Origin of the sequence: Trichocoleus sp. ST-U2, assembly GCF_039961875.1 — a bacterium.
GTDB lineage: Bacteria > Cyanobacteriota > Cyanobacteriia > Cyanobacteriales > FACHB-T130 > FACHB-T130.
The window spans coordinates 115,343-230,685 of sequence record NZ_JAMPJY010000001.1; the positions used below are offsets into that span (position 1 = coordinate 115,343).

The 115,343-nt window shown below is 48.3% G+C and carries 93 protein-coding genes and 1 pseudogene (1 of these 94 cut by a window edge); 42 read left to right on the forward strand and 52 right to left on the reverse strand.

The window, feature by feature from the left end:
- Window positions 1-147: 147 nt before the first annotated feature.
- The gene (locus NC996_RS00465; protein WP_339380202.1) at window positions 148-1,032 is read right to left on the reverse strand and encodes a tetratricopeptide repeat protein; all 885 of its coding nucleotides are present in this window, start codon (window positions 1,030-1,032) and stop codon (window positions 148-150) included.
- A gap of 314 nt (window positions 1,033-1,346) precedes the next feature.
- Here NC996_RS00465 and NC996_RS00470 point away from each other — a divergent pair, with 314 nt between their 5' ends.
- The 3 genes from NC996_RS00470 (at window position 1,347) to NC996_RS00480 (ending at window position 5,078) form a co-directional block, all read left to right on the forward strand.
- Window positions 1,347-2,933 carry an efflux RND transporter periplasmic adaptor subunit gene (locus NC996_RS00470; RefSeq protein WP_190683213.1) on the forward strand — a complete coding sequence of 529 codons (1,587 nt, stop codon included), beginning with the start codon at window positions 1,347-1,349 and terminating at the stop codon, window positions 2,931-2,933.
- 87 nt (window positions 2,934-3,020) lie between these two features.
- Window positions 3,021-4,238, forward strand: a complete 1,218-nt coding sequence (locus NC996_RS00475; RefSeq protein ID WP_190683216.1) for an ABC transporter permease — start codon at window positions 3,021-3,023, stop codon at window positions 4,236-4,238.
- Window positions 4,239-4,313: 75 nt separating this feature from the next.
- On the forward strand, window positions 4,314-5,078 hold the full coding sequence (locus NC996_RS00480; protein ID WP_190434062.1) for an ABC transporter ATP-binding protein: 765 nt from the start codon (window positions 4,314-4,316) through the stop codon (window positions 5,076-5,078).
- Window positions 5,079-5,184: 106 nt separating this feature from the next.
- Here the strand turns inward: NC996_RS00480 and NC996_RS00485 are convergent, their stop codons facing one another.
- Complete coding sequence (locus NC996_RS00485) at window positions 5,185-5,706, reverse strand: orange carotenoid protein N-terminal domain-containing protein (protein WP_190683219.1); 522 nt, start codon at window positions 5,704-5,706, stop codon at window positions 5,185-5,187.
- Window positions 5,707-5,913: 207 nt separating this feature from the next.
- Here NC996_RS00485 and NC996_RS00490 point away from each other — a divergent pair, with 207 nt between their 5' ends.
- Window positions 5,914-6,219 (forward strand): hypothetical protein, encoded by a 306-nt coding sequence (locus NC996_RS00490; protein ID WP_190528200.1) that lies wholly within the window; start codon window positions 5,914-5,916, stop codon window positions 6,217-6,219.
- Window positions 6,220-6,593: 374 nt separating this feature from the next.
- Window positions 6,594-8,399 (forward strand): aspartate--tRNA ligase, encoded by a 1,806-nt coding sequence (gene aspS, locus NC996_RS00495; protein ID WP_190683460.1) that lies wholly within the window; start codon window positions 6,594-6,596, stop codon window positions 8,397-8,399.
- Window positions 8,400-8,531: 132 nt separating this feature from the next.
- On the opposite strand, the gene NC996_RS00500 is transcribed toward aspS, so the two are convergent.
- Window positions 8,532-8,834, reverse strand: a complete 303-nt coding sequence (locus NC996_RS00500; protein WP_190528198.1) for a Dabb family protein — start codon at window positions 8,832-8,834, stop codon at window positions 8,532-8,534.
- 381 nt (window positions 8,835-9,215) lie between these two features.
- Here NC996_RS00500 and NC996_RS00505 point away from each other — a divergent pair, with 381 nt between their 5' ends.
- Entirely contained in the window at window positions 9,216-10,865 is a 1,650-nt protein-coding gene (locus tag NC996_RS00505) for an alpha/beta hydrolase (protein ID WP_190683222.1), read from the forward strand.
- A 75-nt stretch (window positions 10,866-10,940) separates the two neighbouring features.
- Here NC996_RS00505 and NC996_RS00510 read toward each other — a convergent pair whose 3' ends face one another.
- The gene (locus tag NC996_RS00510; RefSeq protein WP_190683225.1) at window positions 10,941-12,503 is read right to left on the reverse strand and encodes a hypothetical protein; all 1,563 of its coding nucleotides are present in this window, start codon (window positions 12,501-12,503) and stop codon (window positions 10,941-10,943) included.
- 520 nt (window positions 12,504-13,023) lie between these two features.
- Here NC996_RS00510 and NC996_RS00515 point away from each other — a divergent pair.
- From NC996_RS00515 to NC996_RS00530, 4 genes are all read left to right on the forward strand, one after another.
- On the forward strand, window positions 13,024-13,707 hold the full coding sequence (locus NC996_RS00515) for a general stress protein (protein ID WP_242028870.1): 684 nt from the start codon (window positions 13,024-13,026) through the stop codon (window positions 13,705-13,707).
- Between the two features lie 78 nt (window positions 13,708-13,785).
- Window positions 13,786-14,304 (forward strand): BON domain-containing protein, encoded by a 519-nt coding sequence (locus NC996_RS00520; RefSeq protein ID WP_190434074.1) that lies wholly within the window; start codon window positions 13,786-13,788, stop codon window positions 14,302-14,304.
- A gap of 248 nt (window positions 14,305-14,552) precedes the next feature.
- The gene (locus NC996_RS00525; protein ID WP_190683228.1) at window positions 14,553-15,113 is read left to right on the forward strand and encodes a DUF1269 domain-containing protein; all 561 of its coding nucleotides are present in this window, start codon (window positions 14,553-14,555) and stop codon (window positions 15,111-15,113) included.
- Between the two features lie 198 nt (window positions 15,114-15,311).
- Complete coding sequence (locus tag NC996_RS00530) at window positions 15,312-16,709, forward strand: TldD/PmbA family protein (RefSeq protein ID WP_190434077.1); 1,398 nt, start codon at window positions 15,312-15,314, stop codon at window positions 16,707-16,709.
- A 142-nt stretch (window positions 16,710-16,851) separates the two neighbouring features.
- Here the strand turns inward: NC996_RS00530 and coaE are convergent, their stop codons facing one another.
- From coaE to NC996_RS00565, 7 genes and pseudogenes are all read right to left on the reverse strand, one after another.
- The gene (gene coaE, locus NC996_RS00535) at window positions 16,852-17,442 is read right to left on the reverse strand and encodes a dephospho-CoA kinase (protein ID WP_190683231.1); all 591 of its coding nucleotides are present in this window, start codon (window positions 17,440-17,442) and stop codon (window positions 16,852-16,854) included.
- Window positions 17,439-19,640 (reverse strand): EAL domain-containing protein, encoded by a 2,202-nt coding sequence (locus NC996_RS00540; RefSeq protein ID WP_190683234.1) that lies wholly within the window; start codon window positions 19,638-19,640, stop codon window positions 17,439-17,441. The genes coaE and NC996_RS00540 overlap by 4 nt, the downstream gene beginning before the upstream one ends.
- Before the next feature lie 140 nt (window positions 19,641-19,780).
- Window positions 19,781-20,224: a response regulator gene (locus NC996_RS00545; protein ID WP_190683236.1), complete on the reverse strand. Its 444-nt coding sequence runs from the start codon at window positions 20,222-20,224 to the stop codon at window positions 19,781-19,783.
- Window positions 20,217-24,209, reverse strand: a complete 3,993-nt coding sequence (locus NC996_RS00550; protein ID WP_199302912.1) for a PAS domain S-box protein — start codon at window positions 24,207-24,209, stop codon at window positions 20,217-20,219. Before NC996_RS00550 ends, NC996_RS00545 begins: the two co-directional genes overlap by 8 nt.
- Window positions 24,210-25,150: 941 nt before the next feature.
- Window positions 25,151-26,044: pseudogene (locus tag NC996_RS00555) on the reverse strand (glycosyltransferase family A protein); the annotation flags it as partial.
- A gap of 175 nt (window positions 26,045-26,219) precedes the next feature.
- Entirely contained in the window at window positions 26,220-27,740 is a 1,521-nt protein-coding gene (locus NC996_RS00560; protein WP_190683243.1) for a carotenoid oxygenase family protein, read from the reverse strand.
- Between the two features lie 290 nt (window positions 27,741-28,030).
- Entirely contained in the window at window positions 28,031-29,479 is a 1,449-nt protein-coding gene (locus NC996_RS00565) for a folate/biopterin family MFS transporter (RefSeq protein WP_190414685.1), read from the reverse strand.
- Window positions 29,480-29,993: 514 nt separating this feature from the next.
- Between NC996_RS00565 and NC996_RS00570 the strand changes: the two genes are divergently transcribed.
- Together NC996_RS00570 and NC996_RS00575 are read left to right on the forward strand one after the other, a co-directional pair.
- Window positions 29,994-31,964 carry an adenylate/guanylate cyclase domain-containing protein gene (locus NC996_RS00570; protein ID WP_242037464.1) on the forward strand — a complete coding sequence of 657 codons (1,971 nt, stop codon included), beginning with the start codon at window positions 29,994-29,996 and terminating at the stop codon, window positions 31,962-31,964.
- Between the two features lie 292 nt (window positions 31,965-32,256).
- Window positions 32,257-33,102, forward strand: a complete 846-nt coding sequence (locus NC996_RS00575; RefSeq protein WP_190414684.1) for a universal stress protein — start codon at window positions 32,257-32,259, stop codon at window positions 33,100-33,102.
- A 111-nt stretch (window positions 33,103-33,213) separates the two neighbouring features.
- On the opposite strand, the gene psbM is transcribed toward NC996_RS00575, so the two are convergent.
- Complete coding sequence (gene psbM, locus NC996_RS00580) at window positions 33,214-33,330, reverse strand: photosystem II reaction center protein PsbM (RefSeq protein ID WP_190414683.1); 117 nt, start codon at window positions 33,328-33,330, stop codon at window positions 33,214-33,216.
- A gap of 70 nt (window positions 33,331-33,400) precedes the next feature.
- Between psbM and NC996_RS00585 the strand changes: the two genes are divergently transcribed.
- Window positions 33,401-33,541 (forward strand): hypothetical protein, encoded by a 141-nt coding sequence (locus NC996_RS00585; RefSeq protein WP_190683246.1) that lies wholly within the window; start codon window positions 33,401-33,403, stop codon window positions 33,539-33,541.
- 46 nt (window positions 33,542-33,587) lie between these two features.
- Here NC996_RS00585 and NC996_RS00590 read toward each other — a convergent pair whose 3' ends face one another.
- The 4 genes from NC996_RS00590 to NC996_RS00605 all read right to left on the reverse strand — a co-directional run bounded on the left by NC996_RS00590 (window position 33,588) and on the right by NC996_RS00605 (window position 36,999).
- Complete coding sequence (locus NC996_RS00590) at window positions 33,588-33,728, reverse strand: hypothetical protein (RefSeq protein WP_190528176.1); 141 nt, start codon at window positions 33,726-33,728, stop codon at window positions 33,588-33,590.
- Between the two features lie 326 nt (window positions 33,729-34,054).
- Window positions 34,055-34,354, reverse strand: coding sequence for a 2Fe-2S iron-sulfur cluster-binding protein (locus NC996_RS00595; RefSeq protein ID WP_190414681.1), 300 nt, complete (start codon window positions 34,352-34,354; stop codon window positions 34,055-34,057).
- A 127-nt stretch (window positions 34,355-34,481) separates the two neighbouring features.
- Window positions 34,482-36,173, reverse strand: coding sequence for a TolC family protein (locus NC996_RS00600; RefSeq protein WP_242037141.1), 1,692 nt, complete (start codon window positions 36,171-36,173; stop codon window positions 34,482-34,484).
- A gap of 259 nt (window positions 36,174-36,432) precedes the next feature.
- Entirely contained in the window at window positions 36,433-36,999 is a 567-nt protein-coding gene (locus NC996_RS00605; protein ID WP_190683249.1) for a PadR family transcriptional regulator, read from the reverse strand.
- 228 nt (window positions 37,000-37,227) lie between these two features.
- Here NC996_RS00605 and NC996_RS00610 point away from each other — a divergent pair, with 228 nt between their 5' ends.
- Window positions 37,228-38,613, forward strand: a complete 1,386-nt coding sequence (locus NC996_RS00610) for an efflux RND transporter periplasmic adaptor subunit (protein ID WP_190429053.1) — start codon at window positions 37,228-37,230, stop codon at window positions 38,611-38,613.
- A 109-nt stretch (window positions 38,614-38,722) separates the two neighbouring features.
- The gene (locus NC996_RS00615; protein WP_190683251.1) at window positions 38,723-41,914 is read left to right on the forward strand and encodes an efflux RND transporter permease subunit; all 3,192 of its coding nucleotides are present in this window, start codon (window positions 38,723-38,725) and stop codon (window positions 41,912-41,914) included.
- A 154-nt stretch (window positions 41,915-42,068) separates the two neighbouring features.
- Here the strand turns inward: NC996_RS00615 and NC996_RS00620 are convergent, their stop codons facing one another.
- The 3 genes from NC996_RS00620 to NC996_RS00630 form a co-directional block, all read right to left on the reverse strand.
- Window positions 42,069-43,898 carry a ribonuclease J gene (locus tag NC996_RS00620; protein ID WP_190429051.1) on the reverse strand — a complete coding sequence of 610 codons (1,830 nt, stop codon included), beginning with the start codon at window positions 43,896-43,898 and terminating at the stop codon, window positions 42,069-42,071.
- A 204-nt stretch (window positions 43,899-44,102) separates the two neighbouring features.
- Window positions 44,103-44,987, reverse strand: a complete 885-nt coding sequence (dapA, locus tag NC996_RS00625) for a 4-hydroxy-tetrahydrodipicolinate synthase (RefSeq protein ID WP_190683254.1) — start codon at window positions 44,985-44,987, stop codon at window positions 44,103-44,105.
- Between the two features lie 106 nt (window positions 44,988-45,093).
- The gene (locus tag NC996_RS00630; RefSeq protein ID WP_190414675.1) at window positions 45,094-46,137 is read right to left on the reverse strand and encodes an aspartate-semialdehyde dehydrogenase; all 1,044 of its coding nucleotides are present in this window, start codon (window positions 46,135-46,137) and stop codon (window positions 45,094-45,096) included.
- 448 nt (window positions 46,138-46,585) lie between these two features.
- Here NC996_RS00630 and tig point away from each other — a divergent pair, with 448 nt between their 5' ends.
- The 5 genes from tig (at window position 46,586) to NC996_RS00655 (ending at window position 52,479) form a co-directional block, all read left to right on the forward strand.
- Complete coding sequence (tig, locus tag NC996_RS00635) at window positions 46,586-48,040, forward strand: trigger factor (protein ID WP_190683257.1); 1,455 nt, start codon at window positions 46,586-46,588, stop codon at window positions 48,038-48,040.
- Window positions 48,041-48,197: 157 nt separating this feature from the next.
- Window positions 48,198-48,890 (forward strand): ATP-dependent Clp endopeptidase proteolytic subunit ClpP, encoded by a 693-nt coding sequence (gene clpP / locus NC996_RS00640; protein ID WP_190414673.1) that lies wholly within the window; start codon window positions 48,198-48,200, stop codon window positions 48,888-48,890.
- Window positions 48,891-48,899: 9 nt separating this feature from the next.
- Window positions 48,900-50,240 (forward strand): ATP-dependent protease ATP-binding subunit ClpX, encoded by a 1,341-nt coding sequence (gene clpX, locus NC996_RS00645; protein ID WP_190414672.1) that lies wholly within the window; start codon window positions 48,900-48,902, stop codon window positions 50,238-50,240.
- 114 nt (window positions 50,241-50,354) lie between these two features.
- A complete protein-coding gene (locus NC996_RS00650) occupies window positions 50,355-51,260 on the forward strand; it encodes an alpha/beta hydrolase (RefSeq protein WP_190683259.1) in 906 nt (301 codons plus the stop codon).
- A 136-nt stretch (window positions 51,261-51,396) separates the two neighbouring features.
- Window positions 51,397-52,479: a hypothetical protein gene (locus tag NC996_RS00655; RefSeq protein ID WP_190683262.1), complete on the forward strand. Its 1,083-nt coding sequence runs from the start codon at window positions 51,397-51,399 to the stop codon at window positions 52,477-52,479.
- Window positions 52,480-52,635: 156 nt separating this feature from the next.
- On the opposite strand, the gene NC996_RS00660 is transcribed toward NC996_RS00655, so the two are convergent.
- Both NC996_RS00660 and NC996_RS00665 read right to left on the reverse strand, forming a co-directional pair.
- The gene (locus NC996_RS00660) at window positions 52,636-53,250 is read right to left on the reverse strand and encodes a hypothetical protein (protein ID WP_190683265.1); all 615 of its coding nucleotides are present in this window, start codon (window positions 53,248-53,250) and stop codon (window positions 52,636-52,638) included.
- A 43-nt stretch (window positions 53,251-53,293) separates the two neighbouring features.
- Window positions 53,294-54,649, reverse strand: coding sequence for a glycoside hydrolase family 10 protein (locus NC996_RS00665; protein WP_339380204.1), 1,356 nt, complete (start codon window positions 54,647-54,649; stop codon window positions 53,294-53,296).
- Window positions 54,650-54,926: 277 nt separating this feature from the next.
- Between NC996_RS00665 and NC996_RS00670 the strand changes: the two genes are divergently transcribed.
- Entirely contained in the window at window positions 54,927-55,424 is a 498-nt protein-coding gene (locus NC996_RS00670) for a pentapeptide repeat-containing protein (RefSeq protein ID WP_190683468.1), read from the forward strand.
- 122 nt (window positions 55,425-55,546) lie between these two features.
- On the opposite strand, the gene ftsY is transcribed toward NC996_RS00670, so the two are convergent.
- The 6 genes from ftsY to NC996_RS00700 form a co-directional block, all read right to left on the reverse strand.
- Entirely contained in the window at window positions 55,547-57,412 is a 1,866-nt protein-coding gene (gene ftsY, locus NC996_RS00675) for a signal recognition particle-docking protein FtsY (RefSeq protein ID WP_190683267.1), read from the reverse strand.
- A 63-nt stretch (window positions 57,413-57,475) separates the two neighbouring features.
- Window positions 57,476-58,114: a transcription antitermination factor NusB gene (nusB, locus tag NC996_RS00680; RefSeq protein ID WP_190414667.1), complete on the reverse strand. Its 639-nt coding sequence runs from the start codon at window positions 58,112-58,114 to the stop codon at window positions 57,476-57,478.
- 176 nt (window positions 58,115-58,290) lie between these two features.
- Window positions 58,291-59,013 (reverse strand): DUF502 domain-containing protein, encoded by a 723-nt coding sequence (locus NC996_RS00685; RefSeq protein ID WP_190414695.1) that lies wholly within the window; start codon window positions 59,011-59,013, stop codon window positions 58,291-58,293.
- 305 nt (window positions 59,014-59,318) lie between these two features.
- Window positions 59,319-60,218 (reverse strand): glycosyltransferase family 2 protein, encoded by a 900-nt coding sequence (locus NC996_RS00690; protein WP_190414666.1) that lies wholly within the window; start codon window positions 60,216-60,218, stop codon window positions 59,319-59,321.
- A 272-nt stretch (window positions 60,219-60,490) separates the two neighbouring features.
- Window positions 60,491-61,297, reverse strand: coding sequence for an HpsJ family protein (locus tag NC996_RS00695; protein ID WP_206753522.1), 807 nt, complete (start codon window positions 61,295-61,297; stop codon window positions 60,491-60,493).
- Between the two features lie 586 nt (window positions 61,298-61,883).
- A complete protein-coding gene (locus NC996_RS00700) occupies window positions 61,884-62,990 on the reverse strand; it encodes an adenylate/guanylate cyclase domain-containing protein (RefSeq protein ID WP_190683270.1) in 1,107 nt (368 codons plus the stop codon).
- 227 nt (window positions 62,991-63,217) lie between these two features.
- Here NC996_RS00700 and dnaG point away from each other — a divergent pair, with 227 nt between their 5' ends.
- Complete coding sequence (dnaG, locus tag NC996_RS00705; RefSeq protein ID WP_190683273.1) at window positions 63,218-65,227, forward strand: DNA primase; 2,010 nt, start codon at window positions 63,218-63,220, stop codon at window positions 65,225-65,227.
- A gap of 68 nt (window positions 65,228-65,295) precedes the next feature.
- Here dnaG and NC996_RS00710 read toward each other — a convergent pair whose 3' ends face one another.
- Window positions 65,296-66,537, reverse strand: coding sequence for an FtsX-like permease family protein (locus NC996_RS00710; RefSeq protein ID WP_190683276.1), 1,242 nt, complete (start codon window positions 66,535-66,537; stop codon window positions 65,296-65,298).
- Window positions 66,538-66,684: 147 nt separating this feature from the next.
- Here NC996_RS00710 and NC996_RS00715 point away from each other — a divergent pair, with 147 nt between their 5' ends.
- Window positions 66,685-67,359, forward strand: coding sequence for an ABC transporter ATP-binding protein (locus tag NC996_RS00715; RefSeq protein WP_190683471.1), 675 nt, complete (start codon window positions 66,685-66,687; stop codon window positions 67,357-67,359).
- Between the two features lie 17 nt (window positions 67,360-67,376).
- Here the strand turns inward: NC996_RS00715 and NC996_RS00720 are convergent, their stop codons facing one another.
- From NC996_RS00720 to NC996_RS00740, 5 genes are all read right to left on the reverse strand, one after another.
- Window positions 67,377-68,348, reverse strand: coding sequence for an NAD-dependent epimerase/dehydratase family protein (locus tag NC996_RS00720; RefSeq protein ID WP_190683279.1), 972 nt, complete (start codon window positions 68,346-68,348; stop codon window positions 67,377-67,379).
- Window positions 68,345-69,496, reverse strand: coding sequence for a hypothetical protein (locus NC996_RS00725; protein ID WP_190683283.1), 1,152 nt, complete (start codon window positions 69,494-69,496; stop codon window positions 68,345-68,347). Before NC996_RS00725 ends, NC996_RS00720 begins: the two co-directional genes overlap by 4 nt.
- Before the next feature lie 82 nt (window positions 69,497-69,578).
- The gene (locus tag NC996_RS00730) at window positions 69,579-71,156 is read right to left on the reverse strand and encodes a B12-binding domain-containing radical SAM protein (protein WP_190683287.1); all 1,578 of its coding nucleotides are present in this window, start codon (window positions 71,154-71,156) and stop codon (window positions 69,579-69,581) included.
- A gap of 69 nt (window positions 71,157-71,225) precedes the next feature.
- Window positions 71,226-72,506, reverse strand: coding sequence for an aminotransferase class I/II-fold pyridoxal phosphate-dependent enzyme (locus NC996_RS00735; protein ID WP_190414659.1), 1,281 nt, complete (start codon window positions 72,504-72,506; stop codon window positions 71,226-71,228).
- A gap of 255 nt (window positions 72,507-72,761) precedes the next feature.
- Window positions 72,762-73,862, reverse strand: a complete 1,101-nt coding sequence (locus NC996_RS00740) for an aromatic ring-hydroxylating dioxygenase subunit alpha (protein ID WP_190683473.1) — start codon at window positions 73,860-73,862, stop codon at window positions 72,762-72,764.
- 188 nt (window positions 73,863-74,050) lie between these two features.
- Here NC996_RS00740 and NC996_RS00745 point away from each other — a divergent pair, with 188 nt between their 5' ends.
- On the forward strand, window positions 74,051-75,232 hold the full coding sequence (locus NC996_RS00745) for an MFS transporter (protein WP_190683291.1): 1,182 nt from the start codon (window positions 74,051-74,053) through the stop codon (window positions 75,230-75,232).
- Here the strand turns inward: NC996_RS00745 and NC996_RS00750 are convergent.
- A complete protein-coding gene (locus NC996_RS00750; RefSeq protein ID WP_190683295.1) occupies window positions 75,207-76,892 on the reverse strand; it encodes a GH3 auxin-responsive promoter family protein in 1,686 nt (561 codons plus the stop codon). The genes NC996_RS00745 and NC996_RS00750 overlap by 26 nt on opposite strands.
- Before the next feature lie 347 nt (window positions 76,893-77,239).
- Here NC996_RS00750 and NC996_RS00755 point away from each other — a divergent pair, with 347 nt between their 5' ends.
- From NC996_RS00755 to NC996_RS00770, 4 genes are all read left to right on the forward strand, one after another.
- Window positions 77,240-78,220 (forward strand): cupin-like domain-containing protein, encoded by a 981-nt coding sequence (locus NC996_RS00755; protein ID WP_199302913.1) that lies wholly within the window; start codon window positions 77,240-77,242, stop codon window positions 78,218-78,220.
- Window positions 78,221-78,298: 78 nt separating this feature from the next.
- Window positions 78,299-78,802, forward strand: a complete 504-nt coding sequence (locus NC996_RS00760) for a sterol desaturase family protein (protein WP_190683301.1) — start codon at window positions 78,299-78,301, stop codon at window positions 78,800-78,802.
- A gap of 316 nt (window positions 78,803-79,118) precedes the next feature.
- Complete coding sequence (locus tag NC996_RS00765; RefSeq protein ID WP_190536549.1) at window positions 79,119-79,442, forward strand: Mpo1-like protein; 324 nt, start codon at window positions 79,119-79,121, stop codon at window positions 79,440-79,442.
- Between the two features lie 128 nt (window positions 79,443-79,570).
- Entirely contained in the window at window positions 79,571-80,977 is a 1,407-nt protein-coding gene (locus NC996_RS00770) for an amidohydrolase family protein (protein ID WP_190683304.1), read from the forward strand.
- A gap of 101 nt (window positions 80,978-81,078) precedes the next feature.
- On the opposite strand, the gene NC996_RS00775 is transcribed toward NC996_RS00770, so the two are convergent.
- Window positions 81,079-81,585, reverse strand: a complete 507-nt coding sequence (locus NC996_RS00775) for a pentapeptide repeat-containing protein (protein ID WP_190425122.1) — start codon at window positions 81,583-81,585, stop codon at window positions 81,079-81,081.
- 14 nt (window positions 81,586-81,599) lie between these two features.
- Here NC996_RS00775 and NC996_RS00780 point away from each other — a divergent pair, with 14 nt between their 5' ends.
- Window positions 81,600-82,190, forward strand: coding sequence for a YraN family protein (locus NC996_RS00780; RefSeq protein WP_190683307.1), 591 nt, complete (start codon window positions 81,600-81,602; stop codon window positions 82,188-82,190).
- On the opposite strand, the gene NC996_RS00785 is transcribed toward NC996_RS00780, so the two are convergent.
- Window positions 82,191-82,580, reverse strand: coding sequence for a hypothetical protein (locus NC996_RS00785; protein ID WP_190414650.1), 390 nt, complete (start codon window positions 82,578-82,580; stop codon window positions 82,191-82,193).
- 157 nt (window positions 82,581-82,737) lie between these two features.
- Between NC996_RS00785 and queA the strand changes: the two genes are divergently transcribed.
- Window positions 82,738-83,973, forward strand: coding sequence for a tRNA preQ1(34) S-adenosylmethionine ribosyltransferase-isomerase QueA (gene queA / locus NC996_RS00790; RefSeq protein ID WP_190683310.1), 1,236 nt, complete (start codon window positions 82,738-82,740; stop codon window positions 83,971-83,973).
- A gap of 125 nt (window positions 83,974-84,098) precedes the next feature.
- A complete protein-coding gene (locus NC996_RS00795; protein WP_190683313.1) occupies window positions 84,099-85,358 on the forward strand; it encodes a tetratricopeptide repeat protein in 1,260 nt (419 codons plus the stop codon).
- A gap of 60 nt (window positions 85,359-85,418) precedes the next feature.
- Here NC996_RS00795 and NC996_RS00800 read toward each other — a convergent pair whose 3' ends face one another.
- Window positions 85,419-86,117: an NAD-binding protein gene (locus NC996_RS00800; RefSeq protein WP_190429556.1), complete on the reverse strand. Its 699-nt coding sequence runs from the start codon at window positions 86,115-86,117 to the stop codon at window positions 85,419-85,421.
- 179 nt (window positions 86,118-86,296) lie between these two features.
- Entirely contained in the window at window positions 86,297-87,631 is a 1,335-nt protein-coding gene (locus NC996_RS00805; protein WP_190429557.1) for a TrkH family potassium uptake protein, read from the reverse strand.
- Window positions 87,632-87,723: 92 nt separating this feature from the next.
- Between NC996_RS00805 and NC996_RS00810 the strand changes: the two genes are divergently transcribed.
- The 5 genes from NC996_RS00810 (at window position 87,724) to NC996_RS00830 (ending at window position 93,102) form a co-directional block, all read left to right on the forward strand.
- Window positions 87,724-88,593 (forward strand): methyltransferase domain-containing protein, encoded by an 870-nt coding sequence (locus NC996_RS00810; RefSeq protein WP_190683316.1) that lies wholly within the window; start codon window positions 87,724-87,726, stop codon window positions 88,591-88,593.
- Window positions 88,594-88,647: 54 nt separating this feature from the next.
- The gene (locus NC996_RS00815; protein ID WP_190683319.1) at window positions 88,648-89,619 is read left to right on the forward strand and encodes a homogentisate phytyltransferase; all 972 of its coding nucleotides are present in this window, start codon (window positions 88,648-88,650) and stop codon (window positions 89,617-89,619) included.
- A gap of 70 nt (window positions 89,620-89,689) precedes the next feature.
- Window positions 89,690-90,154 (forward strand): tetratricopeptide repeat protein, encoded by a 465-nt coding sequence (locus tag NC996_RS00820; protein WP_190683322.1) that lies wholly within the window; start codon window positions 89,690-89,692, stop codon window positions 90,152-90,154.
- A gap of 30 nt (window positions 90,155-90,184) precedes the next feature.
- Complete coding sequence (gene cobA / locus NC996_RS00825) at window positions 90,185-91,879, forward strand: uroporphyrinogen-III C-methyltransferase (RefSeq protein WP_190683325.1); 1,695 nt, start codon at window positions 90,185-90,187, stop codon at window positions 91,877-91,879.
- A 683-nt stretch (window positions 91,880-92,562) separates the two neighbouring features.
- The gene (locus NC996_RS00830) at window positions 92,563-93,102 is read left to right on the forward strand and encodes a phycobiliprotein lyase (RefSeq protein ID WP_190427680.1); all 540 of its coding nucleotides are present in this window, start codon (window positions 92,563-92,565) and stop codon (window positions 93,100-93,102) included.
- 2 nt (window positions 93,103-93,104) lie between these two features.
- On the opposite strand, the gene NC996_RS00835 is transcribed toward NC996_RS00830, so the two are convergent.
- The 5 genes from NC996_RS00835 to NC996_RS00855 all read right to left on the reverse strand — a co-directional run bounded on the left by NC996_RS00835 (window position 93,105) and on the right by NC996_RS00855 (window position 101,856).
- Window positions 93,105-95,282 carry a response regulator gene (locus NC996_RS00835; RefSeq protein WP_190683327.1) on the reverse strand — a complete coding sequence of 726 codons (2,178 nt, stop codon included), beginning with the start codon at window positions 95,280-95,282 and terminating at the stop codon, window positions 93,105-93,107.
- A gap of 180 nt (window positions 95,283-95,462) precedes the next feature.
- Window positions 95,463-95,918 (reverse strand): response regulator, encoded by a 456-nt coding sequence (locus NC996_RS00840; protein ID WP_190683329.1) that lies wholly within the window; start codon window positions 95,916-95,918, stop codon window positions 95,463-95,465.
- Window positions 95,912-97,948, reverse strand: coding sequence for a CHASE3 domain-containing protein (locus NC996_RS00845; protein WP_190683331.1), 2,037 nt, complete (start codon window positions 97,946-97,948; stop codon window positions 95,912-95,914). The genes NC996_RS00840 and NC996_RS00845 overlap by 7 nt, the downstream gene beginning before the upstream one ends.
- Before the next feature lie 312 nt (window positions 97,949-98,260).
- A complete protein-coding gene (locus tag NC996_RS00850) occupies window positions 98,261-100,030 on the reverse strand; it encodes a diflavin flavoprotein (protein ID WP_190536611.1) in 1,770 nt (589 codons plus the stop codon).
- A gap of 107 nt (window positions 100,031-100,137) precedes the next feature.
- Window positions 100,138-101,856: a diflavin flavoprotein gene (locus tag NC996_RS00855; RefSeq protein WP_190414637.1), complete on the reverse strand. Its 1,719-nt coding sequence runs from the start codon at window positions 101,854-101,856 to the stop codon at window positions 100,138-100,140.
- A gap of 141 nt (window positions 101,857-101,997) precedes the next feature.
- On the opposite strand from NC996_RS00855, the gene NC996_RS00860 reads away from it, so the two are divergent.
- The gene (locus NC996_RS00860; RefSeq protein ID WP_190528111.1) at window positions 101,998-102,792 is read left to right on the forward strand and encodes a pantothenate kinase; all 795 of its coding nucleotides are present in this window, start codon (window positions 101,998-102,000) and stop codon (window positions 102,790-102,792) included.
- A gap of 162 nt (window positions 102,793-102,954) precedes the next feature.
- Here the strand turns inward: NC996_RS00860 and NC996_RS00865 are convergent, their stop codons facing one another.
- Both NC996_RS00865 and NC996_RS00870 read right to left on the reverse strand, forming a co-directional pair.
- The gene (locus NC996_RS00865; RefSeq protein ID WP_190683333.1) at window positions 102,955-103,794 is read right to left on the reverse strand and encodes an alpha/beta hydrolase; all 840 of its coding nucleotides are present in this window, start codon (window positions 103,792-103,794) and stop codon (window positions 102,955-102,957) included.
- 73 nt (window positions 103,795-103,867) lie between these two features.
- Window positions 103,868-104,323: an NUDIX hydrolase gene (locus NC996_RS00870; protein ID WP_190683335.1), complete on the reverse strand. Its 456-nt coding sequence runs from the start codon at window positions 104,321-104,323 to the stop codon at window positions 103,868-103,870.
- 146 nt (window positions 104,324-104,469) lie between these two features.
- Here NC996_RS00870 and NC996_RS00875 point away from each other — a divergent pair, with 146 nt between their 5' ends.
- From NC996_RS00875 to NC996_RS00885, 3 genes are all read left to right on the forward strand, one after another.
- Entirely contained in the window at window positions 104,470-104,763 is a 294-nt protein-coding gene (locus NC996_RS00875; RefSeq protein ID WP_190683337.1) for a hypothetical protein, read from the forward strand.
- Window positions 104,764-105,045: 282 nt separating this feature from the next.
- On the forward strand, window positions 105,046-105,441 hold the full coding sequence (locus tag NC996_RS00880) for a hypothetical protein (protein ID WP_190683339.1): 396 nt from the start codon (window positions 105,046-105,048) through the stop codon (window positions 105,439-105,441).
- 2 nt (window positions 105,442-105,443) lie between these two features.
- The gene (locus tag NC996_RS00885) at window positions 105,444-105,638 is read left to right on the forward strand and encodes a hypothetical protein (RefSeq protein WP_190414631.1); all 195 of its coding nucleotides are present in this window, start codon (window positions 105,444-105,446) and stop codon (window positions 105,636-105,638) included.
- 166 nt (window positions 105,639-105,804) lie between these two features.
- Here the strand turns inward: NC996_RS00885 and argH are convergent, their stop codons facing one another.
- From argH to NC996_RS00915, 6 genes are all read right to left on the reverse strand, one after another.
- The gene (gene argH / locus NC996_RS00890; RefSeq protein WP_190683341.1) at window positions 105,805-107,190 is read right to left on the reverse strand and encodes an argininosuccinate lyase; all 1,386 of its coding nucleotides are present in this window, start codon (window positions 107,188-107,190) and stop codon (window positions 105,805-105,807) included.
- 206 nt (window positions 107,191-107,396) lie between these two features.
- Window positions 107,397-107,627, reverse strand: a complete 231-nt coding sequence (locus NC996_RS00895; protein ID WP_347276913.1) for a hypothetical protein — start codon at window positions 107,625-107,627, stop codon at window positions 107,397-107,399.
- Window positions 107,628-107,799: 172 nt separating this feature from the next.
- Entirely contained in the window at window positions 107,800-109,218 is a 1,419-nt protein-coding gene (locus NC996_RS00900; protein ID WP_190683343.1) for a PP2C family protein-serine/threonine phosphatase, read from the reverse strand.
- A gap of 463 nt (window positions 109,219-109,681) precedes the next feature.
- Window positions 109,682-109,813, reverse strand: coding sequence for a hypothetical protein (locus NC996_RS00905; protein WP_277877644.1), 132 nt, complete (start codon window positions 109,811-109,813; stop codon window positions 109,682-109,684).
- A 258-nt stretch (window positions 109,814-110,071) separates the two neighbouring features.
- Window positions 110,072-111,055 carry a GntR family transcriptional regulator gene (locus NC996_RS00910; RefSeq protein ID WP_190414628.1) on the reverse strand — a complete coding sequence of 328 codons (984 nt, stop codon included), beginning with the start codon at window positions 111,053-111,055 and terminating at the stop codon, window positions 110,072-110,074.
- Between the two features lie 232 nt (window positions 111,056-111,287).
- Window positions 111,288-112,442 (reverse strand): polysaccharide deacetylase family protein, encoded by a 1,155-nt coding sequence (locus tag NC996_RS00915; RefSeq protein ID WP_242037467.1) that lies wholly within the window; start codon window positions 112,440-112,442, stop codon window positions 111,288-111,290.
- A 367-nt stretch (window positions 112,443-112,809) separates the two neighbouring features.
- Between NC996_RS00915 and NC996_RS00920 the strand changes: the two genes are divergently transcribed.
- Together NC996_RS00920 and NC996_RS00925 are read left to right on the forward strand one after the other, a co-directional pair.
- A complete protein-coding gene (locus NC996_RS00920; protein WP_190683345.1) occupies window positions 112,810-113,556 on the forward strand; it encodes a dienelactone hydrolase family protein in 747 nt (248 codons plus the stop codon).
- A 63-nt stretch (window positions 113,557-113,619) separates the two neighbouring features.
- Window positions 113,620-114,522: a S1 RNA-binding domain-containing protein gene (locus tag NC996_RS00925; RefSeq protein ID WP_190676916.1), complete on the forward strand. Its 903-nt coding sequence runs from the start codon at window positions 113,620-113,622 to the stop codon at window positions 114,520-114,522.
- Between the two features lie 87 nt (window positions 114,523-114,609).
- Here NC996_RS00925 and NC996_RS00930 read toward each other — a convergent pair whose 3' ends face one another.
- Window positions 114,610-115,343 carry the 3' end of a HEAT repeat domain-containing protein gene (locus tag NC996_RS00930; protein WP_242037468.1) on the reverse strand. It continues 2,764 nt past the right edge of the window, so only the last 734 of its 3,498 coding nucleotides appear in the window; the start codon falls outside the window, past its right edge — the gene reads right to left on this strand; its stop codon occupies window positions 114,610-114,612.

Here is a 115,343-nt window from a genome sequence, read left to right on the forward strand (position 1 = left end):
CTCTCGATGCATTTGGCGTAGACCCTACACCCTATCTAGTGTCTGTGGGTTTGTCTTGAGCTTCTATGCCTTTACGTTTAAAACTACCCGCAAAAAAATAAAGGACGAAGGATAAAATCTTATCCTTCGTCCTTTATTCTTCATGCTTCACTCAGGGGCGTTTTGCGGTTGTCGAGGTTCGTTGTCATTTTGGGCAATTGTTTCCTGAATTCTGGGAGTTAACAGGAACTTTTTCGTTTCTGTGAGCAAGCGATCGCCCCAAAGATTTTCTTGGAGAAATTTTACATCGGCGTAGCGACTGTCTAACCGAATCGCAGCCTCTCCCAAAGACAAACCCTGTTCGCGATCGCCCTTCGCATACAGCGCCACCGCCATCGCCAACCGGGGTTCTGCCGCCTCCTTATCGAGAGAGCTAGCGGAACGCCACTCACTAAGCGCCCCATCTATATCGCCCATTTCGTACTTAACTAGCCCAATATTATTAATTGCAGGCCAGAATTTCTTTTCCTTAGCAACCGCCTTTTGGTACTGAGCGATCGCATCTGGAAACCGTTTCAGTTTGTAATAGGCATTGCCTAAATCAAACAAAGCTTCCGGGACATCGGGTTTGATCTTTAACCCAGCTTGCAAAACACTAACAGCTTCCTGATACTTTTCCTGCTGAAAGTGCCCGCTTCCCAGAGCAAATAGAATCCCCGGTTCGTTGGGTTGAAGGGTTCTCGCCCGTTGCAAGGCATCAATGGCATTATTTACCTCCTGCGCTTGCAAAAACAAACTTCCTAGTAAAAACCAGGTTTGATAACTGTCGGGAGCCAGCTGAGTCGCCAATCGCGCTCTGGGCAATGCTAGATCGTATTGTTGGAATCGCGCTAGCTGAGCCGCATCTTGTGCCAGGTTCAAACCCTGCTGCTCTAGCTCTTTTGACTCCATTTGTAGCGTATAGGGCACGAGTGCTTGCCCAGAGGCGGGGAGAGCAACGCTCCCTAAACCAAGGAAAACAAGAAGCGGGAATATTGAAAAACGTTTAGGCACGGTGCAGCCTCAAAGAAATAAGCGAAGAAATGTTCAGCAACCTTACCAATAATTTAACTGACCCTAGCAGAAATCGAGAGCAAAGCCACACGTTAATTTGGGGATCGCTGTAACGGATTGACGGGAAACACTAAACAAGGTTCAATCCGTCAGGAAGTTCAAACTCGCTAAAATAGGGAAACAATAAGCAACTTGCTGTAGATCGATACAGGTGAGTGTGACTCCTTGGTGCTAAAGCTGAATCCCATCGTCATTAAAATTACCCTCATTAAGCAGTCTGTTCATTCGTACTACCGGACTTAAAAACTACGCGAATGCAACTTCCACTAATAAGCAAAGTCAAGAACCCTTCTCGGTGGGTCATTGGGCTGATAGCGTCTAGCATCTTGGTAGTTGGCTCTACCACTTATTTCATCCTGGGTCGGGCAACACCCAAACTAGATATCGAGAGCCTGACCGTACCCGTTAAATCGCAAACCTTGAAAGTACGGATTACCGCTAGCGGTACCGTCGTGCCCGTTCAAAGCGTTAATCTCAGCCCCCCCACATCTGGGCGTTTGGCAAAGTTATACGTCGAGCAGGGAGATAGAGTCGAGCAAGGGCAAAAAATCGCCCAAATGGAGAATTCCCAGCTTCAGGCTCAATTTTTTCAAGCTAAAGCCAATCTGGCGCAAGCTCAAGCCAAACTGCAACAAGCTCAAGCGGGGAGTCGTCCCGAAGAAATCAATCAGGCAAAAGCCCGTCTAGAGCAAGCGAAAGCCCGTTTAGCTGCGGCGCGGGTGGGTCGCCCTGAAGAAATTGCCCAATTCAAAGCCCGTCTAGATCAAGCCGAAGCGAATCTAGCATCGGTGCAAATTGGTCGTCCCGAAGAAATTGCCCAGACCGAAGCTCAAATCTCTGCCGCCGAAGCGCGGGTAGAGTTGGCACAAAAACGAGCCAATCGCAATCAACAGCTAGCTTCTCAAGGAGCAATTTCTAAGGATCAGTTGGATGAGGTGCTGACAGAGTACCGCAATGCCAGCGCTAACCTTCGAGAAGCCCAACGACGGCTAGAGCAACTCAAAAACCGCACTAGCCAAGAAATCCAGCAGCGTCAAGCGGCAGTAGCAGAAGCGCGATCTGCCTTACAGCAAAGCCAAAAGGGTGGTCGCAGCGAGGAAATTTCTCAGCGAGAAGCGGATGTCGCAGAAGCGCAGGCGGCTCTACGACAGTTAGAAAATGGGACGCGCCGAGAGGAGATTGCTGGGTTAAAAGCAGCCGCTGACGCTGCCAGAGCTTCGATGCAGGCGGTGCAAGTCCAGCTCTCCGACACGGTAATCATCGCTCCCTTTTCGGGGATTGTGACGCAGAAATACGCCACAGAAGGCGCTTTCGTTACTCCCACAACTTCTGCTTCCACTACGGCTTCCGCTACCTCGACTTCAATTGTTGCTATTGCCAGAGATTTAGAAATTCTAGCGAAAGTCCCAGAGGTAGATGTTGGGCAGATTACCCAGGGACAGCCGGTTGAGATTGTGGCAGATGCCTATCCCGACCAAGTGTTTAAAGGCAAGGTCAAGCTGATTGCGCCGGAAGCGGTGGTCGAGCAAAATGTCACGTCTTTTCAGGTGCGGGTCGCTCTGGAAACGGGTAAGGAACAACTGCGGTCGGGAATGAATGTTGACCTGACTTTTTTGGGGAAACCTGCGAATAATGCCTTGGTCGTTCCCACCGTGGCAATTGTCACCGAGAAAGGAAAGACGGGTGTATTAGTCCCTGATGAGGAGAAAAAACCGCAGTTTAAAGCGGTGACGATTGGCCCATCGATTGAAAACCAAACGCAGATTTTAGATGGTATCAACGAAGGCGATCGCGTATTCATCGATTTGCCCAAAGATAGCAAACCCAAGCCAGAGGAATAAGGAGAGTTGGTAATGGGTAATAGCTAATTAGTCATTAGTCAGGTTTCTGATTACCCCTTCTCGATTACCAATTACCGATTACCGAATATGGATATTGTAGAAAGCGTCAAAATGGCTGCCACGACGCTGGTAGCAAACAAACTGCGTAGCAGTCTCACCATGCTCGGCATTATGATTGGCAATGCCTCGGTGATTGCGATGGTGGGAATTGGACAAGGAGCGCAAAGGCTAGCGTCGGAGCAGTTTGAGTCGTTGGGGCCAAACGTGCTGTTTGTGGTTCCTGGTTCCCAGAAAACTCGGAATACGACCTTTGAGGTGCCGAAAACGCTAGTTCTTGAAGATGCCAGAGCGATCGCGTCTCAGGTGCCTTCCATCCAAGATGTCGCTCCCCAGATCAATTCCAGACAATTAGTTACCTACCGCAGCAAAAATACGACTACATTGATTCTCGGTACAACGCCAGAGTATCTCTCAGCGAGAAGTTTTGATGTGGATCGAGGACGATTTATTACCGATCTTGATATTAAGCGGAGTAATCAAATTGTCATCCTGGGGTCAGAATTAGCAGATAAATTATTTGACAATCAAGATCCGATCGGGCAACAACTGCGGATTAAAAATATCAGCTTTCAAATTGTTGGCGTGATGAAACCCAAAGGTTCGGCGCTGGGAGATAATCCGGATGAAGCAGCTTATTTACCCATCACTACCCTAGCGAATCGGATTGTGGGAAATACGTCTCCCTATGGTCTTGAAGTGACAGCTATCTCTATTTCTGCCAAAGATGAAAATAGCATTGGAGCCGCTCAATTTCAGGTAGCCAATCTGCTGCGGTTGCGGCACAAAATCAACGGTGAAGATGACTTTACCGTTCGCAGTCAAAAAGACCTTTTGGGCATTGTAAACACGATTACCAGTGGTTTGACATTCATGTTAGCTGCGATCGCGGCAATTTCCCTGTTTGTCGGTGGCATTGGCGTCATGAATATTATGCTCGTCTCCGTCACCGAACGCACCCAAGAAATCGGGCTTCGCAAGGCGATTGGCGCACGGGAGCAAGATATCCTGATTCAATTCATCATCGAAGCAGTAATTCTCTCAGCGGCGGGTGGCTTATTAGGGACTCTGATTGGCGTTGGCGGGATCTCGCTCGTCAGCGCTTTCACCCCTCTGAAAGCTGGCATTTCACCCGTGGCAATTGTTATTGCTGTCAGTGTTTCTGGCGGGATTGGGCTATTCTTTGGCGTCGTCCCGGCGCGACGAGCCGCTAAACTCGATCCAATTGTGGCTTTGCGGAGTGCTTAAAATGCACGAACAATGTTTAGGATTCCTCGTTCCTCGCTAAAGCTTTTGAACAATTAGCCATTATTCCATCCTTCAATGAGCAATCAACAACTCACTCCTGAGTCCTCAGCCCTCAATCCTTCAAAAAAACCTGTCGTCATTCGTATAGAGGATGTCACCAAGGTTTACGGCGTCGGCGATACAGAAGTTCGCGCCCTGGCTGGTGTGAGCTTAATTGTAGAGGAGGGCGAATATTGCGCGATTATGGGGGCGTCTGGATCGGGCAAATCCACTGCGATGAATATTATTGGTTGTCTTGACCGACCCACTGACGGACGATATTACTTAGATAACGTAGATGTGTCCTCTCTAGAAGATGCTGACTTAGCGGGAATTCGCAATCGGAAGATTGGTTTTGTGTTTCAACAATTCCATCTCTTGCCACAACTAACAGCGTTAGAAAATGTCATGCTACCGATGGTTTATGCGGGTATTCCGAGTGCTGAAAGACGCCAGAGAGCAACCGTTGCTCTGACTCGCGTTGGTTTAGAGCATCGACTGAATAATCGACCGAATCAACTATCTGGGGGACAACAGCAGCGGGTCGCGATCGCGCGTGCGATTGTCAACAAACCCGTCTTGCTGCTTGCTGATGAACCCACTGGCGCACTGGATTCCAAAACGACCGAAGAAGTGATGGACATCTTCACAGAACTGAATACCAGCGGCATCACTGTGGTCATGGTTACGCACGAACCCGAAGTTGCTCGTCTCACCAAACGCATCGTCTGGTTCCGCGATGGACAAGTGCTGCATTCCCATTTGACCCCAGGCGATATTGGTAAAGTCGCCGTTTCTTAATTGCAAAAAGAGCGTTCAATTCCAAGAACGCTCTTCTTTTATGGCATTTCGGATCAAATCATGGGACGCACGGCTATACGCCCCTGCGATGGCATAAGGAAATAATTTACAGGCTGGCAGTCTTACCAGTTTCAGCTTGAGAGGGAATTGGCTTCACGTCCGTATAGCCCATGTTGCTAACGATTGTCCGGAACATGGAAATTTGTCCCTCAAAGTCAAGACCTTCAATTTGACCCATTAGGTCGTTAACGGGGTTATTTGCTTGGTAGTCCGAGGGCACATCTACGACCGTATCACCCATACCCTGCGCCCAAGCATACCAAACCATTAACTGATTATTCTCTTTCAAAGCCCCATAAGCATGGGAATATTCTGTGTTTTCGCGATTGACAATTTCTCGCATAATTGCCAACTGGCGATCGTCATCCAAATCAAAAAATTCTCCTAACAGCTTCGGAGCCAGTTCTGGATCGGTTGCAGTTGGGGCAGCGGGAGTAATCGAATCTCCCATCTTTTCATAAACGTAATAAAACCATGCTAGTTTGTCATCCGTGTTCAACGCTTCAAAAGCCTCAACCACTTTTTGAGTTTCACTGGAAAGAGCTTGAGATTTTTGGTTTGTATTCATAAATTTTATCCGACAGTGAGGTTAATATTTCCAAGAGTTGCAAACTTGGTGGGTTAAAATCGCCCTCCAAGAGAGAGAGTTTGACTCACTCGGTTTTGCAGATTGAGAGTTGGCTAAGGATCTATCTCAAGAGGGTCAGAGGAACGGGGATCGCTCCTTTAAAATCTAAATTGCAGATAAAAAAGTCTAAATAAATAGGAGTTACTTATGACTGAAGAAGTGAAACCCGATCCGAATCAAGCGACAACTCAAGATGCCCAGCTAGCTGCCGAACGCATGGTTGCAGGTGAAGAAGCAACGCAAAGTGTCGATTTCGACGCTGACTACGCAGCATCAAAAGAATTTAGCGTTAGTGAAGTTGACCAGAGTGGTGCTGGTGCCCAAGCTGCTGAAGCTGCAACAGGTGCTGCCCGGAAAATGCCCCAGCCAACAGAGATGAAATCCTCACCAGAGGCTCATAGCAATCCAGACGACTTCCGGGAAATGGCGAAGGATGTCAATCCTAGAGCTTAAGAAAAAAACAGCCAATAAAAGCGATAAATCGTGGAAAAAGCGATAGGACTGGGTAAACCAGGGAAGTAAAGCCGTATTCACTTAAAAAAAATCAGGATAGCGATCGCGTAGACGATGCCGCAATGATTTGGCTCTAGGCTAGTTTAGGGTCACTGCGACGTATCCCAATCGCTCAAAATGCAAAAATATGGCTCAACCAAGCGTTGGTTGAGCTTTAGTTATTTTGGTACCAATGTCAGGAATTGTTAGGGGTTCGGTAGGTTCAGCCCCTAGCAGTTTGAACAGAATTACAAAGAATGCAGGATAATGGGCAAAGCTTTCACATTTTGTTACCTTTAAATCCCAATCTTTCAGCAAGCATTCGATCGGCAACCATGCGAACCCATTACTGCGGCGAACCTAGAAGCGAACATATTGGACAAACTGTCACCTTGTGTGGATGGGTAGACCGTCGCCGCGACCACGGGGGGGTGATATTTTTAGATTTGCGCGATCGCACCGGCATCGTTCAAATTATCAGCGACCCAGTGCGGACGCCTGACTCTTACGCAGAGGCGGCAAATCAGCGCAACGAATACGTCCTCAGAATTACAGGTCGAGTCAGCAAACGTCCCGAAGACTCGCTCAATCCTCGCCTCCCGACTGGCGAAATTGAAATTTACGCAGACAAAATTGAACTGCTCAATCAGGTCTACAAGCAGCTGCCCTTCCAAGTAGGGGCGGGAGACACAGAATCCCTGCGCGAAGACTTGCGATTGAAGTATCGCTATCTAGACTTAAGACGCGATCGCATGACTCGCAACCTCCAGTTGCGTCACCAAGTCGTCAAAGCCATCCGTCGCTACCTGGAAGACATCGAAAACTTCATCGAAATCGAAACGCCGATTCTCACCAAATCGACTCCCGAAGGCGCACGGGATTACCTCGTACCCAGCCGCGTCAATCCCAGCGAGTGGTATGCGCTTCCTCAGTCGCCGCAGCTATTTAAGCAAATGCTGATGGTATCCGGCTATGACCGTTATTACCAGATTGCTCGTTGCTTCCGAGATGAAGATTTACGCGCAGACAGACAGCCAGAATTTACTCAGTTAGACATGGAGATGAGCTTCATGTCTCAAGAAGAGATTCTCCAGCTCAACGAAAGTTTAGTTTGCCATATCTTCAAAACGGTCAAAGGCATCGACTTACCCCGTCCCTTCCCGCGCCTGACTTATGCAGACGCGATGGATCGCTACGGGTGCGATAAACCAGACACCCGCTTTGGCTTAGAACTTGTCAACGTTTCCGATTTGCTGAAAGATTCTGGGTTTAAGGTATTTTCCGGCGCTGTCGCCTCTGGCGGTATCGTCAAAGTATTGCCCGTTCCTGGCGGAAACGACGCCTTCTCCAACGTGCGGATTAAACCAGGCGGCGACCTATTTAAAGAAGCTAGCGAAGCCGGTGCTAAGGGTCTTGCCTATATTCGCGTGCGGGATGACGGCGAACTCGACACCATTGGCGCAATTAAAGACAACCTCACCGAAGCGCAAAAGCAAGAATTGCTAAGTCGCACAGGTGCAAAACCCGGTCATCTTTTGCTATTTGGTGCGGGCGATACGAATACGGTTAATAAAACCCTCGATAGATTGCGCCAGGTGATTGGTCGCGAATTGGGACTCATCGCTCCTGACAAAAACAACCTGCTTTGGGTGACAGACTTCCCGATGTTTGAGTGGAATGCGGATGAGAAGCGCCTAGAAGCGCTGCATCATCCCTTTACTGCTCCCCATCCCGATGATTTGCACGACCTGAAGACGGCACGGGCGCAAGCTTATGACCTGATTCTCAACGGCGTGGAAGTTGGCGGTGGAAGTCGGCGGATTTACCAGCGCGAGGTTCAAGAGCAGGTGTTTGAAGCCATTGGCTTGGCGAAAGAGGAAGCGTATGCCAAGTTTGGATTTCTCCTAGAGGCATTTGAATACGGCACGCCGCCGCACGGGGGAATTGCCTACGGTTTAGACCGCTTGGTGATGCTCTTAGCCGGGGAAGAATCGATTCGGGATGTGATTGCTTTCCCGAAAACACAGCAGGCTCGTTGTTTATTAACCGATGCGCCCTCTGGTGTCGATGGGAAGCAGTTGAAGGAATTGCACGTTGCTTCGACATACAAGCCGAAATCCAGCGAAAAAGACAAGCAGTAACTCGCGCGATCGCAATCAAGATTTAGAGGCGCACAATGAATTGTGCGCCTCTAAAATTTTGGGAAAGGGAAACAGAGGCGTGTGGAAAAGATAGCGATCGCTTCCCTATCGTTCCAATCTCTTCAAAGACTATTAAGCTTCAAAATCAAAGATGATAAAATCATCTAAGCATTTTAATATCGCAGACTTCACTCGTTCGTGTTCGGGATGCGGCAGATAGAAATCGCGGGCATCCGCGCTCTCAAATGTCATCAAAAATCCGTGGTTATAGCCCTGGTTCAGCCCCTCGTGACTAGAATAGGCTCCCCCAGCATAGTAGGTAATGCCTGGAATTAATTGCTGAAGTTCACCCAGTTGGTTTAACAAATCTGCAATCTTTTCCTGCGTTATTTCTGGTTTAAATTTGAGCAGAACCATGTGTTGAATCTGAGGCATTTGCTTAGGTTACTGATAGCAGAGTCTCTAAAAGCTTAGCTGGGAACAGAAAGAACATACAGCCAGACGCGATCGCTCTAATAAAATTCTGTCACAAGCGCTCGCCCCTTAATCCTGCTTCTTTGGGTGCTTGCTGTCTTCAACAAATTCACTCGCAAGACCAAATGGTTCTCAATTATTCTGCTGCTTGTGAGCTGCTTGCTGCACTTGCTCTATGGTTGAAAGTCGCGGCTGTACAGACAAAGGCTACAACCTAACGTCATCCGCTTCGTGCCTGTGAAGAATAAATTGCACGGTATACATCTATAGGGGCGTACAGCCGTGCGCCCCTACAATAATTGCAAGTAGATAGCCAAAAAGCACAAACAAGGAGAAATATTCATGCGATCGCGCTTGAGATGGCTGTTGTCAGTTATCAGCGTCCTCAGTGGTTGCGCCTACATCAGCGGCGCGACCCCTTCTGTACAAGCCGCTCAAACCATCGTGGTTCGGAAAGGCTCCTCTACTGAATCCATTAATATCGCGGATCTCCGCCAGCTTGCGGAAACGGGAACGACCCCATCGTCTCTGAGAAGTTTTGCAAGAAACCTGTCTTCGCAACAAAGAAGCCAAATTCTGTCAGCGCTGAGGGCAAAATTTGATATTGATGTTGTGCAAGTGAGTCGGTTACTCGATACTCAGATTGGCAGCGCGATCGCATCTTCTTTGGCTAGCACAACATCGCGTCAGGATAATGTCGGAGTGCTAGACGTGCGATCGGGACTCGTATTAGGGGCTAGGGCACCAGAAGGACTGTCTTTACTCAGCTTTATCGAAGCTTATCCCCGTCAAACGCTTGATATAGACTTAAGTCGGGCGTTTAAAGTTGTCGAAAATTTTAACAGCGCTTTTTGGCAAACTCAGTGGTTTATGGCAGAGATTGCCCCCCAACTGACTGTCAAGCGCCCCCAACTTAATTTACCTTTCGATCCCACGCTACCGGGAACGGCATCCGTGCAGGTGCTGAACTTGAAACTCAATGATACCCAGCGCCGCCGGGAAATTCCCCTTGATGTTTACTGGTCGGAAGCGGCTTCTCCGGCTAAACCGATAATTGTTCTATCGCATGGCTTAGGTTCGGTTCGCACCGATATGCGCTACCTGGCAGAGCATTTGACATCCTATGGCTATGTAGTGGCAGCCTTAGAACATCCTGGGAGTAACGAAAGTCATGTGAAGCAGGTAGTTAGAGGCAAAGCTCCCTTATTGGATGCTCAGGAGTTTTTGAATCGTCCCAAGGATATCAGTTTTGTTATCGACGAACTAGAAAAGCTGAATCAAGCCGGGGAACTTCAGGGGAAACTGGCACCCGATCGCGTCATGGTAATCGGGTATTCTCTGGGGGGTAGTACAGCTTTATCGGTTGCGGGTGCCGAGTTGCAATTAGCGTCTTTAAAAGAGCGCTGTAAAGGGAATGTAATTTCCTTCAATCTTGGGGAAGCTTCCCAGTGTTTTGCGAGCGGACTTCCAGAAGACCGCTATCAACTGCGAGATCCCAGAGTCAAAGCAGCGATCGCGTTTAATCCCACGACGTCTTTACTCTTTGGCGAAACGGGTTTGAGCGCCGTGCAAGTCCCCACTTTAATTGAAGCTGCTTCCGCCGATAAGACGACTCCGGCTTTAACCGAACAAATTATCGGTTTTTCTAAAATACCCGCTCCAAAATGGCTGGTGGGTGTAGTGGGAAGCACCCATCTGAGTGTGAAAGATCCCAGCACTACCCAAGATCAAGCGAGACAACCGAATACACTGTACACGGGCGGGGAAATCGTTGGCGAACAGGCGGTTGCCATCCGCAGCTACATGAAAGCGATCGCGCTGGCAATGGCAGCACAACTCACCGATGATGCTGCCAAGTACGCGATTTTCCTCACCCCAGAATATGCTCAGTTGGCATCAACCGATGCTTTCCCGATTCGCCTCGTCACGGAGATTCCGCCCCAAGCGCAAGCTGTGGTTGACGATTTTCTTCAGAATCAATCCAAGAGATAATTTCGCGCCAAGACGCCAAGATGCTAAGAATAACTTCTTTGCGCCTTGGCTCGAAATAAAATCACCGATTACCCACTACTGCAACTTGATGTACTTCTCCACATCTTCAATCTGGGGATCTGGAAACTGAGTTAGCACTTGCCATAAAACCGTGTAACTGCCATCAGCACGGCGGCTGACGGGACGGAAGGCGACCAGGACATCGCTACTGGGCAATTCTAAAATTTGGTCAAGATAGCGGCGTTGTTCCCTGGAAACGATACCTCCCGTCTGAACCACTTCCGGCACCTGGAATTGGACTAATCGCATTAAGTAGGTGTGGTTCAGCATCGCTGGTGCATTTGGGGAGAGGCGGTCGATCGAGGATGCGATCGCTCTCGTCTGTTGCACGGGTTCGCTGAAAGCCACCTGACCCAGCTTTCCCGTGATAAACCGCTGTCGATCTACCTGAATCGATGCCAATTGATTCGGCGGACGATAATTCAGGAAAAACTGGCGTGTTTGCGGCGATAAGGCGCGGACTTTCTTCAAGGTGGGATCGAGGTTTTCTAAGGGGACTTCTCCCAAATCCACCATAAAGCCATAATCTAGCCCTTGCTGGGCAATCTCAAAGTTACTACCTTCCATCCGAACCGCAAAGCGCGGAGTAAATTCATCCCCAGGACCAATTCGCACCGATGAGGGAGTAGATTCCTCATCGCTACCGCCGCCAACTCCCCGCAGCAAGGCTGGAAATGGGAAACGCTCTGCTACGCTGGGCGAAAGCCGATTTCCTAGTGGATTCAGTTGTTGACGGTAAGCCTCAGATGGTAAAACGCGGGCAATGCCGGTGTTGGGCTGAGAAAGAAATTCGGTATACAGACTTGGCTCTTGCCGATACAGGGCGTAGGTGTTGCGTTCGTTTAATTGGTACGTTTCCGCGATATCAGTAAAACGGGCGGAGGGGGGAAATGCTGCCACAGCTTGTCCCAAAAACTTTTTGGCAGTTTGGAGGGTTGTCACGGTTTGTTGGGAGGGCGCGATCGCTGGCTGAATTGGCGGCTGATAGCCAGAAATCGGTGTCTTTGCCGCTACACCAACGACTGGCGGTTCCGGAGCGGGAAATCTGGGCACTGGAACCGCCAAACGCTGAGGAGGTACGGTCAAAATCGACGGTTGACCAATTGCCAAAGGATTTCCTCTGGTGGGAGCGAGAATGGACTGTCGCCGTTCTAGCACCGGACGCAGGGGCAATAATTGCTGCGTCGAAGCATAGAGCGCGCAGTACACCTGCGCCTGCTCCAAGGTTAAATTAGAGCCTGCCGGGGTAACGCCGTTCGTGCGGGTACACAGCAAAGCAGGATTGGGATATTGGCTCTTGAGAAAGCGGTCTACTTCTCCCTGGTGGAGGAGGATTTGCCCCTCCGCCGCAAAAGCCGGGTAGGGTTCGGGAGACGCACTCGCTCTTTCGATTCGATTAATTAAATTGATTTGAGTTTGTACCAATCGCTGAGCTTGGGGCCAGAAACTTTGATCCGAAGCTGAACTCGAAGGGATTTGGCGGCTTACACCCAGCCTTTGGGACTCTGCCTGCGCGATCGCCTGTCCGGACACCAAGCTTAGTAGGGAAGACACAAAAATTAATAATAAGTACCGCATCTGAAACTCCTCAATCTGACAACTTGATAAAACAACCCAGTAGACCTTATTTATACTTCCCTGTTTTGACCCAAAAATTAAAGTCCTCTGTTTTTAATAAAATCATTGAATAGGAGAAAATATTTTTTTGTCTATCACTTCTTGCGCTTCCTATTTAACAGTCTACAGAACTCTAACTATTTGTTTTCTTTTTACTAGCGTTTCCTAATATATGTTTTTTTGTTAAGAAAATAAGCTTTTGTTTCTCAAACTCTTACTGTGCTTGCTAGTTGAAGACCCCTAAAAAGATTGTTAATAAAGAGCAGACGGTCAAAGTGCAACTCCCTCAATTAGTAACGATCTAATTCCTAAGGAAGATGGGGAATTGCAAAAAAACAGAAAATTGGAGATTGAAGTTATATCTGAAGATTGATGGCTTTGGTCAAATAAAAAGCAAGAATTGAACTGTTACTGACAGACTAATGCTGCTGTGTTAGTAACACAATTTGGTTAGGTTCAGTGGCAATCGGAGAAAACACTGATGTTAGGACAACATAAGCGTGCTGTTGGCGTATTTTCAAACTATCGAGACGCCGAAGTAGCACTGACTGAACTAAAAAATTCTGGTTTTTCTATGGACAACGTGTCCGTAGTAGCTCGTGACGCGGACAAAGGAAACGACATTGCTGGTGCCGATGTAAGCGATCGCGTTGGCAATAAAGCCGACGAAGGTGCGAAAGCAGGTGCCGTCACCGGCGGTACTTTGGGCGGTCTAACAGGCTTGCTCGTTGGTCTGGGAGCCTTGGCAATTCCGGGACTTGGCCCTGTCATGCTAGCGGGAGCAGCAGGCACCGCTATTGCTACAACCCTTTCTGGCGGTGCCATTGGTGCAGCCGCAGGAAGTCTTTTAGGTGCATTAATCGGTTTGGGAATTCCTGAAGAAAGAGCCAGACACTATAGCGATCGAGTATCCCGTGGGGATTATTTAGTAATGGTAGACGGCAGCGACGACGATATCCGTCGTGCCGAAGCGATTCTCAGTCATCGGGGAATTCAAGATTGGGGTATCTACGATGCTCCTGCCACCAATACAACCACTACAACGACAACTCGCACATCTGATATTGCCGATCCCAGTGGTACCTATCAAACTCCAGTAGTTGATACAACTCCACGCACGGATACCCCGGTTCAAATTATCGACCGTCGGGAACAGACTCTTTAGGCTGATTTGAGAACGATTGAACGGGGTGGGAGGTAAAAAGCTTCCACCTCTTATCTGCTCGAAGTGAGGAATTGAAAAATGAACAAGTTTTTAACATTACTGTTTAGTGGCGTCTTGTTAGTGAGTGTTGCTGCTTGCGATAACAACGAGAAAACGTCTGATGGAGCGAATTCTGATTCAAGTCAGACTTCTTCGCCTGCTGCAACCGGAGCCGCCAGTCCAAATGCCAGTGCCCCAGCATCACCCTCGGCTGATGCTTCAGCACAACCCGATCAAGGCGCGAAGAATGATGCATCGAGTGATGTCCGCAAAAGACAGCTAGAATCTGATATTCGGGCACGCGAGCAACGTAATAATGCTGCTGGCGACCCCCTAAAAAGAGCTGATAGCGACTTGGAAAGCGAGGTTCGTAGCAAGTTAGAAGCGAACTTGCCCAGCAGCAAATTAGAAATTGATGCTAAAGACGGAGCTGTAACAGTTGTAGGAACTGTAGAAAAGCCAGATCAAGTGGCAAAAATAGAACCGTTGGCGAAGGAAATCAAGGGGGTTAAGACAGTAGCTGTTCAAGCGAAAGTTGCCCCAGCGCAGAAAAATTAACTTTACTAGGACTTAGGGCCTGGAAACCAGGAAATCAATTTCCTGGCTGAAAGCCCAAGTCAGTTTTCACTGAATAAAACAACTCCAATCAATCCGTTTCATGGGTTTGAGCGATGAAGCTGGAACTTTAGTGGGCTTTAGTTCACGGCAACTGGATAAGTCCTGTGTAATAACGGTGAAACTGTAATTTGATTTCGCTTGTGGCAAAACCACGAATAGATCCCTAAAGAGTTAGAGAGGAAAGGGTAATGGTGCTTACTCAGCCAAAACGAGCTTTTGGCGTGTTCTCAAGCTTGCAAGATGCAGAAGGCGCAATTCAGGAATTAAAAGCTGCTGGCTTTCCAATGAATCAGGTTTCTGCAATCAACAAAGAGTCTGAGCCAGTATCCCCGCCACCGGCTTCTAAAGCGCAAGAAGGCACGACCATTGGCGCGATCGCGGGTGGTGCAGCCGGAGGTGTCTTGGGTTTGGCGCTGGGACTAGGCACCATTGCCGCCATTCCCGTATTAGGGCCAATTAGCATTATTGGGGTGGCAGCCACGGCTTTAGCGACTACTTTAACCAGTGGTGTGATTGGTGCAACCGCAGGCGGCTTATTAGGTGCCTTGACTGGCTACGGGATTCCTGATGAGCAAGCCGCAATTTACAACGATCGCATTCATCATGGGGACTATTTCTTGATCGTTGAGGGCACAGAAGCAGAGGTGCGTCAAGCTGAAGCAATTCTCAACCGTTGGAACGTCCAAGAATTAAGAATTTACGATGCTGCGGCATCACCACCGCCATCCATCAATGAAATGCCTCTTTAATATTAGAGATTCTTGTCCAGGTAGTAACAGGTGCATCTGGCTTTAAAAACCTCTTTTCCTAGCGAAAAGGGGTTTTCGTATTTTGTATTTCTATCGATTACCATAACCTCCCCGGCTCCTCGTTTCCTGCTTCCAGTGGCAAGGTGCGACCAAATAATTGCACAATGGAAGCAGTTTATTAATGTTGCTGCAAGACAAATGCCGACCTTACTGGCTGATGCCAAAAACTTGCTCGCCGACTTAATCGCTCGTTACTCACCTCAAGTCGATTATTTGGCAGTTCGGATAGAAGAAGCCGAAGGAACTGATATCTTTTTGCGCGGCGATAAGGTCGAAACCCTCACTGAAGGCATCTCCATTGGTGGACAAGTCCGGGCTTGTTACCAGGGCGGCTGGGGCTTTGCCAGCTTTAATCAGCTTTCTACCTTAGCAGACCGAATTGAAGAAGCGATCGCTGCCGCTCGGATTATTGGCGATGAAGAAACCCTGTTGGCTCCGATTGAGCCAGTACAGGCGACTTGCCAACTTCCCCTAGAAGGCAGCGATCCGCGAGAGATATCGCTGGAAACCAAGAAGCAATTGTGCGATCGCTACACTGAAATCCTCAAAAGCGCTAGCCCTTCAATCACCACCACCTCTGTGCGCTACAGCGACAGTTCCCAGCGAATTATCCTCGCCACCTCAGACGGAACGCTGATTGAGCAGTCTTGGGTAGATATGGAAATGCGCTTTGCCGCCACTGCGCGGAATGGCGAAACCGTGCAAACTGGACGCGAAACGACTGGCTCCCGCAAAGCCTACGAAGACTTAACAAATTTGGACGATCAGGTTCGGAGTGCTGCTCTCCGTGCCGTGAACGCCCTCTCTCTGCCTCCTGTGAAAGGCAATACCTACACGGTCGTCATCGACCCCATTCTCAGCGGTTTATTTGTCCATGAAGCTTTTGGGCACCTTTCAGAAGCAGACATGGCTTATGAAAACCCGGATATCTTAGAAGTGATGACCCTGGGACGCCGATTTGGACCCAAAGAACTGCAAATCTTTGACGGTGCTGCTCCTCCCGGTCATCGTGGCAGCTACTTATACGATGATGAAGGGACGCCTGCTACCACGACTCAGCTAATTAAGGATGGCATCTTAGTTGGACGCCTCCACTCCCGCGAAACTGCTGGAAAGCTGAGCGAAGCCCCCACTGGCAACGCCCGTTGTCTGAATTACCACTATCCCCCCCTTGTTCGGATGACGAATACTTGGATTGAGCGGGGTACAACGCCCGTGGAGGATTTATTTGCAGGGATCAAAGAAGGCGTCTACGCTCGTAACTGGCTGGGTGGTATGACGAATGGAGAAATGTTTACTTTCTCCGCCGCTGAAGCTTGGATGATCCGCGACGGCAAGATTGCCGAACCCGTTCGGGATGTGACGCTTTCGGGGAATGTTTTCAGCACCTTGGCGGATATTGAAGCGATCGGGGATGATTTCTACTGGGATGAATCCGGCGGCTGCGGGAAGGGAGGTCAGAACGGCTTGCCAGTTGGTTGTGGTGGGCCAAGTCTCCGCATTCGCAATGTCATTGTGGGAGGCGATGCAGAATAGTTAAAAATTAGAAATTTCGTCAGTGTCATGAAGTTTTCACGATTGGAATGACCTAAACCTCGGCATTCTTCCTTTCAAGAGACAGAGAAGACGTCAAGATATAGGCGATAAAAAACTCATGACACTAACAACTCCCACATTTTTAATTTTTAATTTTTAAGTGCGTATCTACCTGTTTGAGCAAATCTTCAAGCGTAGAAGAATTATCTAAAACTACATCAGCGCGATCGCATTTCTCCTCAATGGACATTTGGCTAGCAATCCTTGCTTGCGCTTGTTCTAAAGTTAAGCGATCGCGCTTGATTAATCTCTGAAGTTGATGTTGTTCGGAGCAGTATACGACCCAAGTTTCCGTACACAGAGCCGTCATCCCTACTTCAAATAGCAAAGGCACCACCAACACCACAACCGGATGCGAGTTGAGTGCTTGCATTTCTTCAATCATGCGATCGCGCACGTAAGGATGAATCTGTTGCTCTAGCCAACGCCGCTCTTCGGGCGAATTAAAGACAATATTGCCCAGCTTTCGGCGGTCAAGCGTCCCATCCGGTAGCAGAATATCGGCTCCGTAACGCTTAACAATTTCGCCGAGAATCGGCGAACCCACTTTTACAGCTTCTCTAGCATAAATATCCGCATCCAAAACCGGCAAATTGTAGTGACTGGCAAGATAATTTGAGACAGTTGTTTTGCCAGTACCAATGCCTCCCGTCAGACCAATAACGCGCATCATGAATTCACTTGCAACTGTGCCAAAATCAACTGTCCCGCAGCCCCATTATCTAAAGGTTTCGAGAAAAAATATCCCTGTCCTCGTTCGCATTGCAATGCCTTGAGTTGTGCCAACTGTTGAGCCGTTTCTATCCCCTCCGCCGTCACACTCATTCCTAAATTATGAGCCAACGCCACGATTGCCTTGACAATCTCTGCATCCTTGCCACCCGCTCCCATTCGGTTCACAAAAGAACGGTCAATTTTCAATGTATTAACGGGAAAGCGGTGCAGATAATTCAAGGATGAATAACCCGTACCAAAATCATCAATCGATAATTGAATATTTCGATCTCGCAATTGCCAAAGCAGGATGGCGGCAGCTTCAGCATTTTCCAGCAAGCAGCTTTCAGTAATTTCCAACTTTAAATAGTGTCCATCTAAGCCAGTCTCCCTCAAAATACGGTCAATCTGCTCAATCAAATTTGGTTGCGAAAACTGCTTACCAGAGAGATTCACGCTAATTGCCAAACCCTGAGTCGTAGAATACTGCTGCTGCCAAACTTTTAGCTGACGGCAAGCTTCGTTGAATACCCAAGTACCCAAGGGAATAATCAGACCCGTATCTTCTGCCACAGGGATAAACTCGCTTGGGGGAACCATGCCACGAGTCGGGTGATTCCAACGCACCAGAGCCTCAAAAGCCTTAATTTTACCCGTCGCCAGCTCGACGATTGGCTGGTAGTAAAGTTGAAATTCCGTAGCGATAATCGCTCGTCGCAGATCCGTTTCTAACTGCAAATGTGCCACGGCAAGGGTATGCATGGCCCGATGGAAGACAACATAGCGACCTTTACCCTCTAACCGGGCATGATACATAGCCGTGTCGGCTGCCCGCAGCAGGTCTTGCGGACGAGGCAAGAGGTTATTGTGAGAGGATGCAGAGGGACAAAGCGGCATAGGGGCAGATTCTTTCCGAACCGGCTCCCATCCCTCTTGTCCCTTTCCGGCAAAGGCAATCCCGATGCTAGTCGTGGTGAATACTTCGCGCCCATCCAAGTTAAAAGGCGAATTGAGTTCCCGCTGGATCTGCTCGACAACGCGAATCGCATCGCTAACATCGTGAATATCCTCCAGCAGAATTGCAAATTCGTCTGTGCCAATCCGAGCTAGGGTGTCCGTGGGACGGAGACAGGTCATTAGTTTGCGAGCTGTAGCGATGAGCAGTTGGTCGCTTACCAAGTGTCCTAGACTATATTTGACCATCTCGAAGCGATCCAAATCCAGAAACAGAACAGCAAATAAACTATCTTTGTATCGTTGGGAATGCTTAATCTGGCTGGCAAGACGTTCGAGAAATAAGGTCCGATTTGGCAAACCGCAAAGCGAATCGTAGAACGCATGGTGTCGCAGTTGCTCCTCGGCTTGCTTGCGCTCAGTAATGTCGTGGCAGTTGACGACAATCCCCTGCACCGCCGGATCGTTCAGGAGGTTAGTGGTGACTGCCTCGAAGATCCCCCAAGAGCCATTGCGATGCTGCACGCGATACTCACCGAGTCGCTGAGTCACATTGGGATTTTGAATCGAATTTTTCAGCCTTTGCTTAACCAGTAGCACATCCTCTGGGTGAATAAATGTCAAAGCATTTTTGCCTATGAGTCCATCGGGTGCGTATCCTAGAATCCGATTGACAGAAGGACTCACATAAGTCACTTGACCGCTGGCGTTAACAATGATGATGATATCGGTCGCATTTTCGATCAGCGCTCGAAATCGTTGCTCGCTCTCTTGTGAAGCGGCGATTAATCTGGTTTTTTCCGCCTCAGACTGCCGCTTTTGGTCGCGCATTTGTTTGGCTTGTAGGGCTTGCGCTACTGCCGATCCTAGTCGCATCAGACGGTCTTTCAGTAGATAATCTGCTGCCCCCTGCTTCATGCACTCCACCACCACTTCTTCGCTCACCGTGCCCGTGATAACGATGAACGGAATATCTAAGCCGCGCTCTTGCAAAAGTTGCAGCGCTCTGAGGGCGTTAAACTGAGGCAAGCTATAGTCAGCTAAAATCAGCTCGATACCGGGATGCAGCTGGGCAAGGTAATCGGCTTCTGTCTCTACACGCTGCCAGTCGGGTTTAAAGCCAGCCAAACGTAGTTCGTGCAAAGTTAATTCAGCATCAGCCAGGGAATCCTCAAGCAGTAAAATCTGGAGCGGAGCGGACATGATGATCTTCTTGTAAGCAAGGGAATTGAGCCGTGGGCGGGGTTACACCACTGTTCGCTTTTAGAGAGCGTGCAGTCTGAATTATGAGGTGTTGAGCGTAAATTTAATTGCGGTTTTTAGAATTTTTAGCCTGAAGAATGCTAGCGGCTTGGCAGCTGGTTTAACAGCAGCCAGTACAAGCCTAATTGCTGCACTGCTTCGGTAAACTGTTCAAAGTTCACCGGCTTCACGATATAACTGTTGACGCCCAACTGGTAACTTTCTACGATGTCGCGTTCTTCGTTCGACGAGGTGAGGATGACGACTGGAATCATGCGGGTTTGGGGGTCAGATTTGAGGCGTTGCAAGACTTCCAAGCCGTCTACTCTGGGGAGTTTGAGGTCGAGGAGAATGACTTTGGGGTAGTTTTCCGGATAGCGATCGCGATAGGCACCTGTCCGGAAAATGTAGTCTAAGGCTTCCGCACCGTCGCGGGCAACTTGAATGCGATCGCCAAGGTTGTGCTTTCGCAAAGCATAAAGTGCTAATTCTAGGTCGTTGGGATTGTCTTCGACCAGCAAACAGTCTGCTGTGCGCTCACTCATGAATATTTCCCTCTGCCAGGGTAAAGTAAAATGTTGTGCCTTGGTTAACGCCTGACTCAGCCCAAATACGTCCGCCGTGGCGATGGATGATGCGCTGCACGATCGCGAGTCCGACTCCGGTTCCTTCGTAATCTTCCGCACGATGCAGCCGTTGGAAGACGCCAAAGAGTTTATGAGCGTATCGCATATCAAAGCCTGCGCCGTTGTCTTTGACGAAATAAACGACAGTGGTTGAAAAGTCATTTGTCTCTAGTTCTGGGTCATTCGTAAATGACTGATGACGATAGCCAATTTCAATCTGGGCGACTTCCCGACCGCGCGTGAATTTTAGAGCGTTTGTCAGCAAGTTGACAACTACTTGCTTAAGTAAAGCAGGATCGCCTTCGCAGGCGGGTAAATTGCCGATATTTATTTCAAATTGGCGATTTTGCTGTTCGTGCCATAAGTCTGCCAGTACTTGACGTACCAAATCAGCGATCGCTACAGTTTGTTTTCTCAGTGGCTGGCGCGAAAGGCGCGAAAATGTCAGCAAGTCATCAATCAGCTGTCCCATTTGCTGAGCATTATCCCGCACCAGTTTCTGGTAGCGTTGGGCTTCCGGATCGAGTTGTTCTAGATATTCTTCCAGCAAAATCCGCGAAAATCCGTTGATAGCACGCAAGGGCGATCGCAAGTCGTGAGAGATGGAATAACAGAAAGCTTCTAACTCTTGATTTGCAGCTTCCAGTTGCGCGGTTCGTTTGATGACTCGTTGTTCAAGTTCCGCGTTCAACTGTCGAATTGCTTCCTCTGCCTGGACTTTTTCGGTAATGTCGGTGCAGGTGCCGATCCACTCTCGCACATCGCCGTCTTTTGATAATACTGGAACCCCACGGACATTGAAGTAGCGGTAAATACCATCAGCACGCCGCAGCCGAAACTCAGTGTCATAGAGGCTTTTCGTTTGGATAGCGTTAGACCACTGCTCGGCAATGCGATCGCGATCGTCTGGATGGATGGCATCTAGCCAGTGCCAGCTTAGTATTTCTGCCTCGCTTTGACCCGTATAGGCTCTCCAATCCGGTTGATCCGTCACAACCTCACCTTGGGGGTTGGAAGTCCAAACCATCTGTGAGGTCGCCCGTGCCAAAGAACGATATCGTTCCTCACTCTGCCGCAACGCTTCCTCAGCCACTTTTCGTTCGGTGATGTTGCTGACTAAGGCAATAAATCCTTTGACTTCACCGTGTTCCCCAAAATGTGGCAGGTAAGTAGCATTGACCCAACGCATCCCTCCATATTCATAGGATATAGGGCTTTCGTAGGTTACTTCCTGCCCGGACAATGCTGCCTCGACATACGGCTGAATTGCCTGATAAGCCGAGTCCCCTAAAATTTTTCTAATGGGCTGTCCGATGACTTCCGCCTGAGATTTGCCGAACCATTGTTCGTAAGCCCGATTGTTAAAGTGATAGCACTGTTCCGAATCGACATAGGCAATCAGCACTGGCAAAGCATCTGTAATCAAGCGCAGTTGATCTTCACTCTGTTGCAATGCTGCCTCTGCTTGCTGGCGTTCCAGAGCAATTCCCGCAATTTGGGTAGCAATCTCGGTCAGATATAACTCATCCTGATTCGGTCGCCTCGCGTCGGGATGATACATTACAAAAACGCCTAATACCTTACCGTTACTGGAAAAAATAGGCGTAGACCAACAGCTTTGTAGTTGATGGCTTAATGCCAAATCTCGGAAATCCGCCCAAAGGCGATCGCTCTCAATATCTGAGACAATCACGGGTTTACCGAAATACGCTGCCTTACTACAGCAACCAAAACCAGGACCAATCGCGATACCATCAATCGCCTGAGTGTAGCTTTCGGGAAGGCTAGGAGCGACTCCATGTCGTAACTTGTTCTCTTTTTCGTCAACTAGCAGAATCGAACAAAAGCCCTCACCGGATTGGGTCTCGATAAACCGAGCCAAAACATCCAGAACATCACCCAGTGCTGCGCCGGTGGCAATCATTTCGAGTACCTGTTTTTGCCCTGCGATCAGCGCCTCAGCTTGCTTGCGTAGCGTAGCGTGCCGCAGGCTTTCGCTGATGTCTATCATCGCGCCGATCATCCGCACTGGATTCCCCTTATCGTCATGGACGATAAATCCCCGATCGCTCGCTAAGGCATAAGAGTTATCGGCGCGACGGTAGCGGTATTCATCCGACCAGATTTGTCTTCCACTGTCAATTGCAGCATGAATCCCACTGACAACCCGCTCTCTGTCTTCTGGATGTATATTTTCGTACCACCAACTGGCATCAAAACCTACTTCAGTTTCCGCATAGCCGAAGAGTTTTTGCAAGGATTCGTTCCACTCTACGCGGTTTGTCAGTAAATCCCAGTCCCAGATTGCATCGTTGCTGGCTTTAGCGACGAGGCGGTAACGGGTTTCGCTTTCCCGCAGCGCTTCCAGAGCGCGATTGCGTAGCGTAGCGTACCGTAGGCTTTCGCTAATATTGGCGAAGATGCCAATGCTGCCGCTCATCTTGCCATTGACATCTTGCAGCAGGGCTGTCCAAAGGCTAACGTCAATCAAGGTGCCGTCTTTCTTTTGGCTGCGGAATTCCCTGCCACCGCTACCACGATCTCCTCCGCCATGTAAGTCAGCCTGAAGCAAGGCATGAAACGCTTCCTGTTGATCCGGGGGGAAAATCGGCAACGGATAGCCGACAACTTCTGCCGATTTCCAGTCAAAAAGACGCTCAGCCTCTGGATTCCACAGGGTGACGTTCCGATTAACATCGAGCGTCACGATCGCTAACGGTGAAGTTTCGATCAGGGTTTGCAGCGTTTGATTTGTGGTTAATAGGGCTTCTTGTGCCTGTTTTTGATCGGTAATGTCCCTCAGGGTGCCGGACGTACCGATAATCGTTCCGTCGGAAGCCAATGTTAATTTGCCGTGTCCTTCCAGCCAACGATAGTCGCCATTTGCACTCAGATATCTCGCCTGATACCGATAAGATTCTTGCTGGCGTTCAATGAGGGAGCGAAATTCTTCCAGGTGTTGTGGGCGATCGCTTGGATGAACAAAATCGATTAAATTCTTACCGATACTTTCTTCGAGGGCGAAGCCGGTAATTTCTTTCCAGGCGGGATTGAGAAATGTCCAATATCCAGCTTCATCAGTCTGGAATAGCACCTGTGGCAGGCTGTTCACCAAGGAGCGATATTTTTCCTCTTGCTCTTGCAAGGAGGTTTCTGCCGACTGGCGATCGCGCTCAGAACGTTCTAGCGACGCCGCCATCGTGTCAAAAGCACCCGCCAATTCCCTGACTCCGAAACCGTGAGTCACCCCGCTACGAACGCTCAAATCGCCTTCTGAGAGCTGCTGCATTGCCTTCAGGAGCGCCTTCACCCGACGCAACATCAACACCTCGCTACCCACCCAAGTGGCAGCGATCGCTAACACGGCGACTAATCCCATGCCTGCTAAGTTGCGGTGCAACTGCCGATCGGCAGCAGTAAAGGCGACGGTTTTGGGGATGCCCACTGACACGTAGAGGTTGCAGCGATCGCCCTGATCTCTACAAGTGCCCTCCAAGGGCGCGATCGCATACAAGCTCGTTACACCATCCACTCCGGAAGCCTCCACCATGCCTGCCCTTTTTTGCGTCAGCATCGTTTTAACCAAAGGTGCTTCCGGTGAGGCTTGCGCGACCCAGGTTTCGGGGTTAGGATAGCGAGCTAAAATTATCCCTTGGCTGTCAATTAAGCGCTCTTGGTTAGCGGTAGCCAACCTAGTCATCTGTAGCGCCTCTGCCTGAATTTGAGTTGTTTGGTGTCGGCGTTCCTCAAAGTTTGTGTATATCAACGCCAATACCAGAACGACAACCAGCAATACCAAGCCGATGAGGCGCGATCGCAGTGAAAATGCGTATGTTTTTGCTTTTCGCAAACCCGGTTCAACAGAGTTCGGTAATTTTGATTGCGATCGCTTAGGCCAGCCCATTCTTCAACAATTTCCTTTTGTGCAGGAGCAAGGCTATACCCCGGTGAATGGCTGCCGCTTCGCTAAGGGCTTTTTAAAGCTTGGGGTGAGATGAAACATAATATAGCAATCCTATTTTAGTTTTGAGATGCTAGTGTTTCAGCTACCCAATTTTTTTACAAAAGTCGGGTATCTCGCTTCACAAATTATTTAAGACGACAACATATCAACATCAAAGAGCGATTCAAGCAATATTATTTAGAAGTAAAAAAAGGCGATTGAGGCAGAGGGGCAGAGGAAAATATTTTTCCAAATCTTGAAATGTACTACTTCCCCATTCAATCCTTAGTTTTGCCTTCTGGTAATCTGTATAGCACTAACCTGCGAATCAAGGGTTCTTTATGATGACGCTGCCGCAATAAGATAACTTTTACTAATAATTTCCAGGCAGCAAAGGAAAATATAGCCGGGAATGCCATTTGAGACGCGATCGCCAATTTTCCTTGCCGAATCGCTAAAAACCCTGCACGCAGTTTGAAATAAGCTTGCCAGTCTTGAAGGTTGGAAATAGTAGATTGGTGTTTTTCGCTAACTAAAGCATAGATTTTTTCCATCACTAGAATATTTTTATCTAGTAGCCGATTTTGAATCGGGGGTTTCTTACTAAGAGATTGAGGAAAATCCGTTATCCCGAAAATCTTCCATGCACCTAGCGAAACGACACCATTTACAGCCATTTTAGTAGCGCTGAAAAATTCTCCTTGCTTGAAAGCAATCCGGCTACAGCGGAATTTTAGAGAAATGCGTAATTCTTGAAGCTGTGCTGTTTTAAACCGATTCTTTGGAACAATAGAGCCATGAATAGATTCCGAATAAGGAATCGATTTAGACAGCGAACTATTGGTATCAACTTGCTTTTGAGCCAAGAAGACTTGCCGAGGATTCGATAGATTATTAATTACTAAAAGCTTCCATGCACTCAGTGAAAAAACTGAGGGGAATGCCATTTTTATGGCACTTAATATTTTTCCTTGCTTAAGTGCCACCAGACTCCAATGTAGTTTAAGATAAGCTTGAATATTTTTAATTGGTGGAGTTTCAGCACGGTGAGTTTCACTCACCAAAGCATAGATTTTTTTCTTCATCAAAATATTAGTATCCATCCTCGTTTTAAGAGGAAACTTTTGATTGTAAGCTCCAGGCCAAATCGTACGATAAGCAAGGCACTGATTTACAAAAACAGCATCTCCAAACTGGGCAATTTTGATCCAAGAATCAATGTCATCAAAGTTCGCATCTAAGCTAGAATCCCAGCCGCCGGATTTCAGAAAAGCCCAACGAGCGAAGACAACTTGAATGGGAGTGCCAAAAGGGATAAGTTCTAGTAGCATCCCAAAATGAAGGTCTTCTTGGGGAATAGAGAAAGCTTTGCCGGGACCAATTTGTCGGGTTCTGTAAAGTTCGACCTCGTTGACATCAACCTGCGCCGCCTGACAAGAGGCAATGACAGCGTTTGGACACAGCGCGATCGCCCGATTCATTTCCTCTATAAAATTCGGTGCTAAATAGTCATCATCATCAACCGGCTTAATCCACTCGCCTTTAGCAAGCTGCACTCCAGCATTCATCGTCGCCGAGTGACCCAGGTTAATCTGATTGCGGTGATAAACGAGGCGTTCGTCACCTTTGGCACGAAGCGCTGCCACTAAATCGCTTACATAGGCTTGGGTGCCATCCGAGGAGCAGTCATCCGCAACAATGACTTCACAGGGGAATGTTTGGGCAAGAGAGGTGTCAATTGCCCGTTTTAGCAAGGAAAGGCGATTATAAGTCGTAATAACGATGCTGAATTTCATCCCAGCTCCGCTTGGGATACTTCAGCCAAAAGTAGCCTATCTTTGTGCAAAAGAGAAGGTGGAGATTACTAGGTTTGCAAAGCTTTATACTACAACGGTCAGCCAATTTTAGCTTTTAGAGGAGCGATCGCTCCTCCATAACCGCTTTAAAATCCAAAATTGGCTGACTAGATATTTAGTGGCTGGGCGCAAAGCAGTGGGACGTAAAGTTGCCATGCAACCCATAAGGAATATGATGCTTCAAGTGCAATCGCGCCACCGGGCCTCGATCGACGTGTGCGGCATCTAAAATAACGACATCAGAGCGGTGGTGAGTAGAGTCGTAAACTAACGTCAAAACCCAACCCTCATCTTCACAGGTAGCACCCGGACGAGGGACAAAGATCGGTTCGCTAACATAGCCTTGGGGTGCTGCACTCCAGAGTTGGCGACAATCTGATTCTAAATCCACCTTGAGGATAGCTTGGAGAGGCGCATTGCCCTCGGCAGCATGAGCTGCACCCAGATATAGATACTGATAAGGGCGTCCGACTCGTTCGGGATGAACGAAGGGAAACTCGCAGCAACGGCTTTCTAAAAGCCTCCGCCGTACCGTTTTATCTTTATCCTTTAAATTAAACTGGAACCGCCACATTTGTCCGGGGGATAGCGCCTGAAAGTCTACCTCCCGATAGTCTGATTCCGGCTCAACTTCTGGAAAAGACTCATAGCAAATTGAGTCAATACAAATTTCGTCCCCTTGCTCAAAGGCATTGGCATGGTGGAAGACAAAACCCGACTGAGTTTCAAAAATTTGCATTTTTTCCCCTGGTTGGGGGTTGCGGGGAATCACCACAATCCGAGTGAGTTGCTCCGGCTGGAACTTGACACACTCACCCGCACCGCGAAATCCCAGCAGGAAAGGCACCGGGTTGAAGGAAACGGGATTTTGGAAGAAGATGCAGTAATTGGGCGTAATCGCAAAATCGTGGATGAAGGCAAAGCCAGGAACGCTGTGAGAGTTCTGCTGCACAACTTTGCCAGCCGCGTCTAATTCATAGATGATGATGGTGCTGGAAAGACCCGGTTTAATGGCAAAGTTCACCAGGCAAGGGGCACCACCCTGGCGATCGCATTTAGGGTCAATGCGAGGGTGGGCGGCAAAGGCGTCACCATTTTGCAAAACCCCGTCCAAATATTCTTTCCCTAGGGTTTCTAAGGTGTTGGGGTCTAAAAGATGAGGTTCGGCAGCTTCCCAAAGCGCCAGGAGTTTGCCCCCCCAGTAAATGACGTTGGTGTTGGCAATATTTTTGAGTTTCACATCAAAAGCATTGGCTAGCCAACCACCGGGCTTCTGAGTGCCAAAGACGCCGCGATAGAGAATTTTACCGGCTTTCTGTTCTTCCACATAGCCCTGTGTGCGGACAAAGCGATTGCGAAAGTGGGCGCGACCTTCTGAAAAGGCGATCTTGGCAATCATGCCATCTCCATCAAATGGGTGATGGATGCGTTGACCCTTGACATCTAGCAACCCGGGGCCATTCCGAAACAGCGTTCCTTCTAGTTCTGCGGGAATCTCCCCTTCAATGTCATCAATCCAATAATCGAATTCTTGCGGCAAAGATTCATAGCCCTTTTGCCACTTTTTAATGTGGTAGGGAAGTTGATCGGGCACCTCTGTGGGCACCGGAAAGCGTTCTGGTGTGGGTATTTGCATATTAAACAGTTCGGCTTAGAAAAACTCGTGACGCGATCGTGAACTAAAACAGACGTGTTAGCGCCGCTGCACGTTAAGTCGCACGGATGAATGATTTGTCGGATGGGATAGCGATCGCTACCCTATGCAGGTGTTGGGTTTCCTGGCGTCCCAACCGACGAAAATCTTCAATTTCATTGCATCCGCCTAGTGAGTGCAGCAGCTTTCTGATTTTCGTTTCCAGTCTGAAACCGTTTCCAGTCTGAAACGGGAAGCGGAATCAGCACTGCCTACTCTCGATCCTTCCTCTTTTAGTCGGCGGGTTCTTCTACTGTGGGGATGAGTTCTGGAAGAAAGTCAGGAACAAAAGACCGTTCCCGATGCTGAATGGGGGCTGACTGAATATGTATGGCTGATGACGGTTGCAAGCTTGGCATCTCGCCAGATGGCTCAGTTTCCGGTTTGCCTGCGGGTAGCCAACCAATCAGTGGCAGCGGCAAAAGGGTTGATAGATTCGTAATCACGACCAACTGCCAGAGATGGTCAAAATTCCTTTCGGTGATGCCCAGCCAATAGGTGAGGACGGCTCCCAGTTCGTGGGACAATAACCCTGCCATATTTGTCACCGACATCAGCAGCGCAAACAAGGTTGCTTCTACTCCAGGCGGACATAGCCGCGCCGCGAGTACCAACAAGGGCATATAAGCAATCTGCCCCATAACGGTCAGAATCAGACTGTCTCCCAGGCTGAACCAGCGATCGTCGATGCCTAAAGAGCGGTTGGTATGAGTTACCAGCAGCAGCGTGGTCATTCCGAGTGCCGCTGCGATGATCGTTGTCCAGGTGAAAATGGTGCGAAAGGGGACGGCTTTGAGAAATCGTTGAAAAATTGCAATTCCGAGCAGGGAGGCGAGACTGGTGACGAGACGTACCCGTCCCAAAAATTCTGGCTCAAACCCTAGTTCGTTGGTAGTGAAGTAGAAAAAGGCACTATCTGCGGTCGGTGTGGCTTGCAAAAGGAACAGAAAGGCGGTTGGTAGCCAGATTGATTTTTGGCTAACCGCTTTTCCCAGTTGTTTGATCTGGTTGGCAACGGTGGAGACATCCGGGCGATCGCTAATTGGCTCTTCTGCAATTAACCAAGCAACCGCTGACACGATTAAGGGGAAACCAGCGGTAATGGCAAAAATAGTATGGCTCCCGAAGTGTTGCAAAAGGAAACCGCTAAAATACGCAGTTACTAAGCCTCCCAGCGATGAGGCACCCCAGGAGAGGGATTGCAGGGAACCGGCATCACTCTGAGACTCTGCCCTGGCTCGTTCTACCACCAGCGAGTCTACAATTACATCGCTAACCGCTACCGAGAGGGACGAAAGCGCGATCGCCACTGTCGCCGCCCAAGCTGTATGCACAATCGTTGCCAGACTAAACCAGGAAATCGCTCCCAATAGTCCAGATAAAATCAGATAGGGTCGCCGCCGGTAGCCAAACACCGGTAGACCATCTGACAGAAAACCAAATAACGGCTTTACCACCCAAGGAATGGCAGCAATGCCCATCAAAGCCGAAACTTGAGCCGGACTTAGCGACAGTTCATCTTTGAGAAAAAAGCTGACTGCTAGACGCGCTAAACCCAAGATTCCCTGCACCAAATAGACCGTTAGAATGGCGCATAACTCAGGAGTCGGCTCATGACCAAAGAACACCTTTTTGATCGCGGAGTTCTTGATTTCGGACATACCAGAGGGGGAAAACTGCATTGATAACTTTTTTTAAGAAATATCAACATTCACCCTATGATAACCTCCCACTTTGGATGTGTTGTCAGTCCAAAGCCGGGATGATTCAGTGGTTGGTAGCCCTTAATTCCTTCCTCTCAAGAGAGTACAGATTAGGCAGGATAGGAACTTCAGAGGCTTCTAGGGAGAAGGTGGAAATAACTGCATTCGGTAATCTTGTTGTGGGAAAGAAGTCGTCTATAAAGATTGACTTGTATAGGGTTGGCGATATTTGTAAGTCGCTTTCCCATTTCGATCGAACCCATTTCTAGAAATTAGCAATTTTTTCTTTTTCCATGATTCCTGACTGTTTACCCAGAATGAGGGGTGTAGCCCGTCACTGTCCAAGTGCCATAATGTGGTAATGCCAAATCAGCAGTCGGTAAATTTACCAGTTTTCAATTCCCGAAATTAGCCCAAAAGCTACAGTAGAAAATGCTATGGCTCTGTCTTTGCCTCTGTTTCTCCCCATGTTAGCTCCGCTAAGGCTAGGGCGATGATGAAAGGCTTTTTTAAGTCCCAGACATCCACGCTATTGGATCTAAGCGATCACCTCAAGATTGCGTTGTCGGAATTCACGGGTGTGCGAGTGGTAGCGATCGCTAGTCTTGTTGTGAGCGGGTTCGTTTTAGGAGTGCGTCATTTGGGCGGTCTACAACCTCTAGAACTCGTCGCTTTAGACCAACTGGTGCGGTTACATTCCGATCCAGGTCCCGACCCTCGGCTCTTAGTTGTGGGCATTACAGAAGGCGACATTCGCACTCAGAAACAATGGCCTTTATCCGACCGGACAATGGCGCAGCTATTGGCAAAGTTGCAATCATTGCAGCCTCAAGTAATTGGCTTAGATGTGTATCGGGAAATCCCGCAACAACCAGGAAATGCCGAACTTAAGGTGCAACTCCGGGAAAAAAATATCTTTGCCATTAAGAAATTTGGCGATACGGAGCTGGAACTGGTGTCGCCGCCGCCGGGCTTTCCAGAGGATCGAGTTGGTTTTAACGATTTGCTGCTCGATCCGGATGGCGTTGTCCGTCGCAATCTATTGTTTGTCTCGGATGATACAAGCACTTATTTCTCGTTTTCCCTACGGCTAGCGATCGCTTACTTAGAAAGTGTAGGCATCACACCAGAGTCCAGCCAACAAAATCCCGATTATATTCAACTGGCAAAAGCGGTATTTGTCCCGCTCCAACAAAACTCTGGCGGGTATCACAACATCGACCCGCGGGGATACCAAGTTCTGCTAAATTACCGATCTTCAAACGTGGCGCGGCAAGTTACGCTCACCCAAGTATTAAAGGGACAGATTGACCCGAACTGGGTGAAAAACAAGATTGTGCTGATTGGCACAACGGCACCCAGCGCCAAAGATACTTTCTCAACCCCCTACAGCCCAGCCGAAAAGACAATCGCCAAGATGCCCGGCGTCTTGGTTCATGCCCAGATGGTCAGCCAATTCCTTGACGCTGCCACGGGGGAGCGACCCCTATTTTGGTTCTGGGATGAACGGGTAGAGGTGTTATGGATTGTCGGATGGACACTGCTCGGCGCGATCGCGGCTTGGTGGTTGCGGCATCCCGTTGTCTTAATTTTGGGCTGCGGCGTTGGTTTGGGGGTTCTGTTGGGCACCTGCTTCTATCTATTTACTGTGCAAGGATGGGTGCCTCTGTCGGCTCCCGTACTGGGATTTATCCTCACCAGCGGGGTAGTTATCACCTACCGCTCTTATGATGCACAGCAGCAGCAACAAATTATCATGAAGCTTTTGGGACAGAATACTTCACCGGAAGTTGCCAAAGCTCTTTGGAAAGGACGCGATCGCTTGATCAAATCTGGGAAATTACCAGGAATTAAGCTAATCGCAACCATGATGTTTGCAGATATCAAAGATTTCAGTACCATTGCCGAACAAATGCCTCCGGAAGCTTTGCTGGAATGGTTAAATGAAATGCTGGATGTCGTCACCCACGAAATCATCGACCATGAAGGCATTATCAACAAATTTACCGGGGATGGCTTCATGGCTGTGTTTGGTGTGCCGATGGATCGCATCCACAAGGAGGAAGTCGCTCTTGATGCCCAGCGCTCGATAGAATGCGCTCTAGCAATCGGCGAAATTCTGGAGGAATTGAACCAAAACTGGAAAACTCGTGGCTTGCCAGTCATCCAGATGCGAATCGGAATTTTTACGGGTCCCGTCGTCGTTGGCAGCTTAGGAGGCAAAGACCGCCTAGAATATGGCGTCATTGGCGACAGCGTTAATACTGCCGCTCGCCTGGAAAGTTGCGAGAAACACCGCCAACCAAGCAACTGCCGCGTCCTGATCGGCAAGGAAACCCTGGTTCATCTTGATAACCAGTTTCTGGTTGAATCTTGGGGACCATTGCCACTGAAGGGCAAACAGCAAATGGTTGATGTCTATCTTGTTGTAGGGCGTCAAAGAGAAAAAGCGTCAGAAGTTTGATGACTAGCAAATTTTCTAAGAAACAGCGAGTGTAGATGCTCCTTTGACGTGTTCCGATTAATTAGGTTACAAAAATTAATGAATATTTTTTGCGCTTATTAAAGCAGTGTCATAAATCGTTAAAAATTAACGGCACTATCAGAAGTATGCTGAATGATGAAAAACTCACTTCCCAGATAAATCGGTTACTGTTGTTAGCAGTTATCACACTTTCATCAACATCTACTTCCCGATTCATTGGGTCAGAAAGCAATAAAAACAGAGCGATTTTTTCTGATAAAGAGGCATTTCGATGATTGAAAAAATTTTGTTAGCAGACTCTGGAACTGGACATTCTGAAGAGATGCTCAAGGCTTTGATAGAACTGCCTTCGATCCAACGGGCAGCAGTCACTATCTTGCACGTCGTTCCTTCTCAAATTACCACTGAGTCCATGACTTCAAAGTGGGAAGAGGGAGGCAGGATTCTCGCTACAGCCATCCAGACTCTGAACCTAGACCCAAATCACGTTAACACCATGCTGAGGCAGGGCGATCCGAAGGATACGGTTTGCCAGGTAGCAGAAGAAATAAATGCTGATTTGATTATTATGGGTTCGCGGGGTCTGAAGCGTCTGGAATCCATTTTAGAAAATTCGGTCAGCCAATATGTTTTCCAATTGTCTTCCCGCCCAATGTTGTTGGTGAAAGACGATATTTACGTCAAGAAAATCAACCGCATCATGGTTGCAATGGACGGCTCAGAATCGGCACAACAATGCTTAAATCTGGCTTTGTTTCTGTTGCGAGATAAAAAGGGTGGGCAGTTGGTTCTGGTTCACGTCAACAAAGCTCGGACAGGTTTTGAAGAAGCCGCTAACGCTGAAAAAGATCCTGTACTTGCTCCTGCGATCGCTGCCGCTAAAAAACAAGGCATTTCTTATAAGTGTGTCACCGGAAATGGTAAAGCAGGCCCGGAAATCTGTCGTTTGGCAGAGGAATCAAATGTTGATTTGTTAATGCTGGGTTCTCCCGATCGCCGTCCTTCGATTGCCAAAGGTTTACCAGATTTGGATCGCTTGCTGGGAACCTCGCTATCCGACTACGTGCGAGTCTATGCAAATTGTCCCGTTCTCTTAGGACGCACAGCGACTACCTAAGAAACGCTAAACCTAAGCCAAGCCTAACCATAAAAAAATTCCCCTCGCCAGAAGGACATGGCAAGAGCCTTGTCCGTACTACAGCGGGGGGATTTTGTTCGATACAGATAATTAAGGATTCTTGTTGCTTTCGCGGCTAGCAGTTTGGATGTACAGAATCAACAAGAAAACTGTGGGAACCAGCACAAACAGGATGCTGGCGACAAAACCAAGATCGTTAACTTGCATTGAACCCAGCCTCTAATTAACTTTAAAGCACCACCCTTAAGCATATCATCCGGTGTCTTTCTTGAGGAGAGTGCGAGTCCAAGAAGCCAAAATAGCGATCGCATTTTCCCATGCAAGCGCGATCGCTCTCCTGGAGCAGACATTGAGGCGATCGCGCTCTCACCAATATAAAAAGCGAACCGACAGGTCGGCCCTTCGCGATCGCACTTGATTCTTAAAGCAAAGAGAAAAGCGATCGCATATTTTACGCAACAACCTTACTCAGACTCGTCACCCAAATAAGCTTGGCGACTGTGCCGAACATGAAGAACGGCTACGACATCTTGTTCGACCACAAATAGAATGGGATATTTCCTTGGTTTTCCGACCCATAATTGCCGAATTTCACGACCAATCATCGGCGCTTCTGGTGCTTCTGTGCATCGGTTGGGAAAGTTCTGAAGCGATGCGATGCAATCTCAAGATGTTCCCTTATTTTTAGGTACGACTTTTTAGGTACGACCGGGTATGCTCACATCCAACCGGGAAGATTCCAATTTATCAAAAGATCAAGCAAGAATTTCTCAAGCTAGTGCCGCTAGGAGGATGGTTCTAGGCAGTAGAGCGAGAAAACTTAAACGCAGAGGATGCAAAGGAATCGCAGAGTCCGGCAGAGAATTTATCATTGCCTTTGCGTAACTTTGCGAAATCCTTGCGATCTTTGCGTTAATAAACCTTCAATTTTTTATCGCGGCTTTGTTTTCACACTTGTTGGGCCATTTACAAGAGTTTGACAAGCTAAGCGATAGGTTTCTGGCTTTTTCTTCAGTTTGCGATTTTCCACCTCAGTGCGAGGCGAAAGATTTTCCATACCTTCCACAATTTCCACAATGCAGGTACCGCATTGACCGTAGCCCCCGCAGTTCATCATCTTTCCCCTAAAGGTATAGATATCAATGCCGTTCTGGAGGGCTTTTTCTCTTAAGTTAGCCCCATCCGCTGCGATCGCTTCTTGATTTTCATTGACAAATGTAATATTAGCCATCCGCCTTTTAACTCACCTCGCTTCTATTAACAAATCTTAAAAAATTATACAAATTTAGCAAAGCCGATCTCTACTGAAATGCCAGTGGTGTTTTGAGACACCGTAGGCTCGATTTGCTTCGCTCACCCTATTGGGGCTGATCGAAAAGTTGACTATCTGGGAGATTGCTGATCGCCCGTTCGAGAGCTGCCAGAGAGCGATTGTAATCCAGAACCGCTGTAAGACGGTTTACTCTAGCACGAGTTAGCTCGGTTTGAGCGCTAATGACATCTGTCTGGGTACCAACGCCAGATCTAAATCGTAACTCTGCCAGACGCAAGCTTTCTTCTGCCTGGGTAACGGCAAAAAAGGCAGTTTGAATATTCTCGGCATTCGACCTTAAGTTGAAATAAGCTTGTTCCACCTCCAAGCGGATTTGGTTGCGCTGGTCGGCAAATTGAGTTTCAGCGATCGCTATGTTCGTTTCTTCCTGACTGGCTCTCGCTCTGGCGGCTCCCCCATCGTAAAAATCCCATCGGAATTGCGCCCCCAGGGTTAAACCATCGGCTGGACCGATATCGTCATTTAATACCCCTAAAACGCTGTAGTTGGCAACGAGGTTGACTTGCGGTCTGGTTGCCGCCAGGGCAATGCGCCTTTGCTCTTGGCTGATGTTCCGTCGAGCCAAGAGCTGTTCTAGCTCGGCGCGATTTTTCACGGCGAGGATAATACTCTGTTCTAGTGTTAGATTCCATTCACCAGCGACCTCAATTTCATCTGCTGCCGCCACCTCAACGGTTTCCCCTAGACTCAACAGCCTCGTTAATTGCCTGCGGGCAATGCTCTGCTGACTCCGGCTGCGAGTGAGATCCTGCACGGCATTTGCCAGCTGCACCTGCGCCCGCAGTACGTCAAATCGCGTTCCAAGTCCAGCTTGTTCTAGCAATTGAGCATCCCGGAGACTCCTGGCGGCATCTGTCACTGCTGCTTGGGAAATCTCAGTTTGGGAGTCGGCTTCTTGCAGATCGTAGTAAGCATTGCTGACATCCAGGCGTAGTTGCTCGGACTGGCGTTCTACTTCTAACTGATCGAATCGCAGCTGTTCTTCTGCCGCCCGGATACGTGCCCCGCGCCGCCCGGAGGTGTAGAGTTCGTAACTCACTTGCAGGCCGGTGTCAAAGGATGTCGAAACAGTATTATCGTCGTCATTCCCCAAGAATGGGTTTAATGGGGATGACTGTTGTCGCCGATTTTGTAGCTCAGCATTCGGGGAATCTGACCTAGTAAAATTTGATTCTACGCCGATTGTTGGAAACTCAGCCGCCCGAAATTCTCGCACGGATGCCCGCGATCGCTCTAGGGTAAGAATTGCCACTTGTAAATCCCGATTGTTGCGCCGTGCCAGCTCCAGAGCTTGTTGTAGGGTAATTCGTTGGAAGTTTTGAATTTGCACTTCCTCAGATCTGGTCGGAAATTGTAGGGGATTAGCGCTGGGGTTGAGATATTCAGGGGGTAGGCTTTCCAGCGTGGCGGGTGCTTGTGGCGATTGTGCTGGAGCCGACTGGGAAACGTCTGTCTTGCCTCCCGTTGCATTTGGAGGGCTAGCTCCATCTCGGCTAACGGCTTCCTTTAGCGTCTGGGAAGAGATTGCGGGAAGCGCTGGGGTAGGGGCAACCGACGGGGTTCCCTTACTTTCAGCGGAAGTAGGATTTGGCTGAGTAAGCGGAGGCTTTTCTTGTGCAACACTGACTTTTGCACAGCTCATGGCGATCGCTGCACTCGCACCCACAGCCATGAAACCAGTTCCTACCCAGTGAAACGGATGACTAGAATTTGGCATAAGTTTTTGAATTTGGTCTGCGCTGTTAGAAAAACTTCTTTTCTTTAGCTCAAGCACCTTAAGAAGGATACTGGGTTGCGAATGTGCTTGGCAAACGAATTTTTGTGAATTGGGGCAAGAACCTGAAAATGCAGAACCCTAAGCCTGATATTGGTGCATTCTGCCAGAAATAATTGATTTCCTTAGCCCTAAAGCAGATAGCCCCTGTATTTCCCTTGACATGGCTTTGCCATTATTTGATTGCAGTATTCGATGTCTCTCAAGTGGCGATGATTCCCGCCTCTACGTGGCTTTGCCCCGAACTTCCCAGAGAGGGTTCGCTTCGTTCAGACGCCAGTCGTTCGTTCAACCATTCGATTTCGCTTTGAATCACTGCTTTACATCTGTGCCAAACTTCTGCCTGGTAAGGTTCTGCTGGCAGCGATTCTCTTTCTTGGCTTTCCAGGCGCAGCCGACAAACCATCAAGCGATGCTCCAGCAACTTAATCCGTTTGGCAGGTTCTAAGTGACCAAAAAAGAAAAACTTGATCGTGAAGCGAGAGCGAGCATTCACCCAGCTTTCATGGGGATATTCCATCATTTTGTGCATCCATCGCTCGCGCCCTCGATCCGTAATGCTGTAAATCTTGCGGATCGAACCCGCTTCTCCTTCCTCCTCTACCAGCACTGATATTGCACCCCGTTCTTCCAGGCGCTTCAAGAGCGGATAAATAGCTCCATAGTTGACGCTGATACAACCACTCATGAACAGCTCTAGTTGCTGTTTTAGGCGGTAGCCATGTAGCGGTTCGCGTTGTAGTAGACCTAAAGTAGCTAATTCCAGCATTTATATCAATCTGATACAATTAATAGTTGCATTTGATTTTAATATATGTAGATGTTATCTGCTGTCTCTCTTTCGCAATCATCCGGCTGAGGTGGGGTGGCGATGAGCGCAAGCCGATTAAGAAAACTATATAAGCCAATCGCGACGTTGTTAAAAGTCGTTTAAGTACCGCTTTGTAAGCGTAGAGCGCTTTGCTATCAAACTTAAGTAAAAGGAGAGGAAACGACAATGCCCGATCCTGATTCCCCGTCTCCAGTTCCAATTGACGCAGAACCGTCTGCGATCGCAGACGATCGTCAGGCTCTAGAAAACGATGAGTCTGCGTATCAACCAAGGAAAAGACAGCGTTGGTCTGTGGCGCTGGGAATTATCCTTTTAATTGTCGGTGCAGGTTTTGGTTGGCGGTGGTGGCATAGCCGTGCTAATGATGCACCGAATGCGACTGCGGCGGCGGCGGGTCAACCTCAAGGAGTTCCTGTCAAGCTATCAACGATAGAGACAGCGACAATTCAGGAAAGTTCCGAGTTTGTCGGTGCTTTAGAAGCGCAACGTTCAGTGGTATTAAAGCCTGAAATTGACGGACGAGTCAGTCAGATTTTTGTTGCTGAAGGCGATCGGGTTCCGGCTGGGAAGCCCTTAGTCCAACTCAGCCGCGAAAAGAGACAAGCAGAATTAGCTGGCGTCCTCCAGGCTGTTAACGCCGCCCGCGCCACCCGTGCCAATGCCGCCTCGCAAATTAAAGCCTTAGAAGCAGAACGGGCTTCTCGTGTCGCTGAAGTGGAACTACAACAGGAAAACCTCCGCCGCACTTCCACCCTCGTACAGCAAGGCGCGTTGCCCAGAGCGCAACTAGACCAAGTTACCCGCGATATCCGCGCCGCCCAAGCCGCCTTAAATGCTAGCAACCAAGGCATTCAGGCAGCTCAAGCCAGCCTTTCCGAAGCGCAAGCAGGGGTACGGCAAGCTGAAGCCAACGCCAATCTTTCCAATGAAGAACTGAAAGATGCCACAATTATCGCCCCCATCGCTGGCGTTGTCGGACTTATCCCAGTCAAGTTAGGGGACTACGTTAAGAGTGGCGATACGATTGCCACGGTTACTCAAAACCAAGCGCTAGACCTGCGGTTATCTATCCCGCTAGAACGAGGGCCAGATTTACGCTTGGGGCAGAGAGTTGAAGGGAAGGATTCTCAAGGAAAGGTGCTAGGTACAGGTCAAATTAGCTTCATTTCGCCTAGAGTAACGAGCAATTCTCAAAGCATCCAAGCAAAAGCTAGCTTTGACAATTCACAAGGACAACTGCGGGATGGACAATTTATCAAAGCCAATCTGATTTGGCAAGAACGGCCGGGAGTTTTAATCCCAACTAGCGCTATTTCTCGCTTGGGTGGAGCAACTTTTGTTTTTGTGGCGCAAACACAACAACCTCAACCAGGACAACCAGAACAATCAGGACAACCCAAACTTGTGGCTAAGCAAAAGCCCGTGAAATTGGGTCAGATCCAGAAAAATAACTATCAAGTGCTAGAAGGATTAGAACCAGGAGAAAAAGTTATCATCTCAGGCCTTCAGAATTTGTCGGATGGCGCTCCCATTCTTCCTGAGTCTAAGTAATCAGTAATGGGTAATAGGTAATGGGTAGGATAATGGAGAATCTTCTCCACAAATCTCTAATATCTAATACTTAATACCCACTAATTACCAATTACCAATTACCAACAATATGTTTGCCGATTTCTTCATTAAGCGACCAGTCTTTGCTACAGTCTGCGCCATAGTTATTTTGCTAGTGGGAGGAATTAGTATTCCCACTCTACCTATCGCCCAGTTTCCAGAAATTAGCCCGACTCAAATCAACGTTACGGCTAACTACAGCGGAGCTAGTGCTGAAGTCGTAGAAAACGCTGTGACCAACATTTTAGAAAGGCAAATTAATGGAGTCGAGGGATTAAAATATCTGAGTTCGAGCAGCAGTAACGATGGCACCAGTACAATTACAGCTACCTTTGACTCATCCCGGAACAAAGATATCGCCGCAGTCGATATTCAAAATAGAGTTTCCGTCGCCCAACCGCAGCTACCACAAGCCGTACAACAAACTGGGGTCACGGTAACAAAACAGTCCAGCAACATCCTCTTAGCAATTGGTTTGTACGCCGAAAATAAAGAGTACGACAACATATTTTTAAGCAATTACGCAGACCTCTATTTAACAGATTCTCTGAAAAGATTAAAGGGCGTTGGTGACGTGCAAATTTTCGGTGAACGCCGATATTCTATGCGTTTATGGCTAGACCCGAATCGGCTTGCTAGTCGTAGTTTAACGGCTCAAGATGTAGTCAACGCACTCCAAGAACAGAACTTACAAGTCGGTGCTGGGCGAATCGGTCAGGAACCTGCTCCAGAAGGGCAAATGTATCAAATTGACCTGCGTGCAGTCAGCCGGCTGACAGAAGCTTCTGAATTTGAGGAAATTGTCTTAAAAACGGATACTGACGGCACGCTTGTCAAACTTAAGGATGTGGGGAGAGCAGAATTAGGAGCGGAAAATTACAGCTCTTTTCTGCGATTTCGAGGCAATGATGCTGTAGGTTTGGGTATTTTTCAGCTTCCCGGTAGTAATGCTTTGGATGTTGCCAGAGCAGTGAAAGCAGAAATGGCAAAACTGGCTACTCGCTTTCCGCCTGGCTTGCAATATCGGGTGGCGTTTGACACAACTTTGTATGTTGAACAATCGCTCAAAGAAGTAGTTAAAACACTATTTGAAGCGATTGTTTTGGTCGTCTTAGTTATCTTTGTTTTTTTGCAAGATTGGCGAACAACTTTGATTCCAGCAGTGACAATTCCCATTTCCTTGATAGGAACTTTTGCTTTTATCAAGGTATTCGGGTTTTCGATTAATAGCTTGTCTCTGTTTGGTATTACATTAGCTACTGGGTTGGTGGTTGATGATGCGATCGTTGTAGTTGAGGATATCGATCGCTTGATCCAGCAAAAGGGGATGACTCCTCGTGCAGCTGCAAGTGAAGCGATGCGGGAACTTTTTAGCGCCTTAATTGCAACTTCACTGGTGCTAATGGCGGTGTTTGTTCCAGTTGCATTTTTTCCCGGAACAACGGGAGCGCTGTACAAGCAATTTGCATTAACAATTGCTTTTTCAGTTGCTATTTCTACCTTTATTGCTATTACATTGACTCCATCTCTTTCAGCTTTGTTATTGCGTCAGGGACAAAAGCCTGGAGGATGGCTTGGCTGGATTTTTGACCGAATTAATGGAGCGATCGACTGGACGCGTCGAGGATACAAGCGATCGCTTAACTTCCTGACACGCTTTCGAGGCTTCGTAGTCGGGTTGTTTATCGTTTCTTTGGGAATAACTGCTTGGCTTTATCTGAGCGTACCTACAGCGTTTCTTCCCGAAGAAGATCAGGGTTATTTCATCACGCTTGTCCAAGGGCCAGAAGGCGTTTCCCTGCAATATACAGGCGAAGTTATGGACAAGGTAGAAAAAGAAATTCTTAAAAACCCTGAAGTAGTCGGAACTTTCGTAGTAGGTGGCTTTAGTTTTAGCGGTAATACTTCTAACAATGGGATTATATTTACTACTCTCAAACCTTGGGAGGAACGCCATAAAAAAGAGCAGTCAGTGCAGGCGATTATTGGCAGTTTATTTGGTACGCTATCAGGTATCACCGAAGCAAGAGTCTTACCCGTTAATCCTCCATCAATTCAAGGTTTGGGCAGTTTTGGCGGCTTCCAATATCAGTTGCAAGACCAACGCGGTAATAGTCCCCTAGAGTCTTTGGTTCAGTCAATGGGTCAACTATTAGGTCGTGCTAACCAGACACCTGGATTGCAACAAGTGTTTAGCACTTTTGCTGCAAATACGCCACAGCTACTAATCGAAGTTGACCGCAACAAAGCTAAGGCGTTGCAAGTTTCGGTAGACGACATTTTTAATACACTGCAAACATTCTTGGGTTCGCAATATGTAAATGATTTCAATTTACAGCAAAGAAATTATCGGGTATACGTGCAAGCAGACAAACAGTTTCGCTCTAACCCGGAAAATATTGGTAATCTGTACGTCCGCTCCCAACAAAATCAGATGATTCCTTTGAGCAATTTGGTAAAAGTTACTCCAACGACTGGAGCGCAAACTATTAATCACTACAATCTATATCGCTCCATTGAAATCACTGGTTCTGCTGCTCCTGGCTATAGCTCAGGACAAGCAATTAAGACAATGGAGGAGGTATCCAAAGAGGTTTTACCAGTTGGTTTAGGTTATGAATGGTCGGGGACTTCACTAGAAGAAATTGAGTCTGGCGGTCAAGCACCAATAATTTTTGGTTTGGGACTTATTTTTGTGTTCTTGGTGCTGGCTGCTCAGTATGAAAATTATGTTGACCCCTTCATTATTCTGCTTTCAGTTCCGCTGGCAATTTTAGGGGCATTGTTAGCTCAATCGATGCGCGGGTTGTCTAATGATGTTTATTGCCAAATTGGTCTAGTAATGTTGATTGGTTTGGCTAGTAAAAATGCAATTTTAATTGTAGAATTTGCCAACCAACTCCGAGAAAGCGGGATGTCAGCAACCAAGGCGGTGGTTGAAGCTTCCCAAGAGCGTTTGCGACCAATTCTGATGACTACTTTCGCCTTTGTCTTGGGTATTGCTCCTCTGGTAAATCCCGAAGGAGCAGGAGCCGCCAGCCGACGTTCTCTAGGAACTGCGATCGCAGGCGGTACCATTGTCTCCACTGTCTTAAGTTTATTCATTGTGCCAGTTCTGTATATCGTAATTGTGACGGCACGCGATCGCTTAAAAGGTGGTGGAAAAAAACCCGGTGGAAAGTCTAAACTAACTAAAAAACCAGAACCGAGTCGAGAAGCTGATATTTTGCACCATCACTAAGCGCACAAATTCAAACTGGCGATCCAGAAAGGATCGCCAGTTCTGAGGGAATTTTATTCCCAACTACAATTTTGCACTGTTATCTTTTCTAGCGTTAGGGAAGCTCTGCGCGATCGCCCTACATTAACGATCCTCAAGCTCCCTATCTGCCTGATTAGGATGCGACCTTCGCAGTCGAACGGCGGCGGCGTCTTCCGGCAGCCTTCGCAGGTGGCTCTTCTTCCGGAGTTTGCAGTAAGAAGACGAGCAACGGGCGAGAAGACTGGAATTCGCGGCGGATCAATCGCTGGAGGGCAGACTCCATTTGAGTTTGCAGCCCTATCCAGTCAACTTCTAAAAGTTCATCATCCAAGGTGCGGGCGAATTCTGACCAGCGATCGCTCAAAAGAGATTCTAGGGTTTCGCGGACAATTCCCTGTAGGCGATCGCGTTCCATTGATGTCACGACACCGCGCAGGTGAACTTCCGGCTTAGCACTCAGTTTGCCTTCCCAGTTCACTGCTGCTGCAATCGTGACAATTCCATCCTCAGCCAACTGCTGCCGTTCCTTCAGCACATTGGCTTTCACTACGCCAGAATTATCTACCAGCTCAATGCCAGAAGGAACTTTACCTTTGACGCGGATGCCATCTTCCGACACCTCCACGACATCCCCATTGTCAATAATCACCATATTTTCCGCAGGGATGCTCATGCTCTGGGCAGTCTTGGAGTGCTGAATCAACATCCGATGCTCGCCGTGAACTGGCAAGAAGAATTTCGGACGAGTCAAAGCAATCATCAGCTTTTGGTCTTCCTGACAGCCGTGACCGGAAACGTGAATCCCCTTATCACGACCATAGATGACATTCGCACCTTGCATCATCAGCTTATCAATGGTGTTAACCACTGCAACGGTATTTCCCGGAATCGGGTTTGCCGAGAAGATCACCGTATCACCCTTACGGACTTTAATTTGTCGGTGTTCGCCGTTGGCAATCCGCGTCATTGCTGACATTGGCTCCCCCTGCGAACCTGTAGTTAGAACGAGCACTTTGTCTTCAGGCAGCTGATGAATCGACTGCAAAGGTTGGAAGAGATTGTCCGAACACTTGATATAACCCAAATTGCGTGCTTGGGCAATCACATTCAGCATCGAACGACCCACAACGGATACCACCCGTCCGTGTTTTTGGGCGATTTCCAAAACCATATTGATCCGGTGGACGGACGAAGCGAAAGTCGTCAATAGCACTCGTCCCTTTGCTTGACTGATAAAGCGCTCAAGATTGGGATAAACTGAGCGCTCAGAAGGGGTGAACCCTGGTACTTCCGAGTTTGTAGAGTCGCTAATCAGGCATAAAACGCCTTTTTCGCCGTATTCAGCCAGCCTCTGTAAATCAAAAAACTCGCCATCTACGGGTGTGTGGTCAATCTTAAAGTCACCCGTATGGATGACGACGCCAGCTGGAGTATGGATAGCAACGGTGAAGCTATCCGCGATGGAGTGAGTGTTGCGAATAAATTCGACGAAGAAGGAAGCGCCAATTCGCACCATGTCGCGGGGTCCTACCCGTTTGAGCGTGGTGCGGTTTAAAACGCCTGCTTCTTCTAACTTGCCTTCTAGCAACGCCATTGCAAGGCGGGGACCATAGATGACTGGAATATCAAATTGTTTGAGGTGATATGCAATTCCCCCAATGTGGTCTTCATGACCGTGGGTGACGATCATGCCCTTAATCTTGTGGCGATTTTCTCGCAGATAAGTCATATCGGGCAGGACGATATTGACGCCGTGCATGGAATCGCTAGGGAAAGCCAATCCAGCATCTAATAGAACAATTTCGTCGTTGTATTCAAAAACACAAGTATTCTTTCCAATTTCATGCAGCCCGCCCAGGGGAATCACTTTCAGGGCGGGGGCAGATGATTCGTTCTTATTTAGGATGGGTGCGGATGATTCGTTCTTATTCAGGATGGGTGCAGATACTTCGTTCTTAGTCATTTGTTTCCTTCTATTAAGTCAATCAATGTCAATCAATACAAAATCGTTGAAAATTTGCATAAGATAGGGCAGCTTTGGCACGTAAAAAGCCCCAAGTAAAAAGAGAAGGTTGTGTCTTTGATCTTTTTACTTTGTCTTTTTTTGCCGTTTGCCTTTCTACTCTTGCCTTTGTGGATGTATTCAGTTTTTCAAAAAACCGTCGCCTTACATCAAAGCCATCTGAGTCATTACAGCCTCTACCATTTGCCTATCTGACTCTGAGAGATGGCACAGTGGTGGACGAGTGGCCCCTACATCCCAACCTTGCAGTTGTAGAGCCGCTTTGACCGGAATAGGATTGGTTGAACAAAACAAAACTTTAAATAAGGGAAAAAGTTTCAGGTGAATCTCGGTTGCTACCTGAGGTTGACCGTTTTCAAAGGCTTGGATCATCTGTTGGAGCTGAGTCCCTACCAGATGGCTGGCAACGCTAATAACTCCAGCAGCCCCAATGGCTAATAAAGGCAGCGTCAGGGAATCATCCCCAGCGTATATCTGAAACTCTGCGGGGGTAGTGCGTCGAATTTGACTCGCTTGGTCTAAGTTGCCACTGGCCTCCTTGATTGCCACAATATTCGGAATCTCTGCTAAACGAGTCACGGTTTCTGGCTGGAGATTCTGTCCGGTGCGACCGGGTATGTTGTAGAGGATCAGGGGCAGGTCTGGGCAGGATTGGGCGACGCGGAGGAAGTGCTGATACAACCCTTCTTGCGGGGGCTTGTTGTAGTAGGGAACAACTTGTAAAGATCCATCTAATCCTAGTTTAGCGGCTTTTTCGGTGGCTGCGATCGCTTCTTTGGTTGAATTTGACCCCGTACCTGCGATTACCTTCGCTTTGCCAGCTACCGCCCGCTGCACTACCTGAAATAACTCGTATTCCTCATCCCAAGTTAGCGTCGGAGATTCCCCCGTCGTGCCGCATACTACTAAGGCATCGCTGCCATTTTGAGCCAAATGAGCCGCCAGTTGCTCTGCAACAGCGTAATTCACACTGCCATCTTCTTTAAACGGCGTCACCATTGCGGTGAGAACGCGCCCAAAATTTACCACACTCTTTGAACTCCTCCCTGTTTTCGTGATTAGTTTTGTGATGGGTTGTTTGTTGGTAGAGGTACACAACGACTGTGCCCCCTACTGTTGTAAATCGCTTAAAAAACTATTTAGAAAAAGCTGGGGTTGTTGGTTTCAGTAGATGCCGTTCTACCAATAATTCGGCAATCTGGATGGCATTAAGAGCCGCTCCCTTGCGAATTTGGTCTCCACTCAGCCACAGTTCTAACCCACAAGGATGAGAAATATCTTGCCGAATCCGACCCACTAACACTTCATCCCGACCGCTGGCTTCAATAGGCATCGGGAAATAATTGGTCTGCCAGTTTTCGACCAACTTAACGCCAGGAGCATTCGCTAACACTTCCTTTGCCTTTGCTACTGGGAAGGGTTGCTCAAATTCTAGGTTAATCGCTTCTGAATGGGCGCGGAGTACGGGAACCCGCACGCAGGTTGCTGTCACTCGCAGATCGGGCGCACCGAAAATTTTGCGCGTCTCGTTAAGCATTTTCAGCTCTTCCTCACAATAACCCAGATCGGTCATCGGGGAATTATGGGGAAACAAATTAAACGCTAAGGTGTAGGGAAAAATGCCTGGTTTCGGGTCTTCTCCCCGTAAAATTGCTGAAGTGTGGGTTTTTACTTCTTCCATTGCCCTCGCACCCGCACCGCTTGCCGATTGGTACGTAGCGGCAACAATGCGTTTGACTGGCTGCACTTGATGCAGGGGCCAAACCGCCACTGCCAACAAAATCGTCGTGCAGTTGGGATTGGCAATGATTCCTTGATGAGTTGCTGCTGCTTCTGGATTTACCTCTGGAACCACGAGAGGCACCCCTGGATCGAGTCGAAAGGCGCTGGAGTTATCAATCACTACTGCCCCAGCGTCTACTGCTTTCGATGCCCAGGCTTTAGAAGTAGAGCCACCGGCAGAAGCTAGCACGACATCCACATTATCAAACGAGCGATCGCCCACTGCCTCTACAGGCAAATCTTCGCCTAAAAATTGCAAAGTGCGACCGGCGGAACGGGGGGACGCCAAGAGTTTCAACTCAGCAACCGGAAAGTTACGGGATTCTAGGAGTTCTAGCAACTCCGTACCCACCGCACCCGTTGCTCCCAGAATGGCAACGCGATAGGAATCAGACAAAGATGGTTCCTCCTCTTGAATACATAGTAGGTGTCAAAAGCTTTAATGAGAGTGAGCCAAAACAGTTAAATATTTTTTTTCGTGAAATTTGAGCTTGTACGGGAAGACGCTTTTTATTGACTGTTGCTTGTTATATAACGAATATCTCTAAAGAAATTTTACACAGCTTAGCACCGACTTTGTCGAAGTTTCCAGTCCTGAACAAGCTAAATTGAATTCGCAACAGAGCGATGGCTTAGTCAATGTACTATCATCAAATATGTCAACGAGAGGGATAGGTAAGGTTTTATTTACCAAAGCTCCAACTGTTGCAAAACTAGGATATCACGGGGTTGAGACAGAAATTGTATCCATTTGGCTTGAACCGACCGTCCGAAAACGTCTGCAATACCCGCCCTCTCGAATTGTTATCAACCTTGTCGCTCTGAGTTTTGAGAGAAGTTAACTGATGAAAGTTACCCAGGAAAAGCTTCCCGCCAGCAAGATTGGCTTGGAAATTGAAATTCCAGCCGATATGTCAAAAAATGCCTACGAGCAGGTGATTCAAAAGCTCGCACGCTCAGCCAATATTCCTGGGTTTCGCAAAGGAAAGGTGCCTCGCCAGATCCTGCTACAGCAACTGGGAACGACCCGAATTAAAGCAACTGCTTTGGAAGAACTGATTCAAGATGGTCTCCAGCAGGCTCTCAAGCAAGAAGCAATTGAGGCGCTTGGTAACTATGAGCTGCGTTCTGACTTCGAGGAATTAGTCAGCCAGTTTAAACCTGGAGAACCTATTACTTTCTTAGCTGCGGTAGATGTCCAACCGCAGGTGCAGCTAAGCGATTACAACAACCTCTCTATCACAGCCGAAGAAGTCCCCTATGACTCCAGTGCGATAGAGAAGTTTTTAGAAGAGCGTCGCGTCGAGCAAGCTACGTTAATTCCAGTGGCAGGTCGTCCGGCACAGATGGGAGATGTGGCGGTAGTCGATTATACCAGCCGCTTTGTCAGCGAACAAGAAGATGAAGCACAGGAAGAAATTAGTGGGGGTCAGGCAGAAGACGCTCAAATAGAGCTGTTAGAAGGGCGGTTCTTGAGGGAATTTATCGATGGGATTGTGGGAATGAATCCCGGAGACAGCAAAGAAGTAGAAGTAAAGTTTCCGGAAGATTATCGCCAAGATTTAGCCGGTCGCACAGCGATGTTTACCATCACGCTCAAAGACCTCAAGGAAAAAGAGTTACCGGCGGTGGATGATGACTTTGCCCAAGAAGTCAGCGAGTTTGAAACCCTGGCTGAATTGCAAGCTGACTTAGAGAAGAAATTCCGAGAGAAGGCCGATCAAGAAATGTCAGCCAATAAAGAGCAAGCACTTGTCAAGGAACTTTTGAAAAGAGTTGAAATTGACCTGCCGGAAACCCTGATTCAGCGGGAAGTTGAAACCATGCTTCGTCAAACCATCATCCAGATGGGGCAGATGGGGATGGATGTCAAGAAAGTGTTTACTCCCGACATGGTAAAACAAATGGGCGTGCGATCGCGTCCGGAAGCCATCGAGCGGATCAAACAAACTCTGGCACTTGAGGAGATTGCTCAGCGCGAATCCCTCAAAACCGAGCCGCAAGAGGTGACAGACAGAGTCAATGAGCTACTCCAGCAGTTCCCCGATCAAGAGATCGACCTAGAACGGTTGCGTACCATTGTCGAAGGCGATCTTCTCAAAGAAAAAGCGATTAAGTGGCTGGAAGAACACGCCACGATTGAACTGGTTCCCCAAGGCTCTCTCGCACCTGAGGAGACGGAGGAACAGGCTCAAACAAACACTCCAGAAGCACTAGAAGCGGCGCAAGCGGAAGATTCGGAAGTAGAAGCAATCGCTACTGAATCCGTACTAGAAGCTGAGGTGTCTGAGGTTGAATAAACCTTGTGTCGGGGCAATTTTTAAATTGCCCCAACATCTGCACACGCAGTCCTGAATGGTCAAATACAGCGGATTCGGATATAACGGAAGTATGTGGTGACAAGCCACTCGCCAGTTCACCTGATAGTGCAGCGTTTAAATATAAGTTTCGCTCGTTATGGATTTATCTCTGTCCCGGAATTACGAAATCACAAACCTGAGGAAGAGTAATATTTACTCGCAACTCCCCAGCAACGTCGTCCCTATGGTGGTGGAACAGTCCGGAATGGGGGAACGGGCGTTTGATATCTACTCGCGGCTGTTGCGAGAGCGCATCGTTTTCTTGGGGACGCCGGTTGATGATAATGTGGCTGACTCGATTGTGGCTCAGATGCTCTTTTTAGACGCCGAAGACCCAGAAAAAGATATTCAGCTATACATCAACTCCCCCGGTGGCTCAGTGACAGCTGGGATGGCGATCTATGACACGATGCAACAAATACGCCCTGATGTTGCTACCATATGCTATGGTTTAGCAGCCAGTATGGGTGCGTTTTTGCTAGCAGGTGGAGCGCAGGGTAAGCGTATGGCTTTGCCTAGTTCCAGGATTATGATTCACCAGCCCCTGGGAGGCGCTCAGGGACAAGCGGTTGATATAGAAATTCAAGCAAGAGAAATTCTCTATCATAAGCAAAAGCTGAACGAGCTACTAGCTCAAAATACTGGTCAGCCGTTTGATAAAATTTCGGCAGATACCGAACGCGACTTCTTCATGTCATCTGCTGAAGCAAAAGATTACGGTTTGATCGATCAGGTCATCTCCAGACAGAACCTTCCCCACTCGGAAGCAACTGTTACTTCACTCAGGTAAGAGGCAAGTATGTCTAAGTACGACTCCCATCTAAAATGCTCATTTTGCGGCAAGTCTCAAGAACAGGTACGCAAGTTAATTGCAGGGCCGGGAGTCTACATCTGTGATGAATGCGTTGACCTATGTAATGAAATTTTAGATGAGGAGTTGCTGGACTCTGGGGCACCCGCACCCCAACCAGTACCTCGCGCCGAACCTCCCCAGAAGCGTCGAACCCGTTCGGGGAATATTTCTTTAAGTCAAATTCCCAAACCGAGAGAACTGAAAAAGTATCTCGATGAACACGTCATTGGTCAGGATGAAGCCAAAAAAGTGCTTTCTGTAGCGGTGTACAACCACTACAAGCGCCTGAGTTTTATCCAGTCTAAAGGCAGTGGCAAAGGTGGGCAGGAAGATCAAGTAGAGTTGCAAAAATCTAACATTCTTCTGATTGGGCCGACGGGATGCGGGAAAACTCTGCTGGCGCAAACGCTGGCGAGTATTCTGGATGTGCCCTTTGCAGTAGCAGATGCTACCACGCTTACAGAAGCGGGGTATGTGGGGGAGGATGTAGAAAATATCCTACTGCGACTGCTACAGGTGGCAGACCTCGACGTTGAGGAAGCCCAGCGGGGGATTATTTACATAGATGAAATTGATAAGATTGCCCGAAAGAGCGAGAACCCCTCAATTACGCGGGATGTTTCCGGTGAGGGCGTTCAGCAAGCTTTGCTGAAGATGTTGGAAGGGACGATTGCGAATGTGCCGCCGCAGGGTGGACGCAAGCATCCCTACCAGGACTGCATCCAGATTGACACCAGCAACATCATGTTTATTTGTGGTGGTGCTTTTGTTGGGCTGGAAAAAGTAGTAGAGCAGAGAACTGGTAAAAAGTCAATAGGCTTTGTCCAAGGTGGCGAAGGTCAACCGCGAGAAAAGCGGACAGCAGATATTGTGAGGAACCTGGAGCCGGACGACTTGGTGAAGTTTGGGATGATCCCAGAGTTTATCGGTCGGGTGCCTGTGGTGGCGGTCGTCGATCCGCTGGATGAAGAGGCGCTAATGGCAATTCTGACAGAGCCTCGGAATGCTTTGGCGAAGCAGTATCAGAAGCTGCTGAAGATGGATAACGTGCAACTGGAGTTCAAGCCGGATGCGCTGCGAGCGATCGCGCAAGAAGCGTATCGGCGGAAAACAGGCGCACGAGCGCTGCGAGGCATTGTTGAAGAACTGATGTTGGATGTGATGTACGAGTTGCCGTCCCGCAAGGATGTGACTCGCTGCATGATTACGCGGGAAATGGTCGAGAAGCGATCGACTGCCGAACTCATCGTACATCCCTCCTCGATGCCAAAGCCCGAATCTGCCTAAAGCTTGTATTCGCCCTAGGGACAAAAAAGCTGAAAATAATATAGAAACCCGTTTTCTTTCTCGAAGACGGGTTTTTTACATAATAAGCATCACTCAAAACTCAAAAATTTCAACATGGCTCATATTCAAGTTCGCGGCATCGCCCATTATTACGAGTGGATTAAGACACCCAGCGAGGAAGGTAAAAATAAGCCGGTGATGGTCTTCGTACACGGCTGGGGGGGGTCTTCTCGATACTGGGAAAGTCCTGCAAAAGGCCTTTCAGATACGTTTGACTGTTTGCTGTACGATATGCGAGGATTCGGGCGATCGCGTAAACTTTCGCCTGTGGGGAACGGTAGCGCCTTAGCAGAAGAAATCTCGTCTCCACTAGCAGACGAACCTGCGACAGCGGAAGAGTTTACTTACGAAATGGAAGAATACGCAGATGACCTAGCAAGCTTATTAGATGCCTTAGAACTGGAGCGCGTATACATCAATGCTCATTCTATGGGCGCATCTGTCGGCGTCTTTTTTCTAAACAGCTACCCAGAACGAGTATTCAAGGCAATCTTAACCTGTAGCGGCGTTTTTGAATACGACGAAAAATCATTTAAAGCCTTTCATAAATTTGGCGGTTACGTCGTCAAATTCCGTCCCCGTTGGCTGTATCAACTTCCGTTTGTTGACCGAATGTTTATGGCGCGATTCTTGCATCGCCCGCTACCCGGTGCTATCAGTCGTGCTTTCTTAGATGACTTTCTCATGGCAGATTACCAAGCTGCTGTAGGCACCATGATTACCTCAGTTAGCGAAAAAGCTTCTGAAGTGATGCCGAATGAGTTCGTCAAGCTTACCGTTCCAACACTTTTAGTTGCTGGCGAATACGACATTATCATTCCCGCAGCAATGGGGCGACAAGCAGCAGGATTAAGTGAGAAAGTCGAGTATGTTGAGATTCCCGATACCGCTCACTTCCCCATGCTAGAGGCACCGGAAGCTTACCTGAAGGTAGTGCGAGAGTTTCTGGGACGGGACTAACTCCAAAATTTTTAGACTCATAGAGAGTGTCAACCTTTAGGTTTTCTTATAACAGTGTATAAACGGTGAAGGTCATGCCACCTTCACCAAGAACTAGCGTTGATTTGCGATAGCAAAATGAGACATTGCACTAAGTATGTTAAGACAATCTAAGGGCAAGTTTTTGTTCAAATCTGAAGCATTGCTTGAAGAATTCATTTGGTTGCATCTCAGTTCCTTGCTTAATTTAAATAAACTCAAGAAACAACACATTATCAACAAACAAAATAGAGCGGATATTTTAGGGGTGGATTCTTTCGGGAGACTTGCAATTTTGGAGATTAAAAAAGGAGGTGATAAAGGCAGTATAGACCAACTTATACGATACAAGGATAACTTAATTAACAATTGTCCGCAAACTCCTGAATTCTCTAAGGTAGATTTCGATAAAGATTTTCTTCTAATCGCTGTAGCGTCTTTCTTTTCAGATTCTACTAGAACCTACGCTGAAAATAAGATACCAGGTTGTTTGCTTTTGACTTATCAAGTCGAAAAAACTTTAAACGGCGAATACTATTTAATATTTAAAAATATTGCTAGCACTGTATTTTCTCAAGTGAAGATTGAGGTCTTTGAGGATTCTCTCTTTGATGCTATGCCGTCATTTATGCAGGCATACTTGTTGGAAAGACCTCAAATCCGAGAAAATGTATTGAGAATCATTCAAACTATACAATCTTACAGTTCAGATATACGATTTGACAGCTACACAAGGTATTCGCAAGATAATGTCTCCAAAGAAATTGTATTTGCTAAATACAATAAACAAGGACAAGTGCCAAAAGACAAAATTTGTGCTGCTTTTAGTTATAACTACGGGCTAAATTTTCCTACTGGAAAGCTATCTCTACAGGTTTACCTACCAACTGTTGAAATGAACCCAAGAACATATAAACGAACAAAACAAGTAGATAGTATATATGTAGAAACTAATGATTTTGTGAAGGTGACTGAACTAAGGGATCTAAATTACACATTGCATAAGGCAATTGGTTTACCGTTAAAGTATCCGCTAAAAACCCCAGAGATAGATGAGGCATTTTACAGTTTTGAGGACTACTATATCAACTACCGGAAGTATATGAAGTCTCGGCAGAAGTTAAGCCCAATTAAACACTCTGATTTTACTTCTGTAGAAGGAGTAGTGAAAATGGCTCTAGAAGATTGGTCTGTAAGATAAGGTAGGAATTGAATATGTCAAGTGAAATTATTACAGTTCAAATTCAAGAAATTCTCTGTTAGCGGTTGGTTAATATTGTTTGTTCTACTGGGCGATCGCTTCCTTTCCCTTCGCTGTTTTGCTACCGGGCGATCGCTCTCTCCACAAAAGTTCTACTTAGCCAGGTTTAAAGCGTAGCAACCCAATCAGGGCAACGCCTGTAATCGCAGCAACGACAACCCATGCCACGGTTAAACCGACTACCTCACTAACGAATAAGCGCGTCGCTTCGCGCAACAGTCCGCCAACAGCCCAACCCATCCCTAGCCCCATCGCCCAGCTGACAGAACTGACCAAGATCCATATCCAAGCTTTTTGCGCCTGCTCAAACAGGACAAGCCCTTGCAGCAGTCCCAGCAAAGCGCCTGCCAGTGCCCCATTTAGGATTCCAAAGATTATCCTGGCTTCAAATAGTAAGGTTTTGGGTGCCACCCAGCCGATGGCTCCGATACCACTGCCGCTAATGAAGCCCCAACTCAGTACGCTAGTGAGTACCCACCAACCCGCGATCGCTTTTGGCATCGCTTTACTCACCTCAACTCGCTGTCTGAGAACTAACCCTTGTGCCAAACCAACCGCAACCCCGCCGATTGCACCCTCTACAACGCCAATATCGGGTCTTTCACCCACCTCGATCCACAACAAACTGACTAAAAATCCCACGAGGGTGACAAATACCCACTGGAACCAGAAAATGTAGTAATTGGTAATTGGCGATTGGTCATTGGTCATTGGTCACATTGCTAATTGCTCATGGTTCATCACCGATTACCCTTTACCGATTACCGGATGGCAAAACCTGGGGTCGTGTAGCGCTGGCAGGAAAAAGTGCCCGGAATGCCTCTCGGCGTCGCTTTGGTGGCTCTGGAGACATATAACCCCACAAGCTTTCCCAGTAGAAGAAGGATACCCCACTAAAACCGCGATCGCGCACCGCCTGAACTTGCTGCTGAATCTGCTTCATGTCAACCGGACGACTCACTAAGCCCGATAAGATCCCGACACCCACTGGAATCTGACGACGCGCCATCTGCACAGAGGGTTGCGACAATTCAGCCAAAAAACTTTTTAGGTCATCTCGATACACTTGCACTACCAACTCCTCCACCAAACCCCGTTGTACCCAAGTCTGCCAATCTTGAAGATAGAATCTGTAGGCAAAAGAGTAGGGGTTAGGAGACAAAGACACTAAGCACCCAGGTTTGACAGATTTAATAGACTGAAAGAGGCGCTGCATAAAATCAGTAATCTTGTTTGCTCTCCAGCTCATCCACTCAGCATCTTTGGGGTTGGTGGGAGGGCTTTTACCCTGGTGTTCTTGCTGATAAAGCTCGACTGTAAAAGGGTCGTAGCCAAACTCAACTGGTAAACCAAAGTGATCGTCCATCTGAATGCCAGCTACATCATACTCAGTGACGACTTCAACCATCAGATTTAGGATAAACTGCTGCACTTCTGGATGCAGGGGGTTAAGCCATACGACTTTCCTGGCAAACTGGTTGCGGATAAATTGTTCTACTTTTCGAGAAGCAGGCTGAACATTTGGCTTTGCCGGGTCGCGCAAGCCCTGTTCCAGAATCTCCGGCAAGATATTTTTGGTGCCGTCTTGACGAAGCGAGATCCAGTCTGGGTGGCGCTTCGCCAGTTCTGAATTCGCAGGAGCCATAAAGCCGTACTCAAACCAAGGAATCACTCGAATTTGCTGTCGATTTCCCTGCTTGATTATCTCAGCGAGGACATCTCGCCCCAGCCCCAGAAGCTCTAACCCTTGGTCTTGAGGGCGACCCGTCTTCCGTCTTGCCACAGTGCTGGGGTAAAAAGTGTGTCCCCGATTCCAGACTACAGGGTAGACGGTATTGAAATGGAGTTGAGATAACTGGTGCATCGCCCGGTTGACTCCCCAGGGCATAAATAGCACGGAACTCGCAACATTGGTCAACCAAACGCCCCGCAATTCAGTGGAAGCTACAGAAGGCGGGGAGTTGGTTCTAAACTGGGGAGAATAAATGGAGAACGCGATCGCTAGCCCCAAACAGAGCAAAGAAATGAACCAGGTATGAATCCCCTTCCTTTGTCGGCGGCGCGACCTCCTTAAACCATTGGGCTTTGAACTTGCATAATTTCTAACCACGAAAAATACCTGCTAGATTGCTTCGGTCAATCCAACATCCAAAATGGCATAAGTTGAGTCCACCTCAGCTGAAATTTTTGTTCAAAAATTTGAAATTGAACCGCAACGCTGCCATTTGCTGAGTAAATCCGAATTTAAAATGCCTGATCGGGAACTCTAATATCCAATCACCTAGCATTGAGCCAGTCATGGCATGATTAATCTAATTGTCGCGAACTTGACTGTTCTCGAAACATCGTTGTAGTTTTTCAAGCGGCTCGTGAAAAATCGATCTAGTATGAAGCATTTTCTCCGACTAACAGCATTGGTTTTAGCACTCGTGCTTATCTGTTTTTCCCCTTCAGCACTCGCCGCTAGTTCTTCTTCCATTTCCCGTTCAGCTAGTCAAGGGGAACTTACGGGTAAGGATTTCTCCGGTCAAAACTTACAAGCAATTGAGTTTTCCAATGCCAACCTGGAAAATATTAACTTTAGCAATGCCGACTTACGGGGTGTGGTGTTTAATGGTTCAGTGTTGAGCAAGGCGAATCTACATGGAGCAGACTTTACCAATGGAATCGCCTATTTAGCTGACTTCACGAATGCAGATTTAAGTGATGCAGTGTTTGAAGACGCGATGATGTTGCGATCGCGCTTTAACGATGCGGACATCACAGGTGCCGACTTTTCTAATGCGATTTTAGATGGTGTCCAAGTAAAAAAACTGTGTGCTAGAGCAACAGGTGTTAATTCAAAGACGAAAGTGGTAACTCGCGAATCTTTAGGCTGTCGGTAAAAACCTGTTTATCTGGATATTCGGGGCTGTCGGTTTTCATACACAAAGTTGCTGACAAATCAAAAACCCGTTTTCTTAGAGAAAACGGGTTTTTCAAGCTAAAAAATTAGGTTAGCAGACTATCAGCCACTCAGCAGGGCTTCTACAAATTCGTAGCTAGAAAAGGGACGTAAATCTTCTATCCCTTCCCCCGCACCAATGAAGCGGATGGGCAAGCCAAGCTGTTGCACTACCGCTAGAGCCACGCCTCCCTTTGCCGTTCCATCTAGTTTTGTCAAGACGACGCCGCTGAGTTTTGCGGCTTCTGAGAAGACTTGTGCTTGACGTAAGCCATTTTGACCGAGGGTAGCATCAAGCACCAAGAGGGCTTCTACTTGGGCGTCGGGAGCTTTTTTATCGACAATACGGCGGATTTTGCTCAGTTCGTCCATCAGATTTTTCTTGTTCTGGAGACGCCCTGCGGTGTCGATGAGGAGTAATTCTGTACCCCGTGCCTGGGCTGCCGCGATCGCGTCAAACACAACAGCAGCCGGATCGGTATTCTGCCCTGGGTTGGCAATTACCTCAACGCCACTACGCTGTCCCCAAATCTTGACCTGTTCTACCGCAGCAGCTCGGAACGTATCAGCAGCGCCAATTAAGCACTTGTAGCCGGATTTTTGGGCTAAATGGGAAATTTTGCCAATCGTGGTTGTTTTACCTGCACCATTCACCCCAGTCATCAGCCAGATATTCAGGGTGTCTTTTGTCGGGACAAAGGTGGGGCTGTAGGATTCCTGAATGGGTTGGTCGAGTAAGTCGCGCAAGATTTGCTTGAGGTAGGCGATCGCTTGTTCTGGCGGTAACACCTCATCTCGCAGCCTCTTTTGGAGCGTATTGATGATAGAGTCTGTCGCCTCAACGCCAGCATCTGCCTGCAACAGCAGCGCCTCAATCTCCATCACCGCGTCTTGATTCAACGGCCCTTGACCGACAATTGCCTTCAGCCGGTTGATCAAGCTGCGACGAGTTTTATCCAAGCCTTGCCGCAGTCGCTTCAGCCAAGTAATTTCTTCAATTGAAACATCCTCCGCCCGACGCCCTTGAGCTGCCAGCACTTGCGCTGACCACATGAAGCCCTCATCGAAGGTAAGTCCCGGTATCGCTCCAGTCTCCACGGTTGCCGCTGCTGGCTGCACGGGTGCCCTGACAGGTTCTGGTTCTTGCGTCTCTATCGCTGTTGCCTTGAGGCGTTCTAGCCGTGCCTGTCGGTCTTCCCGTGCCCAGAAAGGCACCGGGGCAGTGGCGGTCTCATCTGTCTGGGATTCAGTCGCTGCTGGCTCTGGTGACGCCTCTGAGGGTACGGCTTCTAAATCGACGCCGGTTTCGGCGATCGCTGTCTCGACCTCTGGTTGCGCTGACTCTAATTCTGGGGGGGCGGCTTCTAAATTAATCCCGGTTTCGGCGATCGCTGTCGCGACTCCTGGCTCCCCAGACTCATCTGTTGCCAGTGCTTCTGCCTCGACTACAGGTTCAGGCGTTTGAGTCGGTTCTGCTTCTGTTTCTTGGGCTGTTTCTACCGGGGATGCTTCCGCTAGTGTCGGAGTTTCAGAAGTTTCTGGTGCCTCAGCTTCAACCGTCGTTGTCGCGGGTGCTTCAACTGATTGAGCCGTTTCAGCCTCCACGCTGACTTCTGTCGTTTCTGCAACAGTCTCTAATTTGCTGGGTTCCGCTGCCGAAGTGGCGGGTGACTCAGCCACCGCTGGAGCCGTTTCCACCTGGGATTGTTGCTGTTTTTGCTGAATATTTTTGTAGGCTGCCTTAGCGTAGCTGAGCAGGTCTTCAGCAACCTGCTGTGACTGAGCCTCTGTTGTTGATTCTGACGTTTGGGTTTCGGCTTCCGGTTGTAGAGACGCAATATCTGGCGTCTCTACATCGGTTTTTTCCCGTTCAACTTGGGAATCACTTGTTTTATCGCTAAACTGACGACGGAACCAATTAAAAACCATTGCACCTACAAAACTCAGCAGCAATTCAGGAGCTATTACTGCTACTAACTATAGAGAACTTTTCTACGTCGTGGGCGATTGAGCCTTAAGCTGGTCAGTGACTCGGCGCAGGACTCCTTGAATAAACCGATGCCCTTCTTCATCACTGTATCGTTTAGCTAACTCTATCGCTTCATTGACTGCAACTCTGTCTGGCACGCCAATATACATAATTTCTACCACTGCCACCCGCAAGATATCTCGGTCAATCCGAGGCAGGCGGTTTAACTGCCAATTCACCATTGCTTCGTCGAGCTGTTGATCGATCTCTTCCCGCTTGGCGTTGACTTTGGTAATAATTTCTAAGGCGTAGGCGCGAACCTCCTGCTGGTTTGACAGTTGAATAAATTCTGGCAGTTCTAGAGCAGTTCCCACACGGTTGATGGCTGCCTGAGTTAGCTCAATGGCTTCGTTGATCATCACCTTTGCACTCTGAACATCCGAGGCGCGGGTTTCGCTACTAAGCAAGCGCTCGCTGGAGCGTTGAACTTCTGCTGCGGCAACTTCTAAAGTCTCTTGAACTTCAGAGCTGAGGGCGCGGATGGCAGCAGTGACTAAGCTGGATATTTGCTGGGTCGCCAGTCGTTCTACAGTCCCACTGAGCTGGCTAAGGCTGAGGAGAGCTAATTCACGGGCAATTCGGCGGGGTTGGCGGTTTTGCATGACAAATTCTAATGGGTAATCGGGAATGGGTAATCGGTAATAGGTCGTTGGTCAAAAGCTCATTCGTCATTGGTCATTAGTCCAGTAGTAACGAACCAAGGACTAAGGACTAATAACTACTAACAATTACCGATTACCGATTACCGATTACCGATTACTCATTCCCTCGTGATTTTTTAATCTTCCTCTGTAGGTAAAACCTGCCATCTTCCTTCAGAAACCAGGGGTTCTAGTTGGCGATCGCTACCAGTCGGAACCGGCACTAAGGGTAAGGGATTGGGACTGACAATTCCTCCCGAAACCACGACCTTGAAGGCATCTTCAATCGACATGGAGAGGTTCAGCACTTCTTCTTCCGGGACAACCGCATACCAGCCAGTGGTTGGGTTGGGCGTAGTTGGAATAAAAACGCTGAGCATGGGACGAGTCATCTGACATTGAATTTCGCTGCTCATCACACCTGTAACAAAAGCGATCGCCCAGACTCCTCGACGAGGATACTCTACCAAAACAACGCGGCGAAACTTGCCGTTTGTATCCCTTAGAATCGTTTCTAGTAATTGTTTGAGCGTTTTATAAACCGATCCGGCTAATGGAATCGCTTGCAACAGTCGCTCCCCAAAATCTAGAAGCCACCGTCCGGCAATATTGCGTGCCATTAAGCCAATCAGCATAATACACAGCAATGGAACTGCCAGTCCCACCAGCAGATTTAGGACATTCACCAGGATGGGATGCAGGCCATCGAAGGGATTTACCTGCTTTGGAATGCGGGTCAAAAAGTTGATCACCCAGCTGGCAATTGTAATTGTCAGCCAGATTGTGGTAGCCAAGGGAATGACAACCAGGAGACCTGCAATCAGGTCATTCTTTAAGTCCTGCTTGAAGCGTTGGATCACAGATTGCCCAATCTCCTTACAACTGGCGGTGCTTTCTTTATATCGGGATACCAATCTCACTCGGTGAGTGTTGGCTGAAAAAGTTCGTCAATCAACCCCAGAAGACACGCCTGCAAAATTGGAACCGGGCATTCTCTAAAAGATTGCTGCTCCTTCATGCATGACTTACCTGCCGCAACAGCGTAGGTTTGATTCTGGAATTGTTTCTTTTCTATCTTTATTTGTAAGACTTGTGAAGAATTGTTGCAACTCCCCAGGGATCTAGTATCACACTTTACACTTTAGCATTTACAAGTCCGTTACCTTTATCGAGGAGAGGAACTGACTGTCGTCGCATCCACATTCGTATCGTCTGGAGGAATTGGCTGACTTGGGTCATCCAGCGGGGACTGGGGAAGATGCTTAAGCTCCCAGACCTTGAGTAAGATGAGATATTCATAGAATGCCTGCAAAGTACACCAGGCAAATCCTCCTCGCCCGTCCAGAAAGCCACCCAGAAAGAAATACATATATACGAAGCGCACGAGCGGACGGAAGGGCAGCCTTAAAGACAAATCTTTGAGGGCGCGGCGTTTTTCTACTTCCGAACGACCCAAGAATAATTCTCGCCAGTTGACACTTCCTTTGTCTAACTGACGCAGGGTTTCAACGGCTTCGTCTGTAGAATAGCGGTTGTGCTTGTCGATCCAGCGACTCAATCCCTTACTACAGGTGTAGTGGGGATAGGTTTCTTTCAAGAAGCTGGTAGCTCCTTCGCAAACTTCCCGTTCGGTATGACCGTAGTCGCTAAACCAGACTTTGCCCGGTTTTAACAGACGCATCTGGTAGCGGGGATACTGGGTGCTGCGGCGAATCCAACTGCCCATGAACATGACGCGCTCTGCTGCATAGTAGCCGACATATTCAGTCGTTTTAATTGCTTCCAGGCATTCCTGAAACAGCTCTTTTGTCATCCGCTCATCAGCTTCGAGGATATAAATCCATTCGTGTTTGGCGGGGACTTCTTGAAGCATCCAGGTTCTTTGTCGTCCGTGACTTTCAAACCGATGCTTCACAATGCGCACATCGTAGCGACTGGCGATTTCGAGGGTGCGATCGCTACTGTACGAATCCACCACAATCACATCATCCGATAACATTGCCGACTCAATACAAGCGGCAATATCAATTTCTTCGTTATAGGTCAGGATGTAAATTGAAAACATGCGATGTCGTTCGTGAGAGGAAATAACCAATCCCTGCTTTGAGATGCCCTTCAAAAAGGGAAATCCCAATCGCGTTGGGTTCCTTGGGGCGTTGTGACTTCAAAGAGTAGAAGTCTGTTCGTGGATGCTTTCTTCGCCGGATGAAGGATGAGAAATTGCAGCCTTCATCCTAGCCTACTCAACAGGCAGCAGCTTCGCCACCACTTCGCCGAGGGGAAAGCCTACAGCTTTTTCGGCAACTGAACCCCTAACCCCTCACAACTCGCGATTTCTTACCGCGCCTGAGCTTTCCGACGGCTTCCTCCCGAACCTGTCAACCCCAGTGCCGCAATGCTAAGGTAGCCAATCGCTAAGAGTAAACTGCTCAGACCATTCCGGATACTCGTCTTCAATAACTCGCCTTGAGCTTGTTTTTGGGCTTCTAGTTTGCCGCCTCGAACTTGGGTTTTAGCTGCATCGACTTGTGCATTCAAAGCTTTTGGGTCTTGCTTTAACTTTTGTAGTTGATCTTTGAGTGCTTGCAATCTCGCCTGTTGCTCCCCTTGAACTTGACCGCTCTTGAGCGCCTGATCTAGTTCCGCAAGCTTCTTACTATCTTCAAGCAAGGCGGTAACTTGGGCTGACTGGCTGGCGATTTGAGTTTCAACTTGAGTGGCTCTTTGGTTAATTCGGGCGAGCGCTTCCTGGTTCAGCAGACGCAGGCTATTGATGTTCAGTAAGGGAACTGGCAGCAGGAAGCTCAAACCTAAAATAACAGAGAGTATCAACGCTCCGATTCTTACTATATCTTCCCACCCTTTTCGAGCTACTCCAGAGTTATTGTCAATCCAATATCCAGCGAACAGCAGCGCCAGACCTACCATTGGAATCACACCTCTGTCAATTAGCTGCCCTGTAACGCCCTGTTGCCACTGTAGGAAGTTCAGCCGCCACTGGGGATCGTCCACGCCACTAGGTCTATTTGGCGGAATTAGAAAAACCGCATAGTCAACCAGTGAGGACACAATTAGGATCACTCCGACCAACTTGAGGATTTTGGAGGCAACGGAGGAAGGTTGACGGCTATTAGCTGCTTTCATGGTTTTCGTCGTGAGTTATGAATTTTTTACTTCAAACTTAACTGAATAACATACTGAGTGACCTATCTGCCCACCGGATAATTACGCATTTATCAAGGTTTAGAAGACTCAGTAAAGGAAGGGAAGTTTTCTTAGATTCACCCGTTGGCTTCAGGGAAGTTAACCCAGAGGACTTCTACTCAGTTGTCGGTACGCCGTGATTATCTTCAGTTTAAAGCTGCTGATTTTCCAGAGACTTTCTTAGCAAGTTCCACATCTTACATCAACTGGGTCTATCAGTGTTAAATAATCACAATTTGCAACTAAAAGTATAAAACTTTGTAAGCATCGCAATCTTTATGTTCATCGTCCAAAAAATTCGCGTCCAGAGCGTGAGGAACTGTTAAAAATCACTTGTTTTGCTTTTGCTCTAATAAATCTTAGCCGTTTTTTTAAAAGATAGCTATCGAAGAATGCAAGGCTAAAAAAAAAATAATATTTCCGGAAAGCGAGTTAACAGAAAAATAAAATTTATAAGAAAAATACATTGACATCGTCAATGTAAAAATTGCTCCCGCTACTCCTTTGAGTTCGGAGGGAGAAAAGTTCAGACATCACTTGCTTTGCTGAAAATTGCCTTCATTAACTCAATCCGATAAACCAGAATCGGTGCATCCAATCCTTTAAGACTCATCGCGTTACCCAGCCGGGGGCAATCCTTGACAGCACTGGCAGCGTCTGCGTCCATGAGTACAGTTTCGGTACAAGCAATGTCGTTTCCTTGGCTTGTCGCCTGCACCCGTGCTGCTGTATTCACCGTCGTGCCGAAGTAGTCAAGCCGCTCGTTTAGGGTGACACTAATACAAGGGCCGACATCAATGCCAATTTTGAGGATAAGCCGATCTTCTGCTGTTAGTTGCAACTGTTGATTCAAAGCTTCCATCTGCTGGTGCATGGCGATCGCGCTTCTCGTCGCATCAGCAGGCGCAGTGAATGCTGCCATCACCGCATCCCCAATCGTCTTGACAACCACACCATTGTGGGAATCTACTACCTGAAACAGCAGATCGAAGTGTCGGCGTACCAGATGATAAGCCCGTGAATCTCCTCGCCTTGCGTAGAGTGCCGTCGAACCAGCCAGATCCGAAAATAAAATTGCTACCCGCCGAATCGTTAAACTCTCATTAGGCGGAATCGTCTCGCGGGGAAAAAAGTCGCGGAAAGTTTGCAGCGTCAGCATCTGGTGTCCGGAAACTACCCCATATTGAGCATCGACTTTAGCGCGGAAATTCGGATCGTCTGCTTCCCTTCCCAAGCGGCGCAATCGTTCATCAATACTAAACGTAATCCGCACCTGCTGATCAGCATCAGTAGCATGGACAATGTGACACTGTGGGCAGGTATGGTTTGTCCGCAGATCGTACAGACTTTTCGGATTGAAGTCGATGCCCCGACACATGGGACATTGAATGTCCCAGTTGAGAGATAGGATGCCTTCTTTCAACGCGGTGACTAACACTCGCAGCGCCTCCCGTTCGCTTAAGTGCAATCGTTCGGCAATTCGACGGGGGTTAGCATGGTAGAGTTCTCGGCTGTCGCTTTCCTGCAAAAATGCCGTCAGATGCTGCCGTACTGCTGGTTTAACCCCATAAGCTTCCAATGTAGCGACAGCTTTGGCGATCGCGCTTTGGCGTCTAGGAAAAAAGTTAAGCACTGCCCGGTTTATCCTCTATATCGCTAGGTTGATTGAGAATTTTGGTAGCGTGCAACCCTGAGTGTAATCCCAATACAATGATGATTAGCGATTCAGTTTTAGCAAGATGAATGGGTGCCAAGAGTTATCTTAGTACCAGCTTAGAACATTACTAGGAAGACCCCTTTGTCTTTGTTTAGAAAAAAACACCAATCACAATTGGTTCTCTCAATACAAAAAACTAAGCTGTGCAAATTCCCCGACTGCATCCAGACACGATTGAGGAAGTAAAGCAACGGGCTGACATTGTAGATGTCATCTCGGAATACGTCCTATTGCGGAAGCAGGGCAAAGATTTTGTGGGTTTGTGCCCTTTTCATGAGGAAAAAAGCCCTAGTTTTAGCGTCAGTCCCAGCAAGCAGATGTATTACTGCTTTGGCTGTCAAGCTGGGGGAAATGTAATTACCTTCCTGAAGGAACATTCTAAGCGTTCTCTGGGCGAAGTCGTGCTGGATTTGGCACGGCGCTACCAAGTTCCGGTGCAGATGCTGGAGCCAGAACAGCGACAGGAATTGCAGCGCCAAATTACACTGCGAGAGCAACTGCATGAGATTTTGGCAGTGACTGCAAGCTTTTATCAGTACGCGCTGCGACAAGCTCAAGGACAGGTGGCGCTTGAGTATTTACGCTCGAAGCGGGAACTCTCGGAAGAAACTATCCAACAATTTCATCTAGGCTATGCACCTGCGGATTGGGAAACCCTCTACCGCTACTTGGTGGAACAGAAACACTTCCCGGTACAGTTGGTAGAACAAGCGGGGTTGATTGTCCCTCGGAAGACGGGCAGCGGTTATTATGACAGATTCCGCGATCGCTTGATGATTCCGATCCACGACAGTCAAGGGCGCGTCATTGCCTTTGGCGGTAGAACCTTGGGGGATGAGCAACCCAAGTATCTCAACTCCCCCGAAACTGAGTTATTTCATAAAGGCAAAACTTTATTTGCTTTGGATAAAGCTCGTGACGCGATTGGCAAGCAGGATCAAGCCGTCGTGGTAGAGGGATATTTTGATGCGATCGCGCTCCATGCAGCAGGCATTTCTAACGTCGTCGCTTCTCTTGGCACCGCCCTCAGCTTAGAACAAGTGCGGCTGCTGCTGCGATACACCGAATCCAAGCAGATTATCTTCAACTTCGACGCCGACGCCGCTGGGACAAAAGCAACTCAACGAGCGATTGGAGAAATTGCCAATCTCGCTTACCAAGGACAAGTTAATCTCCGAATTCTCAACCTTCCAGATGGGAAAGATGCTGATGAATTTATCCGCAAAGGCGGCACTCAAACCTATCGGGAACTACTGCTCAACGCCCCGCTGTGGCTTGATTGGCAGATTCAGCAAATCTTAATCGGCAAAAACCTCAAACAAGCAGATCAATTTCAGCAAGTTACAGGAGAATTGGTGAAGTTACTCAACAACCTCACCAACGACGATCAAATTACTTACTACATCAATCACTGTGCGGAAATCCTTAGTCAGGGGGATTCTCGGCGGGTAGGGTTGCTATCAGATAATCTTCTCAATAAAGTTGTCCGTCACTGGGAAGAACTCCTCAATCAAGATAGTTCCCTACAAGTGCCGCTGCTAATTAACAATCTTCTCAAGCAAAGTCAGCCCAAGCAGAATAAACGTCTCCAGTCGCGCCGTACTGGTAGCAATAATAAACGCCAACAGCCAGTTGTATCGGGTTCTTCGGAACGCAGTCTTTTAGAACGAGCAGAAGCTTTACTCCTACGTTTTTACCTCCATTGCCCCGAATACCGGCAGGCGGTTATTGATGTGCTAGAGGAACGAGATTTGTTCTTTAGCCTTCCCCACTACCGATTTTTATGGCTAAAAATTTTAGATATACAAAGAAATTCTGAGGCGTCTATAGTAGAAACGCCAGAACTAATATCTTCCCTACAAAACTTGTTAATTGAGTTTCCTGAGGATTTGGCTCAGGTTTCTCCACTGTTTCATCTCGATGAGAATACACAGCGAGATATTCTCTCCCCTGAATTGATTAAATCAGCTGCTGCTTGTATGGAACGGGTAATGTGTGAAAACATCGCCCGCCGCTTTTTGGATTTATGGAAAAACCCCGACACCTCTATCGAGCCTGAAAAACGAGAATACTACTGCCAAGAATTTTATAAGGCTAAACAGCGAATCAAAGAGTTAGATGGGCAACTGCAATTTTCGTATTTTTATCGTTAATTAAGCTTGCGAAGCGAGGACGGCAACAGACGGTGTAGCTGGTATTGTCAGGTTAACGGTTCTAGGAATTACGCCTTGAAGACGATCGCGGGATCGACGCGAGTGACTTTTTGAATGGCAAAGATGGCAGAACCGACGCACATGACAACCGTAATTCCCAAGGCAGCGATCGCAGTTGCCGGAGTGATTAAAATGATGATTCCCTGACTGGAAAATGTCCAGGCTACCACTCCTAAGCAAAGAACCATGCTGGGAATATAGCCTAGAATTGCCATCCACAGCGCTTGTTCGATGATTGCACAGTAGATAACCCAATCGGACGCGCCCATCGCTTTGAGAGTGCCAAATTCCTTGATGTGATCGGATACTGAGGAGTAGAGGATCTGACCGACAACGATCGCCCCAACAATGATACCCACCGCTGCACCAAGACCCAGAAGGAACCCAATTCCAGTTCGCTTTTGCCAGTAAGTCTGAGTCATTTCAATCATTTCGGCGTGAGTGTACGCACGGGTATCTGGTAAAGTGGCTTCTAACTTCTGCTTAAGTGCCTCTAAATCCTGACCCGGCTTGGCTTGAATCAAGACATAAGTGATGGGATCTGATGCAGCTAACGGTCTGGGTACAGAAGTAGAAGTTGGATCGGGCTTCTCATAAGTGTTGGTACACTGGATTCCCTTCGATCCCGATCGCAATTGGCAAGACAAACTAGAAGTCTGACCGGAACTTAAGTAAGCATTGGCACTCTCCAATGAGGTAAACATATAAGCATTTGATGCAATTGAGCGATTTCTTTGGGTGAAGCCAACTAACCGAGCTGGTAAAGTACCTACTTCAGCGACATCACCTATCTTTCGTACCTTTAGGGAGTCCAAGTTAGTTACATCCACCATTACGGTGTAAGGTTCTTTTAGGGCACTCACACTTCCTTGGGTGATATTTGTTGGTACAAACAATTGTCCGTTTGGGTTAAATCCGATGACTCTCACTGGAGCAATCTCACCTGAGGGATGACGCCATACGGAACCCCTAGCAATGAGTGCTTCAGCTCGCTCTACGCCTGCCACCTCTTGAGCCAGAACGACGTGCGCTTGGGGGATTGGCAGCGTCAGATCAAGGTACACCATACTCTTTGATGCCACCCAAATATCGGCTTGGGAATTGTCAATTAATTTAGCAGCGGAGCGACTAAAGCCATTGAAAATCCCCGTTTGAATTGTTACCAGGCTAACGGCAAACATAATCCCTGCCTGAGCCACAAGTAAACGAGGAATGTCTTCGAGCAAGTGCTTCCGAGCTAGTGAAACCATAAGAAAAGATTTACGATTACTTGCAAGTTTGACCAAAAGTTAGGCTAAAGACTTAAACGGATAAGTGCTTCTCAAATTAACTCTACTGTGTTTAAAAAGAGCCGAATCCAGGATGATTCTACCGCAAGAGAATTTAATAATCGTCAAATGGGAGCGATTGTTGCCAAAGGGGTAGAGATGGCATTCCCTTCAGGGCGACAGTCTTATCAAGTTCTTAAAGGGATTGACTTAGAAATCTGTAGGGGCGATATCCAGCTCTTGATGGGGCCGTCTGGATCGGGAAAAACTACCCTGCTGTCAATCTTAGCTGGGCTGCTGACACCCTCTGCTGGAAAGGTGTACTTACTCGGAGACGAGATTACAGGAATGTCTAGGGCAAAGCTAGCACGGTTCCGACTACACAATATTGGCTTTATTTTTCAGGGTTTCAACTTGTTTCCAGCACTAACAGCATCTGAAAATATTGAAATCGTGCTGAATGTTAAAGGCATTCGGGATAGGGTTGCCCGACAGCAAGCAAAAGTTTTGTTGGAACAGGTGGGATTGGGGGATAAAGCGAACCAGAAGCCGGGTGATTTGTCTGGAGGACAAAAACAGCGGGTAGCGATCGCTCGTGCTTTAGCAGGCAATCCCCAATTGATTATGGCAGATGAGCCAACCGCTGCCTTAGACTCCCATAGCGGGCATACCGTAATTGAGTTACTGCGCCAGCTAGCGAAGGAAGGCGGCTGTACGGTGCTGATGGTGACGCACGATCCTCGGATTGTCGATGTCGCCGACCGAGTCGCTTATCTCGAAGATGGGGTTCTCAAGAAAGAATAGTGTAAATCGTGCAACATTCACGATGCGGCTTGCATGGTTCGGACAATCTCACGCAAGGTTTCTGATGCTGAGCGGGGATGCCAACCGAGTTCCTGAAAAGCTTTGGTGGCATCCACCCGGACGCAGCGGTCGTAAACATAATGAACGCGCTCCCGGCTGAGGGGTGGCTGCCATTTGAAAAGGCGTCCGACTGGATCGAGTAAGTTTCCCAAAAGTCTCACAAGCGGCTTAGGAGCTTCGGTGGGGGCAGGAATACGGGTTTCCTGGCTGAAAATCTCAAACATTTCGCGGGTAGTCAGCTCACCAGCAGAAATAATGTAGTGTTCTCCCGGTTTGCTTTTTGCTGCTGCCAGAATCATCGCCGCAGCTAAATCGTCTACATGGACAATGCCGGTAATGCGATCGCCTCCTGCCCACACTTTTAGCCGTCCTTTGAGAAATTGTTGCATCACAGGACCAAAATGGGGATCGTCAGCCCCAAAAATCCCGGACGGCAGAAGACTAACAACCGGAAGCCCTTGCGCCGCAAATCGATCCACCCATTCTTGTGCTTGGTATTTAGTGCGATCGTAGGCAGAGGAAAAGCTAGTTTGTGTCCGTTTAAAAGTTTCATTTACAAGTTTGCCCCCCGTATCGCCAAACACGCCAATCGTGCTGCAATAGACGACTTTGGAGACACCAGCCGCTTGAGCAGTTTCTAACACGCAGCGGGTTCCTTCCACATTTACCCGCTCCATTTCTGCCTCATCGACGATGCCCAGTTCTACATAAGCCGCCGTGTGAAAAACTGTATCTACCCCAGTCATTGCCCTTCGTAGGGCATCCCGCTCGGTGATATCTCCGTAAACCAACTGCACGTTGCAATTAGAAAGACGCGCTAGATTGCTCGATTTTCGGACTAGCCCCACCACCAAGTCGCCCTGCTGCTCTAAAGCCCGCACTAAGTGAGAACCTGTAAATCCGCTGGCTCCAGTAACTAGCGCCTTCATAATGCTTTTTCGTAAATGCGGTAAGTTTTATAAATCTTGCCCCCCGCTGCTTCAATTAGCTTGCGGGAGGGAAAATTATCTTCATAGACCCAGGAAAGTTCCGCTTGCTTATAGGGTTTACCTTTTTGAATTCCCCCTTGCATTCCCAAATAAATCAAGGCGAGAGGCACCATTTTTCGGCGATATTCCGGCAGCGAACAAATGGCAATTACTCGTCCTCGATCAATTTGACGGCGATACCAAAGGAACTTAAGAATTCCCAGCCAATTTAACTTTCCATTGACGTGTTTTAGAGGAATATTGTAGTCGGGTAATCCCATCCAAAACCCAATCATTTCCCCGTTATATTCGGCAATTGGAAAGACATCCGGATCTACTAAAGTCTGTAGTTCTTTCGCTTCTTCTAAAAATTCTTCCTGGCTGCGCGGGGTTGAACTCCAGTTATTAGCGAAAGCGCGGTTAAAAAGATGATAAAGGCTGATGCAATCTTGCTCAAATTCTTTTCCCTTCGTTTTTAACGGACGAAAGGTAACACCTGATTTACAAGCAATCCGATAAGCTTTCTCAAATTCTGCTGATAAGGGTTTATCTAAAGAAAAATTATAGGCGTAAGCATCCTTCGCTTTATGCCAGCCATCTTTCTCTATAAATTCTGGATAGTAGGACGGATTATAGGGCATCATCACCATTGGTGGCGAGTCAAATCCGTCTACTAAAAATAAACAATTATTGTGAGTTGAGAGATCGATGGGACCCCGAACAACTGTCATTCCTTGCTCGCGTAACCAGTTGCAGGCAGTCTCAAATAAGGATTGCGCGATCGCAAAATCTTGGACACACTCAAAAAAACCGAATAAACCAACATTTTGTCCTTCTCGTTCAATCAACCGATGATTGACTGCGGCAACAATGCGTCCTACTGCCTGAGAACTGTTTGCTCCCTCAGAGATAGCAATAAACTGTTGTAGTTTCCCATACTGAAGGAACGGATTACTAGGAGTGAACTGCTTGGCAATACTGCTGCGAATTGGCGCTACCCAGTGAGGGTCGTTCGCATAAACTCGCTCCGGAACATCCAAAAACATTTTAGTTTCTTCCGGAGTTGTTACTGCTCTAATTTGAATCTTTGTTGTTTGATTCTCCACCATTTTTATAGTTCTAAAAGTGTCTAATGGAACAACTTTTATTTAGCTTTCCAACTTCATTGGTAAAGTCAATCCATTGAATGACTTAGCTTGCCAGAACCTTTTCTTGAGGAGTTTCTGTTCCCTTGTTCGCTAGATATTCGGTAAGTTGAGCTTCGATTTCGTCGCGGACAATTTGACGATACTCGATAAAATGCTCAATATGGGCGCAATTAATTAAATAAGACTCAAATACACCCGGATTGTGCTGGATGATAGAGAACATCTGACGCCAGAACTGGAAACGGGTATTGCGTTTCAGTCCCTGTCGCCAACAAATAATAAATAATGCCTTGATATCACTGAATCCCGGCATTCGGAACTTCTTCTTGTGAGGAGTCGGCTTCATCTGTATAAAGTGCCGATAGACTCGCGCTAGATAGCGAGATGGTTCATACAGTTCCCAGAAGCAACTGACGTATTCACGAGCCAATTCTTCTAAAGGACGACTGGGGATAAAATTGGTCAGCGTTGTCTGATGGATATTCGCCTCTTCACTCCCCTCCAGCAAACGACCCTCTTTTTGAAGTCGATGCCACAGTGCCGTATTCGGCAAAGCCTGAAGCATACTGAACAGTGCTTGAGGAATTGCCGTCGCTTCCACAAAATCAATGATCCGACGACCTGCCCCAGGCTTTTCACCATCAAAGCCAATGATGAAACCAGCCATTACGCGCAAACCCACCCGATTGATTTTCTGAACCGATTCCATCAGGGAATTGCGCGTATTTTGGAATTTCTGAGTCATCGCCAGGCTCTCTGTGTCCGGTGTTTCGATGCCCAAAAACACTGCACTGAAGTTGGCAGCGACCATCAAATCCAGCAATTCCTCATCCTGTGCTAAGTCTACCGAGGCTTCCGTCGAAAGGCGGAAGGGGTAGCCGCGAGCTGCCATCCAGGGACCGAGTTCGCGCAGCAAGAGCTTGACGTTGCGCTTGTTGCCGATGAAGTTGTCATCAACCACAAAAATAGAGCGCCGCCAGCCTAAATCATACAGAGCTTGTAACTCAGCGAGCAGTTGTGCAGGTGTTTTCGTGCGTGGCTTGCGCCCATAGAGGACAATGATGTCGCAGAACTCGCACTGAAAGGGGCAACCCCGCGAAAACTGCACCGACATATCGTTGTAGGCTGTTAGCTCCAGCAGGTCGAATCTGGGAATGGGTGTGTTCGTGACATCCGGCTTTTCGCCATTAGAACGGAATACCCCCTCGGTTTCACCCCGTTCTAAAGCCTCGACTAGGAGTGGTAGGGTAATCTCGCCTTCGTCTAAAACCAGAAAGTCTACTCCGGCTTCCTGTGCCGCATTTGGAACTGAGGTAACGTAGGGACCACCGACCGCTACCAATTTGCCGCGCTGCTTCGCTTCGCGGATCAGGTGTAGCATATCGGGTTTCTGGACAATCATCCCGGAGATGATGACGAGGTCTGCCCAAGCCCAGTCTGCTTCAGTCTCACATCGAACATTGCGGTCTATTAAGCGGAACTCCCAAGTTTGGGGCAGAATCGCTGCGACTGTAATCATTCCCAGCGGAGGAAGCGATACCTTCCGTCCGATTAGTTCTAGCGCTTTGTCAAAAGACCAGAACGATTTGGGAAATTGTGGATAGAGGAGCAGTACACGCATCACGCACTCCAAAAAAGGGGTTAAGCAAACAGCTAGCCATACGGCAATCTCAGGTTAAGCCTGGTATTGCTATGCACTAATCGTTGGTTTATACAACAAGTCCCGAACGGCTACCATTCCTGCCACCAAACGATCCATTTCCTCGTGAGTGTGGAGAGCGTTGACGGTAATGCGGAGGCGGGGTTTGGCAATAAACCAAATCGGAGAGACCCAAAGACCGCGCTCTTGCAAAAGTTGTCTGCCAAAGACCTTGGGATTAATCTCTGACGGTAAAATGACTGGGACAACGTTGGTCTCGCCAATTGCGGCAAAATCATTTTCAGCTAAGCGCGATCGCAAGTATCGGGTATTTTCCTGTAGCTTTTGGACTCGTTCTGGCTGTTGACGAACGATACGGATGCTTTCTAAGGCAGCCGCCGTGGTTGGTGGCGGTAAAGAAATGGTTCCAATTGAGGTAGGAGAAACATTCAGCAGGGGTTTTAACTCTGCGACGTGGCTGCTAATGGCGGCTCCGGCTGAGGCGGCAAACTTAGAGAAAGTCGTCATAATCAGCGGCACGACGCCCCGCTCAATCGCATAACTGGGCAAAATGCCAAAATGCTCGTAGATCCCTCTTCCCGTGGCTCCAATGGCACCGCTGGCATGAGCTTCATCCATTACCAGCACGCTGCCCTCGTATTTTTGCAGGACACCGATCATGTCGAGCAGCGGCGCGATATCCCCATCCATTGAGAATACGGCATCGGATACAACCAGAATGCGATCGCCAGGTCGGGCATATCGATGCAGTTTTCGCGCTAAATCCTCCACATTACAATGGCGGTAAGCTTTTACACGGGTGCGGGGGCTATTGCCAAAAACTTTTCCGGAACGAGTCCCGGCATTGACGACGGCTGAGACAATGCAGCCATGATTGAGGACATCGGTGAGAATTAAAGTTTCGCGGGTGTTCTGAAATCCCGGCACGGGAATTGCCAAGTGGCAGAAGGCATCCATTAAGGCTTGCATCGCCATCCAAGCATTCAGAAATAGCTGGGTATGGGGCAGATGCTTAAAGGCTGAAATCTCGTCCTCTAGCTGTCGATGCAGATCGATTCGACCGCTCAAAACGGAGCAGGAGCTGTTTGACGTTCCGTATTTCAGGATGGCATCAATGGCACCTTGCTTAACGGCTTCTTCGTGAACTAACCCTAAAACATCATTGGTGCAGAAGCTAAGAACGGTTTGACGCTCACCCGTCGCCGCGTCTTCAATCTCGACTGTATTCCCCTGCTTCTGATGACAGATATATTCATCGGGGTCAAGTCCGCTCTCGTACCAATGCTGGACATATTCTTTAACAATTTGCACAAGTTGACTCCTCTCAGCTTTTACCAGATCGGCGATCGCCTCTGGCTCAACAGTAATATTTGCCAGACTCAGTTTCTGCTATCCAGGTCTGACGAAACGCCCGAAGGAAGAAGACCTCATAGTGTTTATGAATATATTGCTCCAGCTCACTTGACCGCAGGACTGAGAAAGGGCTAGAGGATACGCCGCTGCTAAGATTGCCTTCATCCGAGTGAATTTTCTTGGGTTAGTTCAGATGGCTCTCTTGCAATCGCCTCACGAGAGAGAAATAGACTTTTCTGAATTCCCCTGATGATTTTGCGATTGACTAGATTTTTGCACAAATTTCTCATGTTGCCGGACAATTAGCCGCTGGATAGCAATAATCGCTGGATTTATTTCTACATAACGTCGCTGGGGATTGGCTAAATAGGTTCGCTGCTCGCTTTCGATCATCTCGATGTCTTGAGCGAGAAATTTCAACAACACAAAGCGCGGGAGCAGGATTTGCAACAAAGGCTTGAGCGGGTTGAGTACCCATTTTGGCAAGCGGACTTTGAAAAAGAAAAAGGCAAAAGAGCGGCTCTCAGTTAAGGTGACGGGCAATCGCATCAAGTATAGGGCGGAAACTCCCTGGAGAACGGTATAAAAGTGAGGGTATCGATACTGAATCGAGATCGGTAAGGTGGTGACTTGGTCAGCGCGATCGCTCAATCCGAGAAACTGAGCCATGCGACCTTTGTAGGAAACATTGTATTCGGCGCAGACTGCTGCGTCTGTCTCCCGCAGACTTGTTAGTACCGGATCGAACCAACCCTGCAATTTTTGGTGCAGAAACCCATGAAAAACATCCATCGTGTTCTCATTGCAGATGGAAAAATGTGCCTGGAAGTGGGCACTCACTGGCACCATTAACCAATCTGGCTCGTCAAATTCAGGGATATCCGGCGGCTGACAGGTGGTGGCGAGAGCGCGATCGCCAGGGAAGATCCAGATAAGATTATATTTTTCCTGCACTGGATAACTGCGGGCTTGGGCGCGGGGAAGTTTTTGGGTGTCGGGAAGATAGGGAATGCTGACACAATGACCTTCACCGTCAAATTCCCAGCCATGATAAGCACACGCCAAGTTACACCCTTGGACGGTGCCCTTGTGCAGTGCGATGCCTTTGTGAGGGCAAGCATCCTCTAAGGCATGGAGATTCCCTTGAGTATCGCGAAAAACTGCGATCGCTTGCTGCCAAATAACCACAGGCATGATATCACCGGGCTTCAGTTGGTCTGCCCAACCCACCGGATACCAGTGATTCCCATTGATGCCCACCTCTCGAACAGCATTCTGAACGGTCTGGCTGGTTAGCGTCGTAGCCAGTTCCATGAATTGTGCCTCTGTTGCCTGTTTCTGTGACAATATTTAGCTTCCTAGCCACCGATAAGTCAATATCAATTTGTTTTGTCTTTTGGGATTTTTCAAATGATGAATCACTCATCACCCAGAACAGCCCAAAATAAGTTGATTTCCACCTATCTAGGTTATGATGACCAAAAATTGCAGGTTTCTGGCTTATGTTGGGCGATCGCAGACTGTTAGTGCTGCTGGCAGCAGGCTCCCTGACTACCATGACGGGGGGAGTCATTGCGCCAATTTTGCCAGAAATGGTACAACAACTTCACCTCGATCCTGCATTTGCCGGTAATTTGGTGAGCCTTCATTGCCTGACGATTGCCCTATTCAGCCCACTGCTAGGGATTTTGGCAGATCGAGTTGGTCGGTTACGGGTGCTAATTCCTTCCCTAATTCTCTACGCAGTGTTAGGCACGGCAGGAGCTTTCATGCAAACGCTGACGCCGCTGTTAGTGATGCGGGGGTTGCTGGGTATCGCGAGTGGGGGGATTGCCGCGGCGAGTCTGGGCTTGCTGGGAAATATGTATGAAGGCGAAGCGCGATCGCAAGCTTTAGGCTACGCAACCAGTACCCTAACTCTGACTGGTATTGCTTTTCCGCTTTTAGGGGGCTGGGTTGGTGCCACTCACTGGCAATATGCTTTTTATCTGTATGGGCTAGGGTTGCCGCTAGCGTTTTTGGTTGCTTTAATTTTGAAAGAAAAGCCACCGAAGCTTCGGGTTAAAGAACGCGCCACGGATTCAAACCAAAAGCTGGGTAAAATCATCGGACAGCCCCACGCCTTGCAGTTGTTACTGACCCTTTGCTTAGCCTCAGTGGCAATGTATGCCGTCGTTATTTACGCACCTCTTTACCTCAAGGCAACGATAGGGGCAGGAGCATCTCTCAATGGGATTGTCCTGGCATCGCGGGCAGTTGGGGCAGCTGCTGTCTCCGCTTTTGCTGCGAAGGGACTCGCCAAGCGACTCGGTTTAAATCGAGCCACCGCAACCGGATTTGCCCTGATGGCATTAACCTTGGCAACCATCCCACTGCTGTCCCAACTCCTCTGGATTTTGATAACAGCGGTACTCTTCGGGGTGGGATTTGGGATTGTGCTACCCAACCTCTATAGCGCTTTAGCCGATCTCGCCCCCTCACAACTCCGGTCTAGCGTGCTGGCAATCGGAACGGGTGCCGGTTTCCTCGGACAGTTCCTCTCCCCGATTCTCCTAGGGCCAGCGATCAATTATGGCGGCTTGCCAGGGGTCTTTTATGGGGCAGCGAGTGTCTCGATGGTGGCAGGATTGCTGCTTTTCTTTGGTAGCAAAGACAAATTTAATCGCGATCCTCTGGAAGTCTAACCTCTTGCTCCACTTCCAGTCCAGCTAGAAAATTCCGATCTTCGCTAATATGGGGAAATTTTAGTTGAGAATCCGGAATTCCCCTTTCTACTTGACGTTGGCGAACTTTGGCAAAGCTGCCAGGAGCCAGAATTCGCAGTCGGGGAGGAGGCACCTGATCCTTGCGTTTGGATTGATAGTAAACGTTAGTTTCCTTGAGTTTACGGTCAAAATTGGCTAAAAAAGCAAGGCGATCGCTCAAAATATGACCATTAACGAGTTCAATATTCACGAGATAATGGGCGGGGAACTCATTTTCGGACAAAGTGATACAAAAATCCTCTAATGGCAAGCCAAATTCTTGTTGCAGGCTTTGCATCACTTGAGTGGCATGAAATTCAGTCGTTTTCTCCGTCGTGGAAGACAAGATCCCGCCTCGACGGTGACGGAATACAATCAGAGGAGCCTGCTCGTAAAAGCCTAGAACTTCGACAACATCACCAATATCGTAACGGTAGAAGCCGCTATAGTTGGTCATCAGAATCCGGTAAAGTTCTCCCGCCTTCACTTCCGTGGCAAGTAAGGTTTTGGGATGCTCTACTTCCCACTGGTCTTGCGGGATAAATTCAAAAAAGCCTGCTTCAATGGCTAAGATGCTGCCATCGTTGTTGAGGTCGTGGTAAATACTAAAAGTGCCTTCAGCGGAGGCGAAAACAGCCCCAAAGCTAGGGATGTCGTCAAAGTAGCTGGGAAATCGCTCAAAGTAAAAATCTGAGGTTCCTCCCCGCGCGGTGGCGGTAAAAGATAGCTCAGGCCATGCTAGTTTTGGGGTAAGCTGTCCCTCTGATTTTAAGATTTCCCGCAATTGAGCGGCGCGACCTGGATTTGCTGACCATTGCCGTTCCAATTTGGCTCGAAGTTCTGGTTCGAGTGTTAACCAACTGGCAATGGTTCCGGTTTCGATGTCTCGGATCAAATCTTCCGCGTAGCGTTCTAAATAGTTGCAGATTCGCAGGATGAGCATGGGAAAATTGGCTCCCATTCCTCGCATCGAGCGATCGCGCAGGGCAAATAAGAAGCAAAGATAATGGCGGGTGATACTATCCGCTGCTTGTAGGGTTTCGTAAGGATGGGCAAAGAGTTGTTCGTAGAGAAATTTGCCCATGCGGAGGACGCCTGTACCTCCCGGCCCATATTCAATCCCGCCACTGGTGCGTCCCGTTATTTGGGCGGTGTTGGTGACTAACAGTTTGCCAAATTTTCGATCTTGCGAACGCAGCGCCTCACCTAAAAAGCCGATGCAAGTCAGATTCGCCCATCCCAACGAGTTCTGAAATCGCTGAGTCACCGGGATTAATTTCTGATTTCCCGTCGAGCCACTGGTCGTATTGAGATAAACGACCGGATCTGGCGTTAAAATATTTTTTTCACCTTGGGCAATGCGTTCAGTATAGGGTTCGTAGCTGCTGTAAGGCAGAATCGGAATCCGTTGTTGAAATTGCTCGATTGTTTTGATATCTCTCAGCCCATATTTGCGACCTAATTCGGTATCTTTATGAGCCTGCAATAGCTCCTTTAATAACTGCTCCTGTACAGCAGAAGTCCGGCGAGTTTTTTTCACAAAATTCGCCCTGGCACGTTCAGCAATTGTTGTCAAAACTGGTAGCAATAGATTTGCCATTAGTGCATTAGATCCATTAGCAATAACTAGATGTCGATTAAAGCAGATTTTTTCTTTTTCTCCAAACTAAATGCTAAACTTCGCTATTAGTTATTATTCATAATGTCTTTATTAATGAATAATGAGCGATGAAAACGAAGCTTTTTGGGGACAGTTATAGCAGTTCTATAGGAGTTGTAAATTTTATGAACTGCGTTGGCGAAGCCTGCGCGTTGGCGTTAGCCTCGCGTTAGCGATAGCGCTTAGACGCCAAGAGCGCTAAGGAAGAGAAAAAAGAGATATCTAAGCTTTCATAAATGGATTAGGATTATATATCCAACTATTATTGACTAAAAATAGGTGAGGAGATGGGTATGAAAACCAAACCGGAAAATGTCATAAAATTAGACTTGGAAAAGCGGGTCAAGCCAATCGAACGAGTGGATATTTCATCGATAACACCAGAAATATTTTTTGAAAAATATCAAAAAGCCGGAACTCCTGTTATCATTACGGGCTTATTGGAAAGTGAAGGTGACTGGAATTTAGACTATTTATGTGAAAAGTTTGGCAGCCAAGAGTTAATCTTCCGAAATCCAGGGCGGGAAAGGGAAAAGCAGGAAAAGCGCAAATGGAAAAGCATCGGCAGTGGCGTAAATCTGCAAAGTATGCCATTCACAGAATATGCAGAGATGTTGCGTAACCATAAGGCTCATGAAAATGACATTAACCTAGGAAAATGTCCCCTCAAAAATACCCCGCTTGCTGATACCCAGTCTTTAAAAATCATTGGTTCTCGGCTAGGTTTAACGGAACCTGCGAGCGAACTGAACATTTATGTAGCTCCGGGAGGTCATCGCTCAGGCTTACATTATGACTCAGTGGACGGCACGTTGATGCAACTGCATGGTGCCAAAAAAATAGTGTTTTTTCCACCCTCGGAGACATACAATCTCTATCCATTTCCGGTGTATATTCATTTGCGCCACGGATTGAAGTTGCGTTCTTGGTTTAGTCAGGTGGATCTGGAAAACCCCGACTTTAAATCATTGCCAAAATTTAAGGAAGCACTCCAGCATAAACGCGAAGTAATTCTTGAGCAAGGTGAAACGCTTTATATTCCTGCCGGTTGGTGGCATGACGTAATCGGGTTGGGCGATGAAATGGTGTGTGCAGTCAATCGTTTCTGGAGGATATATCCGACATCAAGAGCCGTGTTCTCTTGGAGTCGATGGCGTGCAGCTTGTGGAATGATATTTGCATTACCCTATACTTTTTTAAATTTAGCGATCGCGCTAGGCAGCCGCAACAGAAAACAAAAAATTAGCAAGATTTCCCATAGGATGTAAGCGTCCTAGCCAATCAAATCGGAGCAAAAAACTTTAGGTGTGCGTCGCGATACAGAAAACCTGTAAGGAATGGAGTTTATGAGCTTATTAACAAAGCTTTCTGTAGGAATCGCTTGTTTTACTCTGGCATTCATCTTGGCAAGTTTAGTGGAATATTGGCTACATCGCTTGATGCACGTCTCGCCTCGGATTGGCGAACGTCATCGAGATCATCACCGTCGTAACGAAGGACAGGGGGTGTTGTGGGAGTTTCGAGACTATGTCAAGGGCAGTTTGCTGGTAATGTGCCTGATGTTTTTCTACTCGTGGGAGGCTGGAATCGGTTGGTTCCTCGGTGGCTTATTCTATGCTGCATTTTCAGCCTATGCCCATCAGCTACAGCACGAAAACCCCACCAAGTGCTTCTGGATGAAGATGCCAGTTCACTACGTGCATCACAAGTATGGAATGTGGCATCACAATTTTGGTTTGGCGGTAGATTGGTGGGATCGGGTTTTCGGCACTTACAAGCCAGTAGAATGGCTGGGCGAAGAGGAACTGAGTCAACAGCCACGGGGTTATTTGCAACTCCGGTGGCGGTAGGAATGTCCTAGCTGGAATGGGATTGACGCAGGTAGCCGGGAAATAAATTTCCGGCTTAAAGCTAAAGTAAGCTAAAGCTTACTGGGGTAAGCCATTGAACCCGTTTGAACGGGTTTTAGCTTTAAGCCCAAACTTTAGTTTAGGGCTGACTTAATGACATTCTCCTCGCTGCCATCCCAAGGGTAAAATGTCCAAACTGGGTTAAAGCAACCTAAAAAAATTCTAATTTCTCTCCCTTTCGCAAGAGACTTAGTGATATCGTTCCTACAACGCTTTGAGTTTGACAAATTCGGGTTTCAACCGCAGGAGAATTACTTTGAGCTACTTCCAGGAGGCTAAAGCCCACTTTGTTGCGAGTCATCAGCATCCCATCAACCAGTTTCTGCACCACTTGACTAATGTGCTAGCGATCGCCGCTGTGGGTTTTCTGTTTTATGATTGGCGGTTAACGCTTGTGTGTTTAGTCCTCACCCAAGTATTCGCTTTGGGCGGTCATGCTGTCTTCGAGAAGAATCACCCGGCTTTTGTCAAGTACCCCGGCATTACCATCCTGGTTTCCCTCATGTGGTCTTTTGAGAACTGGTTTGGACTGCGCCAAGTTTGGACATACTTGCATCGCAAGCAGAAAGCGTTGAATTAAATTTCAGCCGCAAGGCGAGTATTCAATTAAAAACATTGTGTCTTCATCGGGGCAGGCTTCTATCCGACGCCCTGAAAACCTGGAATTTATTTGCAGGTAACGATTGAGCAATTAATTAAGGAGTTTTCATGTATCAAGGTCTACTGGTAATTGATGCAGATGCCCATAAGATAGAAAATCCTTTAGTAATGCGGGATTATCTAGAGCCAGAGTATCGCGATCGCATCGGTTTAGCGATTGATAGTCTGGGCGACCAACGGGCGAGAATCGTAGACTTTAATCCGGCAACGGGTAAAAACGACTTTATGCGGATGTTCCCGCAGCCTCAGGGACTGGGGAAAGGTGGCTTTCGCAACCTGCATCCCGATACAACTTTGGGGGCCATGTTCAATCGAGTGCGGATTGAACACATGGATCGAGAAGGCATTGACATCCAGGTAATTTACGGCACGCTCAACTTAGTCTTTTCGAGCTTATTGGATAAGGACTTTGCGATCGCGCTGTGTCGTGCTTACAACAACTACATTGCCGACGACTGTCGGGGTTACGATAACCGGCTCAAACCGATTGGTGTATTGCCTCTACAGGATGTAGATGCCGCTGTAGCTGAAATGCACCGCTGCGTCAACGAACTGGGCATGATTAGCGTCGCCGTTGCCCCAAACCTACCGATTCCCCATCCGAAAGCGCCTCAAGCTTTCCCCGATATCCGCACCTGTAAAGCGATTAGCCATCCTGACTTCCGCCCTATCCTGCAAGCAGCCGCCGATTTGGATATTGGTCTGGGCATTCACGGAGGGCCGGGATCTTACATGGTGGGGGGGATTTCCGATCATGTGGAAACCTTTGTCTTGACGCACATTTTTGTGCAGCGGAACCAGCAACAATTGGCTTTAGCCAGAATGGTTTTTGATGGGGCGTTTGAGCAATTTCCCTCCCTGCGGGTTGGCTTTTTAGAAGGCGGTTGTGGTTGGGTGCCGGATCTTGCCCATGCTTTCCACGAGCATTGGGAAAAACGCATCCGTGACTTTGACCCCAAGCATCCCTATCGTCCTTCCCTGATGGAATTCACCAAGCTGATGATTCAGGAAAGAGGCACTCACAACAATATCAATCTGATTAGTCAGGCAAAAAATCTCTTCGATCTCCTGTGGAATGCTCAGCATGACCCGTCTCAGATTGAGGATGCAAGTCTTTATGAGCATTACGATCTCCGCCATCGAGATCCGTTGGAATACTTTGAGCGGGGTCAAATCTTTACTTCCTTTGAATCAGACGATCCAGGCCCTGCTTATCTTCACATTGCGATGGGAGAAATTGGCAAGCATCTGGCTTGCTTCTCTGGAGATTATGGGCACTGGGATGGGGTACTCCATGACTGTGTCAAGGATGCTGCAACTGTTGCCGATTATGACCGGGAGCATTTAGAACTATTGCTTAGCGGCAATGCACTGGCTCTGTATGGCGATCGCCTGCGCCAATCTGCGCCGAATCAAATCGCTGATGCAGCCAGCCTGAACAGTACGGTTAATTAGCCCTTTTTGAGCGCAGACAATTCCGTTACGAACACGGGGCAATGCCCCGTGTCCCTAGGAGGATTTGTATTGAACCCCAAGTGACAACCGATTGAAAAGGATTAGGGACAAAACAAAGTTTCGCGGGTTTCGCGCCCAGTAGTGGGATTGGTACCGGACGCTATTTTACACAACTGTTGTTGCACATCCTGACGAAGCAGCACATCTGTAAAATCGGCTCCATCAATAATCGCACCTTCAAACTTAGTGTTAAAGGCAAACGCCCCTTCCAAAACCGCGTTCTTTAAGTTCGCTTTGGTCAAGCGGGCTGTGTCCAGAGTTGCGTTTCTGAGATCGGCTCCTTCTAAATTGACGCTTTCCAGATTAGCCCCAAAAAAACTGACACCCCGCAAATTCGTATGACTCAGGTTACTACTGCGGAGATTGGCTTTAGTAAAGCTGGAGTCGGTCAGCTCTTTGCCGGAGAAATCTACACCAATCAAAAATTCTTTGTTGTAGTCGTTCGCCCAGGCGGGAGATGCGATCGCGCCAAAAGAGGCAATGGCGATCGCCACAAGCAATAAACCGAGTAAAATTGTCGAAATCCGATTATCTAGCCTACACTTCATGCTGGTTCCATTTGATGGAAAACCGTCGTCTATCTCATTATCCCGATATCGGTGTTTTAGGAGAAGACCTAGTTGCTCAATGGTTGATTTCCCAAGCCTGGGAAATTCTTGAGCGCCGGTGGCGTTGCCGCTGGGGAGAAATTGATATAATTGCGCGACAACGCCCAGATGAAGGTAAGGGAGGGGGAGACAGAAAGACAGGAAGACAGCGGGAGGAAGAGTTTCCCACTACCCATTACCCATCACCCGTTCCCCATTGCCCCATTACCCTGTCCTCTTGCTTAATCTTTGTCGAGGTCAAAACTCGCAGCCGGGGAAATTGGGATGCGGATGGAATGCTAGCGATTACACCGCAAAAGCAAGCTAAACTCTGGCGCACAGCACAGATTTTTTTGGCAGAGCGTCCAGATTTAGTAAATCTTCCTTGCCGGTTTGATGTCGCTTTGGTCAGATGTCAGCGTCCTAAGACCAATACTGTTCTGCTACCAGAACCTGAAAAGCTCCCTTTGATTTCTTTACCAGAACCTAGAAATTTAGCTGTGGGAGAATATCAGTTGAGTCTACAAGACTATATTCAGTCCGCTTTCGATGAGCCGTTAAGTTAATTAAGCTAGAGTTTCCGGGCAATATCCCAGCCCTTTTGTGAACTGCTGGCGAAATGCTTCAATATCGCTTCGATCGGGACTACCATGAGAAACCACAGCGACTTGGTAGCGACGCATCACATCGATGGGGGACTGTCCAGTTTCCAGACTCCAAAGCGCCATCTGGAGGCGAATAGCCGGTTCGTAGGGAATACCCAGTTCGTTCATGAACGCCCGGAAGTCACCATCTTGCTGCGCGTTTAGATGGTTACTCATTTTGACCTTGATCACCCAGCCATCAATCTGATGAATCACCGTCATTAAACGAACGGGCAACTGGGGCATTGTGTGTAAATACTCAACCACCCGTAGTGTCAGGCTGGCATTGGCCAGAAAGTAGACGTATTCCATGAGAAGTTCTTAGTGTCTAGGTCATGCTGGTTCTATAACTCTCATTCTCCATGAGTAAGATAGTCTGCGATAGGGGAGAAGCCCCCGTTCTTATCTGGGGGTATTTACCCAATCTGCAAAGTTAAATTGATCGATTCCTTATCAGTAAACTAACGGCATGACAGAATTTAACGAAGACAGTCACATCAGCGATCCCCGGTTGGGAGAGTCAAAAGCCGTTAGTGGGGCAAGAAGATTAAAGATAGACAGCCCCGAATCCTTACGGTTTCAAGCTGAAGCACCCAGCGGGGATGATATAGATATCGATCGGTTAATCGCCAGTTATGACTATGAACTCCCGGCAGAACTGATTGCCCAGAATCCATCTGTGCCAAGGGATAGTGCGCGTTTGCTGGTGGTATCCCCAGATCATCCCAGCCACGCCATTTTTCGGGATTTACCCGACTTCCTCCAGTCCGGAGATTTACTGGTATTAAATAATACTCGTGTCATCCCTGCCCGCCTCCGGGGTCGTAAATCTACGGGTGCCCCCGTGGAGGTGTTGCTGCTGGAGGAACAGCAGAACAACTGCTGGCTAGCTTTGGTGAAACCAGGGCGACGTCTGCAACCGGGGGCGCAGATATTCTTTGAACCACAGCAACTGAGGGCTGAGGAAAAATTGAACCCAGCCTCAAGCCCGAATCAATTGAGTGCGACGATTTTGTCTAGGGATGAGGCGACGGGGGGGCGGGTGTTGCAGTTTGATGTTCCAGCCGGGAGTCGGTTTGAAGATTTGTTGGAGGAATACGGTCAAGTGCCGCTACCTCCTTACATTACAGATTCCCAATCCCAGGCGGAACAGTACCAAACTGTGTATGCCCAGGCTCAAGGAGCGATCGCTGCTCCCACGGCTGGGCTACACTTTACCCCAGAGTTACTCCAACGCTTGCAAGAACGAGGCATTCAGCAGGCTTCGGTGACGCTGCACGTCGGGGTCGGGACGTTTCGCCCGGTGGAAGTAGAGGATATTACCACCCACAAAATGCATGGGGAGTGGGTAGAAGTCCCCAAGTCTACGGTGGAACAAATTCGGGAAACCAAGGCGAGGGGGGGTCGGATTATTGCCGTGGGGACAACGGTGGTGCGATCGCTTGAGTCAGCTGCTATGAATGGGGAATTACACTCCTTTAGGGGCAAGACGGAGTTATTTATCTATCCTGGCTACCAGTGGCGGGTAGTGGACGGGTTAATTACCAATTTCCACTTACCCCGTTCGAGTTTGCTGATGTTGGTGGGTGCTTTAATCGGGCGTCAGCGGTTGCTGGAATTGTACCAAGTGGCGACAAAGCATCGGTATCGCTTCTATTCTTTTGGGGACGCGATGCTAATCTTGCCGGAAGCCACAATCAGATGACGATGGGACAAGTTAAGGTAATGAGGAATGTCAATCATCGCTGGTCAGTGGTAAATTGCAACTGACAACTAATTACCTTCCCAATTACCTTTTTCCTAAATAGCGAGTGGTGCGGGGTTCTAGATATGCTTAAAAACCACAAACGAATTTATCTCCTTGCGGCTGCTTTGATCGGTCTTGGTTTGACGACTGCCAGCACTGCCTTTGCCGGTGAATCGCGGGCTGGGCGACAAAAGACAACTTCTTTTGAGTCGCCCGTACTCACTAAGCAGATGGTCGAAGGTCTATACACTCAAGATTTTGAGGCAGCGACTTACTTCCAACAAGGAGTGACGCGGTATAATCGCGGAGACTATCGGGGGGCAGAGCTAGCTCTTCGCAAAGCGCTTGAATTCGATTCCAGCATTGCGATGGCTTATTATCTGTTGGGGAATTCCCTAGCCGAGCAAGGACAGCTTGAGAAGGCAACGAATGAGTACCTGCAAGCGCTTCGTCTCGACCCCAATTTGGGAGAAGCTTACTACAATTTGGGAGTTGCTTTATATAAGCAAGGGCAACCCGATGCTGCACTGACTGCGTATGAACGAGCGCTAAGTTTAAATCCCAAGTTGGCAGATGCTTACTATAATGTGGGCTTGGCGATGGAGGCAAAAGGTCAAACACAAGAAGCGATCGCTGCCTATCAGCAGGCGATTCAGAATGACCCGAAATATGCAGTCGCTTACTATAATCTGGGACTGCTGTTAGTCAACCAAAATCAAAATGAAGCCGCGATGGCTCAGTTTCAAAAAGCAGTTGAACTTGACCCAACGCTTGCCGATGCTCAATATCAACTGGGGTTACTTTACGCGCAGCAAAATCAGCCGACACAAGCAATTAACGCCCTGAATGCAGCGGCTTCTAAGAATCCGAACTTGGCAAAGGCTCAGTACCAGATGGGTTTAATTTTTGTCCAGCAAGGTAACTCCAAAGCGGCAGCCAATCGATTCAAGCAGGCGGTGCGTCTCAATCCCAATGATGGCGACGCTTATCAACAATTGGGAGCAATGCTGTTAAAGGAGAACCAGGTCAAAGATGCAGCTGCGGTATTGAGGGAAGCCAAGCGCCTCAACCCAAATGATGCCGTGACTCTTTATAATCTGGGCGTGGCTCTGCAACGGCAAGGTCTGCTGGCGGAAGCGATCGCGAATTACCAAGAAGCGATTGTCCTCAATTCCACTCTGGCAGATGCATTTTTTAACTTGGGAGTAACGCTGCAACAAACTGGACGACGCGAAGAGGCAATCCCCTTTCTTTTCCAAGCTAAAACGCTATTCAATCAGCAGGGGAATGCGGACAAAATTGACCAGATTAACCAGTTCCTACAGCAGCTAGGCGCTTCTTGAATTAAAAATTAAAAATTAAAAATTAAAAAGATAGTTTTTTAATTTTTAATTTTTAATTTCTTAAATCGGTAGACGATTAATATCCTTGTTGCAGCCAATCACTACCATTGCTGACCCCTTATAAAGCCGCCGGTTGGGATTGGGGTTAATTTCAAATTTGCCCTCGTGGCTGACTGCTAGCAGATTCAAACCATAGCGGCTGCGAAGTTGCAATTCTGAGATAGTTTTGCCGTGAAATTCGTCAGGAATAATAATTTCTACAATACTGTTATCCACGTCCAGATCGAACCGATCTAAAATAGCTGGTTTAGTCAGCGATCGCGCTAAAGTACAGCCCATTTCATGCTCTGGAAATACCACATGATCTGCTCCCACTTTTTTCAGGAGTTTCATATGAATTTCTGACGAGGACTTCGCCACTACATGAGCCACCCCACCTTCCTTTAGATTCAGGGTCGTCACTACGCTAGCTTCCAGATAATTGCCAATCGCCACAATCACCGTATCAAAATCAAAAATTCCTCCCTCTTTAAGGGCAGCGGGTTCTGTCGAATCCAACTGCAAGGCATGGGAAGCAATTTGATCGGTCAAAACTTGGGCTACTTTCTTTTCGTCGGCATCAATGCCCAGCACTTCGTAGCCTAGATGGTGTAGCGTCGAGCAGACGCCACGACCAAAACGACCTAACCCAATGACTGCAAATTGATGCTTGTTAGTAGTGCTGAGACTGCGAAAAAAGTTTAAAGATGATAAGTTCACAAATAAACTCCGGACTGACTCATTGAGTTAGGGATCATTCGTCGAAAACAGTTGCAGGTTTAAACCAACCTTCTAACTTTCAACCTTTTAATCTACAAGCTGCAATTGGGTCACGAACAACTGACAAAAAGCTTGAGGTTACTCAGGTTCTAGCTTATGGAGCATCGAGGGTGCGATCGCTATCCTACCAACAAATTCTCCTCCGGATAGCGGATAATGCTGGGGCTGGGATTTCCGAGAATCGCTGACATCAGGAGCAACACTCCCACGCGACCGATGTACATGGTGGCAATCAATACCAGTTTGGCGAACGTTGAAACACTCGCTGTAATACCAGTAGAAAGTCCAACCGTGGCGAATGCTGAAACAACCTCAAATAAGATTTGGATAAACGCCACCTGTGGATCGCTTAACGCAATTAAAGTCGTGGAACCAATGACCACCAGAAGCGAACCAACCGCAACCCCAGTCGCTTTCACAATTAGCGCCATCGGGATTTGGCGTTGATAAGCAATTACTTCTTCCTTACCTTGTAATGCTGAGAGAGTAGAACTGAGTAAAACCCTTGTTGTCGTGGTTTTAATTCCGCCGCCGGTACTGCCAGGATTCGTCCCAATAAACATGAATGCAATGGTAATAAAAAGAGACGCTTCGGTCAATTTCCCGATATCAATGGTATTAAAACCAGCTGTTCGGGGTGTTACCGATTGAAACCAAGCCGCCATGAGCTTCTGGGGAAAATCAAGTGCGCCAAAGGTTTGGGGATTGTTGAACTCTGTAAACAAAAAGAGAATTGTTCCCAGAATGAGTAGAAACACAGTGGTAGTGGTAGCAATCTTAAAATTGAGAGAAAAGACAACACAAGCTTGACTCTTGGATAAGCGATCGCGCGTCCATAAATACAGCTCCATAATCACTTCATAGCCAATCCCACCCAAAATAATCAAGGCGGTGACAATCAGGTTGAGCAAAGGCGATCGCACGTATTGCATCAAATTATCTGAAAACAAGCCAAAACCTGCATTGTTAAAGGAATTTACACTATGAAAAACTGATAGCCAAAGACCGCGATCAAACCCATAATCGGGTACAAACACCAGCATCAGTAAAAAGATGCCAGTTATTTCAATAATCAACGTAGTGGCAATAATTGAGCGCACCAATTCCACCACACCGGATAATCCTGGCTTGTCGAGGGATTGTTGAATCGCTATCTTCTCTCGCAGTCCAAACTTGCGTCCTAGCAACAGCAACAGGCACGTCGTTGCCGTCATGTAGCCCAATCCGCCCACCTGAACCAGCAAGACAATGAACAATTGTCCCCAAAACGAATAAAATTTCCCCACATCGACCACGGATAAACCAGTCACGCAGACGGCAGACGTGGAAGTAAATAGCGCGATTACCGGATTGCTCCAACTGCCGTCACTGATTGAAAATGGCAGTATTAGTAAAATCGTTCCCAACGTGATGACAGCAAGAAATCCCAGGCAAATGGTTCTGGCAACAGTCATGGTCTAGCGGTCTATCAGGAAAAGTATTTTTAGAGCTTACTGCTTTCCGAGTTCTGGTAGGCTAATTTTCAGCAACACCGCCTGAAAATTTCATGACTTCAACTCTTTATCAGCAAATTCAGCAGTTCTACGACGCTTCCTCCGGTCTGTGGGAACAGATTTGGGGCGAACATATGCACCACGGATACTATGGTGCTGATGGTACGCTGAAAAAAGACCGGCGGCAAGCGCAGATTGACTTAATTGAAGAATTGCTTAAGTGGGGTGAGGTGAAGGTCGGGGAAGGCTTGACCACCCCCGCAAATATCCTCGATGTCGGCTGCGGGATTGGCGGCAGTTCTCTTTACTTGGCGCAAAAATTTAACGCAGCAGCAACGGGAATCACCCTGAGTCCCGTCCAGGCGACTAGAGCCAAAGAACGGGCAGCCATTGCTGGATTAAGCGATCGCACATCGTTCCAGGTGGCAGACGCCCTGAATATGCCCTTCGCTGACGATTCCTTTGACTTTGTATGGTCGCTCGAAAGTGGCGAACATATGCCCAATAAGCAGAAGTTCTTGCAGGAGTGCTACCGGGTGCTAAAGCCGGGGGGAACTTTTCTCATGGCAACGTGGTGTCATCGTCCTGTCGGGGGCGCAGATGGACAGCTGACAGATGATGAGCGGAAACATCTGGCGGAAATCTACCGCGTGTATGCTTTGCCTTATGTGATTTCGCTGCCAGAATATGAAACGCTGGCTCGCAAAGTTTCCTTCGAGAATATTCGCACGGCAGATTGGTCAAAAGCTGTTGCACCATTTTGGGATATCGTGATTGATTCGACGCTCGATCCTAGAGCCGTTCTGGGTTTGCTTTTCTCCGGCTGGACAACGATTCAAGCTGCGCTTTCACTGGGATTAATGAGCCGGGGCTATGAGCAAGGACTAATTCGATTCGGATTGCTCTGTGCGACTAAGAAATAACGTTTGGGAACAAAAATTGCTTAAAATCAAGCCTGAGTATTCATTCAGGCACGCATGAGCCAGATTTCTCCTGAAAAGTCTTCCCTTCCCAAAACCAGTCCTTCTGAGTCCCACCCGGTGCGGCGTACTGCTTCCTGGCTCTACGCCTTATGGAAGTTCTCCCGCCCTCATACGATTATTGGCACCAGCCTGAGCGTGATGGCGTTGTACGCGATCGCGCTTGCAACAGCTTCCGGGGGCGTCACCAGCGTCGAACAGTTTTTGGGTGCATGGATTGCCTGTCTGGGCGGAAATGTTTACATTGTTGGGCTAAATCAGCTCGAAGATGTGGAAATTGACAAAATTAACAAACCCCATTTGCCCATCGCTGCTGGTGAATTTTCTAGGGCGCAAGCTCAAATTATTGTCGCCATTAGTGGAAGTGTGGCGCTGCTGTTGGCGCTTCTTCTAGGACGATATTTACTGTTCACGGTGGGGGTTAGTTTAGCCATTGGCACAGCCTATTCTCTGCCGCCGATTCGGTTAAAACGATTTCCCTTTTGGGCAGCGCTGTGCATTTTCACTGTGCGCGGAGTCATTGTCAATTTAGGGCTGTTTTTACACTTCAATTGGGTATTGCAAAAAAGTCAAGTGATTCCGGCATCAGTCTGGGCGCTGACGATGTTTGTGTTGGTATTTACGTTTGCGATCGCTATCTTTAAAGACATCCCCGATATGGAGGGGGATAAGCAGTACAACATCAACACGTTTACGATTCAACTCGGTAAGCCAGCCGTCTTTAATCTCTCTCTTTGGGTGATTACGGTCTGCTACCTGGGCATGATTGTGGCTGGGATATTATCCCTAAGTGCCGTTAATTCCACATTTTTGATAATTACTCATGTATTCGCACTCTTGTTGCTGTGGTGGCGAAGTAGAAGTGTAGATTTGCAGGATAAAAGCGCGATCGCCTCTTTTTACCAATTCATTTGGAAACTCTTTTTCTTGGAATATCTAATTTTTCCTGCTGCCTGTCTTTTAGGGTAAAAAAGGTAAAAACCGCCGTCGAGGTAAGCTTAGGCAAAATAGGGCTGCTAGAAGTGTCGGAGGGTTAGCAATGGTGGAAACGGAAATATCTCAACAAGCTTATTTTCTGGCTGCGGCTGTCGTCGGGATTAGTCTGGCTCTCCTCGGTTTTTTCCTGGGGAAGACATTTATCGCTTCAAACTTTTTTAAAAAAGGGGTGGCACTTTATAAACAAAAAGACTATGCAGGTGCAGAGGCATCTTTTCGCCAGGTGATTCAGCGACACCGCACCAATGACATGGCGCGATTGCTGTTGGGAAATGCGCTAATGGCGCAAGATAAGATTGACGAGGCAACGCCGATATATCGGGAATTGATTGAGCGATCGCCCAAAAATGTCGATGCTTATTTGAGGTTGGGAGACACGCTGATTAAACAAGACAAAATCGAGGAAGCGATCGCAATTCTTCAAAAAGCTAGAAACTTATATAAAGCGGGTACAACAGAGCAACAACAACTCGATCAACTCATCCAGGAAATGGACATCCCAAAATAAGCTTCAAATTCATTTGAGCGCAGCCAAATCATGACTGAGCATACCGGAAAAGTATATCTGGTGGGGGCAGGGCCGGGAGATGTTGCTTACCTCACCGTCAGGGCACAACATCTGCTGGTTGAGGCACAGGTGTTAGTCTACGACGCCCTCGTCGATGCCCAGTTGTTAGAGTTGGTGCCAGACAGTTGCCTGAAGTTGGATGTCGGCAAACGCGGTGGACAACCCAGCACACCGCAAGCTGAAATTAACCAACTGCTGGTGGAACACTGTCAGCAGGGAAAGCAAGTTGTGCGGCTAAAAAGTGGCGATCCGTTTATTTTCGGGCGTTCTACTTCAGAAATTCAGGCATTAATTGCCGCTGGGTGTCCTTTTGAAGTCGTACCGGGGATTTCCTCAGCACTGGCAGCACCGTTGCTGGCGGGGATTCCGCTGACAGATCCGGTGATGAGCCGAGGTTTCACGGTGATTACTGCCCATGAGCCAGATGTTTTGGACTGGGAGGCGCTGGCGCGGATGGAAACGCTGGTAATCTTGATGGGTGGGCGCAATCTCGGTGAAATTGTCTATCAGTTGCATCGATATGGGCGATCGCTTTCTACTCCCGTCGCCGCGATTCGTTGGGCGGGAACGCCTCAACAACAAGTCTGGACAGCTACGCTGGGCACTATCGTTGAGCAAACTAGGGGTGAATCTCTCTCTCCCAGCGTCATTACCATCGGGGAAGTCGTTGGTTTGAGAGAATACTTGCGATCGCCAGATGCACCAGTCGTCTCAGATCGACGCCTAAATCCGCCCGTACAATCATCAGCATCTTCAACCCAATCCGCAGGGGTGAGTTTATCAGACATACCTATGGGAAGCCACAGTTCTCAGAAAACCTCGTCTCTAACGACTCAAAACTCTTCCCAACCGCTAGCTGGGAAAACTATCCTGGTGACGCGCGCAGCTGGACAATCGGGTGAGTTTTGCGTGCGTCTCCAAGAAGAAGGCGCGACGGTGATTGAGATGCCGACGCTGGAAATTACTCCTCCTTCCAGTTGGGAAGAATTGGATAATGCGATCGCGCACTTATCGGATTTCGACTGGTTAATTCTCACTTCCAGCAACGGGGTTGATTACTTTTTTGAACGGCTGGAAGCGCAAAATCAAGATGCCCGTGCCTTAGCCGGGGTAAAAATTGCTGTCGTCGGGAAGAAAACCGCCCAAAGTCTCAAGCAGCATGGCTTACAACCCGATTTTATTCCCCCGGATTTTGTCGCAGATTCTCTAATTGAATACTTTCCAGAACCGTTAGAACGCAAGAAAATTCTGTTTCCCAGAGTGGAAACGGGCGGAAGAGAAGTCTTAGTTAAGGAATTAACTGTCCAAGGTGCGGAAGTAATCGAAGTGGCGGCTTATCAATCTCAGTGTCCGAAAGCGATCGCACCCGCTGCCTTACATGCCCTCCAGCGACAAGCGGTAGATGTGATTACTTTTGCAAGTTCTAAAACCGTGCAATTTTTTGGTCAATTAGTCGGCGAAATCGACAAATTACCCTTACAAGGTGTCTGTATCGCCTCGATTGGCCCTCAAACTTCTAAAACCTGTCTTTCTCTACTGGGGCGAGTGGATGTAGAAGCCCCAGAATACACTCTAGACGGCTTAACCCAAGCGATCGTCCAGTGGGCGACATCTGAGGCGAATGTCCGCGATCGCTTGGCTCACAACTCAAATATAGATTGCTAGATAGCTATTCTCGATTGGATGCCGTACATTTTAACCCCACCCCTGCCCCTCCCCGTAAACGAGGAGGGGTTTAATATTCCCGATTCTCCTCGCTGCCTGCCCCGCCTTGCTGCCGCTAGTGTCGCGCCGTCAACGAGGAGGGGTTCCCTGTTCTCCCCTCTCCGTGAACGGAGAGGGGCTGGGGGTGAGGTTCCATATTCTCCTCCCCATAAACGAGGAGGGGTTCCCTGTTCTCCCCTCTCCGTGAACGGAGAGGGGTTGGGGGTGAGGTTCCAAGTATTACACGCAACTGAAAACCGCGATCATCTCTCTCGAAAGCTTTTCCACCTTTCGTCGTGCCCTTATGGGATAGACGGTTCTAAGATTCTTCCGGATGACAGAGCCGCTAGTAAGTATTTTTAGCTATCATCTATTATTATTAAGATTGTTAACAGTGACTTGCATTTTGGCAGGCTTACCACTCTAGCCAAGGTGGTACGTCAGCTAAGTGCCAGATAGCTGACCCGATATAGTGGCGCTCAACTGTACCCAGATCGGGTGTCACTAGAAACCGCGACTTGCACAACCGTTCATCAGATTGCTTGCATAAAGGTCAAATAAAAGGGTGATAAGTCCCATAGCTACCAAGCAAAAATTGACGCTTGCAAGAACTTTATTTTCAATTCATATGAGGACTGGTACTGGTGACAACACTAAGACAACTTGCCCAAACCAATGAAGAATCTTTAATTGCAGCGTTTTTTCAGGAATCAGAGGGCAAATGGCACTCTGAAAGACGCTACTATACGCTGCCGGATGGAGAAACCAAGGAGATGGTGAGTCTGATTACCGTCCGGTTTCTGGAACAGGGAAGCTCGGAATTGCTACACTTGGCAGAGTTACACCAACTGGAAGATCCAGCAGCGCTGATTTGTGGTTCCTATGTAGAGTGGAACAGCACAAACTCAGTCACAAACCGCAAAGAGTCCAAAGGTTCGACACTGTTTGGCGCATTAGGAACCACACTCTATCGCGATCGCGGCTTTGCCACTCCGAAACCCGTCACGGCTGAGTATTATTTCCCCAATCCCAAAACTTTGTGCTTGCGGACAGAGTACAGAGACTCTTCATTTGAAGAAGAATTAAAACTGATTGGTCGAAGCTACCGCACCCGGCAAACGATCATCTCCCGTGCCGGAGAACAGCAAATGATCGGTCAATATCTAGAAAAGCGCCTTAGCTAGACTTAGCCTGCACACCCAGCCAGAAGTGCCACCGCCGCCACTAAATCATCAGGCTCGACGGGCTTAGACTGATACATTTGAAACCCTGCCTTCAGGGCGCGGTTTTTGTCTTCCTCCCTAGCGTATGCGGTCAGCGCTAGGGCTGGAATTTGTTTTCCGGTTTTTTCTTCCAGAGTTCTCACCTTGCCGATGAGGGCGTAGCCATCTTCCTCTGGCATTCCAATATCACTCACCAGCAAATCGGGCTGCCAGCTACGAAGGACTTCTAACGCCTCGGCTACGGATGCGATCGCTTTCACTTTCGCCCCAGACTCTTCAAGCACGAGGGCGATCAATTCGCGTGTATCCGTATCATCATCCACAACTAGAACCTGCAATCCGCTCAGGAGTTGAGGTGCTTGTGCTACCTTCTCCTTAGCTTCCCCGCTCCCCGGCTCCTCTGCCCCCTGGCGCTCCTGCCCCTCGGTTTCTCGACTTTTATCAAAAAGTGGTAGAAGCACTGTAAACGTTGCTCCCTGCCCGATTCCAAGACTGGCAGCACGAACGGTGCCACCGTGCAATTCCACCAAGTGACGCACAATCGCTAATCCGAGTCCTAATCCTCCATGCGATCGCGTGGTACTCGCGTCAGCTTGACGAAAGCGGTCAAACGCATAGGGCAGAAAGTCGGGGCTAATGCCCATGCCTGTGTCGCTAATTTGGATTTGGGCAAAGAAAGTTGAAGGTTGCGGGTTATTAGGTGGAGAGTTCGTGGGTTGCACTTCAACTTTTTCTTCAAGTTTTCCTTCAACCCTCTCCAGCCGCACCTCAATTTGCCCGCCTTCTGATGTGAACTTGATGGCGTTGGAGAGTAGATTCCAAACGACTTGCTGCAAGCGATCTGGATCGGCAGCGACCAAGCCGACTGAGCGGTCTAGTACCGCCTTGACTCGAATCCCCTTGGCATCCGCTGCCGGACGCAAGATATTAATCGCTTCATCAATGATAGGTATCAGATCGATTGAGCGAATGTTCAGGTGCAGCTTGCCCCGAATAATCCGCGAGACATCTAGAATTTCATCGGTGAGTTTTACCTGCGCCTTGGCGTTGCGTTCGATACTCTCAAGGGCACGACTGATAACAGTGGGAGTTAGCTTCTGATTGCGGAGTAGCGTTGCCCACCCGAGAATAGAGTTCAGGGGGGTGCGGAGTTCGTGAGACAGGGTTGCCAGGAACTCGTCCTTGAGGTGGTTGGCTTCCTGAGCTTCCCGGTAGAGTCGGGCATTGTCAATTGCCAAAGCAGCCCGATCCGCGAGGTCTTGCAGAAAGAATTGGTCATCACGAGTATAGGAGTATCCGGGGCGATCGCGCGAAACGAATAAAGTCCCAATCCGCCGACCTCGTACCTCTAAGGGTGCGATCAAAATGCTGTATATCCCAAAGCGCTGCAAGTAGGGCAAATACTTGGACTCGCTCAAAGGTTGTATCTCCTCTGGCGACACGACTGGAATCAGTAGCGTCTCGCCCGTTTTAAAGACCCGACCCGTCAAACCCTCATCAACGCGGTGTGGCTCCGTGGCGAGGGTTTCTTGCAAACAGGCGAGGGCTTCTGGGTTTGGATGATAAATTGCTACCGGGTTGAGGTACTTTCCATCATCTGATAGGATGCGAACTACGCACAGATTTCCCAGTCGCTGAGCTATTTGCTGACTGACCAGTTCTAGAACTGCTTGAAATTCCGGAATTTTCTCAGCAAAAGCCCGCGATACCTCGCTCAAAGCTTGCCGATGCGCTTCCAGACGAGCGGCTCTTCGCTGAGTTTCGGCTCGTTCTAGGGCTAACTGCACCGCAGCAGGCAGACGGTTGTAATATTTGGGCAACTTCAGAACGTAGTCGGACAGCCCCGCCTTCATCGCTTCTACAGCAATCTCTTCGCTGCCTGTATTGGTAAACATCACCACGGGGCAGTCGGGATACCGAGCTTTGACGGCACGCAGAACCGTTAGACCATCACTCCAGCGCAGTTGATAGTCAGTGACAACGGCATCGAAGCCATCTGCCGCAAGTGCCTGGTTCAAGGCATTGATTTCTGCAATCTCCTGAATTTGGAGATCGGAAAAGGCTCGGCTGAGCTGACGAGCTGCTAGAAGGCGGTCATCAGGGTTGTCATCGATCAGTAAAATACGTAAAGTTTGGCTCATATCCGCTATTCAGTTGGAAGGTTGAAAGGGTTGAAGGTTGAGGATTCTACGAGAGTTGCCGGTTGAAGGTTGAAGGCTGAAGAACGTAATTGATCTGTTTGCCTTGCATCTGTCAACTTTTCCACTTTCACCTTTTCCACTTTCAACTTTATCTACTTTCAACCTGTAACTTTTCCCCTTTCAACCTTCCTCTAATTTTGGCTTCTGGTTGAAAATGAGCCAATATGAATTCAGTGTTTTCACCATATCCAGCAACCCTTCAAAAGCAACTGGTTTAACCAAGTAAGAGTTGGCTCCCAGGTCATAGGCTTGGTTGATGTCACGATTTTCCTCGGAGGAAGTTAGAACAACAACCGGCAGGCGCTTCAGGTCTGGCTGCTGCCGTAACCATTCCAGCACCTCAAGACCCGACTTGCGAGGGAGTTTCAGGTCTAGCAGGATCAAAACAGGTAGGGGGTAGCGATCGCGATCGGTGTAAGGCGGTTCGCCCGCAAGGTAAAACACGGCTGCCTCCCCATTTTCCACCACTTGCAATGGGTTAAGCAGGTTAGCTTTCCGAAAAGCTCGCTGGATCAGGAAAATGTCATTGGAGTCGTCTTCCACCAGCAAAATAGTATAGTTAGACGCGTTCAACATTCGTCTCTAGCCTTGGGCAGGTCTATCCAAAATCTGCTTCCCTCACCAGCTTGCGACTCGACTCCGGCATGACCTCCCATGCGTTCTAACCCTTTCCGCACAATTGCCAACCCAATGCCAGTGCCGGGGTAACTTTCAATTCCGTGTAGGCGCTCGAAGACGCGAAAAATGCGTTGTTGATGTTCTGGAGCAATGCCGATGCCGTTGTCTTCTATCCACAAGCGTACCCAAAATTGGGAACTTGCTGAAGGTTGATTGCTCTCTGGCTCTTCGGCTGTAGACGCGATCGCTCTTGTCTCTACAATACCCTGTTCCTCGGCTTCCCCTCTCTCCCTAACTTCTGCCCATACTCGCACCTGCGGTTGGACTCCAGGAGCGATAAATTTTATTGCATTATTTAGCAAATTTGTCAAGACTTGAATCAAGGTGGTGCGATGCCCGACGATTTGAGGCAGCGGTGGTTCTACTGTCACTTGGACTTGTTTTTGCCGCAGTTCTGGCTCTAGTTGAGCAAGTACCTCCACCACCACCGCTTCTAGGTGAATCGGCTGGAGACGGATCTCCGTGCGGCTGAGGCGACTATAGTCGAGCAGATCCTGGATTAAGGTATCCATGCGCTGAGAAGCCGTAATAATGCGCTGGGCATAATCTTGCCCGATGGCATCTAAGGAGTCGCTATAGTCTTCTAACAAAGCGTGACTGAAACCCTGCATAGCACGCAATGGCGCACGGAGGTCGTGAGAAACGGAATAGGCAAACGCTTCTAATTCAGCATTTGCTTCCTGCAATTGGACAGTGCGATCGCTAACGCGCTGCTCTAGTTGTGCATTGTTCTGTTCGAGCTGTTCTCGTAACTCAGCTTGCTGCATTGCGATCGCAAGTTGGTTGGCAACCTCAGTGGCAATCTCTTGGTGTTCCGGATTAAACGTTGCCGGTTCCGTGGCACTTAGAATCAGTTCGCCGAGCAGATTTTCTTCGACCCGCAGGGGCACAGTCATGCAGCTGCTTTGCCCTTCCCCCATTCGCTTCATGGCAGGCGGACAACGATTGAGTGCCGCGTTCTCTAGAGAATAGGTTCTCTGTTGCCCTAAGACAAATCCAGGCACAAACTCGTCAACTTGGAGCGTAGCGCCTTCTTGGAACGGTAAATCTCCATTAACACTTCCGGCTATCACCTGGGCAACGCCAGTTTCAAAGTTAAACAACACCACAAAAGATTGCTGGCAGGGCACTAAGCGCCGCATCCGGGACAATGCCGCGCGGATAAGTGCTGCCCGTGAATGTGCTGCCAGAATCGCCTGGTCGATCTCATGCAATGCTTCCAACCGCTGGGCAGATCGACGCAGCGCGTTTGTTTGCTCTTGGGCGATCGCGAGGGCGTGTTTGTAGGTTTTTGCCACTCCCATCAACTGACGGCTGGTGAACAATGCCAGTAGGCTTCCCAACCCAACCGTTAAGCCGAGAGTGCTGCCAATCGTCAGATAGGTTGTTTTTTGAGCGTTGTCAGTGCGAACATCCCGCAGCACCTCCTCGGTTCTGATGAACGAGGCAAGCTGAACCCGCATCGCATCCATCAGCTGTCTACGAGTGTTAAACACAGAGAATTCATAATTGCTATTGCGCTGCTTGCGAGCGATCTGGGAGGGGGCATATCGATTCCACTGTTCATAAATTGCCCGCAACTCTTTGAGGCGCTGAATTTGACGCGGGTTGTCCGAAATTAAAGAACGCAAGTCATTAAAGGCAGGATCGATTAACAAACTTGACGCTTGGTAAGGCGCTAGAAAACTCGGATTGCCGGTGACGAGATACCCGCGTATCCCGCTTTCCATATCTAACAGCAGTCTCTGAGTATAGTTTGCTTGGGCAATGACTCGATCGGTGTGGTCAACCCACCGCGTCACCGAAAGTAGGTGGTTGAGCTGCAAAAATAAGATGCCCGAGAGCACTAGCATCAAAATCAACGGCAACGCGATCGCACGAGTTAGCCTGTGTCGAAAGTTGTTTTGAGCAGTCTCAAATAGCGCCATTTCAACCCTTCAAGCCTTTCGGCTCTAGCAGTAAGCTTTAGCGATCGCACTCGGCGGAAGCCGTCAGCAGCGGCTATGTTGTTTCCTTTACTTTGAAAAAATACTGAGCCAGCAGATCCAAAGATAGCGATCGCTATCTTCCACGCTAACAACTTACAGCACAATAGCAATGCCCAATTAATTATTAGTTAAAACGTTGTGCAACTTTCGGGATGTCTTCCCCACTCATTCGAGTGAGATTTCCCTCTCCAAACTCCTGATAAATCGGTTGCTCAGAAAAAGTTGCACTGGGCGTTATGCACTGGGCGTTATTTAATAATGGCTACCCGATTTTCGGTGATGAACGGCGGTGACGCCTTCCTGCTGTAACACCTTGCCATTTTCCACCACAGCGTAGACCAACCAGTGATCGCCACATTCCATCCGGTTGCGGGCAGTACATTCCAGATAAGCAAGGGCATCGGTGAGAATCGGACAACCATTTTGGGCGTCTTGCGTAGCGACACCCGCAAATCGGTCTTCACCAGGACCAAAAGGTTTGAGAAAATGCTTCATCAAGCCGATGTGCTTGCCTTCTCCCAAAATATTTAAAACAAATTTTCCGCCAGAATGCATCAGCGATTCAATCGCTCGATCCTTGGCGACAGCAATGGTTAAACCGGGGGGATTAAAAGTTGCCTGAGACACCCAAGAAGCCAACATCGCCCCGCTGAGTTCGCCTTGTTTCGTTGTTACAACGGAAAGAGAGCCAACCAGATGCCCCACCGCTTGTTCGATCCTGGCAGATTGCGAAGGTGAAATCGGTTGCACGCTTAACTGTTGTCGAGCCATTTTGGCTTTTTTAGCTTTTTTCAACGCTTGGGCGAAGTCTGTCCCGGCTTCTTCGCAATATTTCAGCGTCACCTCGGTGGGTTTAAATTTGACTCGAATCGGGTCGAAGCCAAAGCGATATCCAGCATCTTTTAACTTGCCTTCTAGTAGATCGATCGCTTCCCCACTCCAGCCATAAGAACCAAAAACACCCGCCAGCTTGCCTTTGCTCGCGTTGGATAGGACAATGCCCAAGGCAGTTTGAATCGGCGTGGGAGCATGACCGCCGAGGGTAGGAGAACCCATGATAAACCCATCTGATTTTTCTACAGCTTCTTGAATTTCCGAGGGTTCGGCAAATTCGCAGTTAATTGATTCGACAGCAACGCCTGCTTTGGTAATACCACTAGCGATCGCTTGCGCCAAGGTCGCCGTATTTCCATAAGCTGAAGCATAGAGCAGCGCCACGCTCGTTTCAGTTGCCCTTTGCTGCTGGTTCCATTGCCGATAAGCTTGAGTGAGCGGGATCAGACTGTAGCGCACCAAGGGGCCATGACCCGTCCCATAGAGTCTGGCTGGCAAATCCTGTGTCAGTTTGTCTAGCGCTGTTTCGACTTGCCGAGCGTGGGGAGCCATCAGACAATCGTAATAGTAGCGCCGATCTTCGCTAAACACCGTCCACCCTTCATCAAACACCTGATCGCCACAAACGTGCGCCCCGAAAAGCTTATCCGTATACAAAATTTCGGTTAGGGAGTCGTGGGTGCAAAGGGCGTCAGGCCAACGGGGACTAGGCGTGGGGATAAATTGTAAGTGATGACCTTTGCCTAAATCGAGGGTTTCTTCCCCCCGCATTATGGCAATTTGTAGATTGTGTTCTTGTAAAGTCTCTGGGAAAGTGTTTTCAAAAAGATTTCGCAGCAGAATTGACCCTGGATTCGAGCAAACAAAAGTAATTTGAGGAGCCAGTTTTAGTAAAGCATTCAGCGTAAAAACTCGGTTGGGGTTGACGTGTCCTAAAATCACGTAATCCAGCTTGTTTAAGTCAAATCGCTGCTGTAAAGCGGAAAGAAAAATGCCTGTAAATGATTCTCCCGGCGGATCGATGAGCGCTGTTTTATCCGCTTGAATCACATAAGAATTCGCCGTTGTGCCCCGTTGTAGAGCATATTCGATTTCAAACTTAAGTCTGTCCCAAGTGCGCGATCGCAACACAGTTGTATCTGCACCAATCGGGAGAACCTGAACATCGCGGGGTTTTGTGGCTGTCATCATAAGTTAAAACGGTAATTTTTTTAAACGCAAAGGTACACTCTCGTACGCAAAGTTAAAGCTACCTCTTTGCGTACCGAGAGCGCTAACCTTAGCGTATCGAGAGCTTAATAATAATTTCCGATCTTGCGATGGTGAACCGCTGTGAGGGCGTCGGGTTTGGAGACGCGACCAGATTGAACGGTGCTGTAGACGATCCAATGATCGCTGCATTCCATCCGGCTAGAAACTTCACACTCCATGTATGCGAGGGCTTCCGTCAGAATCGGGGAACCATTCTCCGCTGGCTGAGATTTGATCCCGGCAAATCGATCCGCGCCAGGGGGGAATCGTTTTAAAAAGTGCCGCATCAAATTTTGATAATTTCCTTCTTCTAAGACGTTGAGGACAAAGCGATCGCCTACTTGCATCATCGACTCAATAGCCCGGTCTTTTGCGACAGCGATGGTGAATCCTAGGGGTTGGAAGCTGGCTTGTGCCACCCAGGAAGCTAACATGGCACCTTTGACTTCGCCTTTTTTGGCAGTGATGATGTACAATCCACCGCTGATGCGTCCCAGGGCTTTTTCTAATTCGGCATCAAGAGATTTAATCTGTTTGATGTTGCGATCGCGGGTGAGCAATTGTCCTAAGTCTGTACCCGCTTCTTCACACAACTGATAGGTGGCTTCTCCGGGTGTATCTTTAATCCGAATTGCTGGAAATGCGACTGTCAGCCCTAACTCTCTAAATTTACTCACCAGCGGATCGACGGGTTCGTCATCTCCTCCGTAGGACTCCAGAATCCCGACTACTTGTTTTTCCTTAGCAGCGGCTAAAACGGTGCCAATCGCAGCTTGGGCGGCGGCAGAGGCGGCTGGGGGTGTGGCAATGACTAACCCAGATGAACGCCCTACCAGTTCTTGCACCTCTTGAGGATCGGCGGATTTCAGGTCGAGTGTCTCGACGGCGACGCCTGTTTTGGTGATGCCTTTGGCGAGAGATTGGGAAAGGCGATCGCTATACCCGTAATCGGAGACGTAAAATACCGCTACTGTCGTCTCGCCCTTGGTTTGAGCTTGACTCCACTGGCGATAACGTCCTGTCAGTTCCACGACGTTGTGGCGTAGCAGCGGGCCGTGTCCAGTGGCGATGGTGTGTACTTCTGGTAGTTCTCCCATCCGTTTCAGTGCAGATAGCACTGAACGAGCATTCGGAGCCATCAGACATTCGTAGTAAAAGCGATAATCGGCTTCGATGGCGGCTAAATCTTCATCGAAGGTGCTATCCGAGCAATAGTGCAAGCCAAAGGCGTCGCAAGTATACAGGATTTGGGTTTTGTGGTCGAAGGTGAAAATCGTGTCGGGCCAGTGCAAGTTGGGAGCAATCACGAATTCCAATTCGTGTCCGTTGCCTAAATCCAACTTGTCGCCATTTTTGACGATTCGCCGCTCAAACGGCTGATGCACAAAATCTTCGATAAACTGGATTGCGACTTTTGACCCAACCACCGTTACCTGGGGAGCCAGTTTCAAGATGTCTTTGACTAATCCGCTGTGGTCTGGCTCGGTGTGGCTGATAATCAGGTAATCAATTTCTTTTGGGTCGATGAGTCCATGTAATGCATCCAGATATAGCTGGCGGAACTTTTCATGGGAGGTATCCACTAAAGCCGTCTGCTCACCCCGAATGATGAAGGAATTATAGGTGGTGCCGTTTTGCAGCCCAAATTCAATGTCGAAGCGATCGCGATCCCAGTCAAGCGAGCGAATCGTTGTCGTGTCAGGGGCGATTTCGCCGGTCTGCATGGTGAGGCGTTTTTGGGTTCGGTCGGTGAGCGCTACCATCTCTGGTCTCCTTCTGTTGCAACCCATTAGGTATTTTTTCTTCTTTCATTCTGCCACGAGTCTCTTGTAAAGATTTATTAAAAAACCTATGAGTGAGTTAAGAGTTTTAAAAGTGCCGAACGGCTCCAGGCTCAGAGAACGATGAATTGGCTAGCTTTGACGATCGGGAATTCGCGGCTGCACTGGGCGTACTTTGTGGGAGAAATTCTTCAGGATGCCTGGGATAGCTACTATCTGCCAGCGGCAACTGTGAATCGTCTGGCGCAGCGCTTAGCAGCGGGTAAATTTCCACTGGAAATTTTGCCACCCAGTCCGACCAATTCACTATCCAAAATCCACAATCAGCAATCAAAGTTGCCGATTTATCTGGCTTCGGTGGTTCCAGAGCAAACAGCACTTTGGCAAAGTTACCCAGATATCCGTGTCATGACTTTAGACCAATTGCCCCTTGAAGGACTTTATCCCACTCTTGGTATTGACCGGGCTTTAGCGGTGTTGGGTGCTGGCGAAGTTTGGGGCTTGCCTTCTTTAGTGATTGACGCTGGAACTGCTTTGACATTTACGAGTGCAGATGTCAACCATCGGCTAGTGGGTGGGGCGATTTTGCCTGGGTTAAGGTTACAGCTACAGTCTCTAACCCAAAGAACTGCTGCGTTACCACCGATAGAATTGCCCCAGGAAATGCCGCCGCGTTTTGCTGTAAACACACCGGAGGCGATTCAGAGTGGCGTTATCTACACTGTCTTGGCTGGAATCAAAGACTTTATCCAGGCTTGGTGGCAGAAATTTCCAGGTAGTCGGGTGATTTTGACGGGAGGCGATCGCGCTACTTTATTTGCTTATCTCCAAATCCAGTTTCCTGAAATAGCCAGTCAGATAATTAGCGACCCGAATCTGATATTTATGGGAATGCGGTCAGTCGTCCTTAGTTCTTAGTCCTTAATAAAGCGATTCACATCAAATCCGCTTGATTCTCCACAATTGAGAAAAACCTTACCCCGCCTCCACCTGCGGCTCCGGCTCCTCTCCGCAAGCGGAGAGGGGTTGGGGGTGAGGTTCTTTTATTAACTCCACTACAAGCGCACAGCCTATGCGCCCCTAATGCTTACTAACGAAATCTCGAATATACTGAGCCACGACATCTGGCAACGCTTCGGGTAGATCGTTTCCCGCAAAGCTAATAATTTCCAACTGAGCTGATGGAGTTAAGTCCGCGTAGGCTTGACTTTCGGCAATTCTAGAACGACTGTCGCGATCGCCTTGCAAAATCAAAACGGGGACTTTCAGCCACTCCAGTCTTTCTTTCAATAATTCTGCTTGAATTTCGGCGCGGCGGCGTTGAAATAATAGCTTGTCGGTAGTGGGAAACTGCACCGGCTGTTCTTGTCGCCGCTTCTTTTGCCCAGTCTGCTTGCGGGGAAACAGGCGATTGTTGGAGACACGAGCGATCGCATCTATGAGCGATCGCCACCCGGAGGATACCACCTTAGACAGCCGCTTAAATAGAGATGTAAATAGAGAGGGGCGCGATCGCTCGGTTCTTAATCCCTCCGCTTCCACCCCAATTGGAGCTAACAGCACTAATCCGCGCACCTGTTCCAAATATTTCAGCGCGAAGCTCGCCGCAATCCACCCTCCCAGCGAGTGACCAATTAAAAAAACTTCTCGCTGATTCAATGCTTCTAACAATTCAGCAAGACATTCCATCTCCAACTCAATTGAGTAGTGAACATCCGGGCGTTCGGAGTCACCAAAGCCGAGTAAATCCGGGGCAAAGCAGTGGTAATCTCGACTCAAACAATCGATGACAGCTAGCCATTGACTGCTATCGTGAGCCGATCCGTGTAAAAAAACCAAAACTGGCCCTTGACCGACTTCGCGCCAGAAGATTTGTCCTTGGGACAGCTTTATTCGAGAATTGCGTAGCGGTAGAGTCATCCTAGATTTTAGATTTTAGATTTTAGATTCTAGATTGACGATGGATTGACTCATCCAAAATCGAAAATCCTGCTTATGCGAGGGTAGTCAAGCCGTTCAAGTAGTCCTGCAACTGCTGGTCGTGGTCATGGCAGAGTTTCCCTTGAGGCAAGGATGCCACTGAGAAAGCTTTGACTTCCATAATTTCCAGCGTATCCCGAACCTGCATTTCTCCCTGCACTTCTGCTTCTAGCGCTACACAAATCGAATGAATTCTGGGATCGCGGTCTGGGGAAGAGTAAACTCCCACTAACCGGCGAACTTTTACTAACTCCAGTCCAGTTTCTTCCGCCAACTCCCGCCGCGCTGATGTCGGAATGTCCTCACCCCAATCAACAATACCGCCAGGAAAACCCCATTCACCTGTGTCTCCGCGTCGAATGAACACAATTCGACCATCTGGCAAAATCGGGATGATAGTTGTGCCGATAATGGGATGGCGGAAAATAATCCCTAGCACTGTTTGTATAAATCGCCATGACCGACGCATAGGCAAAAGAAGCTTTACTTCAACGCAGAAAGGAACTTTTACTTTTAGAGTCAATTTATGAGCAGGAAGTTCTCCGATTCCAGATAAAATTTAAAACTTTGCAAAAGGAGGGTTTCCCCAAGGGCTGAATCCGCATAGTTCTGGGGATGCCAGAATTGCTTATTCATCCACCTCTACAAATTAAAATTTTAAATCAGCGAGAATTTCCGCTTTTTGAGATTCAGTCACCTGAAGATAAATCTTCTCAATGTTACCATCCGAGCCGATCGCATTCATGTGCAGCGCTGAAGGCGTATCAACTGCTTGGTGCGGAATTTTTTAGCTTTTTGCTGCGGTTACGGCTGGCAATTTTACCCAGCCAAGAAGCAGTATCGCTGAGTTTTAGGGACATGGGGATGTTTTCAACCGCAGCAAGTCAGCGCTTTTTAGTAGGCTGCTGACAGGCTGTTATGATATACGTTACAGATGCAAGTTCGGTCACGTCAGTCTGCGACCCGCCGTTTTTAGGCTAGCCTGTTTCGGTGTTTCTTCCACAGGTTTGAAGGCAGAGGCTTCCAGAGCCAAAAAAATGCTCTGGAAGAGCAACACACTCTCTGTCTAGATTCGCTTGGACAAGAGTAGGTTCTGAGAAGTTGCTAGAGACGCTTTAATTTTGCGCTTCTAGGTCGCTCTTCTCTCTCTCGGCTTTCATCTGAATCAACTGTTCGGATGGATATTGTTGGATGACTATTTACATCGAAAGTCTGTCTTCGCAGGTTACTCCAAAAGACTTTAAACAAGTCTCTGCATCTGGTTCAGCCAAAAGTGTGGCGATACCAAGCGACCGGAAGACAGGCAAAGTGCGGGGCTTTGCTTTCGTAGAGAGGGTGGAAGCTCCGCAAAAAAAGACAGCTATTTCGGTGCTGGATGGTGCAAAATGGATGGGGCGTCAGATGCAGATCAACCAAGCCAGACCGAAGGAGAACCCTCGAAAAGAGGGCGATCGCGGTAGATTGCCAGATTGGCAGATTCTAGCACCTGCTTTTCCAAGCCTTGGGCGTGACTGGCAACACCAACAAGCATCAGGTGCGGGGGAAAACCCAAAGGCACCATTTTTTAGTCGTATATCAAAGAGGTGAACATGGCGAAGCGCCGTAACCCTAAGAAAGAAAAGGCGCAGCGTAATCAAGCATACGCCCGCAAGTTTCGTAAACGTCAAACTACGGGTCGGTTCTCTAAATTCCGGCGTCAAAGATCGCCCGGAGAGAGAACCAATGAGGAGGATGAAGACAAGATGGGAGGAGGAATGGGAGCAATGGGCGGCGCGATGGGTTAGCCATTGCTCGGTGCTGAGGGCTGAGGGCTGAGGACTGAGGACTGAGGAAGAAAAATATTTTTCTTCAGCTACTAACTCATTTGCGAAATTGAGAAATCCCCTATTTAGCCCTCAGTCTTGATTACTCAGTCCTAATTACTCAGTCCTCAGTCCTGATTACTTAGTCCTAACTACTCAGCCGAGACTGGGCAGCTTGAATCGCTTGTCTCACTTGCTCGAATCCGGTACCGCCGTAACTATTACGAGCGGCAACTACTTGTCTTGGAGAGATGGCTTCATAGATGTCTGGCTCAAAAGCTGGGTGCAATTCCTTCCATTCTTCCAAGCTCAAATCCTTGAGAAGTTTACCGGCAGCGAGGGAAGTTTTTACAACCTTGCCCACGAGATTGTAAGCTTCCCGGAAGGGGACACCCCGCGCTGCTAGGTAATCAGCAACATCGGTCGCGTTGGAGAAATCTTCCGCGACGGCTTCTGCAAGGCGAGCGGTACGAAATTCTAGCCCCTCGCGAAACAAAATGGTCATTGCTTCTAAGCAGCCTTTAACGGTCTTTACACTGTCAAATAGGCTTTCTTTGTCGTCTTGTAAGTCTTTGTTGTAAGCCAAAGGTAGCCCTTTCATCAGCACTAGCATTCCTTGCAGATGCCCAAAAACACGACCTGTTTTACCCCGCACGAGTTCAGGCACGTCGGGGTTTTTCTTTTGGGGCATGATGCTGGAGCCGGTGGCGCAGCTATCTTTGAGGGTGACAAAGCCGAATTCGTGAGATGACCAAAGGATGACTTCCTCCGATAAACGGCTGAGGTGAACCATGATCAGGCTGGCGCTAGAGAGAAATTCAATCGCAAAATCGCGATCGCTCACGCCATCCATACTGTTGGCATAGACCCCATCAAAGTTGAGCAGTTTGGCGGTGTAGTGTCGATCGATGGGGAAAGTGGTTCCGGCAAGTGCGCCACTCCCCAAAGGCGAGATATTGACGCGCCCATAGACTTCTCCTAGCCGCTCCCAGTCCCGTTCTAGCATTTGAAAGTAGGCGAGGAGGTGGTGAGCTAAAGAGACTGGTTGGGCGCGTTGTAGGTGCGTATAGCCGGGAATTAGGGTTTCGATGTAATTTTGGGCAAGGTCGAGGAGAACTCCCTGAAATTCGCGCAACTGGCTGCGAATTTGGGAAATTTGATCTCGCAAGTAGAGGCGGGTGTCAGTGCCTACTTGATCGTTGCGCGATCGCGCCGTGTGCAATTTTTTACCGACATCTCCGGTAATTTCTGTCAGCCTGTGCTCCACCGCAAAATGAACGTCTTCTGCATCTATCCCTGGATTGAAGTTTCCTTCTCGGTATTCTTGGCGGATTTGTTCTAAGCCTGCGACTAGCTGTTGTGCCTCCGACTCTGAAATAATGCCGGTGTGAGCGAGCATTTTGGCATGGGCAATCGAGCCGGTGAGGTCGTATTCGATGAGTTCGATGTCGAAGCCGATACTAGCGTTGAAGCGAGCGATCGCAGGATGCAACGCCGATTCAAACCGTTGGCTCCAAGTTTTTTGTTGAGTCACGAGCTTCTTGGTAACGTTGGATTAACAGATTCAAAGGCGAGCAGCTTGAAAGGCGAGCAGGTTGAAAGTTGGCTCGTCGAGAAGGTTGTAGCTTGCAAAGGCAAGCATCTTACTCTTTAGCAAATTTCAGGACGAGCAAGCTGTATCCAAACATTCAACTTTCAACCTTCAACCTTTAACTTTATTAAACCTTCAAACGCTATCCACTAAGCCGTAATCCCTCGAATCAGGTAGCCAAAAAACAGCCCGATTAACAGCGCCCAGACTTGCCCTGATTTAATGAAGTAGTTAAAGGCATTCTGCATCTGGTCTAACACTTTTGGGTCTCTGATTTCTTGCGCCAAGACGGGCCAATTGACCGGCGAGTGCGAAAACCAAAGCGATACCGTATCGTAACCGTGGGTCAAGTTGGGCAACCAACCGATTATTTCGTGCATTTCATTAAGCACCATGACTCTGATTTCCTCACAACAAATAGAGATGTTGGCAAAGGTTGCTCGTGCATCCGTTCAGATTGTATTAACACAAAGCTGATGTCTTTGCTAGTGGGGGAGTCAGTGATGGGTAATGAGTCATGGGTATAGGAAATGACCAATGACTCATTACCGATTAACTTTTGACCTGCATCACCACTAGCGTCATATCATCTCCGTTCCGGCTGGATGGACCGATAAACTGCTGTACTTGCTCAAATAGGTAATCTAAAATCGCTTGGGTGCTGTTGCAATGCTGGCAAGCCCACTGGAAGGTGCGGCTCAGCTTTTCTTCGTCAAAGCGATCGCCATTTTGATTTGCCGCATCGGTAAAACCATCGGTGTAATAAATAATCGTGTCCCCAGGATACAGCTGGACTTGGGCATCTTCATACTGGGAATCGGCATCCAGACCAATCAGCATTCCCCAGGTATCCAAGCGCTTGATGGAACGGGTTGATGCCTGCCATAACAAGGGAGGATGGTGGGCGGCATTACTGTAAGACAGAATCCGGGTTTGCGGATCGTATTCGGAATAAAACAGGGTGACAAACCGATGGGAGTTTTCCAAATCGGCATACATTACCCGGTTTAAATGTTGCAGGATCTTCGCCGGTGAGTGCCTGTTTAGCACTTCGGCTCGCAGCATCCCCCGCGTCATCGTCATGATTAGACCCGCTGGGACGCCTTTGCCCATGACATCCCCGATTACCAGGCTCCACGGAACCGATCCTCTTCGGGCAGTTTCCACTTCCGAATCACTGTCTGTTTGGGGGCGCAGCTGGTCATAATTGGCAGGAATAAAATCATAGTAATCTCCGCCGACGCGACTAGCCGTTTGGCACTTTGCCGCTAGTTCGACTCCATAAATATTCGGACATTGTCGCGGTAGTAGGCGCAGCTGGATATCGGCACCAATTTCTAATTCTTTATCTAGGCGTTCTTTTTGGCGTAGTTCGACGGTAAGTTCATCGTTTGCGATCGCAACTGCTGTTTGATCGGCAACTAAGCGCACCAACTTCTGCCGGGTGTCTGTCCAAATATATTTGGGATCGCGGCTGAACACATAAAGACGTCCCCACTCTGTATTTTTCACCAGAATCGGAGTGCCAAATACCTGAATGTCTGGCCCCAAAAACCGGCTCAGTTGAGAATCCAATGATGGCGGTGTAGCGACCCCCTCTGCCGTTGTCGAGGGATTACTCGCCTGACGGGTTGCGGCGTTAAGCGCCTTGCGAATATCCTGACAAGATTGACCTTCCTGACAGTGCAGGCGTTCTAGCCGCACCTGACCATTCGGCAAAAACCGGATGAGAATGCCGCCATCGGCATCTGTGACCCGCGTTGCCATCAGCGGAATCAACTCCAAAAACTGATTCAAGTTATTGAAGCTACGCAGGGCAAACCCTAACGACGAGAGCAAGTCTTGAATCTTGCGCTGTTCTCGATGCAAACGCGCCACCAGTTCTTTGAGCGCGAAAACAGGCGTCGTTTCGGCGGTGGTACCGCCGTCAGGTAAGGGAGATGGCTGGCGAGGAAGGGGCACAGCAGTCATAGCATCAGGAGTTAGAGTTCCGCACAAAAGTTTGTTTTAGCTGTCAGGATATCTTTACAGATTCTGGCTTAAGAATTGCCAGTTTTGGCAACGGTTTGGGGAAAACGCCTTTGATTTAAAAAAATTAAGAAGGCGTTAGAGCAAAATTGTTCCCGATTACTATCGCAACAGTTGCCAGTTGCAGCTAGCGGTCCGGACGCGATCGCTAAGCAAAAGGAGCCGGCTGTTCTTGAGGTGTAAATATACCCTTAATTGCAGGTTATGCCAATCACCCGGAGGGGCTTTTTGAAAACTTCTGCATAAGTCTATAGACGGAAATCACCATAACTGTCGCTATAGTAAACCCGATCTATACCAAAGCGCCCCTTATTATGTTTGATTGGTTCATCGGCGGCATCGCCTAAGAGTAGCAGACAGCAAACATATACGTGTGGAGTGATTTTACAAGCCAAGACTGTAAATTTTAACCGGATGGCGCGTGTATCCCTAAAGTAAAGATTTCTTCCAAACGAAAGTCTGGAATGGGATCGGGTTGGAAAGCTTTAGCAGCACGGTGTTTCTCAATGGCATCTTTTAAACCCATCGAAGGTTTCATCTAAATCGTCATCTTTGCTCTGATTGCTTCTTGCCGATGTTTCAACAGGGAATTGCCAATTTTAGAAGGGGTTTCTGAGTGAAAAACTTGAATCTCTGATGAAGACCCTAGAGCATCTGGATCGTCCAAAAGTTCAGCCTGAACCGAAGGGTGCAGGTGGGTAATCCCACCTGAATCGGCACTTTAGGCTGCCAAATGGGATGAGCTAGACTGTCTGAGCGTCGAAATCCGATCGTTGAAATCTAAGATCCAAAATTGTTAACCTAAACCGAGTTCGCGCTTGAGCAAGTTAATTGACTTGGTGCCAATATAGTTTTCGCTACATAATAGCTCCGGAGGACGAATAATGTCTTCACGGGCGGCGGCGACTGCGGCTTTGACGGTGGCAAAACTGGCGCGATCGCTAACAATCGTTTGGGCACTGCGAACGATCGCGTTGAGTTTGTAGGTGTCTTTTACCTGGGCTGTCATCACCAGCAAATCATCCCCGCGCAGGCTGTGGATAAGAATTTCTGCAACTCCGAGAATGCCTGAGCTGAGACTCACCAGACCCATACAGCTGTCTTTAGGCAGGCGTTGAACCAGCTGGAGTTCTTGAGCGTAGTCGTAAATATCGACGGGGATGACGCGCACCGCTCGTGGGGCAGCGATCGCTTCCGCATCCCCAATAAAATAGCGGCTAGTCACCACGGTGCCGGAGTGGGTTTGATCGAGTATTTTACTGAGTTCCTCCATCGGCACCAACTGTACGGGTATCCCTAAAGATTTTTCCAGTTCCTGAACCATCAATTCCCCAGCACCGATGTCTCGTGACGGAACCGTGACCAGCACTCGCGCACTACAGCGTAAGCGCCAGTCAACTTCTGCTAGAAATAGTTCTCTGGCTTGGTTGAGGGTGCAACCTTGGTTGAGCAGTTCATCCAGGCTGTGCTGCACCAGCTTGTAGGCATGGGGATATTGTTCGTGTATGGGGCCGCTATGTCCAGTGCCGCCCTCGTTTCCTTGGGCTTTGACATAAATTCCCGATCCAGCTTGGGATTCTACTAATCCAGTGTCTTCTAGCTGCCGGTACACCTTGCTAATGGTATTCCGGTGCAGACCTGTCTGCATTGCTAGCTGCCGAGTGCTGGGCAATCGATGACCTGGGGGAAACTGTCGCGAGGCGATCGCAAACTGCATTTGGTCAAATAGCTGTTTTGACGCTGGAATTTCACTGTCTGGTTGAATATGAAACTGAACCATTTACGAGCCTCCAAGGACTCTGATTCTCATGAAGCCGTGAGAAGGGCAATTCTTTAATAGCATAATGCGCTACAGAAGCTGAGTTATCGCCCTGGTTTTTCAAGATTCTGCCTCCTTCTCACTTGATCTATCTAGTAGAGACGCGATCGCATCAGCACATACGCTCTTAGCGCTACTTGCTGCAAGTCTTCTACAATCCAGCATCTAAACTCCAAAAAAGTCTAAAGCGCTCTCAGCCAGGGAAATAATTTTCGGGTTGTTCTCCGGGTGAATGCGGAATTTCCTGCAATCCAAGGGGAATCTGTGTTTCTGCTTCCCCGCTAGAGACGGAATCAGTAGCGTCTGTTGTCTCTTGCCTCTTTAGTAGTTCCGGCAAGGTGACAAACTGATATCCCTGCTTTTTGAGTTTTTCAACGATCTGGGGTAAAGCTTGAACCGTTGTCGAATGGTTGCCGCCACCATCATGCATCAGCACAATAGAACCTGGGAAGGCACTCTTGAGAATGTTTTTGACCAATTTGGGCGCGGTGAGGCGGTGGCGGCGACTGTCCGCTGAGTTAATCGACCACATCATCACGGCGTAGTTGTTCTTTTGGGCGTAAGCCGCTAACCCATTTTGCAAGTTGCCGCCGGGAGGGCGGAAGTAAGCGGTTGTGACTCCGGTTGTCTTGTAGATGAGTGCGGCTGTATCATCTATTTCCTTTGCCGCCGTAGCCTCGTCCATCTGACGATAGGAGTGATGCCAGGTATGGTTGCCAATGGCGTGACCTTCAGCAACCACTCGTCGCGCTACGGCTGGATAACTTTGCAGTTGCTCTCCTACCCAAAAAAATGTGGCTTTGATGTCGTTTTTCTTGAGGATGTCCAGCACTTGCAATGTCGTTTTCCCCCAAGGGCCATCATCAAAAGTGAGGGCGATGACTTTTTTCAGATTCTTCGGCTTTACCTGATAAATGGTTTTTCCCCGATACTCGGTAGGCACTGGGAAGGTTTTTTCGGCTGCGGGTGAGAGAGCGATCGCTGAAGGTGTTGTTTCACTCGGTAGATTTTCCGGTTCGACAATGGGGAGTGTCTGCTGGACTGGGATAGATGGTGCGATCGCCCATACACTTGGCGATGGAGAAGCCTCTGCCGTGTCAGCGATCGCGCTACTCGCTGGCGGTATTATTTCCCTCGGTGGCGAATTTTTGGGTCTGACACTGGGGAGTTGTTGAGCTTCCGGCTTGTCCTGACGAACCTCTATCGCAAACTGATGCTGAGGGGAAGTTTGAGGTGACGGTTCGATGATTTTATTGACGATGAGCGCCGTTAAGGTAACGATAGCGATGAAGGTAAGTTGCCGAGTGAATAATCCGGTCGGTTTTTCTTTTTCTCTCCAGTCTGCCAAGGTCGAACTCCTTCCCTTAGTCCTTGATAATTTTTGAGTTCTTAATGATTACAAAAAACAGCTATCGTTCTTGACTCATTTAACCAAAAATCCCTTTTCTCGACAGTCAGCAACTCTTCAATAACCGCACAAAACTACACAATAAAACTAGCTAGCATTACAAATTATTTAAAAATTGGAATATTTTAAACAAAAAAGTTATGGTTTGATTTATATAAATTTTCTTTATAAAAAAATGCGATAATTTGTGCAGCACTGTCATGAAATTTTAAATACTTTATTCCTGTAAAAAATAGGGTAATTTGCTGGTAGCCAAAATAGTAGCACTATCTGCTAAAAAAACGGCAGAGGACACAGAAGAATTATCATGACAGAGAGCAAGATTCGGACAAAACACCTCAAAATTGCCAATGGCGATCTAGAAATTGCGGCTTACCTGGCAATGCCGGAAGGGGAGGGGCCTTTTCCAGGCATTGTGGTGTTGCAGGAAATTTTTGGAGTGAATGCTCACATCCGGGAGGTAACAGAACGAATTGCCAAAGAAGGCTATGTAGCGATCGCGCCTGCAATCTTTCAACGCCAAGCACCGGGTTTTGAAACCGGCTACACTCCGGAAGACATTCAAATTGGCAGACAGTATAAGGATCAAACTCAAGCCTCAGAATTACTGGGCGATATCCAGGCGGCAATTAATTACCTCAAAACCCTGCCCGAAGTCAAACCTGTCTTTGGCTGCATCGGCTTCTGCTTTGGAGGTCACGTTGCTTACCTCGCCGCGACTTTACCCGATATTAAAGCCACAGCGTCATTCTACGGTGCTGGCGTTGCTACTAACACTCCTGGCGGCGGCGAACCAACGATCGCACGCACAAAAGACATCAAAGGCACGCTTTACGCCTTTTTCGGCATGGAGGACGCCAGTATACCCGCCGAACAGGTAGATCAAATTGAAGCGGAGCTAGAGAAACACCACATTCCCCATCGTGTCTTCCGCTACGATGGAGCTGACCACGGGTTTTTCTGTGACCATCGCGCCAGTTACAATGACACCACAGCCGCCGATGCCTGGAAGCAGGTAAAACAGCTGTTTGAACAAGAACTTCAAGCGGCATAAATTTTTTCCCACACTAGCAATCAGCGAGTCGGGAATTACTTTTTTTCAATCAACTAAGTTGTCATGAATTCCAAATCGACCTCTTCTCAAGATGCAAAATCGTCATTTTCTATGGACGATTTTGCCAAAGCTCTCGAACAACACGACTACCAATTTCACAAGGGGCAAGTCGTGCGCGGTAAAGTGGAAACCCACGAAAGTGATGGTGCCTATGTAGACATTGGCGGCAAGTCTTTGGCTTTTTTACCTGTTGATGAGGCGTCGTTGAGACGGGTAACAGATTTATCCATTGTGCTGCCGTTGCAGGAAGAACGGGATTTCCTGATTATCCGAGAGCAAGATGCAGATGGTCAGGTGACGCTTTCAGTGCGGCAGATGGAGATCAAGCAGGCATGGGATAACCTGGCTGATATGCAGGAAGCGAATCAAACAGTGCAAGCCCGTGTCACTGGCATCAATAAGGGGGGCGTTACGGTAGAAGTGCAAGGGTTGCGGGGGTTTATTCCGCGATCGCACTTGGTGGAACGCGACAACCTGGAATCCCTGGTTGGTGAGAAGCTAACTGCTAGCTTTTTGGAGGTTTCTGCTGACACGAACAAACTGGTGCTTTCTCAACGGCAAGCGACTCGTTCTGTTGCCATCACTCAGATAGAAGTTGGGCAGTTAGTTGAAGGGAAAATTACTGGTGTGAAGCCCTTCGGTGTGTTTGTTGATTTGGACGGGATCACTGGTTTACTGCATATTAAACAAGTCAGCCAAACCTACATCGAATCTCTCGCATCATTGTTTCAGGTGGGTCAAGTAATTAAAGCACTGATTGTTGATATCGATGAAGGTAAAGGTCGGGTTTCTTTGTCTACCAGAGTCTTAGAAAATCATCCAGGAGAAGTGCTGGAAAATATGGCTGAGGTAATGGAATCAGCTGAGTCGCGTTCTGAACGGGCGAGGAAAAATCTCACCAGATAGGTGTTAAAAAGATAGAAAGCGATCGCACTTGGGAATAAAGAGTGCGATCGCTTTTGATGTGAAGGGTGCGATCGCGTCTTGTTGATGTCATAAGGCGATCGCATAATAAGACAACGGCTCTTTCCCCGCACCCTGAAGCCAGCGTGCATCGGGTTTCCAGGCACCATTGAGTTCTTCGCGGCGGCGGGTGTAGACGGTGAGTTGGTTGTCTGCAAATTTCAGCAGATTGTACTGGAGGGGATAACCAGGCACCCACTCGCGGACAGGTGCGCCAAAGGTTCCGGCACAAATCCGGTCTAATTTTCGCCCGTTGGCACTCATATCGTAGCGGAAGAGGCTGGTTTCGGCTTTGTGGATGTGTCCGTGCAGGAAGAAGCGGAAACCATTGACGGCTAGCTGTTCGAGGAATCCTTGGTCGGTGATGCGGTCTGAGTATGCACTATCGAGGGGATGATGCCAGACGGCGATTTTCAAGCAATTTCTGTAGTCTGGGTTGCGGCGAATTTGGGTGAGGGCGTTGCTGAGGGCGTTCGTGTTGATGCTGGCGCGGGATTTGTAGTGGTGGTCGAGTTGCCAAGCGGAGTTTAGCCCCAAGATTAGCAGGTTTTGCTCTGGTAGGTGGTCGAGGGTGTATTGCTGGTCGTAGTCGAGGGGATAGGGTTTTTCTTTGATGGTTTTGTAGAAAGAGCTGAAGTAGGCAAAGCGCTGTTTGTATTGAGTTTCGTCGCGAACACCGATGACGCTTGCACTCTCTTCGATGTAGTGACCGTCAATAAGTTCTCCGTCGTAGTCTTCGCGGTAAACGGGTTTGTATGCTTTTT

Coding starts and splice junctions, on each gene's coding strand:
- NC996_RS00500 (WP_190528198.1), bottom strand. CDS start 8,834: ATGCCTCAGATTCAACACATGGTTCTGCTCAAATTTAAACCAGAAATA.
- NC996_RS00835 (WP_190683327.1), bottom strand. CDS start 95,282: ATGAGCCAAACTTTACGTATTTTACTGATCGATGACAACCCTGATGAC.
- NC996_RS00895 (WP_347276913.1), bottom strand. CDS start 107,627: ATGCACGAAATAATCGGTTGGTTGCCCAACTTGACCCACGGTTACGAT.
- NC996_RS00520 (WP_190434074.1), top strand. CDS start 13,786: ATGAACAAGTTTTTAACATTACTGTTTAGTGGCGTCTTGTTAGTGAGT.
- NC996_RS00610 (WP_190429053.1), top strand. CDS start 37,228: ATGCCCGATCCTGATTCCCCGTCTCCAGTTCCAATTGACGCAGAACCG.
- NC996_RS00600 (WP_242037141.1), bottom strand. CDS start 36,173: ATGCCAAATTCTAGTCATCCGTTTCACTGGGTAGGAACTGGTTTCATG.
- NC996_RS00595 (WP_190414681.1), bottom strand. CDS start 34,354: ATGGCTAATATTACATTTGTCAATGAAAATCAAGAAGCGATCGCAGCG.
- NC996_RS00560 (WP_190683243.1), bottom strand. CDS start 27,740: ATGCAAATACCCACACCAGAACGCTTTCCGGTGCCCACAGAGGTGCCC.
- NC996_RS00695 (WP_206753522.1), bottom strand. CDS start 61,297: ATGAAAGCAGCTAATAGCCGTCAACCTTCCTCCGTTGCCTCCAAAATC.
- clpP (WP_190414673.1), top strand. CDS start 48,198: ATGGATTTATCTCTGTCCCGGAATTACGAAATCACAAACCTGAGGAAG.
- NC996_RS00720 (WP_190683279.1), bottom strand. CDS start 68,348: ATGAAGGCGCTAGTTACTGGAGCCAGCGGATTTACAGGTTCTCACTTA.
- NC996_RS00810 (WP_190683316.1), top strand. CDS start 87,724: ATGACTTCAACTCTTTATCAGCAAATTCAGCAGTTCTACGACGCTTCC.
- NC996_RS00545 (WP_190683236.1), bottom strand. CDS start 20,224: ATGAGTGAGCGCACAGCAGACTGTTTGCTGGTCGAAGACAATCCCAAC.
- NC996_RS00475 (WP_190683216.1), top strand. CDS start 3,021: ATGGATATTGTAGAAAGCGTCAAAATGGCTGCCACGACGCTGGTAGCA.
- NC996_RS00740 (WP_190683473.1), bottom strand. CDS start 73,862: ATGGAACTGGCTACGACGCTAACCAGCCAGACCGTTCAGAATGCTGTT.
- psbM (WP_190414683.1), bottom strand. CDS start 33,330: ATGCAAGTTAACGATCTTGGTTTTGTCGCCAGCATCCTGTTTGTGCTG.
- NC996_RS00860 (WP_190528111.1), top strand. CDS start 101,998: ATGAATTGGCTAGCTTTGACGATCGGGAATTCGCGGCTGCACTGGGCG.
- NC996_RS00655 (WP_190683262.1), top strand. CDS start 51,397: ATGTTAAGACAATCTAAGGGCAAGTTTTTGTTCAAATCTGAAGCATTG.
- NC996_RS00725 (WP_190683283.1), bottom strand. CDS start 69,496: ATGGTGGAGAATCAAACAACAAAGATTCAAATTAGAGCAGTAACAACT.
- NC996_RS00795 (WP_190683313.1), top strand. CDS start 84,099: ATGCTTAAAAACCACAAACGAATTTATCTCCTTGCGGCTGCTTTGATC.
- NC996_RS00670 (WP_190683468.1), top strand. CDS start 54,927: ATGAAGCATTTTCTCCGACTAACAGCATTGGTTTTAGCACTCGTGCTT.
- NC996_RS00875 (WP_190683337.1), top strand. CDS start 104,470: ATGCCAGAATTGCTTATTCATCCACCTCTACAAATTAAAATTTTAAAT.
- NC996_RS00620 (WP_190429051.1), bottom strand. CDS start 43,898: ATGACTAAGAACGAAGTATCTGCACCCATCCTGAATAAGAACGAATCA.
- NC996_RS00550 (WP_199302912.1), bottom strand. CDS start 24,209: ATGGGCTGGCCTAAGCGATCGCAATCAAAATTACCGAACTCTGTTGAA.
- NC996_RS00590 (WP_190528176.1), bottom strand. CDS start 33,728: ATGATTGGTCGTGAAATTCGGCAATTATGGGTCGGAAAACCAAGGAAA.
- NC996_RS00710 (WP_190683276.1), bottom strand. CDS start 66,537: ATGGTTTCACTAGCTCGGAAGCACTTGCTCGAAGACATTCCTCGTTTA.
- nusB (WP_190414667.1), bottom strand. CDS start 58,114: ATGCAAAACCGCCAACCCCGCCGAATTGCCCGTGAATTAGCTCTCCTC.
- NC996_RS00780 (WP_190683307.1), top strand. CDS start 81,600: ATGGAAAACCGTCGTCTATCTCATTATCCCGATATCGGTGTTTTAGGA.
- NC996_RS00525 (WP_190683228.1), top strand. CDS start 14,553: ATGGTGCTTACTCAGCCAAAACGAGCTTTTGGCGTGTTCTCAAGCTTG.
- NC996_RS00755 (WP_199302913.1), top strand. CDS start 77,240: ATGGGTATGAAAACCAAACCGGAAAATGTCATAAAATTAGACTTGGAA.
- NC996_RS00850 (WP_190536611.1), bottom strand. CDS start 100,030: ATGACAGCCACAAAACCCCGCGATGTTCAGGTTCTCCCGATTGGTGCA.
- NC996_RS00770 (WP_190683304.1), top strand. CDS start 79,571: ATGTATCAAGGTCTACTGGTAATTGATGCAGATGCCCATAAGATAGAA.
- NC996_RS00515 (WP_242028870.1), top strand. CDS start 13,024: ATGTTAGGACAACATAAGCGTGCTGTTGGCGTATTTTCAAACTATCGA.
- NC996_RS00750 (WP_190683295.1), bottom strand. CDS start 76,892: ATGGCAAATCTATTGCTACCAGTTTTGACAACAATTGCTGAACGTGCC.
- clpX (WP_190414672.1), top strand. CDS start 48,900: ATGTCTAAGTACGACTCCCATCTAAAATGCTCATTTTGCGGCAAGTCT.
- tig (WP_190683257.1), top strand. CDS start 46,586: ATGAAAGTTACCCAGGAAAAGCTTCCCGCCAGCAAGATTGGCTTGGAA.
- NC996_RS00570 (WP_242037464.1), top strand. CDS start 29,994: ATGATGAAAGGCTTTTTTAAGTCCCAGACATCCACGCTATTGGATCTA.
- NC996_RS00760 (WP_190683301.1), top strand. CDS start 78,299: ATGAGCTTATTAACAAAGCTTTCTGTAGGAATCGCTTGTTTTACTCTG.
- NC996_RS00920 (WP_190683345.1), top strand. CDS start 112,810: ATGACAGAGAGCAAGATTCGGACAAAACACCTCAAAATTGCCAATGGC.
- NC996_RS00815 (WP_190683319.1), top strand. CDS start 88,648: ATGAGCCAGATTTCTCCTGAAAAGTCTTCCCTTCCCAAAACCAGTCCT.
- coaE (WP_190683231.1), bottom strand. CDS start 17,442: ATGATGCGCGTTATTGGTCTGACGGGAGGCATTGGTACTGGCAAAACA.
- NC996_RS00805 (WP_190429557.1), bottom strand. CDS start 87,631: ATGACTGTTGCCAGAACCATTTGCCTGGGATTTCTTGCTGTCATCACG.
- NC996_RS00615 (WP_190683251.1), top strand. CDS start 38,723: ATGTTTGCCGATTTCTTCATTAAGCGACCAGTCTTTGCTACAGTCTGC.
- NC996_RS00855 (WP_190414637.1), bottom strand. CDS start 101,856: ATGGTAGCGCTCACCGACCGAACCCAAAAACGCCTCACCATGCAGACC.
- NC996_RS00540 (WP_190683234.1), bottom strand. CDS start 19,640: ATGTCCGCTCCGCTCCAGATTTTACTGCTTGAGGATTCCCTGGCTGAT.
- NC996_RS00510 (WP_190683225.1), bottom strand. CDS start 12,503: ATGCGGTACTTATTATTAATTTTTGTGTCTTCCCTACTAAGCTTGGTG.
- NC996_RS00480 (WP_190434062.1), top strand. CDS start 4,314: ATGAGCAATCAACAACTCACTCCTGAGTCCTCAGCCCTCAATCCTTCA.
- NC996_RS00785 (WP_190414650.1), bottom strand. CDS start 82,580: ATGGAATACGTCTACTTTCTGGCCAATGCCAGCCTGACACTACGGGTG.
- NC996_RS00505 (WP_190683222.1), top strand. CDS start 9,216: ATGCGATCGCGCTTGAGATGGCTGTTGTCAGTTATCAGCGTCCTCAGT.
- NC996_RS00865 (WP_190683333.1), bottom strand. CDS start 103,794: ATGACTCTACCGCTACGCAATTCTCGAATAAAGCTGTCCCAAGGACAA.
- NC996_RS00820 (WP_190683322.1), top strand. CDS start 89,690: ATGGTGGAAACGGAAATATCTCAACAAGCTTATTTTCTGGCTGCGGCT.
- NC996_RS00650 (WP_190683259.1), top strand. CDS start 50,355: ATGGCTCATATTCAAGTTCGCGGCATCGCCCATTATTACGAGTGGATT.
- NC996_RS00575 (WP_190414684.1), top strand. CDS start 32,257: ATGATTGAAAAAATTTTGTTAGCAGACTCTGGAACTGGACATTCTGAA.
- cobA (WP_190683325.1), top strand. CDS start 90,185: ATGACTGAGCATACCGGAAAAGTATATCTGGTGGGGGCAGGGCCGGGA.
- NC996_RS00880 (WP_190683339.1), top strand. CDS start 105,046: ATGACTATTTACATCGAAAGTCTGTCTTCGCAGGTTACTCCAAAAGAC.
- NC996_RS00565 (WP_190414685.1), bottom strand. CDS start 29,479: ATGCAGTTTTCCCCCTCTGGTATGTCCGAAATCAAGAACTCCGCGATC.
- NC996_RS00910 (WP_190414628.1), bottom strand. CDS start 111,055: ATGGTTCAGTTTCATATTCAACCAGACAGTGAAATTCCAGCGTCAAAA.
- NC996_RS00605 (WP_190683249.1), bottom strand. CDS start 36,999: ATGCTGGAATTAGCTACTTTAGGTCTACTACAACGCGAACCGCTACAT.
- NC996_RS00490 (WP_190528200.1), top strand. CDS start 5,914: ATGACTGAAGAAGTGAAACCCGATCCGAATCAAGCGACAACTCAAGAT.
- NC996_RS00870 (WP_190683335.1), bottom strand. CDS start 104,323: ATGCGTCGGTCATGGCGATTTATACAAACAGTGCTAGGGATTATTTTC.
- NC996_RS00905 (WP_277877644.1), bottom strand. CDS start 109,813: ATGAAACCTTCGATGGGTTTAAAAGATGCCATTGAGAAACACCGTGCT.
- NC996_RS00730 (WP_190683287.1), bottom strand. CDS start 71,156: ATGCGTGTACTGCTCCTCTATCCACAATTTCCCAAATCGTTCTGGTCT.
- NC996_RS00885 (WP_190414631.1), top strand. CDS start 105,444: ATGGCGAAGCGCCGTAACCCTAAGAAAGAAAAGGCGCAGCGTAATCAA.
- aspS (WP_190683460.1), top strand. CDS start 6,594: ATGCGAACCCATTACTGCGGCGAACCTAGAAGCGAACATATTGGACAA.
- NC996_RS00925 (WP_190676916.1), top strand. CDS start 113,620: ATGAATTCCAAATCGACCTCTTCTCAAGATGCAAAATCGTCATTTTCT.
- NC996_RS00690 (WP_190414666.1), bottom strand. CDS start 60,218: ATGTTTTCAATTTACATCCTGACCTATAACGAAGAAATTGATATTGCC.
- ftsY (WP_190683267.1), bottom strand. CDS start 57,412: ATGGTTTTTAATTGGTTCCGTCGTCAGTTTAGCGATAAAACAAGTGAT.
- NC996_RS00530 (WP_190434077.1), top strand. CDS start 15,312: ATGCCGACCTTACTGGCTGATGCCAAAAACTTGCTCGCCGACTTAATC.
- queA (WP_190683310.1), top strand. CDS start 82,738: ATGACAGAATTTAACGAAGACAGTCACATCAGCGATCCCCGGTTGGGA.
- NC996_RS00845 (WP_190683331.1), bottom strand. CDS start 97,948: ATGGCGCTATTTGAGACTGCTCAAAACAACTTTCGACACAGGCTAACT.
- NC996_RS00775 (WP_190425122.1), bottom strand. CDS start 81,585: ATGAAGTGTAGGCTAGATAATCGGATTTCGACAATTTTACTCGGTTTA.
- NC996_RS00485 (WP_190683219.1), bottom strand. CDS start 5,706: ATGAATACAAACCAAAAATCTCAAGCTCTTTCCAGTGAAACTCAAAAA.
- NC996_RS00900 (WP_190683343.1), bottom strand. CDS start 109,218: ATGACTGCTGTGCCCCTTCCTCGCCAGCCATCTCCCTTACCTGACGGC.
- NC996_RS00660 (WP_190683265.1), bottom strand. CDS start 53,250: ATGACCAATGACCAATCGCCAATTACCAATTACTACATTTTCTGGTTC.
- NC996_RS00840 (WP_190683329.1), bottom strand. CDS start 95,918: ATGTTGAACGCGTCTAACTATACTATTTTGCTGGTGGAAGACGACTCC.
- NC996_RS00470 (WP_190683213.1), top strand. CDS start 1,347: ATGCAACTTCCACTAATAAGCAAAGTCAAGAACCCTTCTCGGTGGGTC.
- NC996_RS00715 (WP_190683471.1), top strand. CDS start 66,685: ATGGGAGCGATTGTTGCCAAAGGGGTAGAGATGGCATTCCCTTCAGGG.
- NC996_RS00745 (WP_190683291.1), top strand. CDS start 74,051: ATGTTGGGCGATCGCAGACTGTTAGTGCTGCTGGCAGCAGGCTCCCTG.